This is a genomic window from Companilactobacillus sp. (assembly GCF_022484265.1).
Taxonomy (GTDB): Bacteria; Bacillota; Bacilli; order Lactobacillales; family Lactobacillaceae; genus Companilactobacillus.
In genome coordinates, this window is record NZ_JAKVLR010000001.1 from 1,384,112 (window position 1) to 1,499,454 (window position 115,343).

General features: G+C 38.8%; 98 protein-coding genes and 3 pseudogenes (2 of these 101 running past the window's edge). 49 read left to right on the plus strand and 52 right to left on the minus strand.

Annotated elements, in window-relative coordinates; all coding sequences use genetic code 11:
* Nucleotides 1-61, minus strand: the start of a protein-coding gene (locus tag LKF16_RS06760; protein ID WP_291469896.1) for a MarR family winged helix-turn-helix transcriptional regulator. It extends 365 nt beyond the left edge of the window; the window shows 61 of its 426 coding nt (coding positions 1-61); it begins with the start codon at nucleotides 59-61; its stop codon lies beyond the left edge, outside the window.
* 109 nt (nucleotides 62-170) lie between these two features.
* Between LKF16_RS06760 and LKF16_RS06765 the strand changes: the two genes are divergently transcribed.
* From LKF16_RS06765 to LKF16_RS13080, 5 genes are all read left to right on the plus strand, one after another.
* Entirely contained in the window at nucleotides 171-1,565 is a 1,395-nt protein-coding gene (locus tag LKF16_RS06765; protein ID WP_291469898.1) for a DHA2 family efflux MFS transporter permease subunit, read from the plus strand.
* A gap of 146 nt (nucleotides 1,566-1,711) precedes the next feature.
* A complete protein-coding gene (locus LKF16_RS06770; protein WP_291470370.1) occupies nucleotides 1,712-2,434 on the plus strand; it encodes an MIP/aquaporin family protein in 723 nt (240 codons plus the stop codon).
* Between the two features lie 168 nt (nucleotides 2,435-2,602).
* The gene (locus LKF16_RS06775; RefSeq protein WP_291469900.1) at nucleotides 2,603-3,268 is read left to right on the plus strand and encodes a zinc ribbon domain-containing protein; all 666 of its coding nucleotides are present in this window, start codon (nucleotides 2,603-2,605) and stop codon (nucleotides 3,266-3,268) included.
* Nucleotides 3,269-3,299: 31 nt separating this feature from the next.
* Nucleotides 3,300-4,004, plus strand: coding sequence for a zinc-ribbon domain-containing protein (locus LKF16_RS06780; RefSeq protein ID WP_291469901.1), 705 nt, complete (start codon nucleotides 3,300-3,302; stop codon nucleotides 4,002-4,004).
* A 104-nt stretch (nucleotides 4,005-4,108) separates the two neighbouring features.
* Complete coding sequence (locus tag LKF16_RS13080) at nucleotides 4,109-4,291, plus strand: zinc ribbon domain-containing protein (protein ID WP_363305397.1); 183 nt, start codon at nucleotides 4,109-4,111, stop codon at nucleotides 4,289-4,291.
* 12 nt (nucleotides 4,292-4,303) lie between these two features.
* On the opposite strand, the gene LKF16_RS06785 is transcribed toward LKF16_RS13080, so the two are convergent.
* The 5 genes from LKF16_RS06785 to LKF16_RS06805 form a co-directional block, all read right to left on the minus strand.
* Nucleotides 4,304-5,248 (minus strand): hypothetical protein, encoded by a 945-nt coding sequence (locus LKF16_RS06785; RefSeq protein ID WP_291469903.1) that lies wholly within the window; start codon nucleotides 5,246-5,248, stop codon nucleotides 4,304-4,306.
* Between the two features lie 104 nt (nucleotides 5,249-5,352).
* Nucleotides 5,353-7,515 (minus strand): SLAP domain-containing protein, encoded by a 2,163-nt coding sequence (locus LKF16_RS06790; RefSeq protein WP_291469905.1) that lies wholly within the window; start codon nucleotides 7,513-7,515, stop codon nucleotides 5,353-5,355.
* Nucleotides 7,516-7,543: 28 nt separating this feature from the next.
* A complete protein-coding gene (locus LKF16_RS06795) occupies nucleotides 7,544-8,338 on the minus strand; it encodes a hypothetical protein (protein ID WP_291469907.1) in 795 nt (264 codons plus the stop codon).
* Between the two features lie 188 nt (nucleotides 8,339-8,526).
* The gene (locus LKF16_RS06800) at nucleotides 8,527-10,407 is read right to left on the minus strand and encodes an SLAP domain-containing protein (protein ID WP_291469908.1); all 1,881 of its coding nucleotides are present in this window, start codon (nucleotides 10,405-10,407) and stop codon (nucleotides 8,527-8,529) included.
* 163 nt (nucleotides 10,408-10,570) lie between these two features.
* Nucleotides 10,571-11,710: an SLAP domain-containing protein gene (locus LKF16_RS06805; protein ID WP_291469910.1), complete on the minus strand. Its 1,140-nt coding sequence runs from the start codon at nucleotides 11,708-11,710 to the stop codon at nucleotides 10,571-10,573.
* A 362-nt stretch (nucleotides 11,711-12,072) separates the two neighbouring features.
* On the opposite strand from LKF16_RS06805, the gene LKF16_RS06810 reads away from it, so the two are divergent.
* The 7 genes from LKF16_RS06810 (at nucleotide 12,073) to LKF16_RS06840 (ending at nucleotide 24,623) form a co-directional block, all read left to right on the plus strand.
* The gene (locus LKF16_RS06810) at nucleotides 12,073-12,609 is read left to right on the plus strand and encodes a YagU family protein (protein WP_291469911.1); all 537 of its coding nucleotides are present in this window, start codon (nucleotides 12,073-12,075) and stop codon (nucleotides 12,607-12,609) included.
* A 109-nt stretch (nucleotides 12,610-12,718) separates the two neighbouring features.
* The gene (locus tag LKF16_RS06815) at nucleotides 12,719-14,530 is read left to right on the plus strand and encodes a BspA family leucine-rich repeat surface protein (protein WP_291469912.1); all 1,812 of its coding nucleotides are present in this window, start codon (nucleotides 12,719-12,721) and stop codon (nucleotides 14,528-14,530) included.
* A 462-nt stretch (nucleotides 14,531-14,992) separates the two neighbouring features.
* Nucleotides 14,993-15,952 (plus strand): hypothetical protein, encoded by a 960-nt coding sequence (locus LKF16_RS06820; RefSeq protein ID WP_291469914.1) that lies wholly within the window; start codon nucleotides 14,993-14,995, stop codon nucleotides 15,950-15,952.
* Between the two features lie 41 nt (nucleotides 15,953-15,993).
* The gene (locus tag LKF16_RS06825; RefSeq protein ID WP_291469915.1) at nucleotides 15,994-19,857 is read left to right on the plus strand and encodes an SLAP domain-containing protein; all 3,864 of its coding nucleotides are present in this window, start codon (nucleotides 15,994-15,996) and stop codon (nucleotides 19,855-19,857) included.
* Between the two features lie 481 nt (nucleotides 19,858-20,338).
* Nucleotides 20,339-21,691, plus strand: a complete 1,353-nt coding sequence (locus LKF16_RS06830; RefSeq protein WP_291469917.1) for a BspA family leucine-rich repeat surface protein — start codon at nucleotides 20,339-20,341, stop codon at nucleotides 21,689-21,691.
* A gap of 207 nt (nucleotides 21,692-21,898) precedes the next feature.
* Complete coding sequence (locus tag LKF16_RS06835) at nucleotides 21,899-22,261, plus strand: SLAP domain-containing protein (protein ID WP_291469918.1); 363 nt, start codon at nucleotides 21,899-21,901, stop codon at nucleotides 22,259-22,261.
* A gap of 484 nt (nucleotides 22,262-22,745) precedes the next feature.
* Nucleotides 22,746-24,623, plus strand: coding sequence for a BspA family leucine-rich repeat surface protein (locus LKF16_RS06840; RefSeq protein WP_291469919.1), 1,878 nt, complete (start codon nucleotides 22,746-22,748; stop codon nucleotides 24,621-24,623).
* Between the two features lie 39 nt (nucleotides 24,624-24,662).
* Here LKF16_RS06840 and LKF16_RS06845 read toward each other — a convergent pair whose 3' ends face one another.
* A complete protein-coding gene (locus tag LKF16_RS06845) occupies nucleotides 24,663-25,595 on the minus strand; it encodes an ornithine cyclodeaminase family protein (protein ID WP_291469920.1) in 933 nt (310 codons plus the stop codon).
* A 105-nt stretch (nucleotides 25,596-25,700) separates the two neighbouring features.
* Here LKF16_RS06845 and LKF16_RS06850 point away from each other — a divergent pair, with 105 nt between their 5' ends.
* Nucleotides 25,701-26,357, plus strand: coding sequence for a B3/B4 domain-containing protein (locus LKF16_RS06850; RefSeq protein ID WP_291469922.1), 657 nt, complete (start codon nucleotides 25,701-25,703; stop codon nucleotides 26,355-26,357).
* Nucleotides 26,358-26,391: 34 nt separating this feature from the next.
* Here the strand turns inward: LKF16_RS06850 and xylB are convergent, their stop codons facing one another.
* Genes xylB through yicI form a run of 3 tightly spaced genes read right to left on the minus strand, consistent with a single transcriptional unit; the run spans nucleotide 26,392 to nucleotide 31,620 of the window.
* Complete coding sequence (xylB, locus tag LKF16_RS06855; RefSeq protein WP_291469923.1) at nucleotides 26,392-27,903, minus strand: xylulokinase; 1,512 nt, start codon at nucleotides 27,901-27,903, stop codon at nucleotides 26,392-26,394.
* Nucleotides 27,904-27,961: 58 nt separating this feature from the next.
* Nucleotides 27,962-29,323 carry a xylose isomerase gene (gene xylA, locus LKF16_RS06860; protein ID WP_291469926.1) on the minus strand — a complete coding sequence of 454 codons (1,362 nt, stop codon included), beginning with the start codon at nucleotides 29,321-29,323 and terminating at the stop codon, nucleotides 27,962-27,964.
* 17 nt (nucleotides 29,324-29,340) lie between these two features.
* The gene (yicI, locus tag LKF16_RS06865) at nucleotides 29,341-31,620 is read right to left on the minus strand and encodes an alpha-xylosidase (RefSeq protein ID WP_291469928.1); all 2,280 of its coding nucleotides are present in this window, start codon (nucleotides 31,618-31,620) and stop codon (nucleotides 29,341-29,343) included.
* A 255-nt stretch (nucleotides 31,621-31,875) separates the two neighbouring features.
* Between yicI and LKF16_RS06870 the strand changes: the two genes are divergently transcribed.
* The 4 genes from LKF16_RS06870 (at nucleotide 31,876) to LKF16_RS06885 (ending at nucleotide 36,908) form a co-directional block, all read left to right on the plus strand.
* On the plus strand, nucleotides 31,876-33,291 hold the full coding sequence (locus tag LKF16_RS06870; protein ID WP_291469930.1) for an MFS transporter: 1,416 nt from the start codon (nucleotides 31,876-31,878) through the stop codon (nucleotides 33,289-33,291).
* Nucleotides 33,292-33,312: 21 nt separating this feature from the next.
* Nucleotides 33,313-34,470 (plus strand): ROK family protein, encoded by a 1,158-nt coding sequence (locus LKF16_RS06875; RefSeq protein WP_291469932.1) that lies wholly within the window; start codon nucleotides 33,313-33,315, stop codon nucleotides 34,468-34,470.
* 85 nt (nucleotides 34,471-34,555) lie between these two features.
* Nucleotides 34,556-36,037 (plus strand): 6-phospho-beta-glucosidase, encoded by a 1,482-nt coding sequence (locus LKF16_RS06880; RefSeq protein WP_291469934.1) that lies wholly within the window; start codon nucleotides 34,556-34,558, stop codon nucleotides 36,035-36,037.
* The gene (locus tag LKF16_RS06885; protein ID WP_291469935.1) at nucleotides 36,015-36,908 is read left to right on the plus strand and encodes an ROK family protein; all 894 of its coding nucleotides are present in this window, start codon (nucleotides 36,015-36,017) and stop codon (nucleotides 36,906-36,908) included. Before LKF16_RS06880 ends, LKF16_RS06885 begins: the two co-directional genes overlap by 23 nt.
* Nucleotides 36,909-37,301: 393 nt before the next feature.
* On the opposite strand, the gene LKF16_RS06890 is transcribed toward LKF16_RS06885, so the two are convergent.
* The 15 genes and pseudogenes from LKF16_RS06890 to LKF16_RS06965 all read right to left on the minus strand — a co-directional run bounded on the left by LKF16_RS06890 (nucleotide 37,302) and on the right by LKF16_RS06965 (nucleotide 54,236).
* Nucleotides 37,302-39,089 carry an ABC transporter ATP-binding protein gene (locus LKF16_RS06890; protein ID WP_291469936.1) on the minus strand — a complete coding sequence of 596 codons (1,788 nt, stop codon included), beginning with the start codon at nucleotides 39,087-39,089 and terminating at the stop codon, nucleotides 37,302-37,304.
* Nucleotides 39,082-40,842: an ABC transporter ATP-binding protein gene (locus LKF16_RS06895; protein ID WP_291469937.1), complete on the minus strand. Its 1,761-nt coding sequence runs from the start codon at nucleotides 40,840-40,842 to the stop codon at nucleotides 39,082-39,084. Before LKF16_RS06895 ends, LKF16_RS06890 begins: the two co-directional genes overlap by 8 nt.
* Before the next feature lie 128 nt (nucleotides 40,843-40,970).
* A pseudogene (locus LKF16_RS13085) lies at nucleotides 40,971-42,411 on the minus strand (DUF438 domain-containing protein).
* Entirely contained in the window at nucleotides 42,401-42,640 is a 240-nt protein-coding gene (locus LKF16_RS06910; protein ID WP_291469940.1) for a DUF1858 domain-containing protein, read from the minus strand. The pseudogene LKF16_RS13085 and the gene LKF16_RS06910 overlap by 11 nt, the downstream one beginning before the upstream one ends.
* Before the next feature lie 72 nt (nucleotides 42,641-42,712).
* Nucleotides 42,713-43,033, minus strand: a complete 321-nt coding sequence (locus LKF16_RS06915; RefSeq protein WP_291469942.1) for a metal-sulfur cluster assembly factor — start codon at nucleotides 43,031-43,033, stop codon at nucleotides 42,713-42,715.
* A gap of 15 nt (nucleotides 43,034-43,048) precedes the next feature.
* Nucleotides 43,049-44,221 carry a nitrate/nitrite transporter gene (locus LKF16_RS06920; protein ID WP_291469944.1) on the minus strand — a complete coding sequence of 391 codons (1,173 nt, stop codon included), beginning with the start codon at nucleotides 44,219-44,221 and terminating at the stop codon, nucleotides 43,049-43,051.
* 40 nt (nucleotides 44,222-44,261) lie between these two features.
* Nucleotides 44,262-44,501 (minus strand): MoaD/ThiS family protein, encoded by a 240-nt coding sequence (locus tag LKF16_RS06925; protein ID WP_291469946.1) that lies wholly within the window; start codon nucleotides 44,499-44,501, stop codon nucleotides 44,262-44,264.
* Nucleotides 44,498-44,908: a molybdenum cofactor biosynthesis protein MoaE gene (locus LKF16_RS06930; RefSeq protein WP_291469948.1), complete on the minus strand. Its 411-nt coding sequence runs from the start codon at nucleotides 44,906-44,908 to the stop codon at nucleotides 44,498-44,500. Before LKF16_RS06930 ends, LKF16_RS06925 begins: the two co-directional genes overlap by 4 nt.
* Nucleotides 44,905-45,954: an ABC transporter substrate-binding protein gene (locus LKF16_RS06935; RefSeq protein WP_291469950.1), complete on the minus strand. Its 1,050-nt coding sequence runs from the start codon at nucleotides 45,952-45,954 to the stop codon at nucleotides 44,905-44,907. Before LKF16_RS06935 ends, LKF16_RS06930 begins: the two co-directional genes overlap by 4 nt.
* A gap of 2 nt (nucleotides 45,955-45,956) precedes the next feature.
* On the minus strand, nucleotides 45,957-46,733 hold the full coding sequence (locus LKF16_RS06940; RefSeq protein ID WP_291469952.1) for an ABC transporter ATP-binding protein: 777 nt from the start codon (nucleotides 46,731-46,733) through the stop codon (nucleotides 45,957-45,959).
* Nucleotides 46,726-47,718: a FecCD family ABC transporter permease gene (locus LKF16_RS06945; protein ID WP_291469953.1), complete on the minus strand. Its 993-nt coding sequence runs from the start codon at nucleotides 47,716-47,718 to the stop codon at nucleotides 46,726-46,728. Before LKF16_RS06945 ends, LKF16_RS06940 begins: the two co-directional genes overlap by 8 nt.
* Nucleotides 47,711-48,424, minus strand: coding sequence for a respiratory nitrate reductase subunit gamma (gene narI, locus LKF16_RS06950; RefSeq protein ID WP_291469954.1), 714 nt, complete (start codon nucleotides 48,422-48,424; stop codon nucleotides 47,711-47,713). Before narI ends, LKF16_RS06945 begins: the two co-directional genes overlap by 8 nt.
* 2 nt (nucleotides 48,425-48,426) lie before the next feature.
* Nucleotides 48,427-49,023, minus strand: coding sequence for a nitrate reductase molybdenum cofactor assembly chaperone (narJ, locus tag LKF16_RS06955; RefSeq protein ID WP_291469955.1), 597 nt, complete (start codon nucleotides 49,021-49,023; stop codon nucleotides 48,427-48,429).
* Complete coding sequence (narH, locus tag LKF16_RS06960; RefSeq protein WP_291469957.1) at nucleotides 49,016-50,575, minus strand: nitrate reductase subunit beta; 1,560 nt, start codon at nucleotides 50,573-50,575, stop codon at nucleotides 49,016-49,018. Before narH ends, narJ begins: the two co-directional genes overlap by 8 nt.
* On the minus strand, nucleotides 50,565-54,236 hold the full coding sequence (locus LKF16_RS06965; RefSeq protein WP_291469959.1) for a nitrate reductase subunit alpha: 3,672 nt from the start codon (nucleotides 54,234-54,236) through the stop codon (nucleotides 50,565-50,567). Before LKF16_RS06965 ends, narH begins: the two co-directional genes overlap by 11 nt.
* A 131-nt stretch (nucleotides 54,237-54,367) precedes the next feature.
* Here LKF16_RS06965 and LKF16_RS06970 point away from each other — a divergent pair, with 131 nt between their 5' ends.
* From LKF16_RS06970 to LKF16_RS13120, 8 genes and pseudogenes are all read left to right on the plus strand, one after another.
* Nucleotides 54,368-55,108, plus strand: a complete 741-nt coding sequence (locus LKF16_RS06970) for a HesA/MoeB/ThiF family protein (RefSeq protein WP_291469961.1) — start codon at nucleotides 54,368-54,370, stop codon at nucleotides 55,106-55,108.
* The gene (locus LKF16_RS06975) at nucleotides 55,108-55,575 is read left to right on the plus strand and encodes a MogA/MoaB family molybdenum cofactor biosynthesis protein (RefSeq protein WP_291469963.1); all 468 of its coding nucleotides are present in this window, start codon (nucleotides 55,108-55,110) and stop codon (nucleotides 55,573-55,575) included. Before LKF16_RS06970 ends, LKF16_RS06975 begins: the two co-directional genes overlap by 1 nt.
* On the plus strand, nucleotides 55,575-56,804 hold the full coding sequence (locus LKF16_RS06980) for a molybdopterin molybdotransferase MoeA (protein WP_291469965.1): 1,230 nt from the start codon (nucleotides 55,575-55,577) through the stop codon (nucleotides 56,802-56,804). Before LKF16_RS06975 ends, LKF16_RS06980 begins: the two co-directional genes overlap by 1 nt.
* Nucleotides 56,783-57,265 carry a molybdopterin-guanine dinucleotide biosynthesis protein B gene (gene mobB, locus LKF16_RS06985; protein ID WP_291469966.1) on the plus strand — a complete coding sequence of 161 codons (483 nt, stop codon included), beginning with the start codon at nucleotides 56,783-56,785 and terminating at the stop codon, nucleotides 57,263-57,265. Before LKF16_RS06980 ends, mobB begins: the two co-directional genes overlap by 22 nt.
* Before the next feature lie 2 nt (nucleotides 57,266-57,267).
* Nucleotides 57,268-57,825, plus strand: a complete 558-nt coding sequence (locus tag LKF16_RS06990) for an NTP transferase domain-containing protein (RefSeq protein WP_291469968.1) — start codon at nucleotides 57,268-57,270, stop codon at nucleotides 57,823-57,825.
* Complete coding sequence (locus LKF16_RS06995) at nucleotides 57,822-58,070, plus strand: hypothetical protein (RefSeq protein WP_291469969.1); 249 nt, start codon at nucleotides 57,822-57,824, stop codon at nucleotides 58,068-58,070. Before LKF16_RS06990 ends, LKF16_RS06995 begins: the two co-directional genes overlap by 4 nt.
* A 12-nt stretch (nucleotides 58,071-58,082) precedes the next feature.
* Complete coding sequence (locus LKF16_RS07000) at nucleotides 58,083-59,135, plus strand: sensor histidine kinase (protein ID WP_291469970.1); 1,053 nt, start codon at nucleotides 58,083-58,085, stop codon at nucleotides 59,133-59,135.
* A 7-nt stretch (nucleotides 59,136-59,142) separates the two neighbouring features.
* Nucleotides 59,143-59,827: pseudogene (locus LKF16_RS13120) on the plus strand (response regulator).
* On the opposite strand, the gene LKF16_RS07015 reads toward LKF16_RS13120, so the two are convergent.
* Nucleotides 59,799-60,689, minus strand: coding sequence for a DMT family transporter (locus LKF16_RS07015; RefSeq protein WP_291469977.1), 891 nt, complete (start codon nucleotides 60,687-60,689; stop codon nucleotides 59,799-59,801). The pseudogene LKF16_RS13120 and the gene LKF16_RS07015 overlap by 29 nt on opposite strands.
* Nucleotides 60,689-60,892 (minus strand): heavy-metal-associated domain-containing protein, encoded by a 204-nt coding sequence (locus LKF16_RS07020; RefSeq protein WP_291469979.1) that lies wholly within the window; start codon nucleotides 60,890-60,892, stop codon nucleotides 60,689-60,691. Before LKF16_RS07020 ends, LKF16_RS07015 begins: the two co-directional genes overlap by 1 nt.
* A 135-nt stretch (nucleotides 60,893-61,027) precedes the next feature.
* Here LKF16_RS07020 and LKF16_RS07025 point away from each other — a divergent pair, with 135 nt between their 5' ends.
* Genes LKF16_RS07025 through LKF16_RS07035 form a run of 3 tightly spaced genes read left to right on the plus strand, consistent with a single transcriptional unit; the run spans nucleotide 61,028 to nucleotide 63,271 of the window.
* The gene (locus LKF16_RS07025; RefSeq protein WP_291469981.1) at nucleotides 61,028-61,303 is read left to right on the plus strand and encodes a hypothetical protein; all 276 of its coding nucleotides are present in this window, start codon (nucleotides 61,028-61,030) and stop codon (nucleotides 61,301-61,303) included.
* A 4-nt stretch (nucleotides 61,304-61,307) separates the two neighbouring features.
* A complete protein-coding gene (locus LKF16_RS07030) occupies nucleotides 61,308-62,303 on the plus strand; it encodes a hypothetical protein (RefSeq protein WP_291469983.1) in 996 nt (331 codons plus the stop codon).
* Between the two features lie 29 nt (nucleotides 62,304-62,332).
* The gene (locus LKF16_RS07035) at nucleotides 62,333-63,271 is read left to right on the plus strand and encodes a polyprenyl synthetase family protein (RefSeq protein WP_291469985.1); all 939 of its coding nucleotides are present in this window, start codon (nucleotides 62,333-62,335) and stop codon (nucleotides 63,269-63,271) included.
* A gap of 1,011 nt (nucleotides 63,272-64,282) precedes the next feature.
* Here LKF16_RS07035 and LKF16_RS07040 read toward each other — a convergent pair.
* The 6 genes and pseudogenes from LKF16_RS07040 to LKF16_RS07060 form a co-directional block, all read right to left on the minus strand.
* Nucleotides 64,283-65,617 (minus strand): DHA2 family efflux MFS transporter permease subunit, encoded by a 1,335-nt coding sequence (locus tag LKF16_RS07040; protein ID WP_291469987.1) that lies wholly within the window; start codon nucleotides 65,615-65,617, stop codon nucleotides 64,283-64,285.
* 62 nt (nucleotides 65,618-65,679) lie between these two features.
* Nucleotides 65,680-66,054, minus strand: coding sequence for an LmrA/YxaF family transcription factor (locus tag LKF16_RS07045; RefSeq protein WP_291711065.1), 375 nt, complete (start codon nucleotides 66,052-66,054; stop codon nucleotides 65,680-65,682).
* A gap of 45 nt (nucleotides 66,055-66,099) precedes the next feature.
* Nucleotides 66,100-66,267: pseudogene (locus LKF16_RS13090) on the minus strand (TetR/AcrR family transcriptional regulator); the annotation flags it as partial.
* 168 nt (nucleotides 66,268-66,435) lie between these two features.
* Nucleotides 66,436-67,368: a hypothetical protein gene (locus tag LKF16_RS07050; protein ID WP_291469989.1), complete on the minus strand. Its 933-nt coding sequence runs from the start codon at nucleotides 67,366-67,368 to the stop codon at nucleotides 66,436-66,438.
* Between the two features lie 226 nt (nucleotides 67,369-67,594).
* Nucleotides 67,595-68,062, minus strand: a complete 468-nt coding sequence (locus LKF16_RS07055) for a hypothetical protein (protein WP_291469990.1) — start codon at nucleotides 68,060-68,062, stop codon at nucleotides 67,595-67,597.
* A 107-nt stretch (nucleotides 68,063-68,169) separates the two neighbouring features.
* Nucleotides 68,170-69,306, minus strand: a complete 1,137-nt coding sequence (locus LKF16_RS07060; RefSeq protein WP_291469992.1) for a glycerate kinase — start codon at nucleotides 69,304-69,306, stop codon at nucleotides 68,170-68,172.
* Nucleotides 69,307-69,420: 114 nt separating this feature from the next.
* Here LKF16_RS07060 and LKF16_RS07065 point away from each other — a divergent pair, with 114 nt between their 5' ends.
* Complete coding sequence (locus LKF16_RS07065) at nucleotides 69,421-70,266, plus strand: aldo/keto reductase (protein WP_434735163.1); 846 nt, start codon at nucleotides 69,421-69,423, stop codon at nucleotides 70,264-70,266.
* Between the two features lie 52 nt (nucleotides 70,267-70,318).
* Here the strand turns inward: LKF16_RS07065 and LKF16_RS07070 are convergent, their stop codons facing one another.
* The gene (locus LKF16_RS07070) at nucleotides 70,319-70,885 is read right to left on the minus strand and encodes a hypothetical protein (RefSeq protein ID WP_291469994.1); all 567 of its coding nucleotides are present in this window, start codon (nucleotides 70,883-70,885) and stop codon (nucleotides 70,319-70,321) included.
* Between the two features lie 110 nt (nucleotides 70,886-70,995).
* The gene (locus tag LKF16_RS07075) at nucleotides 70,996-71,598 is read right to left on the minus strand and encodes a hypothetical protein (protein ID WP_291469996.1); all 603 of its coding nucleotides are present in this window, start codon (nucleotides 71,596-71,598) and stop codon (nucleotides 70,996-70,998) included.
* A 395-nt stretch (nucleotides 71,599-71,993) separates the two neighbouring features.
* Here LKF16_RS07075 and LKF16_RS07080 point away from each other — a divergent pair, with 395 nt between their 5' ends.
* From LKF16_RS07080 to LKF16_RS07100, 5 genes are all read left to right on the plus strand, one after another.
* Nucleotides 71,994-73,427 carry an amino acid permease gene (locus LKF16_RS07080; protein WP_291469998.1) on the plus strand — a complete coding sequence of 478 codons (1,434 nt, stop codon included), beginning with the start codon at nucleotides 71,994-71,996 and terminating at the stop codon, nucleotides 73,425-73,427.
* A 525-nt stretch (nucleotides 73,428-73,952) separates the two neighbouring features.
* On the plus strand, nucleotides 73,953-75,014 hold the full coding sequence (locus LKF16_RS07085; protein WP_291470000.1) for an ABC transporter substrate-binding protein: 1,062 nt from the start codon (nucleotides 73,953-73,955) through the stop codon (nucleotides 75,012-75,014).
* Between the two features lie 61 nt (nucleotides 75,015-75,075).
* Nucleotides 75,076-76,737: an ABC transporter permease gene (locus tag LKF16_RS07090; RefSeq protein ID WP_291470002.1), complete on the plus strand. Its 1,662-nt coding sequence runs from the start codon at nucleotides 75,076-75,078 to the stop codon at nucleotides 76,735-76,737.
* On the plus strand, nucleotides 76,697-77,635 hold the full coding sequence (locus tag LKF16_RS07095) for an ABC transporter ATP-binding protein (protein ID WP_291470004.1): 939 nt from the start codon (nucleotides 76,697-76,699) through the stop codon (nucleotides 77,633-77,635). Before LKF16_RS07090 ends, LKF16_RS07095 begins: the two co-directional genes overlap by 41 nt.
* The gene (locus LKF16_RS07100) at nucleotides 77,635-78,834 is read left to right on the plus strand and encodes a glycosyltransferase family 4 protein (protein ID WP_291470006.1); all 1,200 of its coding nucleotides are present in this window, start codon (nucleotides 77,635-77,637) and stop codon (nucleotides 78,832-78,834) included. The genes LKF16_RS07095 and LKF16_RS07100 overlap by 1 nt, the downstream gene beginning before the upstream one ends.
* Before the next feature lie 23 nt (nucleotides 78,835-78,857).
* Here LKF16_RS07100 and LKF16_RS07105 read toward each other — a convergent pair whose 3' ends face one another.
* A complete protein-coding gene (locus tag LKF16_RS07105; protein ID WP_291470007.1) occupies nucleotides 78,858-79,634 on the minus strand; it encodes an SDR family NAD(P)-dependent oxidoreductase in 777 nt (258 codons plus the stop codon).
* Between the two features lie 144 nt (nucleotides 79,635-79,778).
* Here LKF16_RS07105 and LKF16_RS07110 point away from each other — a divergent pair, with 144 nt between their 5' ends.
* Nucleotides 79,779-80,357, plus strand: a complete 579-nt coding sequence (locus tag LKF16_RS07110; protein WP_291470008.1) for a TetR/AcrR family transcriptional regulator — start codon at nucleotides 79,779-79,781, stop codon at nucleotides 80,355-80,357.
* A gap of 40 nt (nucleotides 80,358-80,397) precedes the next feature.
* On the opposite strand, the gene LKF16_RS07115 is transcribed toward LKF16_RS07110, so the two are convergent.
* From LKF16_RS07115 to LKF16_RS07135, 5 genes are all read right to left on the minus strand, one after another.
* Nucleotides 80,398-81,675 (minus strand): O-acetylhomoserine aminocarboxypropyltransferase/cysteine synthase family protein, encoded by a 1,278-nt coding sequence (locus LKF16_RS07115; protein ID WP_291470009.1) that lies wholly within the window; start codon nucleotides 81,673-81,675, stop codon nucleotides 80,398-80,400.
* A complete protein-coding gene (locus LKF16_RS07120) occupies nucleotides 81,650-82,507 on the minus strand; it encodes a homoserine O-acetyltransferase/O-succinyltransferase family protein (protein WP_291470010.1) in 858 nt (285 codons plus the stop codon). Before LKF16_RS07120 ends, LKF16_RS07115 begins: the two co-directional genes overlap by 26 nt.
* A gap of 353 nt (nucleotides 82,508-82,860) precedes the next feature.
* Nucleotides 82,861-84,021 carry a MalY/PatB family protein gene (locus LKF16_RS07125; RefSeq protein ID WP_291470012.1) on the minus strand — a complete coding sequence of 387 codons (1,161 nt, stop codon included), beginning with the start codon at nucleotides 84,019-84,021 and terminating at the stop codon, nucleotides 82,861-82,863.
* Complete coding sequence (locus LKF16_RS07130) at nucleotides 84,021-84,881, minus strand: DUF3737 family protein (RefSeq protein ID WP_291470013.1); 861 nt, start codon at nucleotides 84,879-84,881, stop codon at nucleotides 84,021-84,023. The genes LKF16_RS07125 and LKF16_RS07130 overlap by 1 nt, the downstream gene beginning before the upstream one ends.
* Before the next feature lie 198 nt (nucleotides 84,882-85,079).
* A complete protein-coding gene (locus LKF16_RS07135) occupies nucleotides 85,080-86,357 on the minus strand; it encodes an esterase/lipase family protein (RefSeq protein ID WP_291470014.1) in 1,278 nt (425 codons plus the stop codon).
* Between the two features lie 471 nt (nucleotides 86,358-86,828).
* On the opposite strand from LKF16_RS07135, the gene LKF16_RS07140 reads away from it, so the two are divergent.
* The 3 genes from LKF16_RS07140 (at nucleotide 86,829) to LKF16_RS07150 (ending at nucleotide 89,025) form a co-directional block, all read left to right on the plus strand.
* The gene (locus tag LKF16_RS07140) at nucleotides 86,829-88,208 is read left to right on the plus strand and encodes an amino acid permease (protein ID WP_291470015.1); all 1,380 of its coding nucleotides are present in this window, start codon (nucleotides 86,829-86,831) and stop codon (nucleotides 88,206-88,208) included.
* 47 nt (nucleotides 88,209-88,255) lie between these two features.
* Nucleotides 88,256-88,498 (plus strand): DUF3781 domain-containing protein, encoded by a 243-nt coding sequence (locus LKF16_RS07145; protein ID WP_291470018.1) that lies wholly within the window; start codon nucleotides 88,256-88,258, stop codon nucleotides 88,496-88,498.
* 137 nt (nucleotides 88,499-88,635) lie between these two features.
* Nucleotides 88,636-89,025, plus strand: a complete 390-nt coding sequence (locus tag LKF16_RS07150; protein ID WP_291470019.1) for a hypothetical protein — start codon at nucleotides 88,636-88,638, stop codon at nucleotides 89,023-89,025.
* Nucleotides 89,026-89,142: 117 nt separating this feature from the next.
* Here the strand turns inward: LKF16_RS07150 and LKF16_RS07155 are convergent, their stop codons facing one another.
* Entirely contained in the window at nucleotides 89,143-90,123 is a 981-nt protein-coding gene (locus LKF16_RS07155) for an Abi family protein (protein WP_291470021.1), read from the minus strand.
* Between the two features lie 388 nt (nucleotides 90,124-90,511).
* Between LKF16_RS07155 and LKF16_RS07160 the strand changes: the two genes are divergently transcribed.
* Both LKF16_RS07160 and LKF16_RS07165 read left to right on the plus strand, forming a co-directional pair.
* On the plus strand, nucleotides 90,512-91,450 hold the full coding sequence (locus LKF16_RS07160) for an AEC family transporter (RefSeq protein ID WP_291470022.1): 939 nt from the start codon (nucleotides 90,512-90,514) through the stop codon (nucleotides 91,448-91,450).
* A 191-nt stretch (nucleotides 91,451-91,641) separates the two neighbouring features.
* The gene (locus tag LKF16_RS07165) at nucleotides 91,642-92,139 is read left to right on the plus strand and encodes a GNAT family N-acetyltransferase (RefSeq protein WP_291470023.1); all 498 of its coding nucleotides are present in this window, start codon (nucleotides 91,642-91,644) and stop codon (nucleotides 92,137-92,139) included.
* Between the two features lie 31 nt (nucleotides 92,140-92,170).
* Here the strand turns inward: LKF16_RS07165 and LKF16_RS07170 are convergent, their stop codons facing one another.
* The 5 genes from LKF16_RS07170 to LKF16_RS07190 form a co-directional block, all read right to left on the minus strand.
* Nucleotides 92,171-92,896: a hypothetical protein gene (locus tag LKF16_RS07170; RefSeq protein ID WP_291470025.1), complete on the minus strand. Its 726-nt coding sequence runs from the start codon at nucleotides 92,894-92,896 to the stop codon at nucleotides 92,171-92,173.
* Nucleotides 92,897-93,444: 548 nt separating this feature from the next.
* The gene (locus LKF16_RS07175) at nucleotides 93,445-94,620 is read right to left on the minus strand and encodes an NADH-dependent flavin oxidoreductase (protein WP_291470026.1); all 1,176 of its coding nucleotides are present in this window, start codon (nucleotides 94,618-94,620) and stop codon (nucleotides 93,445-93,447) included.
* Between the two features lie 196 nt (nucleotides 94,621-94,816).
* Nucleotides 94,817-96,502, minus strand: coding sequence for a hypothetical protein (locus tag LKF16_RS07180; RefSeq protein ID WP_291470028.1), 1,686 nt, complete (start codon nucleotides 96,500-96,502; stop codon nucleotides 94,817-94,819).
* A gap of 145 nt (nucleotides 96,503-96,647) precedes the next feature.
* On the minus strand, nucleotides 96,648-97,817 hold the full coding sequence (locus LKF16_RS07185; RefSeq protein WP_291470029.1) for a MalY/PatB family protein: 1,170 nt from the start codon (nucleotides 97,815-97,817) through the stop codon (nucleotides 96,648-96,650).
* Nucleotides 97,818-97,884: 67 nt separating this feature from the next.
* The gene (locus LKF16_RS07190; RefSeq protein WP_291470031.1) at nucleotides 97,885-99,549 is read right to left on the minus strand and encodes a hypothetical protein; all 1,665 of its coding nucleotides are present in this window, start codon (nucleotides 99,547-99,549) and stop codon (nucleotides 97,885-97,887) included.
* 443 nt (nucleotides 99,550-99,992) lie between these two features.
* On the opposite strand from LKF16_RS07190, the gene LKF16_RS07195 reads away from it, so the two are divergent.
* Both LKF16_RS07195 and LKF16_RS07200 read left to right on the plus strand, forming a co-directional pair.
* Nucleotides 99,993-101,387 carry an APC family permease gene (locus LKF16_RS07195; protein ID WP_291470033.1) on the plus strand — a complete coding sequence of 465 codons (1,395 nt, stop codon included), beginning with the start codon at nucleotides 99,993-99,995 and terminating at the stop codon, nucleotides 101,385-101,387.
* A 68-nt stretch (nucleotides 101,388-101,455) separates the two neighbouring features.
* Nucleotides 101,456-102,853 carry an amino acid permease gene (locus tag LKF16_RS07200; protein ID WP_291470035.1) on the plus strand — a complete coding sequence of 466 codons (1,398 nt, stop codon included), beginning with the start codon at nucleotides 101,456-101,458 and terminating at the stop codon, nucleotides 102,851-102,853.
* Between the two features lie 773 nt (nucleotides 102,854-103,626).
* On the opposite strand, the gene LKF16_RS07205 is transcribed toward LKF16_RS07200, so the two are convergent.
* The 4 genes from LKF16_RS07205 to LKF16_RS07220 form a co-directional block, all read right to left on the minus strand.
* Nucleotides 103,627-104,286: a TetR/AcrR family transcriptional regulator gene (locus tag LKF16_RS07205; RefSeq protein ID WP_291470037.1), complete on the minus strand. Its 660-nt coding sequence runs from the start codon at nucleotides 104,284-104,286 to the stop codon at nucleotides 103,627-103,629.
* 15 nt (nucleotides 104,287-104,301) lie between these two features.
* Nucleotides 104,302-105,414, minus strand: coding sequence for an ABC transporter permease (locus tag LKF16_RS07210; protein WP_291470039.1), 1,113 nt, complete (start codon nucleotides 105,412-105,414; stop codon nucleotides 104,302-104,304).
* Nucleotides 105,389-106,132, minus strand: coding sequence for an ABC transporter ATP-binding protein (locus LKF16_RS07215; protein ID WP_291470041.1), 744 nt, complete (start codon nucleotides 106,130-106,132; stop codon nucleotides 105,389-105,391). Before LKF16_RS07215 ends, LKF16_RS07210 begins: the two co-directional genes overlap by 26 nt.
* A 148-nt stretch (nucleotides 106,133-106,280) precedes the next feature.
* Nucleotides 106,281-107,078: a hypothetical protein gene (locus LKF16_RS07220; RefSeq protein WP_291470043.1), complete on the minus strand. Its 798-nt coding sequence runs from the start codon at nucleotides 107,076-107,078 to the stop codon at nucleotides 106,281-106,283.
* A gap of 197 nt (nucleotides 107,079-107,275) precedes the next feature.
* Between LKF16_RS07220 and LKF16_RS07225 the strand changes: the two genes are divergently transcribed.
* Together LKF16_RS07225 and LKF16_RS07230 are read left to right on the plus strand one after the other, a co-directional pair.
* Nucleotides 107,276-108,010, plus strand: coding sequence for an IclR family transcriptional regulator (locus LKF16_RS07225; RefSeq protein ID WP_291470045.1), 735 nt, complete (start codon nucleotides 107,276-107,278; stop codon nucleotides 108,008-108,010).
* 27 nt (nucleotides 108,011-108,037) lie between these two features.
* The gene (locus LKF16_RS07230) at nucleotides 108,038-108,793 is read left to right on the plus strand and encodes an SDR family NAD(P)-dependent oxidoreductase (RefSeq protein ID WP_291470048.1); all 756 of its coding nucleotides are present in this window, start codon (nucleotides 108,038-108,040) and stop codon (nucleotides 108,791-108,793) included.
* Between the two features lie 288 nt (nucleotides 108,794-109,081).
* On the opposite strand, the gene guaB is transcribed toward LKF16_RS07230, so the two are convergent.
* Nucleotides 109,082-110,560: an IMP dehydrogenase gene (gene guaB, locus LKF16_RS07235; RefSeq protein ID WP_291470050.1), complete on the minus strand. Its 1,479-nt coding sequence runs from the start codon at nucleotides 110,558-110,560 to the stop codon at nucleotides 109,082-109,084.
* A 259-nt stretch (nucleotides 110,561-110,819) separates the two neighbouring features.
* Here guaB and LKF16_RS07240 point away from each other — a divergent pair, with 259 nt between their 5' ends.
* From LKF16_RS07240 to LKF16_RS07260, 5 genes are all read left to right on the plus strand, one after another.
* Nucleotides 110,820-111,155, plus strand: a complete 336-nt coding sequence (locus tag LKF16_RS07240) for a DMT family transporter (protein ID WP_291470052.1) — start codon at nucleotides 110,820-110,822, stop codon at nucleotides 111,153-111,155.
* A complete protein-coding gene (locus LKF16_RS07245) occupies nucleotides 111,155-111,469 on the plus strand; it encodes a DMT family transporter (RefSeq protein WP_291470054.1) in 315 nt (104 codons plus the stop codon). Before LKF16_RS07240 ends, LKF16_RS07245 begins: the two co-directional genes overlap by 1 nt.
* A 461-nt stretch (nucleotides 111,470-111,930) precedes the next feature.
* Entirely contained in the window at nucleotides 111,931-113,280 is a 1,350-nt protein-coding gene (locus LKF16_RS07250) for an SLAP domain-containing protein (RefSeq protein ID WP_291470056.1), read from the plus strand.
* 173 nt (nucleotides 113,281-113,453) lie between these two features.
* Entirely contained in the window at nucleotides 113,454-114,956 is a 1,503-nt protein-coding gene (locus LKF16_RS07255) for an SLAP domain-containing protein (protein WP_291470058.1), read from the plus strand.
* Nucleotides 114,957-115,134: 178 nt separating this feature from the next.
* Nucleotides 115,135-115,343, plus strand: partial view of a nucleoside triphosphate pyrophosphohydrolase gene (locus tag LKF16_RS07260; protein ID WP_291470060.1) — the 5' portion only. The gene runs 94 nt beyond the window's last position; 209 of the gene's 303 nt are visible here — the first part of the coding sequence; its start codon is at nucleotides 115,135-115,137; its stop codon lies off the right edge, out of view.

The window sequence follows — 115,343 nt, forward strand, 5'->3', positions numbered from 1 at the left end:
CAGCGTCTCGCGAAAGAACGCTATTGGTTTGTTTGATCAAAACTCCAAAAATTCTATCCATAATCAACCTCATAGTTTGATTTCTAACATAAAATTATACTAGCACATTTATAATGAATTATGTTATAACATCATATGTTAGTTCGAATTCTAACTATTTAGGAGGACCTATGCAAGAAAAACAATTAAACGCTCGTCTAATTTTGTCGATCGTCGCTGCTGGATTGATGTCATTTTGTGGAGTCGTCGTAGAGACTGCCACCAACGTGACCTTCCCAACTTTGATGCGACAATTTAACGTTAACACCGCAACAGTTCAATGGATGACGACAGGATATTTATTGGTCGCATCGATCATGATGCCATTGTCCGCTTACTTAAAACACAATTTTACTTCCAAAAAACTTTTTATCATGGCTGCTAGTTTGTTTGCAATCGGTCTGATCATCGATAGCATCGCACCCATTTTTCCAATTCTCGTTCTCGGCCGTGTCATTCAAGGAATTGGCGCCGGAATTGCTTTACCATTGATGTTCAATATCATTCTCGAACAAGCTCCCGTTTCAAAAATCGGCCTGCTGATGGGGATTGGTACTCTGATCACTGCCATCGCACCGGCAATCGGGCCCACTTTTGGTGGTCTAGTAGTAAACTCACTAGGCTGGAGAAGCATCTTCATCTTGCTGCTACCGATTGTAATCATTGCCTTGATCATGGGAGCTTTGGCAATCAAACAAGTCAATCCTTTGCAAAAAACTAGTTTGAACTTAGCTGGTTTATTGTTGATCTCAATCGCCTTCGTCGGTTTGATCTTTGGATTCAGTAACCTTTCAATGTTAGTTTCAAAACCAATCAACTTCTGGGTACCCTTTATCATTGGTGTCTTAGGATTAATCGGATTTATTCAACAATCTAAAAAGAGCAACAACCCATTAATCGATATCAAAGTTTTAAAGAATACCAAGTATTCTCAACATTTAGCCGCCTTTTTCCTAGTCCAATTAGGAGCTTTAGGCATGTCTTTTGTGCTTCCAAATTATATTCAACTAGTCAACGGAAAAACTGCTTTGGTAGCTGGATTAGTCGTGCTTCCTGGTGCTGCTTTAGGCGCAGTCTTTGCACCGCTTGGCGGCAGTATCCTTGATAAATTAGGAGCCAGAAAACCTATCTTGAGTGGAATTTTTCTCGAAATAGTTGCTATGTTCTTATACGTATTATTTGGACGTCACTTATCTGATACTCTCATCTTGTCATTCTATCTGCTATTCATGCTGGGCATGGGCTTTGCCATGGGAAACATTATGACCAACGGATTAAAGCAACTACCTCCGGAAAAAAATGCTGACGGGAATGGATTTTTTAACACGGTCCAACAATTTGCTGGTGCAGTCGGAACTTCGATCGTATCTACTATCGTAACTATTTCACAAAGCGCTTCAACGCCGAAAAGTTACGGTTTGAGAACGGCAATTGGTTCACAAAATTCATTTATCGTGATGCTCATATTCTTGATAATTGCGCTAATACTGTTAAATCTAGCTACAAACGAAAGAAAAAAAGTATAAAAACTTTTTCACAATTTCTCTTGCAACCGTTTGCCATGTGCTATACTTATTAATCGTTACGGTCTGATTTGAGGCCTTAGAAGACTACAAAGCCATGCTAAGCAAGAGATTCGACTGTGCAAATAAATTTATGGGGTACAGAATTTATGCACTACACACTATTTATTCGCTGCGTGGCTGAATTTATGGGAACCGCTTTGATGGTTGCTTTAGGTAATGGCTCAGTAGCAAACGTTGAACTTAAGGGAACGAAAGGATTCCACGGGGGGTGGATCCTGATAGGTTTCGGTTACGGTATCGGGGTTATGATCCCAGCCATGATGTTCGCTGGTATTTCTGGAGCACAGATCAATCCAGCCATGACATTGGCACTTGCCGTTAACGGACAATTTCCTTGGGCAGAAGTATTCCCCTACGTCTTAGCACAAATGCTAGGAGGAATTTTTGGACAAGCTTGTATCGTGGCTGCATACAAGCCATACTACAATCACACGACTAATGCGGAATCGATCTTGGGAACATTCTCAACTATCGATAACGAACATAGTCAATTAAACGGTTTTATCAACGAGTTCTTAGGAACATTTGTCCTAGTACTTGGAGCAGTCGCATTGACAGCCGATAAAATCGATTTGAGAGCTGATTTTATCGGACTAGGATTCCTAGTTATGGCCCTAGTTGTTTCACTTGGTGGAGCAACCGGACCAGCACTTAACCCAGCTCGTGATCTTGGACCAAGACTTTTGCACGCAATCTTACCATTGCAACACAAAGGTTCATCCCAGTTCAGTTATAGTTGGGTACCAGTAGTAGCACCAATTCTTGGCGGAATTTGTGCAGTTAAAGTCTGGAGTGTATTCTTCGGATAAAAAAAAGCAGATCACTATGATCTGTTTTTTTTTTTACCTAAATTTGTAATTTACCTCAATCTAACTACAATCATAACCGCAAAAATAGTAGAATATTATATAATTTATATTGTATGACATAGCATAACTATCGCCATGTCGGTTAACAAAGAAACGGGGATTAAATATATGATATTTTGTGGAAATTGTGGGGCAAAAATTCCAGATAACGTTAAGTTCTGCCCAAAGTGTGGCGCAAAGGTTAGCGATTTTAGTGCTCCAAAGAACGAGGAAAAGCAACCAACAGCAAACCCAAGTGCTTCAAGTCAAGCAGTACCAAATCAACAAGCCGCTCCAGTTCAACAACCTACTCAACCAATGAATGGTACTCAACAAAATCAAACATCAAATACGAAATCTTTATTGCAAAACCCTAAAATCAAAGAACACAAGACATTGATCATCATCGCTTTAATCGTTATTGTCGTTGGTGGATTTATGTTCTCGAGAACTGCAAAGTATCGTGACATGACAATGAGCTCATCATCAAAATCTGAATATATTAGTAGTTGGATGACTACTAATGATGACGATATTGGTGTAACTGCGACTGTCGAGAATAATCGAGTAATTTTGAAAGCTAAAGAAGAAGGAAAATTGATTGATTTCTTAGATGAAACTAATTATGCCAAATCAGAATTAACCTTCCTTAGAACAAGCATCGAAAAAACTTCTTCAGAAGCAAATCGTGAATGGGGTCCCAATTACATCGTCGAAGTACAAGATGAAAGTGGCAACACCGTAGTTACTGCCCAAAACGGAATACTTAAAACAGACCATTTGCTTGAAGCATAATTTTAAAATATGAGTTAGGGGATAAATAAATATGATGTTTTGTGGAAATTGCGGAGCAAAAATTCCTGAAGGAGTTAAGTTCTGCCCTAAGTGTGGTGCTAACGTTGCTCAATTTAGTGCAACTAATGATTCTAGTGATAGCAATAATACTCAACATAGCCCTGTAAACAACCAACAACCACCTGTTCAGAACCTAAATACTAACGTTTCAAATCAACAACAAAATTTTAATCAAAATAACTCCGGCAACTTCGCCACAAAGATCAAAAAACATCGAATTCAAATAATCTTCGCGGTATTAGTATTGATTGTTGCATTATTTGCATTCACGAAGACAACAACGTATCGAAATGCAGCCACAAGTGATGCAGACAAATTAAGTCTATTCAAAAAATGGGCTAACGTTAGTGATTCTGGTCCTTATTCATCCAACTTGAATCATATGACCTATGATGAAATGAAAACAGCTGGTGGAGATTGCACCTGGACCTTAAATGATAAAACAATTACTTGTAAGACCGTTCAAGGTAGTGATTTCAATGCATATTTGATGGATAGTGATTTATATGGTGATAATATTACTGAAAGGCTCATCAAAGATGCAACCTATGCTTCTAGTCAGGCTCTGCAACAATGGGGAAAAGGATATTCTCTCAACCTTGAAGACTGCCAAGGGAAAACATGGTTAGTTGTCCAAGACGGAAATATCCAAACAAACAAATTGGATAGAAATTAATCGGTTTAAGCAATCATTAGTCTTGCTTAATTATTGATTTAGCTTTAACCTCAAACGATATTATTGTATTATGAACTTGAATTAATTAGGGGGAGAAATACAACATGTATTGTTCAAACTGTGGGGAAAAAGTTGATTCAGATTTAAAATACTGCGACAAATGCGGTATGGAATTATTGGACAAGGGATCTAAAATTAAAGATCCGAAAATAGTCCGTAATTGTAAAAAACAAATTTACCAACGTCAATCTTGGTATTCACACGTTATTGCATTTTGGGGATATTAGAAAAGCAGGTAGCTAATCGCTATCTGCTTTTTTGAGTTCATGGACATCCCTGCTCGACAGCCAGCCGGTCTCGGTGACTCGATACAAGGTCGTTCCATTAATATTAATTTTTCGATCAGTGTACCAAATGTTTTGGTCGGTCAAAATCCCACGTGAAGTAACTCGACCCTGGCAGTCAAAAAGCCGAATGTCCGTAGCTTCATTTGCCTCAACTCGACACTCCAACGGTTGATACTGAATCACGTCTTGTGCATTGACCCAAACGTCTCGTGCAATCTCCAAATAAGTCGTCCCGTGCAAATCGGCACAGTGAGAAACTTTCAAATCATAATTATTGGCCATATTGTAAATTGTCAACCCTTGGCCGTTGAACACTGGGATAATGCCATTACTAGAATACGTCATAAAGAAACCTGACAAACTAGTCCGATGGTCAAAAATTGAGTCCAAAGTCTCAGTCCGCCTAGGCGACTTCTGATTTTGAAGCGGCACCACGTAAACTTTTTGATGAGGATTGTCGGCTGAAACGATAGCAAAATTCCAATAATCTGAGGTGAACCGGTAGCCAGGAGGACATTGGATCCTGACCTTGGATTTTTCAGGGCCACGAATAGTCCCACGACAGATCTCATGCTCAGTCTTGGTCATAAAGTGAATCTTATTTTCAATAATTGTTCCGGGAGCAACACGTTTGATGTTTGAATTATTCTTATTGCTAGGTTTTACTTTTAAATCTACCAATTTTATAACCACTCCTTTAGTTAGGACTGGGTGAAGCACAAAATGCGCCGATTGACCATCCGCCAAAACGAAACCTTCGGGAACTCGATGCGTGATATCAATTATCAATCCAATCTCACCCGTTATGAAAATAGCCGAAATTATCGATCCATTATATTCAAAATTTACCTTTATCGTAACCATTTCACGGTCATTATTCAATTGACTTTTACGCAATTTAAAAACCTCTTATATTAACCCCATAATATCCGCAAATTAGTCAAAATGTTATCAATTAGCACTTTAAAATATTAAAAAAAGCCTTTATCAAAAGGCTTTCTTTAGTTTAATTCATCTGCCGCGATCCATTCGTTGATCGACACACGGTAAAAAGTTTTTCCGTTGATAGTTGCGACTTTGTCAGCTTTCCAGCTTGTGTTTGCAGCCAGACTTCGTTTAGTCGCATTGCCTTGACTATCGTAAACTGTGACGACTTTATCCCCGGTCGTAACAATTTGTGAAACTGGATCATAGCGCAGACTTTCGCTAGCTTTGAGCCAACCGTTAGTAGAAACTCGATAATGAATTTCACCATTGATAATTGCACGTTGGTCAACTTTCCAATCGGAATGCGGTGCCAAATACTCATCGATCAATTGTCCATTTTGATCATAGAGCTGTGTTCGATCGCCCATTCCATGCGTGATGATCTGTCCAGATATTTCAGTCAGTTGTGGATTGTTCTCATCGATTTCTGGATTCGTACCTTCGATGAAATCTCCTGGTTCAATCGGATTAGGTTCAGGCGTCTGAACCTCTGGCCCACTCACATTTGGTGCAGTCTCAACATTATTAGAACCAGTGTCAGGTGTTGGTTTCTCAATCTGTTCAACGTTGCCCAAATCAACATTGTCAGTTTGAGTATCAACAGGTTCAGGTTCTTTTTCAGTTGGTAAAGTTTGCGAATTTCCAGCTCCTTCAGAACTACTAATGATTTCTGGAGGACGCACTTCTTCTAAAATTGGTTGATCAGCTTCATTTTCGTTTGAAACTGTCGTCTCTGAGTTATCAACATTTTCAGTTGGTGCCTCGACACTAGTTGAATCATCTGGAACCACCAAATTTTCCAAACTAGTCACGATAACTTTTTGCGTCGTATTATCGCTTAAAATGTTAAAAATTTTGTATGAGCTATCTAAGTATTCAAATCCACTCGGAGGAGTAACGATAACCTCGTGGTTAGAACGTCCGGCAATCTCAGTTGTACCAACAATTTCCCCATGTGGCGTCACAAATTGCACGGTGTTCTTATGTGTCTTGAATAGTTTTACTGTAATGACTTTTTTACCGTCATTCAAAATTGGTTCATATCCGTATTCTATTTCATAACCAGCCGGGATCTTGGCTTGATCGATAACTAATTGACCGTTTACATCAAATATCGCGTTAAATCCTTCAAATTCGACCCCATCGTCAGTGACGTACTTAATTTCTTTTTCAATCTTGGCCGGTGTAGCTTTGATCTCTGCGACCGTTTGTTTTTCAGAGATCGTATAAGTATGGCTGCCAGTGATTTTGTACTCGTCAGTATCAACTAATTTAACCTTTTCCCCATCGTATCCACTGACTGTTTTAGTACCTAATAATTTGCCATGTTCATCAACAAAATTCACTGTGTTCGATATCTTAGCCATTGTTTTCAGATAAACAATAAAGTTTTGACCGCGATTGCCAGAAACAAATTCATACTGAATTGACTTGTCGATAACAAATCCTTTTGGAATGAACTTCTGATAATCCGCTAACGTGATTTTTTCCCCGACACGCTTAGCGACACTGTAAAATCCACCCGTGCCAAAAAATTGAATTGAATCATAATGCTTTTCGGCGACTATCTTCACAGTTAGTGATTTTGTCTTTTCTGACAAAACAAACTCTTTATCCTGACCTGTAGCTAAACTGTAGCCAGCTGGGACATATTTTTCTAAATTGATCGTTGTCCCAGATTTTCCACTGACCTCAGTCGCTGGAACCTTGCCGAAGTCAGCTTCAAAATTAATTTTTGCCGTCAATTCAGTTTGAACTGATTTTTTCAAGTAAACCATGAAAGTCTCTGGCCATGGCTTGTCTTGAGCAACAAAACTATATGTGCGAGAAGTGTCTACCTCGTACCCCTTTGGAATATATTTTTCATAATCTTTGATCGTAACTCGCTGTCCAACATGCGTTGTGATCAGCTGCGTCACCGTTTTTCGAAGACCCATGAATTGAATAGTATCATGTCTTGTTTGACCGACATTTTCTAAGTGCTTTGGACCGACAAAATGCAAATCTTTAAAAATCGCCGAGTCCATTTTAAGCGAACCCTGATGACCGTGCTTACTCTTCTTCTTTTTCTCAGACTCAGATTCCAGCACTTCCGCAGCACTCGAAACCGTCGGCAAAACAAACGACCCAAGGATGAAACCACTCAATAAAGTCCCAACTAAAAATTTTTTCTTCACGATCAACCTCTTTTCTCAAATCTTCGCTTTAGTACAAAATCTTGCTTGTGACATCATCTGCTGACACCCACGTGTTTGTGGATACTCTAAAATGTTGCTTGCCGTTGATGTATGCTAATTTATCTGCCAGCCAGACTGAGTTTGCTGTCAAAGTCGTTCCACCAATTGTTTGTCCATCAACTGAGACCACTTTGGCACTGCGGTCTGGTTTGACGGTCGCAATTTCATGGATTCCAAAATATTGATAGACGTCGCTTGCCTTGACCCACTCATCAGTCGAAACTCGGAAATAGACATTCTTCTTATGGGTACAAGTCTTGTCAAACGCCCAATCAGTATTTGGTCCAAGCATCCGATTGCTGGCCTTGCCCTCGCTATTTACTAATTGAATCGGACCTTGGTCAGTCTTAGTAGAAATATATCCATAACGCTTGAATGAATTTTTTGCCAGAGAGTCGTCCTTACTGCTCTTGATCAGATAAACAGTTTCAGTTGCGCCGGGTCGACCTTTGATAGTCCAAATCAATTCAGTCTTCTTCCCATCAGGATTAAAAAAGAAATATCCATTTGGAATATCATCAGTCGTCAAATATTTTTCTTCTCCCTTAGAAATATTGACCTGCAGATCACCGACTTTTTCACGCGTATTGAAATCGTAAAAATCGAAATCCATATGGTCAGCTAAAGGGTCAGCTTGAACCATTCGAGTTGAGTCAGTACTGTCTGCCTGAGCCGTTCCAGAAACACTCATCGCTGGTACAACGCTGGTCATCAGCAACGCTCCACAAAGTAATACATTAGTAATTAATTTATTATTAGACATCTCTTCCACCTGAATAAAAATATTTTAGCTACTTTGTAACCGCATTCAATTTAACCCAAAATTGACCCGCAATCCACGATTATTTCACAATATATCAAAGTTGAAGAGTCGTGATATTACAACATTTATTAGTACTATTTTCACAAAAAAATCCCCACCGTTACCGGTGGGGACTACGTATTTGTGAATTATTTTACATCATTTGCTGACAACCATTCGTTGGTTGAAACACGGTAGTATTTTTGACCGTTGATCATGGTTGATTTGTCAGTTAACCATCTTGAATTTGGACCCAAGCTTCGACTTACAGATAATTTTCCTTTACTATCGTAAAGTTTAGAAATTTTATTTTGAGTTTCGATTACACCATTAATACTTTGATATTCATAAACATGAGCAGCTTTGACCCATTCATTACTTGAAACTCGGAAGTAAGTCTCACCATTGAGGACCATTTTCTTGTCGACAGCCCAATCAGTGTTTGAAGCAAGTTGACGATTAGAGATTTTTCCATTTGAATCGAAAAGCGGAATTGTTTTATCGATAAAATGAATTCCTATAAAGGAGACGTGATTAGTTATCTTCTTATTGGAACTGTCACCATTTGAGTGGGTTGAATTAGAATTCGTTGAATTAGAGTTATTCGTACTGCCACCACCAATATTACTTGTTCCAATGTTTGAATGATCAGATTCTAGCTTAAGAACCACCACTCGTTGTTTTTTATTCTCTTTTGAAATATAAATACTATCTAAATAATTTGCTGGAAATTCATATCCTTTGGGAGCGGTCAATGAGACTTTCCAGCCATCAAAATTAGATACTTCTTTCTTACCCACAACAGTCCCATCGAATGTAACAAAGAAGATCATGTTGTTATATTTTCTAGAAAATCTCACTGTTTTTATTTTATCTGTATGTTCAAAATATATAAATGCGGCATTGGGTCTATAACCATATCCAGGTACTAAGTCGTTTTTAAATACGACGGAACTATTATTAGGTCCAGACAATTCAATCTCTTTCAAAACTTTTGAAGGATCATCCTCATCAACAATCTTAAATTTGTTTGTCACCTTTTCTTCTTCATCTACATTAACATTCAGACTTTTTCCATCATCTTGAATAACATATTCTTGATTAGGATTTTTCAACTTATATCCATTGGGAACCCATGAACTATTAATATTAATTCTTTGTCCGTCGTTTTCGTGAATATAATAATTTCCAATTATCTTTCCATCTGAATTAATAAACTTAATTTCTTTCTGAATAAAACTGCTAGGTTCTCTTCTCTTCATGATTGTTATGTATTGTATTGTTTCTTTTGGAATGATTTTATAGCTAATAGAGCTTGATTCACTATAATCATATCGATAAACATATCCATCCGGTAAATGTGAACTATCCAAGATTTTTATCTCATTTTTTTTGCCTTTAACGTTAAATGGGGTTCCTATCGCACCACCCATTTCATCTTTTAATTGTATTGTATTTATATATTCATCATTCAAATTCTTTTTGACGTATATTTTATGTTCCTCAACAGCTCCTTCTTTTAATTTTTTTGAATAAAAATAAGTTTCTGCATTTTTTGATATGACATAGCCGTCAGGTACTTGATCTATATATTCATTTTCCTCAATAAGCTCATCGGGGAACACTTGATAGTCTGCTGGAGTGCCAACTTCTTTAAATGAGTTGGATTCATCAACAAATTTAATTTTTAAAGTGTGTTTAACTGGTTCCACTGAGATAAAAATACCTTCACTTGCATTTCTATGCATGATTACCTTGCTAGATGTTCCTTTAGTCAGTTTATAACCATCTGGTACCAACTCCATAATATCTTTTTCTTGATTTTCTACCCCACGAATATATTCATTATCTACATAATGACCGTTATATCGAAAATTAATTTGCATTCCGAATTCTGATTCATCCGGCACATTTTTTATAACCCCAGTATTTTCGTTAGCCAATACTCTTTCCGTATTAAAAATATTCATTGTACTCGTAACAGTTGTCATCATTATTGTAATTAACAATGTATTTTTTATTTTACTCAAAGTAATATCCATCCATTCTTTTATATTTTTCTAATATATATGATCATTAAATACTAATCTAGAATGAAATCGTAAACATACTACATTCATTTACATCACTATGAATAAAAAAATAAGGATATTCCCACTACATTTAATGGGAACATCCTTGTAAATTGATAAATTATTTTACATCATTTGCTGACAACCATTCGTTGGTTGAAACACGGTAGTATTTTTGACCGTTGATCATGGTTGTTCTATCGGAATACCAAGCGGAATTTGCGGAAACTGATCTGCTTGGTGAAACTTTTCCTGTTGCATCGTATAGATGTGAGATTGCTCCATCTTTGGTTACGACTGTTGTTGGATTTGAGGTATAACTATAAACATCGCTACCCTTTACCCACTCTGACGTCGAAACACGATAGTAAGTATCACCATTCAAGGTCAACTTTTTATCAGTGGCCCATGAACTGTCAACACCTAATGAACGGGCATCAAGTTTAGCACCTGTATCTGAATATAAGGAAACTAACTTGTCCATTGTTCCGACTGCACCCTTGAAGTCTTCAGTTTTGCTACTTGCTACGACCGTGATCTGTTGCTTGCTGCCATCTGGTTGCATTGTCACTGAAGAGTCATCAGTGTTTTTCAAGGTATAGCCTGCAGGAAGCGAACTACTTGCTAAAGTCACTTTGTCGCCACTAGCTTCGCCAGAAATAGTTGTCGTGCCAACTTCAGTTTTTGCAGTGTTGTCTTGAACGAATGAGATCGTATTGTGAATTGCTGGGTTAACGTTTAGATAAACGTCTGATGAACCAGATCCTAGGATGACCTTGTTTTGAGACTTGTTTGCCAAGTAGTATCCAGCTGGGACCTTACTTACGCTCACAGAGTCACCGGCGTTACCAGTCAAAACTTCTGAACCAACTTGGCCACTGTTGTATATGTAATGAACCGTTGCCGTAACGTTGCCGACCTTGGTTAATTCAACTCGATTAATAGCACCGTCTTTGCCTAGAGTGTAGTTATTATTGCCAGAAGCCACTTGGTATCCTGCTGGAAGCTGTTTTGTTAAATCAATAACTTGTCCCACCTTAGTACCAGTAACGATAGTTGCAGCATTTCCAACTTCAACGTCACCATTTGTGAAAACAATTTGATTAGTAATTTTATTAGTAGTTGTATCTGTTACGTTTGTAGCAGCGTCAATACCAGCGTTTGTAGCTGCATCAACGATCGTAGATTGAAGTCCGATAGTTCCTAGAACAATTCCAGAAAAAACCAGACTTTTGATAATAGTCGATTTAGTATTTTTCATAAGAACCTCTCTTGAATATTCTAATAGTCAGATTATCCGTCAAATCAGCGTTTATAAGGAGTTTTATGATTATTCTTATATAAAAAATAATATGATTCGATTCAAACGGAAAATAATTTTGTCCTTTTTAATCATTCGTAAAATATCGATTATTATCAGTTATCCACATAATAAATAGCAGTAATTCGATAGCCTTTTTTCAGCCAAAAAGACTCTGAAGGAACTATAGTCATGTTAGTAGGAGTAAGTGTAAAGTTCATGAAAGTTAACTAGAAGTGTTTTTAAATTTTTTTAAACAACTATGGTTTATCGAATTCAAAAGGACTATAAATGAACTTGTAACAACTTTAGGGGGCTTAATTATGAACATCGCCACAAGAAGACAACCCAGAATTTGGGCAGCTGTCATCGCTGGTATTATTGGTGGTATCATGTCCGGTATCGTTAAGCTAGGTTGGGAAGTTTTACTACCACCTAGAACCGTTGCCAGAAATTTGACCAATCCACCACAAGAACTATTGCAACAATTCGGAATTCCAAAGGCAATCACGCATTTGACATACACTTATTCAGGCCAACAAATGCCTTGGGTAAGTTTCATCATGCACTTTGGATTCTCAATCACTTTCGCTATTATTTACTGTGTAATCGCAGAGTATTATCCAAAGATCAAGTTGGGACAAGGTACCGTTTATGGACTTGTCATCTGGGTATTATTCCACCTCTTGATCATGCCATTAATGGGAACCGTTCCAGCAGTTTGGAACCAACCATTTGAAGAACACTTCTCAGAAGCTTTAGGCCACATGGTTTGGGCTTGGACAATTGAAGTCTTCAGACGTGACTTTAGAAGCCGGATCACCCACGAACCAGACCGCGAAGTCGATTCCGGATTTTAATTATTAATTAACTAGCCGATAAGGCTAGTTTTTTTTTGGAAAAAATCGAATCTCCTGACGTAATTTCTTAACAGCTATCTCGATAGCAAACACACAAAGGAGATCTTATATGAAAAAAACTTTAGTCAAAACAACCAGCCAGGCACTGCTGATCACAGCAGTTGCACTATCTTCAGGAGTATTAACCAACGGAATGAATTGGGGGAGCGCGGTGGCAGCTTCGGATGCACATACTGCTCGTGATAATCCATACCTAGTAAATGAAAACAAACTAACAATTAAAAGTTCTAACTTTCCAACTGGAACATTAGCCGATAATTTACGTAAGGAAAAAATTGATCCAAAAAGTATAGAATCAATTAATTTTGGAGTAAGTGTCCATTTGAACGAAAACAATAAAAAATTTTTCAGCTCATTGCCAAACATAAAAAACATTTCTGTATTAAACTACCTCGTACCCAGTAAATTAATGGACTTAAGTGGATTCTTTGAAGGCGACACGAAACTTGAGGAAGTTGACTGGAATTCGTTTGATACATCCAACGTAACTAATGTTTCAAATATGTTTGCTGGAACGCAAATTGAATCAATCAATCTTAAGGGACTTGATCTTACTAAGGTTACAAACATGTCTGGAATGTTCAAAAACACACCACTAAGTAATATCACTTTGCCCAAACTAACCACGCATAATAAAATCGATTTAACCAGCGCATTTGAAAACACTCAATTAAAGTCGATTGATCTAACACCTTTTAAAGCTGCCAAATCTCTAAATACCGAAAATATGTTTAAAGACACCCCGCTAAATTCATTTACAGCATTTAAGGGACTTAATTTAAAAAATGCTGGGTTAAGAAATGGTGATTGGAAAAATTCTAAAACAGATAAATCAATCTCGCTTAAAGATTTAGTCTCACATCCACTAGATGACGATGCAACATATACACTAGATAAAAGCATACCAGCTAATACTCCTTCTACATTCCCAGCAGATGAAATTAAGTCTACTAACTTTGTGGTTAAAGTAGATGGATCTGAATCCAATGTTGTGACTCCCAATTTCTATTTAATTGCTAAGGGTGATCAAAATAACACTAAACTAACCGAAGTTACCGCTGGGCAACAAGTCGAAATCGTCCTTTCTATTCCCAAGAAGAAACAAGCTGTTTATAAATTAACTGACCCTACAAAAAAACTTCAAGCCACCGTAAGCGATAATGGTAAATCACTCATTTTAAAAAACGGAAATGTAGTTGAAATATCTTCAATTAAGAATCCAAATGAAACTAATAAGGAAAAACCAACTCCGACCATACCGAAACCCCATGAAACGATTACTCATCCAGCATCCAAACCATTACCAAATCCATCTATTCCCGCCAGCTCAAACTCTCAAGGAAAGACAAATCATAAAGTAGTTACGCCCTTTCCGAGTCAATCTATAAACGTTATTCCTTCGCTCCCTACTCCAACCCCACATAAAACCAATCCCACAATTTCCAAGGTCCATCTGACGATTTTTGAGACTCCCCTAACCATCGCTACTCATGAAAAATCAGGAGCGATCCCACTTTATGATTCCAACTTCAAGAAAATTCCAGCTCGTTCATTAGCTCCCAAATCTGACTGGCTATCCGATCGTAAAAAATCGATCAACGGGAAAACTTTTTACAGAGTTTCTGCTAAAGAATGGGTCAATGGTTCCGACATTTATTCATACGAGAGTAAACAGAACACCATAACCACCAAGGACGGATACCACAAAGACCTGCTCAAATCTGACGGGACTAAATCCAACCGAAGATTAGTAAGCAATTCCACCTGGTCGTCAGATCGAACCACCGTTATCAACGGAATTTTATGCCACCGTGTGTCCACAAACGAATTCGTCGCTAATACAGATATCATAATTAATTAACCAAAAACAGCGTCACATTAACCAACCGTTAATGTGGCGTTTTTAAGTTGTAAAACCATTAAATCAGTATTAAAAAAACAGTCTCTGAAATATATTTCAGTATGTTTACAATGTAAATTTTAGATTAACAACGTGTAATTTTTTTTCAAATATGGTTTCTTGAAAAAAATAAAAATTCATAAAATTTTAGGTGCAAATGATTATAAAATAGTCGAATTATCAAATAATCATATTTTTTTAGTCTATTTTGAGTCAATCGAATAAATGCAAGATTACATAAAAAATGTGTCTTGTTCACAATGGCTTCGTTTTCAAAGGAAATCAACAATATCAAATATCACTGGTTTTATACATTTATAAAATGAAAATTACAACAAATTAAATTTCATTCTGTGGACTAGACCATGTTAAAGTTTTGTCTTGTAACAATTATCTTGACTATATTCGGGGGGAATGTAATGGATGAACAAACATATAAAAGTTACACATGAAAGCAAAGTAAGGTTAATGGCTATCGCTGGATTAACACTAAGTGCAGGAATGATTTTTTCAGAAATTTCTGTATGTAATGTCAATGCAGCGACTATTGATTCTACTCAGCAAGAGTCGTTTAACATCAATTCAATAGAAAATGTAAAACAACTTATTGATATCAATGATACTCATCAACCAAGTTTAGATGTGATATCTATTTTTAAAGATCTCAATATTGATTACTTTACACCTGGGACTGCAATTGAAATATTTATCGATGTCAACAATCAATTGGAGAATGGACCATTGTCTCAAATAAAAGGCAGCATCTTTGATAAAGGGGATACTAGATTTAAACCTATCAGAATGCAAATTTTTGACGATCAATTAGAGCAATTACAAAACGGGGAAACAATTGCGGTCCATGGGCAACCACAATCAGTAGTTAATACTGATGGGTCAGTAGCAAACTATATTTCTTCAGGCCATCTAGGACTTAGATATGACTTTGGTTCTTCACATCGTCGCTTAACTCTTGTAGATAAAAGCACTTCTAAGAAAGTACTCTATGCACAGTACGAACTCCAAAGTGTAGATGGAACACCTTCTTTTGCAACACCAGTCGGATTAAAAACAACAGATTCCGTTCATATTTTAAAAGATGGAAAAACAGTAGTGACTGTTCCACAAGTTGAGGGATATATTTCCAACAAGAAAACTGTTGAGGTTTCTCTCAACGAAAACGGGACCTTGGCTTACGACAAAAATATTATTTATTCACCGATAGTAGATAATATTGGAACTCATGAACCAGAACATCCTTCAGTTTCAACTAATCCGGTTAAACCAGTGCATCATCATCACTTTGTGTCAATCAAACATAAGCTGCATAGAGCTCATGATGCTATTAAAAATGTAATCTCACACATTCCGCACTTCCATTTCTAATCAAACTAAAGAAACTATATACAAATACAGGGAGATCTCAAATGAAATTAAAAGGAATTCTATTATCAACTGTAATTTTAGGTGGTTTTACAGCACCTATTATTCAACCACTGAACGTTAATGCGTCAGCAAGTACAGATCAAACAAAAGCAACAGCAACGAAACCAGCTAATCCTTTGGAAGCGAAAAAAGAAACACCAAACAAACCAGGAGATTCAACTGCTGAATTCTCTATGGAAACTTATTTAGATGGTAAATTATTTGACTCAAAGATGGTCAAATTTCAACCTAATGGTTCATTCAAATCCGAGTCTGATGTAAAACGTCCAACTCACGATTTAATCAAAATGGTCGATAAATCCGTTCATGGATGGGTACGTAATTACTGGCTTGGACCAATTAGAGACCATGACACCGAAGTTTCTTACAGCTCTAAACAACTCGACAAATATATTAAAGATCCTACACATTCTTTTGATTCAGTAATGAAGGGCTTGCTTTTTAAAGGCGGAAAAATGACTAATCATGGTGCTCGTTTGACCTATCGCGAAGACTACCAAACAAAAGATGGTTATGCAGTCGGCTCAGTAAATGTCCATACTAATGTTGGTGATATTACAATTAACAACATTGGTGGTAAAAAAGGATCTGAGACACCAGTTGATCTTCCACCATACAAGGGATTACTGCCAAACATGTCCAAAATCCAAGTTCACATTAGTGAAGACGGAAAATTCTCAACTGATACTAATGTTGAATATTCAGATGTGGTCAAGAGAGATGTAACTATTTCATCTAACTTAGGTGATCAAGTTGTTAAGGATGTTACAGGAAAAATTGGTAACGAGATAACAGTTCAAGTTCCTAAAAAAGAAGGTTATATTCTCAGCAAACAGTCCGTTAAAGCAAAAGTTAATCCCGACGGGACTATTACAACAAAAGAATCAGTCACTTATTTTGGTGGAATCAAAGCCAATGTAACGATTCATTCAAACATGAAATCAATTATCATTGAAAACGTATCTGGAAATGTTGGAGACACTGTTACGCTTACAATTCCAGATTCCGCAAATATCGAAGGATATTATTTGGAAAGTAAGACTATTCAAGCAGTAATTACGGGTGATGGTTCTATCAAGCCATTAAATGATGCCGTTTATCTTCCTAAAAAAATCTATGCAACAATGGTGGTTAATAGCAACTTCCCTGACAGAACACTTCATGCAAAAGTTTCTGGAAAAGTTAACGAAAAAATTAAAGTAGATGTTCCAACTGTTACTGGATACACTCCTGACAAAAAGCAAATCACAGCATTTGTTCACCCTGATGGAACAATTGATTCAGACGAAGTGGTCAACTACACACCAAAAACAATCACAAAAACTATCAATATCAAAACAAATCTAAAAGACAAAACTATTAAAGCAGAAGTATCAGGAATTGTCGGTCAAACAGTAACCATTGAGGTCCCTCAACTAAAGGGATACACGGCAGATAAAAAAACAATCAAGGCTACAATTAATGAAAATGAAAGTATCACCTCAGACGAGAAAGTTGTTTACACAGCTAACATGGTTCATGGAAAATTAGTAATCAAATCAAACTTAACCGATCGTCAAATTCTTAGAAACGTTTCAGGTCGTGTCGGTGACACAATTGAAGTTACTGTACCTCAAATTTTTGGATACCATTCAGATAAAAAGACTATTAAAGCAACTATCACTGACGATGAAAAAATTATTTCCGATGATATTGTTAACTACTCAAGTGACTATGTTACAGCCGATGTCGAAATAAAAAACAACTTAAACAAAAAACTAGTTGTTAAAGACTTCAAAGGAAAAATCGGTAGCGACGTGCTTGTTAACGTTCCAGAAGTGGCAGGATATACTCCAGATAAAACTGTTATCACAGCAACTGTGGACGGAAATGGTTCGATCACTTCTGATGAGGTAGTTAACTATTCTCGAAAGACATTCACAGCAAATGTAGAAATTAAGACTAATTTAGGCAAAATCATTACTGTAAAGAATGTTTCAGGTTTATTCGATGCTGACATTATTGTTAACGTTCCTAAGATTCAGGGTTACACAAATGATAAATTTATTGTTACAGCCCATGTTAACAGCGACGGCAGTATTACAACCAATGAACAAGTGACACTAGAACCCGAAACAGTCACAGCAAATGTAACAATTAAGACTAATAAGGGACCAGTGACAGTTTCAAATGTCGAAGGAAAAATTGGTTCAATTATCGATGTCGTTGTTCCTGATAAAAAAGACGTTCTTCCAGATAAAACAACAGTCGAAGCTATCGTAAACGAGAATGGTTCAATTTCAGTTATCAACCCTGATAACGAAGGATTTGTAACATACAAGGATTACAACACAGGTGGGACTGATCAAATTCAAATCACACCTAATATTCCTACAATTACAGCTGATGTGACTATCAAGACTAGCAACGGAGACCAAATTGTTAAAAACGTTAGCGGTAAAGCCGGTTCAATTATCGATGTTCAAGTTCCTGAATTAGCTGGTTTAGTTGCCGACAAAGACACAGTTCAAGCTAAGGTAAATAATAACGGCACTATCACTGTTATTAATCCAGATGCTGCAGGTTTTGTTAACTATCAAAAAGCAAACCAAGGTGGAACTGACCAAATTCAAATCGTTCCTAACTTGACTATCGTCACAGCAAACGTTGATATTCACACAAACCGTGGAATCCAAACTGTGAAAAACGTTACCGGCAAGGCTGGCTCAATCATTGACATTGCCGTACCCGATCTTGATGGTTTACTAGCTGATAAAGAAACCGTTAAGGCAAAAATTAACAGCGATGGCTCAATCACGGTAATCGACCCTGATCATGATGGATTTGTTACATATAACGATTACAACATCGGTGGTACTGATCAAATTCAAATTATGCCAAACCTTCCTATAATTACAGCTCACGTAAATATCAATACAAGTCACGGAGTTAAAACTGTTGAAAATGTCCAAGGAAAAGTGGGATCAACAATTGATATCCAAGTTCCTGAAGTTGAAGGACTAATCGCTGATAAGGATACTGTTAAAGCAAAAGTAAACAATGATGGTACAATCACAGTTATTAATCCGGAATCTGCCGGTTTTGTTAACTATCAAAAAGCAAACCAAGGTGGAACTGATCCGATTCAAATCATTCCTAACGTTCCAGATCAGGGTCAATCAGAAAAGCCAGTGGAACCAACTGAACCAAATACTTCAATTCCAGATAATGAAAACGTCAAACCGGATAACCAAAGCCAAACAACAACCAAACCAAATGAACAAGGAAACGCTACTCCTGGAAAACCTTCGACAAATGGCAACGCAACAAACACTGATAAACCATCATCACAAAATAATACCGGTTCTGGTTCAGCAAACTCAGTAAAACCAAGCACAAAACCAGATAACAGCGGAAACTCTAATTCCACAACAGCTACTACTAAGCCTGCTGATAAAGACCATGCTATTAAAAAAGTGAAAAAGACTATTTCTACACATGCCTCAAAAGCAAAAATCACTCTTTATACCAGTGATTTGAAAGTTTCTAACCGTTCCCTAACAGGTGGAAGCGACTGGCTAGTAGATGGCGTAATGGAAAAAGATGGTAAAACTTATTACCGCGTTTCAACAAACGAATGGATCCTTGCCGAAGATGCAATCGAATATCAAGATAATAGCCTTACAATCAGAACTAAATCAGATTCGAAGAAACAACTGATCAACTCCCTAGGATCAACTTCAAATCGTAATTTGGCAGCAAATACATCTTGGGCTACTAATCGAGTAGTGAAAATAGATGGACAAGATTACTATCAAGTATCAACTAACGAATTCGTCTCAGTTGATGATGTTGAAGTAATCTAAAGCACATATGTAAATTCCTCCCAATAATAAATACAATACAAATAAACACCAAATCAACCTACCAATTGATTTGGTGTTTTTGTGTTTAAAACAAATTTTTATAGAATTTTAAAATTATATAAAAATCGATAAATAACTTATTTTGTAGCTTTTAGTGTCATCAATTTAATCATCTATCATCTTATTTTCCACCAAGTAGTTTTGTTAACGTGCATTTAATTAGTAAAATATGATATATGTTTTATATATAATTGTTTTGGAAATAAAAAAATAAATTGAATATTATTTATCATAAACATTCAAATTTTAAATTAAATGTATTACTGGGAGACTACTGGTGATTCATTATAATAGCAACATGGTAATAATCATAAATTATCACATTAAATCATAAGTCATAATATACAAGTATTTAAATATAATTTTTGATCATTCTCATGCTATAGTCATTAAGTAAATAAAAAAACTAAAGGATTATATTATGAAAAAGATTACAGAAAAATCAAATTCCAAGTTAATCAACGGTCAAAAATTAACCAAAGTTATGGCAATTACTGGACTGACTCTTAGCATGGCGTCCTCAATATCTGTTATCCCTACTCAAACAGTGCATGCTGAAGACTCAACAACGGTCCAGTCAAATGATAATGATTTGGGAAATGGTCTCGTATTAAAAGACGGTGTATTACATATAACAAAGCACGTTGCTATAGAAGGTAACATTTTTGATACCGTCAAGGGCCATAAAAAGGATGAAGTAAAAAGTATTTCAATAGAAGCGCCTATGACTCTTGCTCAAAATTCTCATGACACTTTTTCAGGGTTCAAGAACGTCAAAAACATTACTGGATTAGAAAATTTGAATTTACAATATGCATATAGTCTAGATAATATGTTTGCAAATGATACATCACTGACAGACATAGATGTATCCAAAATGGATGTATCTAAAGTTCAATCAATGAAATATATGTTTGCAAATACTAAAATTTCAAATCTAGATCTGAGCACTTGGCAGGCACCAAGGGTTATTACAATTGGTATGTTGTCAAATACTCCAATCACAGTTATTTCATTATCCAATAACATCAGTATTCAAGGAAGTGAACTATCTACTGAGTTAGAAGGTTACAAAGACGCTTGGAAAATAGTTGGCAATGGAACGATTGACAAACCTCAATATGATAAAGAATATTCTTCGAAGGATATTGAAGATCGTCATTCTGTTTCACAAAACATTGGACAAGCTGCAATTTACACTCGACAAAAAGTTGATAATGTTTTACCTCAAGTGGATGGTACTGATCTAGGAAACGGTCTCGTATTAAAGGACGGTGTATTACATATAACAAAGCACGTTGCTATAGAAGGTAACATTTTTGATAGCGTCAAAGACCATAAAAAGGATGAAGTAAAAAGTATAAAAATTGAAGCACCTATGACTCTTGCTCAAAATTCTCATGACACCTTTTCTGGATTCAAAAACGCCAAAAGCATCACTGGATTAGAAAATTTGAATTTACAATATGCATATAGTCTAGACAATATGTTTACAAATGATACATCGTTAACAGACATAGATGTGTCCAAAATGTATGTATCTCATATCCAATCAATGAAATATATGTTTGCAAATACTAAAATTTCAAATCTAGATCTGAGCACTTGGCAAGCACCTAGGGTTATTACAATTGGTATGTTGTCAAATACTCCAATCACAGTTATTTCATTATCCAATAACATCAGCATTCAAGGAAGTGAACTATCCCCTGAATTAAAAGGTTACAAAAACACTTGGAAGATAGTCGGAAATGGAACGATTGACAAGCCTTAATATGATAAAGAATATTCTTCAAAAGATATTGAAGATCGTCATTCTGTTTCACAAAACATTGGACAAGCTGCAAAATATACTCGACAAAAAGAAGTTATAAGTATTCCATCAGTCCCTTCTGTTCCATCACCTCAAAATCCTAACGTAACTTTGCCAGATAAAAATCCAATCATAAAGAATGTACAAAGAAAAATTTCTGTTCATCCTGTGAAGGATTCTGCACAACTTTTTGATAAAAATTCCAAACAATCTAATCGCCGTTTAAGTGGAAATACTGATTGGATCAGTGATCAAGAAATGCAAAAAGATGGAAAAATTTATTATCGTGTTTCAACAAATGAATGGGTTAATTCAGAAGATACATATACATACATTGACAAAAACATCACAGTGACAACTAAAAGCGACTCAACAAAACAGTTAATCAATTCAACTGGAAATCTATCAAATCGAGGATTAATTTCTAATAGTTCTTGGAAAGTCGATCGTTCATTCGAATTCCATGGGAAAACATATTATCGCGTTTCAACAAATGAATTCGTAAGTTCTGACGACGTAACAATCAATTAATCAGACAACCTACGTTCTTAAAATAAAACACCAAATCAATCGATTTGGTGTTTTATTATTTTGTAACAATTATTATATTACATTTGGTATGTATCAGATTCCATTACATACAAATTTATACGTAATTGAAATGATGAAATAAGTATTGATAGCAAAAATCTAACTCAAAACAATCTTAGAAACAAAATATTTACAATTATAAAAAGTCAATAACAGCATATCAAATTTGATTTTATTGTTATTTTTTAGATCAAATATACCAAATTAATTGACACTAGTAAAATCTAGACCAATTCAATAATATTTTGTTCATCGCATTTATATCAGTTATCAAAACATTTCAAAAATCATTTTTTTAGCAATATATAAAAAAATTCATTGAACATAATTATCAAAATACAATAATTTAAATTTCACTTTGTGAATATATAAATGCTATTTTTAACTTATATAATAACCAAACTTTCAGGGAGGATTTTATATTATGCAAAAGGAATACAATAATAGTAATCATCACAAGAAAATGGTTAAACGGGGAAAAATGGCAGCGATCGCTGGAATGACTCTGACAACAGGGATAATCCTATCCGAAATGACACCAGCAGTAGTGTATGCTGATACACTTCACAATTCACACACAACTGAATCAATCAAAGTTAATCCCAATGAAAATAACGAACAACAATCTAATATGAGTCAAAATTCAGCAATCATTTCCAAACAAAATACATATAGTGTTCAACAAACAAAAACTACCTCACAAGACAAATGTACATTTAATTTAGTAGGAAAGGTTCTAACTATACACGAAGGTCTATTATCTGGTTCTGATTTAAGAAATTATCTCAATCAATTCGGTAAAACTACTAAATCAACAATTACAGAAATTATTATTGATTCCAATGTTACATTCGATGAAAAAGTTCCAGGTCTGTTTGAAAATTTTAAAAATGTGACAAATATCTCAGGACTAGACACTGTCAATACGAGTAAGACAACCGACATGTCAAATATGTTTACAAATGACGAAAAATTAAAAACAGTAGATATTAATAATTTTGACGTTTCACATGTATCTACTTTTTTCAAAATGTTCTACAAATCAAGCATTACTATATTAAATCTCTCAAAATGGGTCCCATTAAAATTAAAGAACAATTATCCATTCACTGGTTCCATGTTTGATGGAACAACTATCTTAGATATCTCATTCCCCTCAAATTTCAATCTAGTAGATTCTGATATTATAAAAAATGGTGATACTTACACTGAATCAATTGAAGATAGGACAATTTCAAAAAATATAAACACATCCAACTTAAATCAAATTTTTTCGTTAGATACACCAACAAAAGTAATTAATCTTAGAAAGAACAATTCAATGAATGCAAGCACTCCTATCCCAGATTCTACTGATACTAAAGTTCATGCTACTTTAGACGGAGATAAGATTGCCGATGTTAAGGTTCATGTTTCGGATATTATTAATAATCTGGGCAAGACTGTTACAGTTGCTGTTCCTAAAGTGTCTGGACGTTTCACAACTAATAAAAATGTGTCGATTAAAATCTCTGATACTGGTGAACTTATTCCTCAAGGTTCCATCGCATTCTTTGATAAATTGACTGATGCTGCTAAGCAAAATTTAAATGCTAAATCTTCAGTTGATAATGATCCAAAATTCAAAGTCCATTCTGTTGATCTTACGGGTAAGACGCTGGACACTAATAATAATATTTCGGTTGATCTTCCGCCAGTAACGGGATATTCAACTAAAACTAAGACTGTTACTTTCCATGTTGATCCTGAAACTGGTGATGTTTCTCAACTTGGTGATCCTGTGGTATTTACTCCTATGGTTATATCTGATAATTCATCTGATTCTTCGAATTTCTACCCAACAGATACTTCTACGTCAACTCTCCAACCTATCGTTCCTAAACCAACCACCCCAACTCACAAAAAATCCATCAAGTCTGCCATCAGAAAAGTCTCTGCTCTCTTCAAGAGCAAGTTCGTCAAACTTTACACTGGTGACCTCAAGGTTGAAAATCGTGAGGTCAAGGCTGGTTCCGATTGGTACAGTGATGAACAAATGGTTGTCGACGGCGTTACCTACTACCGCATCTCGACTGACGAATGGATTGCTGCTGACGATGTTTACGCATACGACAGTGATCCCCAGGTTGTAACTACTAAGAATGGTAAAAATGCCGAATTGCTCTCTGCTCTTGGTAAAATTTCCAACCGCTCGCTTGCTCCTGACACTAAATGGAAGTCCGACCGTGTCATCAACATCAACGGTAAAAAATACTTCCGTGTTTCTACTAACGAATTCGTCTCAGCTGACGATGTTCAATAGTTTCCATACTAAAAAGGCTATCCTCGCGGATAGTCTTTTTTAGTCATTCCAATAAGTTCCGAATCCTTGCTCAACTGCCTTATCATGAATCGATTTCGCAGTAGTTAAATCTTGGGCTGCAATTCCAACTGTCTTGAAAAAGATGATCTCGTCGTCATTCTCGCGTCCAACGACTTTTTCACCTATTACTTCACCAATGTCGCCGGTGAAATCAGCATCAGTTATCATCTTCTTATCTAATGGTATCAAGATGTCTCCAGCCTCTGCCAAAACGGCATCTTTAGAATCAAAGTAAATCTTGTCAGCTTTTTCAACTAATTCTACTGGGGTCTCTTCCATATCTGGTTGATACGAACCGACTCCGCTGACGGTTGCTCCGGGTTTAATCTTTTCGGCATCGTAAACTGGTTGCTTTGATGGGGTCACGGAAATAACTAGGTCGGCATCAGTCACAGCTTCGTTTCCATTTTTTGCGGCCGTGATCTTCGTGCCATACTTAGCCAATTTCTGACTCATTTTTTCAGCAAATTCCACTGCTCGATCGTAGTCGAGATCAGAAACTTGGACTTCTTCCAAATCTCTGACTATCAACATAGTTTCAAGTTGGGTGGCAGCTTGTCCGCCGGTCCCAATCAAAGCCCCTTTTCGGCAATTTTGCTTAGCCAAATATTTGAACGCAACACCGGATGCTGCACCGGTCCGCAATTGCGTGACGTAACTTCCATCCATGACGGTGTCGACAACTCCGGTTTTGGCATCGATGTTCAAAACTTTTACGCAAGATGCATCGTACTCTTCACAAAATGCCGGCATGCATAAAAAGGTATCTTGGTCATTGTGCTTTTTAATCTGCGTCCGTAAAGGAACTTGGACCTTACCTTCTGAAAAAAGTCGAAATGCATCTCCGACTGCATTGATACAATCTTCTAATGTATAAAACTTCTCAATATCTGCTTTCGATAGCAATAACATCAAATTTTCCCGCCTTTCGTATACTACAATCATAACATTGATTATATTTTCACAATATATTATTAATTGTATAATGAAGTTATACGTTGAGAAGAGGCTGAAAAAATGAATATCACTAGAGACCCAGAAATACCTACAGAAATTCAACTCGGTGTCACTGAGATCGAGTTTCAAAATGAAGAATTGAACCAAACCATGTGGGACGAGCTTCTCACACCAATGGAACAGCAAATCGAGAATGAGACCACGCTCGAAGACATCAGAAATTCTGAGCAAATCCAAGCTACCAAACAAGGCTACAAAAAATTAGGCAAGGATCCATCAAGATTTCGTCCATCTTCAGACGCACTTTGGAGAAGAGTCGTAAAAGGCAAAGGCCTGTATCAGATCAACGCTTTAGTGGATCTAAACAACTACCTATCGCTCAAATACAAAATGCCTTACGGAAGTTACGACTTAAATAACATCAGTGGCGACATCACCCTAACAAAGGGTGGCGAAGGCCAAACTTATAAGGGAATCGGAAAAGACGCCATCAACATTGAAAACATGTTAGTCTTAGCCGATGACAACGGGCCATTCGGTTCACCAACATCAGACTCAACCAAAGCCATGATCCAAGACAACACCAGTCACGCAATCATAGTAGCCTACCTATTCGGAATGACCACCGACCAAATAGGAACCCTGCTAGCAGACACAAAAATCCAAACAGAAAAGTACTTGAACAAAGTGTCCGTAAACCAACAATATGTAGTTTAAACGTAAAAAGCTTGTCACTGAGGTGACAAGCTTTTTATTTATCATTTTGACGACGATAATCCATCAATTTATGGCTAATTTTTTTCGTATCTTTATAAACTTGACTATATAAATCGTGCAGTTCTGCATACTTTTTCACGCAGTCTGAATCTGGAAGATACTCTTTTCCAAAGTGAACAAATTTATCAGCGCACTCTTGAAAATCCCTGAACCAACCTAATCCGACTGCAGCAATCATTGCGGCACCCATTCCTGGCCCTTGTTCATTTTCCAAACTAATGACCTTTTTATTAAAAATATCAGCTTGGATCTGTAGCCAAAGCGGACTTTTGGCACCTCCACCGATGGCAACAACTGTATCAAAATCATTATGATGTTCATCATATATGTCCATGATGTCCTTGAATGAGAAAATGATTCCTTCAAGTACAGAACGAACAAAATCAGGACGTTTGTGAATGCCATCAATTCCGAGAAAACTTCCACGAATATCCGCATCAGCGTATGGTGCACGTTCACCAACTATGTATGGTGTATACAATAATCCATTGGACCCGACAGGCGATTGATTAGCACTTTCAACCATTGTATTAAAATCTTGATCTTGGCAAAATGTTCGTTTAAACCAGCTCAACGAATATCCTGCCGCCAAGGTAACGCCCATTGAATAATAAGAATCGGGAATTGCGTGATCTTCAAACTGCAATGTTCCTTGATAATCAATTGTGGGATCATTCTCATATTTTAAAACGACACCTGAAGTTCCAATACTTGATAAAACAATATTTGGAGCTAATATTCCTGCTCCAACTGCCCCAGCAGCATTGTCAGCTGCACCACCAAAAACTTCTGTATGCGTATCTAATCCCGAAAAGGTTGCATAACTTTCTGATATTTTACCGACAGAATCAATGGATTTGATTAGTGGTGGACAAATCGATATCGGGATATCAAACGTATCACAGATCTTTTGACTCCAAGTATTATCTTTTACATCTAGCAGCACAGTACCAGTCGCATCAGAATAATCCATCCCTAGTTCACCAGTCATTCGATAACGAACATAATCTTTAGGTAGCAAGAACGTCTTGACGTTTTTCCAAATGCTTGGCTCATTTTCTTTGACCCACAATATTTTTGGTAAAGTGAATCCTTCAAGTGGCTTATTCTTGGTAATATCGATGAATTCATCGCCCATCTTATCCGTAATTTCCTGGCATTGTGCGGTTGTTCTCGTATCATTCCACAACATTGCCGGACGTAAAACTTGGTTGTGTTCATCCAAAAGAACCAACCCGTGCATCTGCCCAGAAAAACTTATCCCAGATATTTCTTCGGCTTTTAGGTGATCATTCAATAACAATCGCACAATAGCCATCGTTGTTCCAGACACCCAATCTTCGGGATTTTGTTCAGAATATCCTGGGTGCGGCTGACTAAGTGGATAGTCAAAACTTTCTTGGGCAACAATCTGACCTTCTTTATTCATTGCTGATACTTTGACAGCACTAGTTCCCAGGTCAACGCCTAACACGTATTCATTCATGTTAACTCTCCTTTAAAAAAAGCAACGAGCAGAATTGTCTACTCGCTGCTTTTTAAAATTATTTTCCTAAAGTATTTACAATGTAGTGATTGATCGTGTCTTTAACTTGTTCAAGATGGTCTGAACTAGTTGCATCACGAAGTTCTTTTTGAGTTTTATCTAATGAGTATTTTTCAAGGCTCTTGAAATCAGCCTTTCCGTTCTCAATTTCAGCACCAATACCGGAATCGAATGAACTGTAACGGTTTTTAACCAAGTCTTCGAGAACTCCATCCTCTTTCATCTTCATAGCAACACGTAATCCAGCTGCAAAACTATCCATACCAACAATATGTCCATAGAATAAGTCGTTAGCTTCAAATGATGAGCGACGTGGTTTGGAATCAAAGTTCAAACCACCACGAGGTCCAATTCCACCATTTTCGATAACTTCATACATTGCAGCAGTTGTTTCATATAGATTTGATGGATATTCATCAATATCCCAACCGATCAACTTGTCACCTTGGTTAGCATCAAGTGAACCTAACAATCCTGCATCACGAGCAACACGAATTTCATGTTGATAAGTATGTCCAGCAAGGTTAGCATGATTTCCTTCCAAGTTAAGCTTGAAGTCTTTGTCCAAACCGTATTCTTTCATGAAAGCAATTGTTGTTGCAGCATCGAAATCATATTGATGAGTCATTGGTTCTTTAGGTTTTGGCTCAAGTAACATTTGAGCGTCCATGCCAATTTCATTAGCATAATCTTTTGCCATGTGGAAGAACTTAGCAATATGTTCTTGTTCACGTTTCATATCTGTGTTCCAAAGTGATTCGTAACCTTCACGACCACCCCAGAAGACATAGTTTTCTGAACCAACACGTTTACCAATTTCTATACTGTGCTTAAGTTGTGCAGCTGCATAGGCAAAGATATCTGCGTATGGTGAAGTTGCACCACCAGCAACAAAACGAGGGTTTGTAAATAAGTTTGAAGTATTCCAAAGTACCTTCATACCTGTTGTTTTTTGATATTCAACAATCTTATCAACAACCTTATCGAGGTTCTTGTTCGTTTCACGTAAAGTGTCTCCTTCTGGAGCTAAATCACGATCATGGAATGCTAAGAAGTCGACGCCTAATTTGTCATAAAATTCAAAAGCATAATCAACTTTTGCCAAAGCTTGGTCCATTGGATCGCTATATTTGTCATATGGACGAATTGCCGTTCCATCGCCAAATGGGTCTACCAAACGTTGGTCAAATGTGTGCCAATAGGCAACTGAAAAACGTAGCCAGTCACGCATCTTCTTGCCACCAATTACTTCATCAGGATTGTAGTAATGAAATTCTGCACCTGATTTTAAATCTTTGTTACCTGCATATTTAACTTTGTTAAAATCCCAAAGTTGTTGTTTAGTCATTTCGTCAGCCATTGTATTTCTCCTCAATTTTAAAGTGTAATTTTAGTCGTTGAATCTGTTAGTGGAAATTCTTGAACTTTTCCTGATTCATGAACAAAAATCTTCGAACTTCCGGTTAATCCATTCGCTTCAACAGTTATTGAATTACCTGAACGCGTAGCCGAAACGGAGCCAACGTCATTAGCTTTTTGATCAACTACACGTGTCTTAATGGAATTGCCATCTGCTAATTCATAAATATGAATCTCTGGAGAATCAGCATAGTTATATTCAGCATGTTCCGCTTTTTGATTTCTCAAAATAATACTGTTTTCGCGAACTAGAACAGGCAAGGTCAAATTGTCATAGTTTTCTTCAAGCCATGTTCCACCAGCCAAGTCATAAGTTTTTTCAGTCAATAGATTGGTCCATTTACCTTCTGGGACGTAATATTTAACATTTCCTTCTGCGTTAAAAATTGGTGCAACCAAAAGCTTAGGCCCAAACATGTACTCGCGTTCCAGATAGTACGTATTGCGATCGTTAGTGTATTCCATGAAGACAGGACGCATTAATGGAGTACCAGTTTCATGAGTATTAACTGCCTCATTAAACAAATAAGGCATTAACGAGAGTTTGAGATTTACAAACTTTCGAGTATTATCAACCGCTTCTTCATCAAAGACCCATGGAACCTTGTATTGACCGCTACCATGGTAACGAGAATGCGATGACATTAAACCAAATTGAGTCCAGCGTTTATATAGATCCGGCGAGGCTTGCTCTTCAAATCCACTAATATCATGTGCCCAGAATCCAAAACCAGAAGTTAAGAATGATAAGCCTCCACGAAGTGAATCAGCCATTGATTTGTAACGAGATAAATTATCTCCACCCCAATGCAATGGGAACTTCTGTGAACCAACCGTTGCAGATCTAGCAAATACAACCGCTTGGTCTTCGCCTTTTTCTTGTTTGATCAAATCAAAAACAGTTTGATTATATTGATATGTGTAGTAATTATGTTCACGTTTTGGATCTGAACCATCAAAGAATACGGCGTCTTCAACTGGGATTCTTTCACCAAAGTCAGTCTTAAAGCAATCAACACCCATATCTAGCAAATCTTTTAGTTTAGATTGATACCACTTAACGGCATCTGGATTAGTAAAGTCAACAAAACCATTACCTGCTTGCCAGAGGTCCCATTGCCAAACGTTTCCATCCTCACGCTTGATCAAATAACCTTTGTCACGGCCTTCTTTAAATAGATATGATTTTTGAGCGATATATGGATTGATCCAAACACAGACCTTAATTCCACGGTCATGAATTTTTTTGATCAGTCCCTCTGGATCTGGAAATTGCTCCTTGTCCCAAAGCAATGTGCTCCATTCAAAACCTTTTTGCCAGAAACAATCAAAGTGGAATACATCCAACGGAATCTTACGGTCACGCATTCCGTCAATAAATTTCAAAACAGTTTCTTCACTGTAATCAGTGGTAAATGAAGTTGATAGCCACAAACCAAATGACCATGCTGGTGGTAATCCAACTTGACCAGTCAATCGCGTATATTTATTCAAGACATCCTTTGGAGTTGGTCCATCGATGATGTAATACTGCAATGACTGACCTTCAACGCTAAATTGAGTCCGATCAACATTTTCTGAAGCAATTTCAAATGAAACTGTTTCTGGTTGATCAACAAAGACACCATATCCTTCACTACTCAAATAAAATGGAATATTTTTATATGCTTCTTCACTACCTGTGCCACCATCTTTATTGACAATATCGACTGATTGACCATTTTTAACTAGAGCAGTAAAACGTTCGCCTAATCCATAGATCAATTCATCAACACCCATCGATAGTTGTTCACGCATGTAGTGTTTATTATTTGACCGATCGAGAATCACACCTTGAGCCTTTTCCATCGACTTAGTGATTTCTTTTCCCTTATGCAAAAAATCGATTTCGAAGTTGGATTTGAACGGCATCTTAGCTGTTAAATCTCCAGATGTAAATGATAATTCTTTATCGCCGGTTTTAATTTCAACTTGTGGATGTTCATTTTCTAATTGGAAAGAAGGTCCTTTTTCTGGTTGATCAAAGTGGATCAATTTTACGCCGATCACTCCTTCAACTGGAGAAGTTAATTCAATGGTCGACATCCCTAAGTTCAATTCATCACCGCGCTCGTTAATATATTTGAAAGGAGCGTAAAGCGTTAATTGATTGTCTGTCTTATGATAGTCAAAGATTTCTTTTGGCGATTGGATCTCGTATTGAGGTCTATCAAGCCAATAACCATCAGTAAATTTCATTAATAGTCACCTCTGTTTTGTATTTGGAAAGTGAATTTCTTATTTGTCACCGACAGTGTATTATCAAAAATCGTGTTTGTCAACGTTTTCATTTGCGATAAATCTTTACAACCCACTATTAACCTATATTAGGCAGGAATTAGTAAAACTTTGTTACTTTTTTAACTTGATTTTTGAAACCGGATACAATATAATTCATTCAGAAATTGAATTTCTTATTAAATTTGTCAAACTACATTTTAAGAGGTGTCTCTGATGAATAAAGCCACGAATCAATCTTTAGATTCCATACCTAAAGATCTCGATTCTTCCAAGAACATGGTTCCTTGGGGTGAGAGATTTTCATATAGTTTGAGTGATTTTGCATGTAACTTATCATTTCAAATGATTTCCACATATTTAATGATCTTCTATACAGATACATTTGGTATCAGTGCCGCAGCCGTTGGTACTTTGTTCTTTGCAGCTCGTTTTGTTGACGCGATTGATGGACCTTTCTGGGGTATCATGATCGATCATACCCATACTAAATGGGGAAAAAGTCGTCCCTATTGGTTATGGTTCTCAATTCCGTTCGCTATCTTCAGCGTCCTAGTCTTTACCACTCCAAACCTAGGACCTACTGGAAAAATTATTTGGGCCTATGTAACTTATATCGGTGTTGATGTTCTATATTCGGCAGTTAACATTCCAATTACATCTATCCTGCCTTCATTAACAACGAATCCACAAGAAAGAATCACATTATCAACTATCCGCCAATTCATGGGTACTGCCGGTGCAACATTGATCACAGGTATTACCTTAGGAATGGTTGCGTTCTTTGGCGATGGTTCCACTACCAGTGCACATGGTTGGTTCATTTGGGCTTTGATTGTCGCTATTGTGGTAGCAATCATTTTTGCAGTCGTATTCCTAAATACACATGAAAGAGTGCAAACAAAGAGCACTCGCCAATCTGTTCCAATCAAAGAATCCCTCAAAGCTTTGAAGAAAAATTGGCCTTGGGTAATCGTTATTTTTATCAACTTTATTTATTGGTTGGGTATGCAAACTCGTTCTCAAGTAACTGTTTATTTCTTCAAATACAACATGCACGATGCAGGATTGGCTTCTTTGATCTTAAGTTTACAAATCGTTGCACTAGTTGCCGTTGTTCTAACACCATTTACTTCAAAACATATCGGTAAAAGAAATACCATGTTGGCAGGAATGGTCCTAGCAGTTGTAGGACAACTTCTATTGAGCGTTGGTGCCAACAATCTCAGTGTTCCAATGATTATTTTTGCTACCGTTATTGGTTATCTTGGAACAGGATACGTTTCTGGATTAATCGCGGTTATGCTAGCTGATGCGGTTGATTATGGCGAATGGAAAAACGGCGTCCGTGCTGAAGGAATCGTTACATCATTCTCAAGTTTCAGTGCCAAATTAGGTATGGGTATCGGTGGCGTTATCACTGGATGGATTTTGACAGCTAGTGGATATGTTGCTAACAAAACTCAAACCGCTGCCGCACTTCACGGTATTGAAATGAACTATATTTGGGTCCCACTTCTAGGATTTGGTCTTTCGGCAGTCGCCTTGTTGTTCTATCATGTAGATAAAGTAGAAAAGAAAATGCAAAGTGACCTTGCAATTAAACATGCAAAGGAAAATGCTGAAGATTAATTAAAAAAGTGAGTATTCAAAATGATCATCAATAAAGACGTTATGAGAAATAATAATGAGCGATCCGTTTTACAATCAATCGTAAATGGAGGACCCATTTCTAGAAACAAAATTTCTAAACAGTTAGGACTCAACAAAGTCACGGTATCTGACATTGTGGGATCTTTTCTCGATAGCAAATTAATTTTTAGTCTCGGCGAGGCAAAATCATCCACCACAAGTGGTCGAAAACCTGAACTAGTAGAATACAATTCCAATTACGGCTATATCGTGAATTTCAGTATTTCCGGCCGGGAATTAAATATGCTAGTTACCAAAATGGATGGTCGGACCCTCGAATATAATTCCAAAAATATTGAAAAACAGTCTATCAAAGAAATTATTGCAAAAATGGAAGACTTACTGGATCAATTGCCAGATTTTGATTCTGACAATGGCCTGCAAGCCATATCCCTATCCATCTATGGCATCGTCTATAATGGAGAAATCATCGTTTCACCATTTACCGACTTTGAAGACTTCGACTTAGTCAGTCATTTCCAGGATAAATATCAAGTACCTGTAGTTATGGAAAACGAAGCCAACTCATCAGCTATTTTTGAACAAGACTTCAGTAAACAAGAAATGCAAAATATTGTGACCGTAAGCATTCACGACGGAATAGGTGCAGGAATTATCATCAACACACATCTATATCGCGGAAACTATGGTCAAGCTGGAGAAATTGGTCGGATAATTATTCAAGATTCCGGTAAGACAAAGCGAAAACTTGCAAAATTACCTAGTTTTGATTCCGAATGGTCGCAGACGAAGATTCTGGATAAGGCTGCCAAGTTGAAAAAAGACACTAACTATTCTTTGGAAAAATTAGTCGAAGATTATAATTCTCATGACTCTGAGATTGAAGAGCTGATTGAAGATTTTTGTTACCATTTAGCAATTATCACGAGTGATTTAATTGCTGCCTATGATCCACAAATGATCTTCTTTAACTCTCCATTGGTTGATCAATTACCAGAGATCCTCAAAATTTTACAGATGAAACTCGGATTTTTACCACTAGTTCCCCCATTAGTACTTTCTAAAGACGTTAAATACGGAACATTATTAGGCGGGGCATCTCTTGCCATCCACCGTGTCTTGCAAATGGAAGGAACTAGATTGATATTTCATCATTAAAATGCAGTAAACAAAATATAATCAAAATTAAAAACGATACCCACATTTATTTGTGTGTATCGTTTTTTTTTAGGAGGAATATTAATTGACTACCAAACAATTACCAAATGACTTCTTATGGGGTGGCGCTGTGGCTGCTCATCAAGTTGAGGGTGCTTATAACGTTGACGGGAAAGGACTGAGTGTCGCCGATGTTATGACTTCAGCAGGAACACATGACGAGAGAAAAATCACCAAAGGGGTTGATCCAAATTACTTCTATCCCAATCACAATGCTGTCGACTTTTATCATCAATATCCGGAAGATATCAAACTTTTAGCAGAAATGGGATTCAAGTGTTTCCGAACGTCCATTGCATGGTCACGGATTTTTCCAAATGGAGATGACCAAGAACCAAATGAGGCTGGATTAAAATTTTATGACAAACTATTTGATGAATGTCTCAAATACAACATCGAGCCCGTGGTCACCTTGTCTCATTTTGAAATGCCCTATCACCTAGTTACCGAATATGGTGGATTCCGTAATCGGAAGGTAATCGATTTTTTCACTAAGTTTGCTGAAACAGTCTTCAAACGCTATCGAGATAAGGTCAAATATTGGCTGACTTTTAATGAAATTAACAATCAGATTAATTACGATCGTGCTTTCACTTTATTTACTAATTCTGGAATCAAAATAAAACCGGGAGAAAATCCTGAAAAAGTAATGTATCAAGCAGGCCATTACGAAGTCGTCGCAAGTGCTATTGCTGTTCAATTCGGACACAAGATAAATCCTGACTTTGAGATTGGCGCAATGGTGGCAATGTCACCAGTCTATCCAGCAACAGATAAACCAGAGGATATTTTAAAAGCTCAGCGTGCAATGCAGGCACGTTACTGGTTTTCCGATGTGCAAGTGGAAGGAAAATATCCGAGCTGGTTAGTCAATTACCAAGATGCCAAGGGATTTGACCTAGACATCACTGAAAAAGATTTGCAAGAATTAGCCGCTGGTACCGTGGATTATCTTGGATTTAGCTATTATATGTCATTTGCCACTGCTGCAAGTCACAACGAAGACGAATACTATTCCTATAATGAAACAAATGATTTAGTTACCAACAGTTACGTACCTCAATCAGACTGGGGTTGGCAAGTTGATCCAAAAGGCCTACGCTATGCTTTAAATTGGCTAAACGACCGTTATAACCTACCATTATTTATCGTTGAAAATGGAATTGGAGCAATTGACCAACTTACTAATGATCATAAGATCCATGATCAATATCGAATCAAATATCTACAAGATCACATTGAGCAAATGAAATTGGCCATGTTAAACGATGGCGTTAAAGTAATGGGTTACACTCCGTGGAGTGCAATCGATATCGTATCTGCCAGCACCGGACAACTATCTAAACGTTACGGATTTATTTACGTTGATGAAAATGACGATGGCAGTGGTAGCTTGGCCAGATATAAAAAAGATTCATTCTACTGGTATCAACATGTGATTGAAACAAATGGTGCAGACTTATCAAAGACAGTTGGTGAAAATGATGAAGCAAGCCAATCCAACTAAGTTATTAGCAATCGACATTGGAGGTACGACCGTCAAATATGGGTTATGGTCAGATGATCAGATTAGTCACAAAAATAGTTTCAAAACGCCCAATGATTTAGATGCAATGTATCGACAATTGCGGTTAGCAAAAAATGAAATAGCCGAACTAGAACCAGAAATATCCGGAGTAGCAATCAGTGTTCCAGGTAGCGTAAATACAGAGGAAGGAATAATCTCCGGAACTACCGCTATTGAATATTTAAACCACTTTCCACTAAAAGCCGGATTAGAGAATATCTTCAAACTACCAGTGAGCATGCAAAATGACGCCAACTGTGCCGCATTAGCCGAATCATGGCGAGGAAACGCCAAGGATGCTGACAGTGCAATATTCATGATAATAGGAACCGGAATTGGCGGAGCAATGACCGCAAATGGCCAATTAGTAAGTGGAAAAAATAATTTTGCTGGTGAAATAGGCTACACAATAGCCGGAAAAGAGAACCTGACCATCAGCGAATTAGGCAGTCCAGTAAAAATGGCAGAAAGATACAACCGTTTAAGCGACAATATCAAAATCCTAAATGGAAAAGAAATCTTCGACCAAGCAGAAGCTGGAGAACCATTAGCAAAAGAATGTACCAACACCATGTATCACTGGCTAAGCCAAACAGCTTATAACTTGATAGTAAGTTTCAATCCAGAAAAATTGATTATAGGAGAAGGAATATCAGCCCGACCAAGTTTTATAGAGGAATTAAATCAAAGAGTCAATAAGTTGATGAGAATCCACCAAGTCTCAGCGACAGTAGAAATAACCAACTGCAAATATCGAAATGATGCCAACATGATAGGGGCAGTCTATCAATATCAATCAGAAAAAATGTAGTAAGACAAAAAGAGGATGAAGAAAACTAAAAGTTTTCTCCATCCTCTTTATATATATATGTTTTATATTTAATGGTTTTTATCAGTTCAGGGCGAAAAAAGTCAGCATGCAACCGGCAAAGCCGGTAAATAAAACTAGACTAGAAACTAATTCAGCGAAAAAAACAGCCGACATACCTTCTTTCACCAAAAAAGACGGATTCTGAACTAAACCAGACTAGGTGGCGGGGAAAAATCGCGTGGAGCCAAGTAGAGAAATTCCACTTGGCAATGCGAAGCAGTGCTTAGTGGAAGGTGCAGCTTGAAGATTGTCGCGGTCTTTGCGATAAGCTCCAAGTGTGCCCTCTACGTCACGGACTCCGGAAGCGATTTTCCCCCGCCACCGGCAGTATTGCTACTCATCCATAGACTGCAACTCATACAATTCAGAATAAAGACCACCAGCAGCTAACAGCTCAGAATGCGTCCCCCGCTCCACAATGCGACCATTGCTGAGAACCAGGATCTTATCCGCATCCTGTATCGTAGACAGCCGATGCGCAATCGCAATCGTAGTCCGATCCGACCGCATCTTAGACAATCCCCGAGTAATAGTCTGCTCAGTTTGTGGATCAATATTGGCAGTAGCCTCATCCAAAATCAACACCTTGGGATTCCGCACAATCGTCCGTGCAAACGAGATCAATTGACGTTGCCCAGTCGAAAAACTGCTACCACGTTCAATAACCTTAGCGTGATACTTGCCAGGCAATTGTTGAATAAACGGATCAGCATCGACAAACTTAGCCGCTTGTTCGACTTGTTCATCCGAAATCGAATCGTCAAACATCCGAATATTTTTAGCAATATCGCCGTAGAACAAGTAAGGTTCCTGAACGACTAGCCCGAGTTTTTGCCGCAGTTCCTTAGTTGAATAATCGCGAATATCGTGGTCATCCAATAAAATTTGACCCTCGCCAAACTCGTAAAAACGCAACAAGATGTTGATGATTGAACTCTTACCGCTACCAGTATGACCAACTAGAGCCACTGTTTGGCCAGGTTCAACCGTGAATGAGATGTCTTTCAAAATTGGTTGACCAGGAACATAGGCAAAAGTGACATGCTTAAATTCAATTTTTCCATCAACTACTGTAGCTTGACTATCCTCATTTTGCTTGGGAGTAGTCGTCTCGTTATCAAACAAATTCATGATCCGGTATCCAGCAACTAATCCGTCTTGGAAATAAGACATGTAGTTCATAACATCAGATAAGGGATTGAAAAAGTTTTGTTGGTAAGAAATAAAGGCGTAGATCACACCTGCAGCCACGATCGTATGAGTACTCTGGATCCCAAAGCCACTCAACGAGATCAATTCTGCGAGGGTGAACATCAACGTGATCGTGGGATAAAGCAAGAACGAGTTCACATTGATCATCTTATTTCTCATCCCAAAATAAGCATTGTTCTTCTTTTCAAATTCAGAGATCATCCGCTTTTGTTGACCAAATTGTTGAATAATGCTGATGCCCATCAACGACTCGTTCAACTTCGTGTTGATCTGACTCAAATATTCACGTAAACGTTGATAAATCCGAGAACTCAAATGTTGATAGAGCCAAACGACAAAGTACAGTACCAGGATAAAGGCTGCCGTTGCCCAGGCCAAAATCGGATTGACCGTGTACATAGCGATAAAAGCTGAGATCATCGCAAACGCTGCAACTAAAATAGTTAAAAACAGACTCCAGAAATCGTACAAAGTCTTGGTATCGTTAGTTACCCGCGACACGATCGAACCAGCGGGAGTTTTATCGAAATAATCCATACCCAGCGTATGCAACTTGTGGAAAAGCTCACTACGAATTTTTTCCAAAGTCCGTTCAGCACCCATTGAAAAAGCAAAATTCTGAATGAATTGCACGATTGCTTTAATGATAGTTCCAATGAAGTAAACTGCTGCAAAGGCTAGCACGATTTGAATGCCAGTACTTTGCTTATTCAAAAAGTGATCCATGTAGTATTGCAGCATTCTTGGCAAAATAACATTGATGATACTTAGAAAAACTGCGAAGACAACTGCGATTGCAAATTGCTTGCGGAAATATTTTGCGAAGTGCATCAATCTTTTTAAGATCGTAAATTGTTGCTTTCTAGTTAGAGATTGAACTTTTAGTTTTGTATCTTTGTCATTATCCATGCTGGTTCAACCTCCCCTCAATTTCGGCACTCTTAGCTTGCAAGTTAAAGGTATCATCGTACCAACCATGTTTAGCTAATAATTCTTTATGAGTACCTTGTTCAATGATCGTTCCGTGATCGACGACGATGATCTCGTCGGCATTTTCCACGGAGCTTAACCGACTGGCAGCAATGATCGTTGTTCCGTTGCAACGTTCCTTGGCGATACGTTGCTCGATATTACGCTCAGTCTTAGCGTCTACGGCTGACAATGAGTCATCGAGGATCAATAGCTTAGGATCACTCAAAATCGCACGTGCGATTGCCATTCGCTGTTTCTGTCCACCAGAAAGCGAGACACCCAGTTCACCAACTTGCGTATCGTATTTTTCAGGCATCAATTCGATATCTTCGTCTAAATCAGCAATGTGAGCAGCATTCTTCACTTGCTTGTCATCGGCATCGATATTGGCAAAACGAATGTTGTCGCGAATATCAGTCGAGAATAAAAAGTTAGTCTGCGGAACATAGCCAATTTTATCGAGATATTTTTCCAAATCATAAGCTCTGATATCGTTTTGTCCTAGATTGATCTGACCATTGTAGTGGTCAAAATCACGGAGCAACAATCTGATGATGGTCGACTTACCGCCACCAGTAGGACCAACGATACCTAAAGTTTGGCCTTCTTTTAAACTAAACGAGACGTTGGTCAATGCCATCGCCTTATCGTCTGGATAGTGGAAGGTCTTCATGTCAAAGTCGATATCCCCATTTGGAATCGTCGTTAATGCATTTGGAGTCACTACGAGTGAAGATTTTTCATCCAGGAGCTCGGTGATCCGATCATAACTGGCGGCACCACGTTCCAAAATGTTGAACAAACTACCAATGGCAAACATTGGCCAAGTAAGCTCAGCTAGATAAGTAATAAATGAAACTAATTGTCCAATCGTCATCGAGTTGTGGATAACTGCTAGACCACCGATAACGATCGTCACTACGTATGACAAGCCCATGATCAAGGTCGTCAACGGGTTGAACATCGCATCCAAACGATATGAACGTTTGTTAGCCTTGATGTTGTTGTCGACGTACTGATTAAAATCTTGCTCGTCTTCATGCTCTTGTCCCAAGGCCTTCAAGACTTTGATACCAACGACACTTTCTTGCGTCTTATTGTTGATGTTAGAAAATTCACCTTGCGACTTTAAAAAAGCGTTGTGGATCTTGTTTCCTAATACATTTGCCATGACCGCCAACAGTAGCAACGGAATGATCGCAATCAGCGTCAATTTCCAGCTGACGAACATCCCCATCGCAAAGACCATCGACAGCCCTGTGATCAACGAATCGGCTAACGTCAAAACGCCAGGTCCGGCAACTTCACGGACGGCATCAATATCATTAGTGGCGTGGGCCATCAAATCGCCAGTCCGCCATTTCTGATAAAAAGTCGTATCCATTTTCATAAAGTGGTTGAACAAACGACTTCTGAGATCACGTTCCAAAACGTATGAACTTCCGAAAATCATTTTTTGCCAGACGAACCTCAACAAATATCCAGCAATTGCTACAAAGAGCAAAACAAACATGTTAGTTAACAAAAAGCTACTGTTAACGCTGTGTTTGTTGACTGCATCGACCACGTTTCCGACGATCCGTGGCGGAATAACATTACAAGCAGCAACTAATAGTAGCGCCAATACACCAAATGAGTACTGACGCCAACGGCGGGTGAAAAACCAGCCTAAACGTTTAAAAATCCCCATTTAAGAGTAAACCTCCTACAATTCCATTTCGAACTAAACTCTACACCTTCGACCAAAGTATAAGTCAAGGCTCTTGCAAAGAAAAAAATCATACCAAATTGGCATGATTTATGTAAGCATTTCGACTTTTAAAGTAACTTCTTTTCGCCCTCAAGTTCGCGAATATGACTGACATCTTGGGAAACCTCAAGGCATCCTAGATAATTATTCTCTTCATCGCGTAAGGCATAGTATCTGATGTAGACGAATTTTTCGCCGTGCAAGTTGATCCAAAATTCGTTTTCATCTGAGGTACCTTCGTGAAATTCTTTGAGAATTTCGAGAACTTTGTCAACGCTCTTTGGTGGATGGCAGTTCACGACTGCTCGACCAATGACTGCTTTGGTTCTAGGAAAGACCCGGTTAGGTGAATTCGAGAACCACTTAACATGATCTGTTGCGTCCACAAAAGTTAAGTCGACTGGCAAAATTTTGAACATTGCTGTCAACTCATCCAAGTTCAATTTACCTGAATCAAAGCGAACGTTGATCTCATCAGTTGGCATCTCCAAACCAGTTTTTACGTGTTGCGAACGTTGTCTGATTTTTTTCATGCATCGACATCTTTGGTGATTCAGTGTCAGCATTGTCTTCGTGCAGACTTGGAGTTACATCAACGATAGGAATTTGTTTCTTAGCCTTTTTCTTTTCTTTCGGCTTGAGTCCTTCTGTATCGGCTAAGCCTTGAGCCATCTTGTTCAATTCTGAAGCAATTTTAGAATTGTCCTTTTTCTGACCTTCAGCAATTTCTTTGTCAGTTGGCTTCCATGGCAGTGGGTCTGGGATCAACGTGTAGCCGATATCCTTTTCGTCTTGTTCAGCCATGTACCAATCTTCTGGCGTTGCCACCTCGTCAAGCATTGGTATCATGATCTCTTCTTCCTTGAAGATCATCTCCATGACTTCCTTGCAGGCTTTTTCGATGGCTGCTTCAACTTCGTACTTATCAGGAACAGGGTCAGCTGTAACCATCTCGTATGCGTCTTTGATCCAACCTCTGATCTCATCGTCAACGCCCCACATGACCTTAGGTGGTGCGGTGATCCCGTACTTGTCCATCAGTGGAAAAATATTATTTTCCTTACGAGAATAATGCTTGTCGATCTTCATCAAATCGGCTAAGGCTTTTTGCATCCGTTCCAAATATTCGTCGTTTTTACCGTCTTGTTGCCACTTCTTAAAGCAAGGCAACAGCTCGTCGTTGATCAGGGACGATAATACCACGTTTTCTAGCTTCATCGTAGCAACTGGATGTCCGGGTTTTTCAAAGGCAGGCGTACTTTCGTTGCCGGTGATCGAACCTTTAAATACGGCAGCGTGGACATTGCACAAGTTTTGAATTTCCATCGGATTTAAGCCACTAGCGATCAGTTCGCGTTCAGCTGAAGTGATCTCTGAAACGTCGACACTCGAAAATGAGTCATCGAACATCTTTTTAGCTTCGTCAAAATCTCCACCCTCGTGTAAAAAATTTAAGATCTCAACGATTTTTTTCTGGCGTTGGACACTGTTTAAAGTTTTATTTGTCATAATTTTTCAGCTGGTAGCCCCTCTCCTCAAAAGCTTTGGCAATAGTCTCAAGTGGTATGCCCATTGCTCTAGAGCCTTTTTTCAAATTGATGATCTTGCCGACTGTGCCTAACATCCCTGGCACCTTGATTTTGGTAAAACCGATCGAATACATCGTATCGACAAAGTCTGGATACTGTTGGGCCAACGTGTTGATTGGCACTTCGAAATCAATTATTTTTTCTTCCATAATATTTCCTCAATGTATAAAAAAAGCGGAGATATCATCTCCACTATTCATTTCTTCCCTCAATAATGTTTACTAGCCGTGAATTCCTAAAGCAATCTTAGCAAAACGACTCATCTTGTTCATATCCCAAATTGGATACCAAACTAGATTGATGTCGCAACTTTCGATGCCATCAACTGATTCAACAGCTTGGTGAATATCATTATTGATCATATCGCTCAATGGACAACCCATGGTAGTTAGAGTCATCGTCACAGTACATTTGGTACCTTCGATGTCGATACCATAGATCAAGCCGAGGTTAACGATATCAATACCTAATTCAGGGTCAATAACTGCTTCAAGCGCATCAGTTATTTCGTTAACTTTTTCTTTCTTTGTTTCTTCATCCATAGTACAACCTCATTTCTATTTCACAATCTTACGGGCACCAGAGATGTACTCTTTTTGCAAGAGAACTAAACAAATGATAGCCACGACAGCGATTAGATAAATACCGATTTGATAACCGCCTGTTGATTGTTTGATAATTCCTAAAATAATTGGTGGGAAGTATCCACCTAGTCCACCCATGGCACCAACGAAGCCAGTTACAGCACCGGTGTTACCTGATGAAACGAATGGAACCATTTTGAAAATAATACCATTTCCTAGACCTACTAAGATACCCAATAATACCACGATTGTACTAAAGATTCCTTGAGTCTCCAAGAATAAGCCTAAAACGATTGCTACAATGATCAAAGCAATAAAGTCATATCTCAACAAGGTCATTGGGCGGATCTTATCTGACAAGTATCCACCAACTGGACGCAACAATGTACCGATAACGGCAAAGATAGCAGCCCAGATACCAGCATCAACTAGTGATTGCGAGAACAATTTAGTCATAAATGTTGGCAACAAGTTACTCATTGACATGAAGAGTCCGAATGTTAAGAAATAAAACAGTGCCAAGAACCAAGTATCTTTTTCCTTAGCGACTGACAATGATTTTCCGATCGTTGCTTCTTTATTAGTCTTAGATTCAGGACAGAACAACATCAAAATTGAAAAAATCACTAAGAGCACTACTAACAAATAAAAAATTCCGTTTAAACTCATTGTCTTAACTAAACGTGGTAGGAAAAATGCTGAAAATGCAGTACCGATATTACCAACACCAGTAATACCTAAGACTAGGCCTTGCTTTTCTGGTGGGAAAAATCCGGTAACGTAGGAAACACCGATAGCAAATGATGTACCGGCCATTCCTAATAGCAATGCTGTGAAGATCAACATTCCGTATGAATGCACTCTAGGCATCATCAAAACTGGAATGATCAAGAATAGCATCAAGACGATATAAGTTTTTTTACCGCCCCATCTATCTGACAAGATTCCCATTGGGATTCTCATAATTGAACCTAATAAAATTGGTGTGGCTAGTAAAAATGAACGTTGAAATTCTGAAACTTGGACCCCAGCATTCTTTAAAATAACATCAACTAACGGTGCTAAACATAGCCAAACCATGAAACAGATCATCATTGACAATGTTCCCATCGTCAATGCAAGATACGACTTTCCTTTGCTTTCCATCTTACATACCCCCATTATTATCTAGTTCTCAAAACTTATTTTAGCCACCACTGACAGGTGGAATAATTGCGATCTCATCGACTGAATCCAAGGCAATCTCTTCATCAGTTGCATACTCCTCATTAACGGCAACTAACGATTGGTCTAAAACTTTGGCATAGTCTGGATGCAGCTGTTTGATCTGATCTAAAACTACATCTGACTTAAATGTCTCTGGTAACTCCAAATCAATTGATGGACCGATTTTTTCGGCTAAGACTGAAAATAATTTTACTTTCATTCTCCTAAACCTCCCCAGCGAATTTTGTCTTTATCGTATTCCTTTTTCCAAATTGGCACGGTCTTTTTCAAGCGGTCGATCAACATCTGACAATTCTCAAATGCTTCCGCTCGATGTGGAGCCGACACGCCGATAAATACGGCGACTTCTCCCAACTGTAATTCTCCAACGCGATGAACCATCACGACATCCATATCTTTGGCTAAAACAATGTCAGCTAATTTCTGCATTTCCTTTTCAGCCATTGATTTATACGTGGTGTATTCGATCTTCTCAGTTTCGATCTCATCGGTAAACTGCCGAATCGTTCCTAAGAAAATATCGAGTCCGCCATATTCATTATGGATCAAGCTCTTGGTGAGGCCATCAACGTCAATTGGCTGATCAACTATCTTGACTAGACTCATTTAATGACCTCCCCGTTTAAGATCTGGTGAACTTGTTTGGTCGTAAATTTATGGTTAAAGAATGCCATATAGAAGTTCTTGGTCTTGTTGGTCAAGTTAACATCCTTCATTTCTTCGGGATGGATCTTGCTAGCTGCCCACCAAAGTTGCAAGTCTTCTTCAGCACTGTATCGATCCCATTGGAAAATTCCAGTTGGATTGCCATAAACCTTTTTGTTCTTAACTGCTTTTAAAGATTTGAAACGAGAATCTTTCTTCAAAGCTTTTAGAGCAGCTTTACTAGTGGTATTTCCGACAATAATGATATCTGGATTGGCTTTGATAATTTCTTCAGCTGAGACGGAGATCATATTACCTTTAGACTTAATGGCATTTTTACCACCGGCAGTCTTGATCCATTGGTCAACGATTGTCTTACGACCATCGACCTTCGTTAGATCAGTCTTGTTCACGATGTGCAAAACGCTCGGCGTTCCGGCCATTTTCGTCCGGTTGCCAACTTCATAAATATCGTCGCTCAATTGATTGTTATAGGCTGCTGCTTGTTTATTAGCTTTGCCACCTACTATCTTACCAGTTAATGTAACCGTTTTCTTCAATCCTTTAAAATCTTGAAACATTGAATTGACAACAGGTAATCCGGCTTTTCTGATTGTTTCGATCTGAGCTGGATCAGAACTGATTACAACATCTGGCTTTTGAGCGATCAATTCTTCAGTATTCACGCTTTCACCATTGAACGGAACAGCTTGCTTTTTGACCTTTGGATAAAGTCGTGTCAGCAGTTTATTGTTCTGGATCAATTTGGTCGTGGCTACTAAGTCATTTTCCCCACCGACCATTAATAAAATGGGGTTATTGGCATGCCACAAATCGGCGACACGTTTGACTTTTTTAGGAATAGTGACTTTTTTACCGGAATTATCTTTGACTACGCGAGTGTCTGAAGCGGCATAAGTTTGGTGATTCTTTACGCTGCTTAGACCTCCGGCAATCAAAAGTAAAACCGTCAGTAGCACTATTACTAGCGATTTCTTATTCTTCATATTTAATCCATCCTCGTCCCAAATATGTTGCGGTGCAATTCCTCGTTATAAGTTGATACAATTGGCGTCTTGTACAGCTCAGACAAATACTTCTCGGACAAAATTTCTGTTGTCGTACCTTGAAGGTACGTCTGATCATCCACCAACAATCCCACCAAGTCCCCGATCATCATGGCCTGATTTGGATCATGTGTACTTATTATAATAGAAATATTTTTATCTGAAAGGGCTTTTATTAATTTTAAAACCAATATTTGGTTTTTGTAATCTAGTGCAGACGTTGGTTCATCCATGATCAAGATCTGAGGATCTTGCACTAAAGCCCGACCGATTTGGGCTAATTGGCGTTGTCCGCCAGACATATCTTGCAAACTCACGTCACGATAATCCGCTAAGCCAATTTGTTGTAATACTGACTCAACTCGTTGTCTGTCGTTATCGTCAGGTTGACTAAAGATCGAATGGAACGCTGATCTACCTAATAACAAGTAGTCGAACAAATTCAGACTGCTCTTGATATTCACGCCTTGACTAACTAATGCCAGCCGATGCGACAGTTCGCGACTAGAAATATTTTTTAACTCCTGGCCAGCTAGTTTGATTTGGCCTTGATAATTTGGATGCAGGCCGCTCAAACATGATAATAGTGTGCTTTTGCCAATACCGTTGGGACCTAAAATGACTAAAACTTGGCCGTCTTGGACCCGTAAATCAACGTTACCGATGATATTCTTCTGGTCATAGGCGAAACTTAATTGTTTAGTATAAATTTCAGACAACGGTATCTTTTCTCCTTAGTAAAATGAATACGAATATTGGAACGCCGATAAATCCCGTCACGATACTCAAAGGAATATCGTTGACCGAAATACTGCGGGCCAGCGTATCCGCAATCAATAATAAAATTGCCCCCGTGATCCCAGTCATTGGCATGGCGTTTCGATTGTCGCCTCCGACAATGCTGCGACTGATGTGAGGAACGACTAAGCCGACCCAGCCAATAACGCCGCACAGGCAAACGGCAGCTGACGTCAATAAGGTAGCCACTAAAATCATCAGATTGCGGTTCAAGTTAGGATTGATCCCGATAGTTTTGATAGTCGCCTCATCCAATGACAAAACGTTCAAACGCCATCTGGCAAAAAATAGAAGTAGTATCCCGACTAATAAAACTGGTCCAACTGACATTAGTGAACTGAGATCGACTTTCATAAAGCTACCCAGTTCCCAATACACAATGCTTTGCAATTGGTCTTCAGGGTCTGCAACATATTTGATCGACCCTAAGATCGACTGCATCAAGCCTGCCATAATAATTCCGGCCAAAATTAAGGTAATACCTGAATTGTTATGCAGAAAATGATTGATCAATAAGGTCAAAAACATTGTCAAAACGCCCATCACAAAGGCAAACAATTCGATCAAATAAATTGGCAATCCGTTCAAGATGGCAAAGGCAGCCCCGACGCTGGCACCAGTTGCGACACCTAAAATGTTGGGAGATGCCAGGCCATTATTGAAGACAGATTGAAAAGTGGCGCCGGCCATGGATAGACCCGCGCCAACTAAAATAACTGCTACTATTCTAGTAAATCTTAATTTCAGAATTAACTTCGTCGAGCTATCAGCCCGATTAAAAAAGTAATTCATCACATCATGAAAGGACAGGTTGTATCTTCCAAGCATCATTGACACTAAGATCAAGACAATCAAAAGAACAGCTGCCACAGTCATTTTAATAATATTTCTGTGACGATTAGCCACGATTTTGTTCCCCTCTAATACTTGGTTTACGACGATATACTTCAGGACTTCTGAACAAGTATTGCCATGGCAACGTTAGTGCATGGACCAATCTTGTGTATGGGAAGAATCCAAAGATCAATAATCCACAGATAACGTGGAACTTAAAGGTCAATGGAACTTGCTGCATCAAATGGAAATCTGGTCTGAAGTAGAACAATTGTCTAGCCCAGACTGATAAATTCAAACGGTAATTGAAATGTGGATTAAAGAAGATTCCATCTCCTAATGATGCTGACAATCCTAATACGATAACGATCAAGAACGATAAATCGACAACTAGATCACTGAATGAACTAGTAGCGAATACTCGATCATCGCTGAATCGACGGTAACTCAAGATTAACATACCTGCCAAGGCCATGAATCCGGCTAAACCACCCATGACTAAAGCTCCAATATGATAGATCTCGTTTGGAATTCCTAACCAGTCAGTAAAGGCTTTAGGAATCAAGATACCAACAACGTGACCTAAAAAAACGAAAATAATTCCGACGTGGAAGAGAACGCTACCGACCATCAAATTCTTTTTTTCAAGTAGCTCACTTGATTTAGCGGTAATGCCGCCACGGAACCATGTGAACCGAACGATGGTCCCAAAGATAAATGAACCGAGTGCTATATATGGAAAAACGCACCACAATAAGAAATCTCCGATATCCTTCATCTCTATTCTCCCCCTGTTTTCGTTGTGTCTGGTTGGACGACATCTTGTTCAACGCACGATCTCATTTCTGAGCGGATGATGCTGATAGTTCTAAAGTAAAGGTCGTCTGACTCTTCTTCAGATTTTTCTAACAAGTTATAAGTTCCGTCCTCAATTACGGAAAAAAGCAGCTTCAAATCTTGTTGGCGATAATCGTCTTTCCAATCGGAAAATGTCAGAAATTCTAGCATCAGTGGCAAATAGTCGGACAATTCAGTTCCTTCAATCTGCACGCCAAACATTTCGTATAACATTTTCAACTTGGCTAAGACTTGGCCACGTTCTCTGGAGTCAGTCAATTTATAATACGTCATATATAAAGTGTAACGATTATTCAATTCAAAAAGCGAAACATAATGCGTTTTAATATCTTCAAGTGAATAGACTTGCATCGCAGTAATGATCTCGATCAATTCATCTTTATGCGGAGTTTCGGGATAGTTGGCCTTAAAATCATCCAAAAACTTGGGTTCCAAAATATCTTGAGTTGGGTAGTCGATCATTCTTGATAAATAAATGAAACCACCTTTTAAGCTGTTTAGCTTCTCAATATTAATCACGCCAAATTCCTCCATAGAAACTTTCTGCATAAATATCTTTTGATGACATCCCTGCTTTTGCTTTACGTAACATGCTGCCATGAGCTGGAGCTAAAGCACAGCCGTTACATTCTTCATAACCAAGTCCACCTTGTTCATCTTCAACAGGTTCGATATTTTCCTTTTTAGCCTTAGGAATTACGAATCTGTCGTCATACTTAGCAATGGCTAAGAGACGATAAAGTGAAGTTGCTGACTCCTCAGTCAAACCAACTCGGTCGAGTTTTTCAGTATCAAAATCTTTTCCACTTGTTTTAGCACGCATATATAATCTCATCATAGCTAATTTATAAAGTGCATTCTTGATTACTTCGGTATTTCCACCAGCTAAAAGATTTGCTAAGTATTCAACCGGAATACGCATCTCTTCGATTGCTGGGAAGATAAGTTCAGGATACTTGATCGAATTCTTACCTTCAAAGTAATTCATGATTGGTGACAATGGTGGCACATACCAAACCATTGGCATTGTGCGGTATTCAGGATGCAATGGGAAGGCAATCTTTTGTTCAACAGCCATCTTGTAAATAGGTGAACGTTGGGCACATTTGATTGTTTCCATATCAACGCCGTCAGCTAAGGCTTGTTCGATAACTTCTGGATCATTAGGGTCCAAGAACAAACCTAATTGTGCTTCGTAAAGTTTTGTATCGTCAGGTTCTTCGCAGGCTTCTTGAACACGATCAGCGTCATATAAAATTACGCCAATGTAACGGATTCTACCAACGCAAGTTTCTGAACAAACTGTTGGAAGTCCTTCTTCAATTCTTGGATAACAGAAAGTACATTTTTCAGCCTTATTAGTTTTCCAGTTGAAGTAAACCTTTTTGTAAGGGCAGCCTGTCATACAAAAACGCCATCCACGACAACGTTCTTGATCGACCAAAACGATTCCGTCTTCGTCACGTTTGTACATGGCACCACTAGGACATGAAGCTACACAAGCAGCGTTCAAGCAGTGTTCGCACAAACGAGGCAAGTACATCATGAAAGTTTTTTCAAAGTTACCTTTGATGTCTGCTTCGATGTTTTGCATGTTAGGGTCTTCGCCGAAACTACGATCTGAACCAGCCAAATCGTCATCCCAGTTAGGACCATTTTTTAATTTCATAGGTTTGCCAGTGATCTGTGACTGTGCACGTGCAACTGGCTGATGCTTGGTTTCTTTGCCAAACAATGTTTTGTAATCGTATGTCCATGGTTCGTAGTAATCATCCATGTTAGGCATATCAGGATTGTAAAAAATCTTGGCTAATGAAACTTTGTTGAGCTTGCTGCCGGCACGAAGTTCGAGTTTACCCTTGCGGTTGAGTTTCCAACCACCCTTGTAATGACTTTCGTCTTCCCACTTCTTTGGATAGCCGACACCAGGTCTAGTTTCAACGTTGTTAAACCACATGTATTCCGCACCAGGACGGTTAGTCCAGGTTTGCTTACATGTTACGGAACAAGTATGACATCCGATACACTTATCCAGGTTTAAGACCATGGAAATTTGTGCTTTAACCTTCATTCCACTTAACCTCCTTGAGTTTTCTAACATTTACGTATAAGTCTCTTTGATTACCAATTGGTCCATAGTAATTGAAGCCATAACTCAATTGACCGTAGCCTCCGACCATTTGGGTTGGTTTGACGTGAATTTGAGTAGGTGCATTATGCGAACCACCACGATTACCAGTGATTGTTGAAAGTGGTTCTTCAATTTCCATGTCTTGTGCGTGGTACATGTACATCGTGCCATCAGGCATTCTTTGCGAAACAACGGCTCTAGCAGTTACAACACCGTTCTTGTTGTATAGTTCGACCCAATCGTTATCTTCGACATCGATCTTCTTGGCATCGTCTAAACTCAACCAAACTGTTGGACCACCTCTAAATAGTGTCAACATGTAAAGATTATCTTGATAAGTTGTATGGATATTCCACTTACCATGTGGAGTTAGATAACGTAAAGTAACTTCTTTGTCAGCTTTTTCAACCTTGGTATCGGTTGGTGCCATTACGAATGGTGGCAAGGTTGGCTTGTAAGTTGCTAATTCTTCACCGTATTCTTCAAAGATCTCATGATCTAAGTAGAATGACTGTCTACCAGTAATAGTTCTAAATGGAACGTTACGTTCAATGTTGACTGAGAATGGTGAATATCTGTCGCCATTGTGCTTGGCACTAGTAAAGATCGGTGTTGGAATACCTTCGCGTGGTTGAATCGTGATATTTTGGAAGGTCATTTGTTTCTCTTCTTGACCTTCAGCAATATCAGACAATTTCTCGCCAGTGATCTCTTCGGCACTCTTCCAAGCTTTAACGGCAACATGTCCATTTGATGCACTTGAGAGATGCAAGATTGCTTCGGCAACATTCTTATCTTCGTCAAGTTTTGGACAACCTTTTTCGATACCATCGTTGTAAGTTCCCAGAATATCCTTTAATTCGTCGTATTCATCAGAAACATCGTAGCTGTAGCCATTTGCTCCAACTTTTCCACGAGCGTTAGGTCCTAAGGAAATGAACTTGTCATAGATCTTTGTGTAGTCACGTTCGACTAATGAAAGACTAGGCATGGTCTTACCTGGAATAGCTTCGATCTCGCCTTTCTTCCAATCTTTGATCTGACCTAATGGTTGCGAGATCTCACCTTTAGAATCATGTCCAAGTGGTTGAGTCTTCAAATCGTATTTAACGCCAGTGAAGTATTTCTTAGCCATAGCTGAGAATTCTTTGGCGATACCTTTGAAGGCTTGCCAGTCGCTCTTTGATTCCCAAAGTGGATCGACAGCTTTGTTGAATGGATGGATAAATGGATGCATATCAGTACTTGAAAGGTCTTCTTTTTCATACCAAGTTGCAGCTGGTAAAACGATATCTGAGTAAAGTGGCGTTGTGACCATTCTGAAATCAAAGGTTGTCACAAGGTCTAATTTACCGTCGATCGAATGATCATCCCATTCCATGTCTTGAGGTTTGAAGTTGCCGTTAGTCTTAGCTAACAAGCCATTTTCAGCCCCTAGCATATGACGCATGAAGTATTCTTGTCCCTTACCAGATGATGCAAATAAGTTAGATCTCCAAATGAACATCCCTTTAGGTTGGTTCTTATCTTCGTCCGGAGCTTCAGCAGCAAATTTCAAACTTCCGTCCATCAACTCTTTAACAACTTTTTTAGAAATTTCTTCTATATTACGTGTGTTATATTGGTCCACGAAATCCAAACTGTTGCGGTTGAATTGTGGATACGATGGCATCCATCCTAATCTGATTGCCATTTGGTTATAGTCAGCTGGATGCTTGTAGCCATGTTCAATATGTTTAGTTGGTGACTTTTGAGCGGCGTTATCAAGTTCATCGTACTTCCATTGGTCACTGGCAAAGTAGAAGAATGAAGTACCTTGTTGTTGACGAGCGCCGCCCTTGTTCCAGTCGTTAGCAAAAGCTATGTTAGCCCAACCTTCAGCCGGACGTAATTTTTCTTGTCCAACGTAGTGAGCCCATCCACCACCTTGCACGCCGACACAACCACACAGTAGCAACATGTTGATTGCTGAACGATAAGTCATATCTGAATTGAACCAGTGGTTAACACCGGCACCAATAATGATCATTGATTTACCTTTTGTTTCAGCAGCATTTTTAGCAAATTCGTTGGCGATCTGGACGATCATATCTTGTCTGACGCCGGTGATTTTTTCAGCCCAAGCTGGTGTGAACAAGCTGTCGGTATCGTTGTAGTCTTTAGCAGCATATGGATCAGCTTCAACTCTAGCAATACCATATTGAGCCATCAATAAATCATAAACGGTCGCGATTTTTTGCTTGCTACCATCTTTTAAGGTGATCTCACGATATGGGATCGTTCTTTGATAAATCGAATTACCAGAAGCATCAAAACTAGGCATATCGATGGTTTCGGTCTTGCCGCCGTCAATGAATGACAATTGTGGATCGATCTCATGACCATCATCAGCAGTCATATCAAGGTTCCACTTTTTGCCGCTTTCCCATCTTTGACCTAAGGTACCGTTTGGAACAGTTAGTCGATCATTAGTTGAATCAAGCAAAACTGGTTTCCATTCGGCATTTTCAGTTTCGGCATCTGAGATATCAGAAATTCTGACAAAACGACCAGAAACCACGTGTTCAGGATTAGTTTCACTTTGATCAAGCATGATAACGAATGGTAAATCAGTGAATCTCTTCGAGTAATCAATAAAATAAGGAATTTGTTGTTTATTATAAAATTCATTCAAGATAACATGCGTGAATCCTTGTGCTAAAGCAGCGTCAGATCCAGGATGTGGAGCGAGCCAGTTATCAGCAAACTTAACGTTTTCAGCGTAGTCTGGAGAAATTGAAACTACCTTTGTTCCTTTATAACGTGCTTCAACCATGAAATGGGCATCCGGTGTTCTAGTCAATGGAACATTTGAACCCCACATCATTAAGTATTGCGAGTTATACCAATCAGCTGATTCAGGAACATCAGTCTGTTCCCCCCAAACTTGTGGAGATGCTGGTGGAAGATCGGCATACCAATCATAGAAACTAAGCATTTCTCCACCGATCATTGAGATGAATCTGGCACCTGATGCGTAACTAAGCATTGACATAGCTGGGATTGGTGAGAATCCAGCAATTCGATCAGGTCCATATTTTTTGATCGTATAGATCAACATAGCTGAGATCAATTCAGTCGCATCTGACCACTTAACTCTGATCAAACCACCATGACCACGAACTGATTTGTATTCTTTAGTCTTTTCAGGATCAGTAACGATACTTTCCCAAGCATCAATTGGATTTTCGGCGTTCTTCTTAGCTTCGTCCCACATTCTCCATAAACGTTCACGAATATATGGATATTTAATTCTTAATGGGCTGTATTCATACCACGAAAAAGAAGCCCCACGAGGACAGCCACGTGGCTCATATTCTGGCATATTTGGTCCACAAGATGGGTAGTCAGTCGACTGATGCTCCCAAGTTACGACACCTTGTTTAACGTAAACGTTCCAACTACATGAACCGGTACAGTTAACACCGTGAGTAGTCCGGACCACCTTATCGTGTGCCCAACGTTGTTTATATAATTTCTCCCAGCGACGAGAATTTTCTTCTAGTTGGGTGAAATTACCATTAAACTTTTCAACTTTTTTAAAAAATTTTGATTTTAGCATAAGCAATTCCCCTACCAATATCCTAATTTATCAATACTTTTGTATATATTAAATTTAGCACGTATCCTAATTGACTTCGATTGGGAATTTCCCTAACCTTTTGTGTAAACGTATATTTGGAGGGAATGAAAATGGTTACTAGTAGATACGATCGACAGTTAAAAGTGGAACAAATTGGAACCAAAGGACAAGCACGTTTTGAAAAAGCTAGCGTGTTGGTCATTGGCGTTGGTGGGATCGGAAGCTTTGTTGCTTCTGAACTAGTTAAAGCCGGAATCGGCACGATCACCTTGGTGGATTACGACAAGGTCGAATTTACCAACCTGCATCGACAAAACCTTTATACCGAAGCCGATGTCGAAAATGGTCTAGAAAAATTGATCGCCATTGGTCGTCATTTACGGGCAGCCAACAGTACCGTTAAGATCATTGAAAAAAGTCAGAAATTTTCTGGCGCTTTACTAGACGAGGTCAATTACGACTTAGTGATCGACTGCGTTGACAATTTCCCAACTAAATATCAAATCAACGAAGAATGCTTCAAGCGAAACATCCCTCACATTTTTGCCACCTGTGGAGCTAATCAAGGACAGGTCATGTTCATGCAGTCGCAAGAAAACGCCTGCCTAGAATGCTTGTATCCTAAACAAGACATTGCAAAACTCGGTCTATCTGCCAACATCGGCAATAACCCAATGATCGTCGCTATCACCGGAAGTCTTGAAGCATCAATGGCTTTGAAATTCTTGACACGTCCCGAAACAGTTAATCCCGAGAATTTAATGGTGATCGACAACTGGAATTTTGATTTCCGCAAAGTTCACGTTCATCGCCGTGCCAAATGCCCACTTCATGGAGGTTTAAATTCATAATGATCGATTTTGGAATAATTACCGTCAGCGATACTCGGACAGAAGAGACTGACAAATCCGGCCAATATCTTCAGGATAAATTAAGCTCCGAGGGTCATAATTTTCTTCAAAAATATATTGTTAAAGATGACTCAAAAGAAATAATTCAGGCGTACAATAAAATGGTAAATACCAGCAGCAAATTAATTTTAGTAAACGGCGGAACCGGAATTGCTGTACGCGATGTCACCATTGAAACGTTGGAACCACAATTTGTGAAAGTCATTCCTGGCTTTGGCGAATACTTCCGCCGGATCAGTTTTGACGAAATTGGCACTAAGGCTTTAGCTTCTGGTGCAACCGCTGGCATAACTAGCAATGATCAGTTGTGTTACTTATTGCCTGGTTCAACTAACGCCTGTAAGACCGCTTTAGAGCAAGTGATCCTACCCGATTTAACACACTTGATTAAGGAGATAACGAAATAATGTACACACCAGTTGATAACCGAAATGCGATTTCCATCGATGCAGCTCGAAAACTCATCGAAGAAAATATTCAACCGCTCACTTTAAGAACTGAAGAGATCAAGACCAGCGATGCCAATCATCGTGTGATTGCTGAAGACGTCAAAGCTAATCACGACCTGCCAACATTTCGTCGTTCAGGTTACGATGGCTTTGCCTGTCTTGAAAAAGACCTCGACAAATTTCCAGTTCAACTTAAAGTTGTCGGCGACATCCCAGCTGGAGCAAATTTCGACCGTCCCTTAGTTTCTGGCGAAGCTGTCCGTATCATGACCGGAGGTTATGTGCCAGACGGTGCCGATGTGGTCGTAATGTTAGAAACTACAAAGATGCTCGACGATGACACTTTGGAAATTTCTGAACGTCAAAAGCGTGACAACATTACTCAGATCGGTACTTTCTTTAAACAAGGCGATACTCTGTTAGCTAAAAACACCGAGATCAATCCCGGCGGCATTAGCTTGCTGAGTGCCTTCGACATTCAAACTATTACCGTTTATAAAAAGCCTAGAGTCGGAATCATCACCACTGGTTCAGAGTTGCTTCAGCCAGGAGACGAAATCGTCAACGGTAAAATTTTTAACAGCAATGGTCCTTTGATCAAAGCACTTTGCCAAGAAAATGGCGCTGAAGTGGTCGGATATACACAGATCAAAGACGACCCTGAGTTGTTGAAAAATGCGATTTCTGATCTACAAGGCAAGTGCGATGTTATTTTGACTGACGGCGGCGTTTCAGTCGGCGACTTCGATATCATTGCTGACTTAGCTAAATCAGCTGACAAAATGCTCTTCAACAAGTTGGAGATGCGTCCCGGTTCTGTTACGACTTCCTTTATCGACAAAGGAATCATCTACTTTGGACTTTCCGGAAATCCTGGAGCTTGTTTTACCGGATTTTATCTCTACGTCGAATATGCTTTGCGTTTGCTTGAAAAGCAACAATCACGCTGCAGGCAATGCTTAGGTACATTAAACGAAGAATATACTAAAACTAATATGTATGACCGAATCTTACGAGGCCAGTATCGAATCGACCAAGATCACATCGAAATCGGACGTGTTGGTGGCGACCAATCCGATAACTTGAATAATTTGCAACGTGCTACTTGTTTGTTCGAGATCCCTCGTGGCGACTCGATCACTCCTAAAGGAAGCGTCTTGAGAACATGGTTGCTACCTTTCAAATAATCGGGCACAAGAAGAGCGGCAAGACCACTCTGATCAATGATTTTTTAAAAATTGGTCAACAACTTGGCTACGAAATGGCGGTAATAAAACATACGCATGGACCTGTCGATATTCCGAGAAATACTGATACTGGCAAATTTTATGAACATTCAAACGACGTGCTGTTGATCAATGACACGCAAACGATTCACTATCAACGAAACATTCAACAATCAGCCTTAGCCCAGATCAGGCAGATGCAAAATACTACTAAAGCTGATTTTTTGATCATCGAGGGGCTAAAAGAACTTGACTACCCTAAGATCGCACTACTCAAAAAAGACGAAACGCCGGCTGTATTTGGGGAAATCAGCCAGATCAAACGTTTCGTCTCGATTCAACAAACTACTACTGAAGATCTTTTATCGGTGATGGACTTAGATGTTAGAAAAGAATTCATTACCAAGTTTTTGAGGGAATAAATATGACAGACGGCTTAATTTTAGCAGGTGGGAAATCTACCAGATACCAAAGCGACAAGGCTTTGGCTCACTTCAACACCCGTGTTTTGACTAACGTTGAATACACGGCCGAACAGCTTTTACCATTCGTTGATCGATGCTTTGTTTCGACCAACAAGAACAACAATCACGAGATACGTCAGCTTTTTTACGATGTCAATCGACTCGCAGTCATTCAAGACCAAGAGCCCTTAGTTGACCGTGGACCAATCTCGGCTCTTTGGTCATACTTTCAAATGACTGGCAAAAGTCAGGCCGACTTAATGGTCCTAGCCACGGATTATAAAAATATCAATCCGACTGTGCTAAAATTAATTAGCGACAAAAGCGCTTACATACAGTGTGGGGATCAACCTCACTATACGATCTGTCACATCCAAATCAGTGAAAATGATTTTCGAAGACAGCTAAGAAACCGACGTTTCCGTTGGCGTGACGTTCTGGAAACAGCCCATTGCGACACTGTATATATTGCAAATTTTAATCTTAAAAATATCAACTATCAGGAGGATCTACAATGAAAAATAAATCTGACATGACTGATGGCGACTTTCAAAAATTGATCCGTATTTGTATGAACGACTTGTCGATCCAACGTACTCTATTGGAGAACGACATGCAGGAACAACGCGATGATCTGCGGACTCTAGAACAAGACGAAGCCATCGATAAATTAGAACGTCGCATCATGCTGATCAAAAAAGATTACGAACATTATGCTGAATTTTTAGATCCAGCTTTTTCAAAAGAAGAAATTCAATATTAGAGATGATAAACCATGAAAAATAGCGATAGCCTTTGGATTCAAAAAAATTTTTTGGACTCACCAGACGCTACTTTGATCGTCAAAGGTGACAAAGTTGTCATAGTAAATAATGCCGCCCAAGAATTGATCCATGGATTAAATTTAGACGTTAATTACTTGATTCAACTAGTCCAGACCGATATGGCAGAAAACCAATCAAAAACTAACAACTGTTTCAATTGTGTCGTGAAGGAAACCATGCATCACAACTCCATTCCCATCGACATAATGGATACAGCCCAATTGCAGAAATTAACTTTTTCACTCGATTATTACTTGATCGATGACGAAGAAGACGTCTACTCGATCGTGATCAGAAATAATGCCGCTAAAGATCGTTTAAAGAATATGGAAGACAACCATGATATCGTCAGAAAGATCAACCGGACGCAAGAAAACGAACGAAAGCGGATCTCAGAAGACTTACACGATAGCGTCGCTCAATCAGTTTATTCTTCGATCATGACGCTAAATCGGATGAAGACTGGCGACACTCAGCAAGATAAGATGATCTCGCAAGTTCAAGAACAATTAAGAGGGACTCTGAGCGATATCAAAGGACTAGCCGTCGATGTTCGTCCGGCAGTTTTGGATAACTTCGGTTTGACAGCAGCCATCCATGCTTTAGTAAAACGGATGCAACCTAGTACCGATATTGAGCTAGATTTTATCGATCGTAGCGGCGACTTATCATTTCTGTCAGATGATATTCAGACCACTTTGTATCGGATCGTTCAAGAAGCAGTGACGAATGCCATCAAGCATTCAGAAGCAGAAACTATCGTCATCATGCTCGTTGCCCATAAAAATAAGATCTCGCTAGAGGTCATTGATGACGGTATTGGCTTTAATATGTACACCAAAGATTCTTACAATGGATCATCGCTAGGAATGATCAACATGAATGAACGTGTAAAATCCCTAAACGGATATTTCCTAGTCGATTCCAAAAAAGACGAAGGTACTACTATCACCGCAGAATTTCCTTATGAAAACATTACGGAGCCGACTAAAAACGAGGACTGATTAAAACATGAAAAACGTATTAATTGCTGACGATTTTAAGCTTTTGCGTAAAGGTCTCACTTACACGATTAATACAACTAATAACTTTCGTGTCACAGCTGAGGCCGAAGATGGCAATGAAGCTTATTCCATCATCGAGAATCAGGATATCGACGTCGTGATCATAGATATTTCTATGCCCCCTGGGGAGAGTGGCCTAGTTACTATCAAGAGGATTCACGACTATCACCCTGAAGTAAAACAAATTGTCCTGTCCATGCATGAAGAACCTGAATATATCAACACCGCTCTGGCAAATGGCGCTCTGTCGTATATTTTAAAAAGTTCTGATGAACAGGAACTTTTGAATGCCTTAAAACATGCTGATGTAGATGAATCATACATCATACATCGACAAAAATATTGTTTTAACGCAAAACGATTACTTGAGTATTAAACAGCAACAAGAGGTGGAAGTTGATCCATACGAAAAAAATCTGAATAAATTGAAGTTTGTCAATTTATCCAGACGTGAGCGTGAGGTCTTGCCTCTGATATGTTTAGGTTTTTCAAATCAAGAGATTGCTGAAAAACTATTTGTAACCCGTAAAACAATTGAAGCACATAAAACTAGTATCATGAAAAAATTAGGATTCAACTCTCGGCGTGAACTTCTGCATTTTGCTATGCAGCATCACCTGATCGACTTTTAGTCAACGTAACGATAGTCGTTGAAACAATCAGCAAGATGGCACCGATAATGATGTTGACCGTAATTGGTATTGGGAAAAAGAAGTACGAATAAATAATTACGACGATTGGTCCTAATGCTCGAACAATATTAGCTTTTCCAGCAGTGATAAATTTCAAACTAGTATAGAACAATAGCAGCGATAAGAAACCATTGAAAAAGGCACCAAAGAAGTTGAATGTAACTGCTCTAGCTTGAATACCAGCAAATGTTCCGGGAATAAATACTCCTGTGACCAACAACAAGACCGCTGAAACTAAATGATTATAAAATAAGACGTTTCCAGGGTTGTTGTCCTTGACTAAGTATTTCGCAATAATATTATTAGCGGCATACATTAGTGGGTAGATAAAGGCGCAGAAGATGCCCCAGAAACTGTCGATCTTAACTCGACCTGAAGAAACAAAGATCGATCCAGCAATACATAAAACTACTGCCAGATAATCCCATTTAGTGAGTCGTTCTTTTAGGAAGATATATGAAAGAACAAACACATAAACTAAATAAATCCTAGCAATCAAAGTAACTGTGACTGGGCTCAAAAGAGACAAGGCGACATACTGTAAGATAACTCCCACAGCGTTGGTAAGACCTAAAAAGATCACCCATTTGTCTTTGATAACTGAAAAATCGCGATACATAATATAAATCAGGATCAAGTTAAATATTGCTGCAAAGACACTAGTGAACAAAGCTCCTAAAATTGGATTCAAACTGACCAATGAGAACTTGTTCAAAACCGGACTGATACTACTAAATAGCAGCGAAATTAAATTAAGCTCAACACCTAAACGTTGAGCTTTTTTAGTTCTTTGACTATCCATTAATCGAGTTCCTCAACCTTAAATGGTTTATCGCTAAGTAGTTCACGAACAACATCAACGTCAGCATTCCCAATCACTGTGGCTGTCATGTTATCCATATTTTTTTCAATTCTATCAACGCCGTCAACGTCGCTCAATCTTTGGGCAATGTGAACTGGACATTTTTCGCATCTCAAACCTGAGATCAAAATTTTCTTTGCCATAAATAAATTCCCCCTCTTGTGAATAAATCTATTCTAGCAGAGATTTTTTTCAAATTAACTTAGGAAAACTCCCAATTTCAAATTACTGATAAGAACTATAAAATATAATTAACTAATATTCGGAGGCATGGATCTATGGCTAATAACGTACCTATGGAAGAATCAGTCTACCAACTATTAAAAGATGTCGATCGCAAATACTTCAAATCAAATCGACAAGTTAGTAAAAAATCGATGCTCTATCAAACTATCGAACACGTGCAAAGTTCTGACTGGTTTGAAAATTTAAATCTAGAAGAAATCGAAAACTATCCTCTAGCAACAGCTACTTTAAAAGATGCAACATTGACTGAAGCAGGTCAAAAGCACCTTGCCGAATTAAAGCCACAATTCGACAAAGACAAGGAGTAATCATATGGACATCAATGATCTAAAAAAACAAATCAACGACCGATTTGAAAATGCACCAATTCAATCATCGGCCTTTTATGCAGACCCCGAAGACCATTTGGACAACCAAAAGAAATTACGACTAACTTTGAAGTCGTTTATTGAGACTCAAAAGCCTGATACTCCTTTTGCTTTGCAAGTTCTCGCATCTCATTCTGAGATCACGATCATGCCACTTGGATTATTGGACCTCAACGAGTTAAAAGAATGGGAAAACAAGAAGCGTGCTGAATCTGGCAAGACTTATGCCACTGGCGAAGAAAAAGAAGGCACTCCGATCGTGGTCCAATTTGAATCTCACGTAAAAGATTTCAAATCTGAAAAAACTGTCTTAGACATTTACACTGACGATTTGTTTGAGCACTTTAACGACAACTTCAACGACAAGCTTTGGCCAGTTGTAATGAAATATCTCAACGAGAACCAAACTATTTTAAGGGATATCGAAAAGAAACTCGTAGCCGAAAGTTTAGAAGTCAAAGAAACTAACTTGAAGCAATTAAAGGCTATGAACCATGAACAATTGCAGAAAAAAGTTGGCTTTGAGCTCAAAGAAGATCAATTCGATCACTATGCAAACTACATCGCCGACCTTAGCCAAGTTAACGCTGTCCTAGTTTCGTTAGCATCATTTGTGAAAGACCAAATTTTAAAAAATATGCCATTTGGTCAAATGATGAACTTGCCAGAAATGCGCAATACTTTCTTCTGGGTGCTCGACAATACATTTAACGAAATTATTTATTTTTACATTCAAGCCTTTGGCAGCACCAATCCTAATCTCAAAAAACATTTGAACACGATCAGAAAGAACCTAGCAACTTTGATGCGGACTGATGCTTGGAAGAAATGTAACGACATCATTGAATCAGGTAAAAAATTCGATTCTCAAAAATTCTTCAATGACGTTTTCATGCCAATTGCTGAAAACCTCGAAGTTGAAGTTGATAAGTTTAATTAGCACACTTTGTTGTGCGTGGGAGGACTAATATGCCAGCTGTATCACCTTTTGAACAATTTCAAAAATTAAATGTTCAACTAGTTGGATTAGAAGATTACATGCGTCATTTACTGGAATTGCACAATGACGATATCATTCAAGAAGCTGGTGGATACTTGCACTCCGCTAGATTTTTACATGCTGCTTTCTTCTACTTGTTTTCTGAATTTGGCGACGCCGATTCAGAAGATTTACGAGATAACTCTTTGCAGTCAGCTGCAGCTGCGATGCAAATGTTTTACATTCGAAACGAAATGATGCGTAAGCACCAAGCTGGTCCGGATTCGATCAAGCTTAATTTTATGGTTGAATACTTCTCTGATTTGATCGATGTTGAATTTAGAAAATGTTCAGCTGACGATGACGACTTACAAGGAAAGATCGATGCTGTTCAAGAGATCACTACTAATCAATTATTGGCTGATGAACAAATGGTCAAACCTGCTGAAGACGTTGGCGAATACATCAAGCGGATCGAAGCTCGCTCGGCAGTGATGTTCGAGTTTGCTTGTCGTTTTGGTGCTCAAGCTACTCACGCTAATGATGTCTTAGTTGATTCGGCTGGGCAAATTGGTCGGACGATTGGTCTGGCTTATCAAATCAAGAGTGAGATTTTTGATTTGATTGGTATCAATACTACTGAAGATCAGTTTGGTCCTTTGCAGATGCTGCAGAGTGGCGAGTTTACTTTGCCGACTATTTTTGCGGTGGCTAAGGCTGGGCCTGATTTTATGAATAATATTGCTGAAGCTGGGCGTGCTGGCGATGAGCAGTTGATTGAGACTGCTGAGTATATTATTGATAATGGGGTGGATGCGGCTCAGGTTATGGTTAAGGAGTATAGGGATCAGGCTGTTTTTGATATTGATATGCTTCCTAATATTCAGGCTAAGTCGGATTTGAAGAAGTTGGTTGATATGTTGCTTTGATTTTATTAGGGGCTTCCTTGTTGCGGAGGCTTCTTTTTTTTGTGGTATGCGGGCCGACTCCGGACGGCATCCTTGGTTGTTCGTTGGCGTAGCCAACATTTTCAGCAGTAGCGCACGCGCCAAAGGCGACGTACGTTCCATTAGTTATTTCCCCATTGGGCCGGGGCATCGATTTCCGTCCTCCGTCTAATCTGGTTTAAATCAAAATCCCCTTTTGTTGTTTGAAAGAAGGTATGCGACTTTTTCTTGCAAAGGATTGGGGTTGGTCGGCTCACTTTTAGTTGGAGTGGGTTCGTTGGGCTTTGCCCAACATCATATCTCCTTCGTTCCTCATGAGATACTATTGGTTCACTCTGGCTTGGATGCTTGCTCGTTGGGCCTTCGCCCAACATTGCTTTTATGTGTTTGTAATTCAAGACCTCCTTTTTCCAGATGATATGTTTCTTCTGCTGTATAAGACTGTGGTTAGTCGGTTCACTCCGATTTGCGGGTGCTCGTTGGGCCTTCGCCCAACATCGCCTATGATATGTGGTCATCCGGAGTATTTCGGTATCATTTGATTTTGGTGGTTCTCTTTTGCTTAGAAAGTTTGGCTAATGTCTTTGCTCTTTTGTATAAGAAATGCTAATAACTACTGTTGGCATAACGGTGTTATACTTTGGTTGAACCAAAAAGGGAGGACATCTTTTGATGTCCTCCTGATAACCCGCCAAGGCGGTGGCGTGAACTCTGAATTTATCGTCGTCCAAACAGCCAAAGTTTCAGACGATTATTTTTTTCGATCAGATTTAAGTATCAATACTACTAATATTGCAAAAGCTATCATTAGCATTAATGCTTAATACACAGACATCCTGCCTCCTCGGAGACTACACGAATTCACCAACTTACTCATAGGCATCATCTCAATTTCATGAGAGTCCACCGCTGTCTTAACCTGTTACTATATTCAAATTACGCAAAAACTCGACTATTGGTTTAGTCGAGCTTTTTTAATATGTGACTGCTTGTTTAACTTTTTCTTAGATAAAGCCAACCGATGACTCCAATGATCAGTGTAATAACTAGGGTAAACGCCATTGCCAAATGGAATCCTGATACGAAAACAACTGTTAAGCTTGATATTGCAATCATGATCGTATTGAACAGCGAACCGCCAATTTGTCGTAAAGCATTGTTCAACGCCGTTCCAAAGCTGATATTGTCTCCTTCTAATTCTTTCAATGATTCTGTGATTGTTGTCGACATTAAAAATGAAACTCCTATTAAACGTATCATGTATGCAACAACTAATAGCCACAAAGCGGTTTTTTGGTTGAAAAACATAAATGGAATCGACGAAACTACTGTTATGATTACACCTATTATAAAAGGTATTTTCATGCCGTGTTTATCATAATAATTACCGATAATTGGGGATAAAATTCCTAGTGCAAAAGCTCCTGGCAACATTACTAGACCAGCTATCAATGCTGTTTGATGAAATGTATTTTCAATCAATAATGGCATTAATGTTTCTGTACCCATTAACACTCCAAAAATTAATAAGGCCGAAATTGTCATCATTAGAAATGTTTTTTGTGACAATAGTTTTAGATTTAACATTGGTACTGACAATTTAAACTGTCTTCTCACAAAAATCGCTGTAACCAATAGACCCACGACCATGAATATCATCCCTGTAATAAATTCTGTAGAGATGATAGAGATACCGTACATCAAGGCACCTAGGCCTACACTTGAGGTGATAACAGAATAAAGATCAATCTTGATATCCTTCGGTTCTGTAACATTGGGTAAATAAACTATTGTTAAAATTCCTACAACTATTGTAATAGGGATTGTCAAAATAAATAAATAGCGCCAGTTCAAGGCACTAACAATTAATCCACCTAGAGTAGGTCCGATTGCTGGTGCTAAAGAAACTACTAGACTAACAAGTCCCATTACCTTGCCTCTTGCTTGACTAGGGTAAATCTCTAATAATATGATCTGCATAAAAGACATCAAAATTCCTCCAGCAGCTGCTTGTAACAAACGTGCTATCAAGATTGACACAAAAGAATTAGCAATTGCTCCAAGAATCGATCCTATCAAGAAAACCAAAACTACAGATAGAAAAACTTTTCGATTAGAAAACTTTTGATACAAATTTGCCGATAACGGAGTAATAATTCCTAAAACTAATACGTAACCTGTTGTTAACCATTGTATTGTGTTCAACCCAACGTGCAAATTGTTCATCAATACAGGTAACGCTGTTACCATCAATGTTTGATTCAATGTAGCGGTAAACGCCATTACTAAAGTTATTATCGTTACAATCATTCTTGTTTTTTTATTCATTTAATTATCCTTTCTTTGCTTATAGACCGAACGGTCTATTTTGTGGTTTAAAAAAAGGAAGCCTATTTGCTTCCGTCCAAAATATCTTTTAAACTGTCGCTGACAATTTCTAGATACTCCGTTGACTCTTTAATGATTCCTATTGTGACACTGCCTTCGATCATTGCATTAATTAATTTCGCCTTGCGATATGCCGTGTTTTTATCAAATCCGGCGGCAGTCAGTTTCTCCTCAATATGATCTTCTAACATTGAATAAGTCTTTTTAGCTAAAGATACTATCTCAGGGTCCACATCTTTTGCTTCCATCATTTCTGAAAAAAGAACACTCATCCGAACAGTGGAATAATCAGGTGTATTGACTTTATTTTTTAAATTATCAATAAACAATTTTGTAGCTGTTTCAACATCATTATCCTTAAAAAATTCATTCATCATATTATTTGCATTATCGTAGTCTCTTTGCAAAACACTCCGAACTAGCTGTAATTTACCGTCTGGGAAATAATGATAAAAAACGCCCTTAGAAACTCCAGCTCGTCGATTAATTTCCGCGATTCCGGTTTGAAAATAACCCAATCGATGAAATAATTCGGTCGCTACATCTAGAATATGTTCCTGTCTTGGTTTGATATTTATTTCTCCTTTCAGTTATTAGACTGAACGGTCTATTTATTACTTGATTAATATACAAGCTTATAAATCCATTGTCAATATCAATTATGAAATTAATCATCGAATTGCGTGCCACTTGTTGGATATCAGAGGACAAAAAAAGAGAAGTCAGTCATATCTGATTTCTCTGTAGTTTTTTAACAATTAGTATTGGTTATAATTGGTTCCGTTTTGTACGAAGCCTTCTGGCTCTCCGGCGGTTGGTCCGGCTAGATGGGCGAATGTTGCGATTACGTTGCCGCTTGAATCTAGTTCATCTCCTGCATAATTGTAGTAGGTCACTGGTCCGTCGTCCAAACCGTTATCGGTGATCTTGTAGCCGTAGCCGGTGGACTCGACTGCTACGTCGGCACCTCTTGCTGGTGATAGATTCATTGAATGTAAGTAGAGATCTCTAGCCATTTGTGCACTGGTCAAAATTTTTGCTGGTGCAGTTGGGCTGGTTGAACTGCTGGCTGAACCGCTGGCGTTAGAGCTAGTTCCAGAATTGCTGGTTGAAGTGTTGCTGTTGCCGGTTTGTCCATTTTGAACTGCCTTTGGAGCTTCTTCATTCGTAGTTGGTTTATTTTCATTGCTTGATTGCAATTCATTAGCTTGTTTAGTGTCGATGCCACTTGCAATGTCAAAAGCAAATCTAGCTAATTTATTCTTCTCATTGTAGTAAATGAAATAATTCGTCGAGTTATTCAAAGTTGACTTCTTGAGGTCGACGAACAACTTTTTAATGGTACATGTCTCGTGTGGTTTGATTACCAAAACGTCATCACGTGCTGATTTGATATCTTTTTCGTGGACGTTATAGATCTTGAATTCAGAAAGCTTGAACTTTACTTGTTTCTTGGATTCATTCTTGATTTTGACTGAAATATCATAGTCCTGGGATACTTTGTTGGCGTCAAAAACAAATTTGACTTGTTTCTTTTCGGCTTTTTCAAGATTTTGATAATATTGAACTACTGCATTCTTAGTAGCGGTAGTTTTAACTGTGTTGGTATTCTTGGTGCCGTGATTAGTATTGCTGCAACCACTTAAAACTAGTGCACTGATCAATCCGACAATAATTACGCCTTTTTTCATAATTTTGATCTCCCGAGATTCACTGACAATCTTCAAGACATCCTATATATCTATAATCTATAGTTACTATAATCAACCCTATTGTAGTTCCTTGAAAAAATTAGTAGTCAAAAACAGCTCAAAAAAATACACGTTCGAGTGAACGTGTATTGTATCGCCTAGCATTCAATTTCCTGAGATTGTCAGCAAATTCGCTGGGGTGAATGAATTTGTATGGGTTATATGCCTAAAGTTTGAAATCGTAAGTACCTAACTTGTGTTCAGGGTTCATGTAGATAATGCAGTCATTCTTGCTCTTTAATGTAGTTGATGATACATCCTTGAACAATTTCTTAACAGTGCATGTACCATGTTCCTTGACTTCCACACAATCAGTCTTTGCAGATTTGATCTTTGAACCGTCTTTATTGTAGATGCAAATGTCGCCTAAATTAAATTTAACAGCTTTATCGCTCTTGTTTTCGATCTTAGCATTAACATCGTATTTTGAGCCAACCTTAGTTGTTGTATAAGTTACATGAACTTTTGATTGTTCAGCTTTGTCTAGCTTTTGATAAAATTCAGCTGATGATTTAACTTCTGCTGCTTGTACATTGCTTGAACAGGATGCTGCTTGAGCCATTCCTGTTGTTGAAGAAATTCCTGTTAAAAATAAAGCACTAACCAAACCTACGTATACTAAATTCTTTTTCATCACCAAAATCTCCTTAGATATCGAACAACTATTTCAATACTAAAGACCTAATAAATCTTCATAATCTATCAGTGAGATTTTCATCTCGAATACTATTTTAGCTTGTATCATTTTATCAAACGACCAATATTAGCAATAATTTTTTGTATATTCTGGTCACTTTCTTTGATAGCTGTTTCGAGATCTTCAACTCCTGGCACGCAACTGAAAATAGCGTCGATTCCTAGTGGGTACAGCTCTTCTGTTCGCTCGCCCACAGTTCCAGCAATCGCAATGACTTTGGCCTCTGGGTTGACCTCTTTGACGGCTTTAGCTACGCCAATTGGAGTCTTCCCAAACTTAGTTTGAAAATCGATCTTACCCTCGCCAGTAAAAACGTAGTCGGCATCTTTGACTTGTTCTTTAAACTTGGTATATTCCAAGACGATATCGACGCCTGATTGCAATTTGGCATTGGTAAAGGCTAATAATCCCGCTCCTAAACCGCCCGCAGCACCTGCACCTGCACCTGGCGTCAATTTAACGTCGCGATTGAGATCACGTTTGATAATGTTGGCATAGTTTTCTAACGCCTTATCCAGGACTTTGACCATTCTTGGCGTAGCGCCTTTTTGCGGGCCAAAGACGTGTGATGCCCCATCTTTTCCGACTAGTGGATTCGTTACATCTGACGCAATAATGATTTTAACTTCTGATAAACTTGCATCCATATCTGAGGTATCGATCTTAGCTAGGTTGATCAATTCAGCTCCACCAAAACTTAGTTCTTTGCCATGTTTGTCGAGGAGATTTGCTCCAAGTGCCTGAGCCATACCGGCTCCACCATCGTTTGTAGCTGAACCGCCTAGTCCGATGATGATGGTTTTGGCCCCTTTATTGACCGCTGCGTTGATCAATTGACCGGTACCATAAGTTGTTGCGATATAAGGATTTTGCGTATTTTTATTGATGTATTGAATTCCGCTGGCTTCGGCCATTTCAATGACTGCGACCGAACCGTGATCGATCATTCCATAATGTGCCGTGACCAAATTTCCTAATGGGTCGATAACTTTTTCAGACAACAACTCGCCGTCTTTAGCATCGACTAACGATTGGACGGTTCCTTCTCCTCCGTCTGCCATCGGTATTTGTAAATAATTCGCATCGGGAATTACCTTTTCCAACCCACGTTGCATGGCTAATGCAGCCTCTTTAGCAGTTAATGAATTTTTAAATGAATCTGGTGCCAAAACAATTTTCATAACTCCACCTCTGTTAACTTTATTCTAATCCAATTGCATGGCTAAAAATTTGGAAATTGATAAATTAAATGATACTTTTATTCTATAAGCAACAGAAGAACTGGAGGTTCAATTTTGAAAGAAATCACATTCAATCATCGAAAAAGTTCGATCATCGGCATGGGCACTTGGCGTCTTGGCGAGGGCGACCTACTTGAAACTCAAAAGGAAATCGCTATTTTAAAATACGGCTTGCATCACGGCGTCAACGTGATCGATACTGCCGAAATGTATGGTGAAGGAAAAGCCGAAAAGGCTGTTGGAACTGCCATCAAGGGCTTCGACCGCGACAGTTTCCAAATTATTTCAAAATTTTATCCATACCACGCAACTCCAGAACTGATCAAAGATAGTCTGGAAAAAAGTCTCAAGCGTTTGCAGACTGATTATCTTGACGTTTATTTATTGCACTGGCGTGGCAATACTCCTTTAGCAGAAACCGTTCAGGGTCTTGAAGCGGTTAAAAAAGCTGGCTTGATCAAGAGCTGGGGCGTTTCTAACTTCAATACTGACGATTTGAAGGAATTGGCAGCCGTTCCTGACGGTGAAAACTGCCAAGTCAACGAAGACTTGTACAACTTAACTAGTCGAGGCGTGGAATACTCAGTACTCCCTTACCAAAAAGAACACGGCATTGATTTTGTGGGATATTCTCCCTTTGGATCCGACAACAATGAATTTCTGAAATTGAAGAATGAGCTCGGCGATGTGGCTGCTCAAAAACACATCTCAATTTTTGAATTGTTACTAGCTTGGTGCGTCAGAAATAACGATGTTTTGACGATTCCAAAAACTAGTTCAACTGACCACTTTGTTTCAAACTTGAAGGCAATCGACATTGATTTCACTCCAGATGAACTGGAATTGATCGACAAGATTTATCCAAAACCTACTAAAGAAGAACCTTTAGACACTATCTAGAATTCAAAAAAAGACTTAATTCGTGGGAATTAAGTCTTTTTGATTGGGCAAATTAGTATCCGTGCCAACCTGATTCAGGTGTGTTGGGATTATTTGGTGCGGCCATCGTCGCAAATTTTTCAATCAGTTGGCCGTTGGTGTTGTATGCATCACCATTATACTTGATGATAGTTTGAGCGTGACCGTAAGCTGATTCAGTTGGCGTTAAAACAAATCCGCCATCCACTGGTGCAGCCGTGAATGATCCTTGACCATCGCCAATTGCTAAGAAGTGCGCATAAAGAGAAATTGCATCTTCGGCAGTGTTGACCACACGATTGGCGTGATTCACTTCCGACTTAGGCTGTTCAGGCTTGGTTTGAATGATCTTTTGATCTGTATTCTTTTCTGGCTCAGCCTTGATCGGCGTATGCTTCTTAACAGATTCAGAAGGATCCTTAACTAATTCATCCGACTTCTTTGGGCCGGATTTTTTCTTGCTATCTTTTTTAGGAGTAGTCTTTTCAGATCTTGGTTTAGATTCTGTTGCACTCTCCTTTTTGTGACCGCCACAGGCAGTTAAAGAAACGATTGCTAACGCTGCGATAGCAATGATTCCCAGTTGTTTAGATTTTTTCATATCTAAGCTCCTAAATTAAAATTCGTAAGCTTAAATATATCATGGTATAAGTTAGATTCCTAGCTTTTTAGTCATCAAACATTCATTTAATTATTAATATTTGATTATAATTACTGCTTTGAAGCACCATTCCAACCATTTGGATGATAAAAAGTACTTCCAGCAAGCTTGCTGTACGATTCCATAAACTTGCCATTAACATCGTACATATCACCGTTTGGCTTGATCACATATTCTTCAGGTTGATTGGATGAAGGATCAGATGGAACAACGTGATAGCCATCTTGCTTGGCAACACCCTTGTATTGACCATTATTAGTTGAAATACCCATCGAGTGGGAAACTAAATCGGCTGCTTGATCAGCACTATTGATACGAGCTTGAATTTTTGTATTTTGTTGGGCTTTGCCTGTTTGCGTATTCGTGACATTAGCAGCTTTGGTCTTTCCATTAACCTGTGTTTGACTGCCAGTACTTTGAGCAGTGCCAGTTTGAACGTTAGCAGATTGATCAGTTTTAACGTTGTCAGCTTTTTTTGTAGAAGAATCCTTCTTATCTTTGCTTGGTTCTTTTTTCGCCGCACTCTTCTTGTTAACTTTTGCTGAAGTGTCTTTTGAATCAAGTGATTGTTTACTATTATTTCCGCAAGCCGCCAATGAAAAAACAGCTAGTGCAGAAATGGCCAAAATACTAACTTTTTTGAATTTCTTCATAACCTGTATCCCCTCAAATCAAATTTAATTGGAACACAATAAATATAGCATGTGATATAGATTACGTATAATCCTTAATTAAATTTTAGTAATATTAATTTGTTTCATTTAATCCAAGTAACGACAAAATATTTCTTCCAATTATTTTTATGAAATTTATCTCAGAATTTATATAAATATCCTGGTCATTACAGAGATACTTGTGTTCATGAATTGTGAACACTATTTTTACATTTTTCTTTTATTACTCGACATTTATTTTTTTAATTGATTTATTTATGCTTTTTCTTAATAACTTTTTGAAATCAATTTGCTAAATATAAAAAGTAGTGTAGTATGGAGTCCTAATAATACACAAGTGTTCACGATTCGTGAACACATAGGGGAGAATTACTATGGCTCAGGAATCACTCAAAAGAAGTTTAACGTCTAGACAGATGCAGATGATTGCACTCGGGGGAACCATCGGTGTCGGTCTATTTATGGGTTCTGCTTCTACCATCAAATGGACAGGCCCATCTGTTCTACTAGCATACGGACTAGCCGGACTGATTCTTTACATGGTTATGAGAGCTTTAGGAGAAATGCTCTACGTCGATCCTTCAACTGGATCATTTGCAAAATACGCCACAGAATACATCCACCCTGTGGTCGGTTATTTGACTGCCTGGAGTAATGTCTTTCAATACTTAGTAGTTGGTATTTCAGAAGTTATCGCCGTCGGAACGTATTTGGCTTTTTGGTGGCCCAACTTGCCACAATGGATCGCCGGAATCGTGGTAGTAGTCACACTCTGTATCGCTAATTTAACATCAGTTAAAGCTTACGGCGAATTGGAATTCTGGTTTGCCTTGATCAAAGTTGTTACGATCATCTTGATGATTGTTTTAGGATTATTAGTCATCGTCTTCGGTGTCGGAAATCACGGCCACCCAGTCGGGATCAGTAATCTCTGGGTCAACGGCGGCTTTTTCACAGGTGGCATTAAAGGATTTATCTTCGCACTGTCAATCGTTGTCGCCTCATATCAAGGAATCGAAGTCATCGGTATCACGGCCGGAGAGGCTGAAAACCCACAACAAAATATCGTTAAAGCCATCCGTTCCATCGTTGGTAGAATCCTAATTTTTTACATTGGAGCAATCTTCGTGATTGTTTCGATCTACCCATGGGACAAATTAGGCACCATCGGTTCCCCATTCGTAGAAACATTTGCCAAAGTCGGAATCACGACCGCAGCCATGATCATCAACTTCGTCATGTTGACAGCAGCAATGTCAGGCTGTAACTCAGGAATCTTCAGTTCCAGCAGAATGCTATACACACTAGGAATCGAGCACCACTTGCCAAAAGTATTCACAAAAGTATCGAAGCACCAAGTACCATACGTACCAGTAATAACAATCTCAGCCGGAATCTTGATCGGTTTGATCTTAAACTATTCCCTGCCAGCACTATTGCACACATCCAGCAACATCTTCGTCATCGTGTACAGTTCCAGTGTCCTACCAGGAATGGTTCCATGGTTTGTAATCTTGATCAGCCAACTACGCTTTAGAAAAATGAACCAAAACAAGATGGCAGATCACCCATTCAAGATGCCATGGTATCCAATCAGCAATTACCTATCAATCGCAGCACTATTAGTCATCCTAGTCTTCATGTTCTTAAACCCAGAAACAACAGTTTCATTAATGGTCGGAGTAGTCTTCCTAATCGTAATGACAGCAATTTACTTCATTAGAGATAGAAGGCTAAACGGAGCAACAGCCAACCAAGCCAGACAAGCAGTAGCAGATTCAGAAGATGAAACAGAAGTAGACGAATAGAGATGAAAGGTACAAGAATAGCGATAAGCGAGAGCGTAATCGCGGAGGAAAGTACTATGATGTGAGTGATGAGCGTGAGCGCAATCACGGAAAAATATAGACGAACGGAAATAGAGGAATGCAGCCAGAAATGGAAGCATTCCTTTTTGTTTGAATGTTACCAACCGACAGTCAAGACAAAGAACAGACCGCATACCCCATTCGCAAGATACTTAGAGATATTGAACTAAACCACCCTAGGTGGAGGGCGGAAATCGATGCCCGGCTCAGCCGAGACATTATTGTTGGCCGGCGATGACGCCGGCTTACAATAAGAGGCAGCTTTGAGATTTTTTCGGGCCGTGAAAAAAGCTCAAAGTGTCTCCTCAGCGTTCCAGACGAAAGGCAATCGATTTCCGTCCTCAACCGGCAGTGAACCATTACTTCAAAAAAATTTTAATGTGAAAAAATTAACATCTCATTGTAGTTTTTAATTTTTTCCGCTACACTTTAATAGTGTTTATCACAAAGGGGGAGAAATTGGGAATGAAAACAATCAAAAGATTGGGACTATTAGTTGTTTTCCTTTTAGGCTTAGTGCTAGTTACAGCATGTTCAAGCAGCACATCAAAGGACTCATCTGACAAGTCATCTACCACAAAAACAACTCAGAAGTACAAAGGCCAAACCATGAACGTAGTAGCCACTTCTGATGCATATCAACCACTGTTCGACAAGTTCAGCAAACAAACAGGGGCAAAAGTTAAAGTCTTATCAATGTCCAGTGGTGAGGTTTTAGCAAGAATGAAAGCCGACAAGAGCAAGCCAATGGCCGATCTTTGGTTCGGTGGTGGCTTAGATGCCTTCGAACAAGCTAAAACAGACAACCAACTAGAAAAATATCAATCAAGTGCAATCGACAAGATCAGCACAAAATATCGCGACAAGGATGGCTACTGGCTTTCAAAAGGTTTGACAGTCGGTGGATTTGTCGTAAATAAGAAAGTTTTGAAAGAAAAAGGTTTGCCAGTTCCAAAGAAATGGTCTGACTTAACAGACAGCAAGTATAAAGGTGAGATCATCATGAGTGATCCAGCCGTTTCCGGTACCATGTACGCAATCGTTAAAGCAATCATCGACCAAAAAGGTGAAAAAGCCGGTTGGGACTACTGGGAAAAAGTTAACAAGAACATTACCTTCTACGGTAAACGTGGAAAAGACCCACAAGAAAAAACTGCATCTGGCGAATTCGGCATCGGTATCATCCCTGTCGATAAAATGGCCTTTGATTCAGCAAAACAAAATGACCTACAAGTTATCTACCCATCAGACGGTATTCCTTGGGTACCAGAAGGTGTAGCTGTATTTAAGAATGCTCCTGGCAAGAAAGTTGCTGAAGCATTTATCGACTTCATGCTTGAACCTAAGAACATGAAAGAATTAGCTAAATTAGACGGTAAAGATACAGACCAAATCATCATGCCTGGTGTTAAAGGACTTGACCTTGGTTTGAACAAGAAAGACCTAATGAAAGAAAATCTATCGACCTTCGGTTCAGACAGAACGAAAGTTCTCAACAAATGGGCTGACATGGTTGGCGATAAATAGCATCTTTAAAAAGTCGAGATAACTTCTCGGCTTTTTTCAAATTAAGAAGGAAGGAAGCCCTATGAAAAAGAGTCATTTTGGCAGTAAATTAACTGACAAATTAGTATTTGTGATCTTGAGTTTAGGCATCCTGGTCTTCATTCTCTATCCTTACCTCAGCATCTTCGTTCAAGCACTACAAGAGCCTGGCGAAAAATTCAGCAGTTTTTTCATGCAAAATTTAGAACTGACTCAGCATTCTTTGACCGTGGCCATTTCAACCATGATCTTAACGCTGATCTTATCGATTGCCGTGACAGTTGGCTTCGTCTTCGTTTCTAAAAAATGGCAGAAAGTTATGCGTTTATTTCTACTAATAACTATGGTCTCGCCACCATTCGTGACGTCCCTTGCCTATATCACCTTGTTCGGCCGTCGAGGAATGATCACCCATGACTTATTGCATTTAATGATCAATCCTTACGGACCACAAGGGATCATCTTGATGCAGACCTTGAGTTTCACTTCGTTGAACGCACTAGTTTTGATCGGTTTGCTCAAACAACTTGAACCAAGCGTCATCAACAGTGCTCGTTCTTTGGGGGCAAAAACTGATTCGCTGATCTTGGACATTATTTTGCCAATGCTTCGGCCAGGATTGATCGTTGTCGCCTTGATCAGCTTTATCAGAAGTCTGGCTGACTTTCAGACGCCAACTATCATTGGTGGTAATTACAACATGCTGGCGAGTGAAGGATACTTTGCCGTCATCAGTATGGGCGATATCCACAAAGCAGCCTTGATCAACTTGACCTTAGCTATTCCAGCTCTGATCGGATTTTTCCTCTACATTAAATATGACCGAGCAATGACAACTCAACATCATGGAATGTCGAGCGATTCATCCCCATTCCCACTTCCTAAAAAAGGCGTTATCTACGTAATTTCATTAATACTATCAATTATTTTTTACCTAGCCTTATTGCTCCAGTACGGTTCAATCTTATTAAATGCACTGACCATTAAAGTGTTAGGTAACTACCAATTTTCACTGCAACCATTGCTGGCTTCACAAGTCTATTTAAACGATACGATCACCAGAACTATCGTCTATAGTTTGATTGCCGGCCTGCTGGGCAGTTTGATCAGTTTCTTGATCATCTACTACAGTCAAGTTAGAAATAATAAGTGGATGAAGTTTATGGAAATGGTCGGGACCTTCCCATACATCTTACCTGGGACGTTCTTTGGCCTAGGGTACTTATACGCCTTCTCGAAACCACCGCTACAAATCACCGGAACGGCAGCTATCGTTGTCATCAACGTGATCTTTAAACAAGTAGCTTTTGCGACCAAAGCGGCTAAAGCAGCCGTCAATCAAGTTGAACCGACTTATTTCAAGACCGTTCACGATTTAGGCGGTACAACCGTTAACGAATGGCATGACGTCTTTTTCCCAATGACTAAAGAAGGTTTTGCCATTACATTTTTAAATGGATTTATCAGCACCATGACGACGATCGGTTCGATCATTTTCTTGGTCCATCCAGGCGAAAACATGATGACATTAGTCATGTTCGATGTCGTTCAGCGTGGCGAATATCAAGTCGCAGCCGTCATTGCCTGCTTGATCATCTTGATCTGCATCATTATGTCGATCATCGTCTTTGGCATCATCAATCTAACTCGAAGGGACTGGCATCATGTTTTTAGAAGTCGAAAACTTAACCAAGAAGTACTCTAAAACTACCGTTTTGCATTCGCTGTCTTTCGGCGTTGAGCAAAACAAGATCCTAGTCGTCCTCGGACCTAGTGGCTGTGGAAAAAGCACACTATTATCTTGTTTGAACGGCTTTACCGACGTCGATGCCGGAACCGTCAAATTAGACCAGACCGATATCACCAACTTGACTCCAGAAGACCGCGACATCACGACAGTCTTCCAGTCATATAGCCTTTTTCCAAATATGAATGTCTTACAGAACTTAATGTACGGACTCAAATTTAAAAAAATCAAACGTGCCCAAGCTAAAGACAAGGCGCTGAAAATGCTGCACTTGTTGCAAATGGACGAATTTGCGGAATCACGGATCCAAGACCTCAGTGGTGGCCAGCAGCAACGAATCGCTTTAGGACGCAGTTTGATCGTCGAACCAAAACTGTTGTTGCTCGATGAACCATTCTCCAACTTGGATGAAAAATTACGTCTGACCATGCGTCAGGAATTACGCCGCATCCAGGAAGAACTCAACATTACCATGGTGTTCGTCACTCACGACCAGCAAGAAGCTTTTTCAATCGGCGACAGCATTTTGGTCATGGATCATGGACGGATCCAGCAAATAACTACTGGCGAAGAGCTATATTCGCATCCTAACAATTTATTCGTCTTGAAATTCATCGGCGAATCCAACTTATTAGACGACGGTCAATACATCCGCCCCGAGAACATTCAGTTGCAAAAAAACGAATCTGGATCTGGCATCATTACTGACGTTAATTTCCAAGGTTCGACTATCGATTACACAATCAAGTATCAAGAACATAACTTTCAAGTTACCTGTCTTAATCAAGGACAGCCTTTTAACATCGGCGAACACGTTGATGTTAAGTATCAAATCTCTCAACTGGAGGATGACTAATGCGTATCTTACACGTTCAGGCACAATTGCCTGCTAAGACTGGCAGTGGCGTTTACTTTTCCAACGTCATCAAAGGCTTTGAGGGTCGCGACGAACAAGCTTGTATTTACGGCCAACCCAAAGACTTTGAATATGACGTTTTGCCAAAAGACCGCCAATATCCAGTCACCTTTCCTAATGAAAAATGTCACTTCCCATTACCTGGTATGAGTGACGTTATGCCCTACGAAAGTACGATTTATGGAGAAATGACTCCAGAAATGATCGGCAACTGGCAAGATGTTTTTCGGATCAAAATTCAACAAGCCGTTGCTGAATTCAAGCCAGATGTAATTTTTTGCCATCATCTCTGGTTTCTGACTTCGTTGGTTTGCAAAGAAGTAACTGACATTCCAATTTACGTCTTCTGCCACGGAACTGATATCAGACAAGCCAACCAACATCCTGACCTTTTTGAAAAATACGTTACTAACATGGACCGTTTGACTCACGTCTTTGCCCTGAGTCATCCCGAAGTTCAAAAGTTGGTCGACTTGTATCACATCCCTGAAGACAAGATCACCGTTGTCGGCGGTGGCTATGATCCTGAAATTTTCTATCCAGCACCTAAACCGAAGAAGGATACGATCGATATCGTCTATGCTGGAAAAATTTCTGCTGCTAAAGGGACTTTTGCACTAGCTAGAACCTTTGACCGCTTGAGCCACGATTATCCCAATGTGCACTTGCACATCATCGGTAACGCTTCTGAGGAAGCCAAACGACATCTTGATTCGTACTTAGGAAACCCACAAATTTTGTTGTACAACGTTCTCAGTCAGAGAGAACTAGCAGACCAATATCGCAAGTCTGACATTTTCGTCTTGCCATCATATTACGAAGGACTAGGGTTAGTCGCCATTGAAGCTTTAGGCTGCGACTTACGAGCGGTTGTGACAAACATCCCAGCCTTAAAAGAACAGTTAGGAGATACCGTCAACGACAGTGGCTACATCAGCTATGTTGACCTACCAAGACTAGTCAACCAAGATGAACCGTTAGAAGAAGACCTCCCAGCATTTTACGACCGTTTAGATCACGCCTTACGAGAACAAATTGAAGGTGCTATGAACAAACCTGATTTCCCAGAAGATTTACAGAAGTCAGTTCTAACCAATAGTTGGCCTCAATTGATCAAGCGAATTGAAAAAATAATTTAATGAACTATCAACCAGTAATCGCTCTAGTGCAGAGTATTACTGGTTTTTTTAATATCAAGATATGGTTGCAATACTCGCTTTGCTCTTTCGACACTATATTTATGATGGTTCAAGTCAATTTCATTGCCTAAATTATCAAAAAATTTAGCTGTATCGTTGATGTTCTTAGGTCGATCTGCCAACTTTTTAACAACAGAGACACGTGTATTTGAAGCATTTCGAGTCCATTCCATTAAGTCCGATTTAACCTCGCCTGGAAAAACTGCATTTACTGTGATTCCAGATGATTTAAACTCATCAGCCAATAAGGTCACGAGTAAGGTTTTATGAGTCAATAACCACAATCCACGCAACAACTCAGTAGATTGATTTTCTGTTATCATCCCTAATCTGACCGCCGTTGGAGCGCCAGTGATCAAATAAATCCGGGCATCCTTTGACTTTTTAAGAAGTTGCTCAAGATTAATCGTTAATAAATAATGGCTTCGCAAATTGATTTTGATATTCTCTGATTTTGTTTTTGGCATGACACCAGCACTGTGGACTAAAATATCGAGTTGCGAAAATCTTCTTTCGACAGCTTGTGCGACCGCTTCATTTTCACGTGAGTCGGATAAATCACCAAGTACATAATCGACTTGTCCACTCGCCAAATCCTCACCAATTTCTTTACAGGCACTTATTGCCTTAGCTTTATTCCTACCAACGATAATGACATTGTCGCCCACTTCAACAAAACTTTTGGCAATCGCTTTTCCAACTCCGGAAGTTCCGCCGGTAATCAATACGTTTCTAGTCATAATATTCTCCTTTGAAGCATTTGATATTTGTACACCTGTCCATGACAAGATATAATCAAAATCAATTAAGAACTAGTGACAATATCTACAGTTCGTGCAAATATAGACACTTTTAAAAAATTGTCCAAGTAGAAATATTCTGAAATGAAATATCAATATGACCAGACAATCAGCCGAAGTTCAAGAAGAACTATCATGGCATTCTCGAATGCATTAGCAGAATTATTGACGAAAGAATCTTTTGAAAATATTACCGTCAATTCAATTTGTCAGGAAGCTGATTATCCACGCTCAACTTTTTACAATTATTTTGAGGATAAATATGATCTACTGGATTACTGTTGGGCTTGGTTGTTTGGGCAATTGCATTTTGAGACTATGGAAAAATCCGACCAACAAACTATGCTTATCCAAGCAATGGATCGAATCTTTGACTTTGCGACTGAACATATTGATTATCTGAACAAAATCCTCAAAAATAATTCAGCTGGCTATTTATACAACAGCTGCAAACAATATTTTTTAAAAATCTCATTTAACATTTTCACAGAATTATTTACTAACCACACCAACGCACCAGTTGAATTAGTCGTTGAACATTGTTTTTCTGCAGTCATGATCGTCCTAGAATGGAAATTCATCCAACATCACAACATCAGTAAACGAGAGGCTAATCAATATTTGGATGAACTAACAATTTATCAAACCAAGAATGTCTTCTAACTAAAAAAACTCAAGCCACGAAGGTTTGAGTTTTTTTAGTTTAAAGTTTGTCTAATCCTTGTTTCAAGTCAGCGATAATATCGTCGGCATTTTCAATTCCGATCGACAATCTGATCAAGTCTGGCGTGATTCCGGTTGCCTTTAATTCTTCTTCATTGAGTTGGGCATGTGTCGTTGATGCTGGATGAATGATCAATGATTTAGCATCCCCAACGTTAGCCAGTAGTGAGAAGATATCCAAGTTTTGAATCAACTTCTTACCGGCTTCCTCGCCGCCAGTTAAACCAATTGTGAAGATCGAGCCAACACCTTTTGAAAAATCACGATCAGCTAATTTTTTATAAGGACTATCATCTAGTTCTGGATATTTGATCCAAGCTACCTTGTCGTTATTCTTCAAAAAGTCGATGACTTTACGAGTATTTGAAACATGACGTTCTACACGCAATGACAATGTTTCTAATCCTTGAAGCAATAAGAATGAGTTGAATGGACTGATGGCACTACCAGTATCACGAAGGACTTCGGCGCGCACCTTAGTAGTGAATGCTCCACCTTTCAGGTCAGCGAAAACTAAGCCGTTGTATTGTGGATCAGGAGTAGTGAATTCTGGATATCTACCAGAAGCTTTGTAGTCGAACTTGCCATTTTCAGCAATTGTTCCACCCATGGTAGTTCCGTGACCACCGATAAATTTCGTTGCTGATTCAACAACAACATCAGCACCAAGGTCTAATGGACGATACAAGTATGGTGTAGCAAAAGTATTATCAACGATCAACAAGATGCCGTGCTTGTGGGCAATTTCTGCGATTGCGGGAATATCGGCCAAGTTGATGTCAGGATTACCAATACTTTCAAGATACAAAGCCTTAGTATGGTCGTTGATTTCCTTTTCAAAGTTTTCTGGGTCGTCAGAATCTACAAAGTGTGTTGTAATACCAAGCTTTGGCAAGGTGACGTTGAACAGGTTATAAGTTCCACCATAAAGAGTCGAAGCTGACACAATCTCATCGCCTTCGGCAGCGATATTTTCAATTGCGGAAGTGATTGCAGCGGCACCGGTTGCTAAGGCAACACCAGAAGTTCCGCCTTCAAGTTCAGCAATTCTTTGTTCCAAAACAGCTGTAGTTGGGTTAGTTAAACGTGTATAAATGTTTCCTGGATCTCTTAAAGCAAATCTATCAGCTGCTTGTTGTGGGTCTTTAAATACGTATGATGTCGTTTGATAAATTGGAACTGCTCGTGATCCTGTTTCATCGACTGTTTGTCCTGCGTGTAATTGAAGTGTTTCAAATTTGTAATTGTCTTTGCTCATAATTATTCTTCTCCTCTTGAATCTGGTTTAACCAGTTGTGATATAAATTTAAACTGCTGTGGTGCCAACGAGTATACGTGGGGATCGGGTCGGTCAGTGAAATATTGGTCGGTTTGTTGATAGCTTGGTGTTTGTTCAGATCCCGATAATATTCATCCACTAAGGTATTGGCCTTGTATTCAGGATGTCCCATCACATAAATACTGTGGTATTTTCGAGCCTCTAAAAAGAAAGGTCCGGTTTGGTCGTTGTCGGCTAAAATTTGTAATTCTGGTACATCTTTGACTGCCTTGGTTTCAACTTTGCTATACCGCGACTGCGGCATGAGGAAATTCCTCGGCAAACTCGTGTTAGAAACTTGGTTGTCATAGACCCCAAAAATTTTTCGTGTCACGTTGACCTTAGGAATTTGAAAGTCGGCATATAATGCTGCTTGTGCGCCCCAACAAGTAAACAGTTGAGAAACTGTATGACGGCGACTCCAATCTTGAATCTCCAAAAATTCATCCCAATAATCAACGTCCTCAAAATCTAATTTTTCAACCGGAGCTCCGGTCACGATCAAGCCATCGAAGTACTGTTGTCTGATCGAATCTAAAGTAGCGTATCGATAAGCCAATTCTGCTTGATTGCCATGTTTCCAAATATGCGATTTGGGATACAAGAACGTCAATGCGACTGGCGTATCCAATTCTGCAAACAATTTACTGATCTGCTCTTCTGTATCAGCTTTAGTTGGCATCAAGTTCAATACCAAAATTGAGTACTTTGGATCGATTTGATAATTTTCTGGTTTATTTTGGGTCAATCCATTTAATTTTAGAACTGTCATATCCGCTACTCCTTTCTTTTTGAGAACAAAAAAAGTCCCCATGTCAGCAAATGCCGACATGGGGACGATGTGGTCGTGGTACCACCCCAATTCATAGACTTGCGTCTACCTCAACGATTCGTTAACACGTCTGTTAATAAATCCGGGATGATATCGCATCCTTGCGTAATTTCAGCTTACACCGAAAGTAAGACTCAGAGCTCATGTTCGATAACTTTTCCCTGCCATCTTTTCACTAACGATGGTCACTGTTTCAGTTACTAAATTATCTACTCTTCTCTTCAACGTCTAAATTAGAATTTGTTTAATTAAATTACTGATTAGTTTAAAACGATTCTAGAAAAAGTCAAGTGTTATTCTTGAAAATCTTTAATTCCTTGTCTCAATCGATTGAGCCCATCCCTTACCATATCAGTAGGACAAGCCACATTCATCCGCAAAAAATAATTTCCGTCTCCGCCATAAACATTTCCTGACGAAAGGAATAATCCGGTATCTTCACGAATGAATTCTTCTAATTTTTGCGAATCGTCAGAGACATTTTTAGTGTCGATCCACAACAAGTAAGTTGCTTCTGACGGAATCAATTTAACTTCAGGCAGATTTTCTTTCAAGTAATCGGCAACTAATTCACGATTGCTTTGTAATTTCTCCTTTAATTCATCCAGCCATTTGTGGCCGTGTTCATAAGCTGCAACCGTGGCAGGAATGGCGAAAGAATTAGGTTCACCCAGTTCTTCAGAATTGATCCCGCGGTTGACGATATTGCGTAAATTCTCATTTGGCACAATGATCGTCGCAGCATGCAAAGCAGCAACATTAAAAGTCTTACTTGGTGATACGCTGACCATCAGATTTTGAATCAAGTCTTCTGGTAATGAAAACATTGGCGTATAGCCATCTGCTGTAAATGTGATGTCGCCATGGATCTCGTCGCTTAAAATAGCAACGTGATGCTTGTTAGCCAATTTAGCAATTTTGATCAATTCATCGCGAGACCAAATTTTTCCAACTGGATTGTGTGGATTGCAGAGAATCATCAATGTCGTCAAAGGATCGGCCAGCTTTTTTTCCAGATCAGCAAAGTCGATCTGATAGCCATCGCCATCAAAAACTAAGTCGCTAGATAAGACGTGGCGACCATTATTGACGATCGAATTGTAAAAAATATTATAAACTGGTGCTTGGACTAACACATTATCGCCAACGTTTGAAACGCGTCGCACGATCGATGAAATTGAGGGAACAACGCCAGTCACGAACATCATCCAGTCAGTTTTAGGACGGAAATGATGTTCAGTCTCATACCAATCAGCTACGGCATTGAAATAGTCATCGTGTGGCTCTTCATAGCCAAAAACAGCTTGATCTGCCTTATTTTTAATCGCAGACACGATTTCTGGCGCAACTTGGAAATCCATATCAGCCACCCACATAGGTAGCTCATTCGGCTTAATATCCCATTTCACAGAATCGGTCTTGCGACGGTCGATTGTTTTCTCAAAATCATACATTAGATAGTCGTCTCCTTACTGTCTTCAGTAATAATCTCTGTCTTTGTACGGTCGATATCTTCATCATCAAAAATCAAATCATCGATATACTTAGCCTTGATCTTACCGTTGATCGGATTTTTAACACTCATGATATCTGTCGTGATCTCAGCGTCAATATTTGAACAATACTCAAATGCTAGGTCAGTTCTGAGCAGCTTGCAGTTTTCCATCTTCAAGTCGTCGATGTAACAAAGACCTTGGTCACTTTCGATCGTACAGTTAACAAAGCGGATATTCTTAGTATTCCAAGCCAAATATTCGCCATTGATGACTGAATCGTAAACAGTGACGTTTTCGCAATTCCAAAAAGCATCTTTTGATAAGAATGTTGAATTGTGAACTTCAATATTTTTTGCACCGTCAAAAATATAATTTCCAACAAAACTCGAGTTGTCGACACGGATATTTTCACTGTTCATACCAAAGTAGTCGCCAGTAGCTTGAACATTGTCGAGCTTAATATCCTTGCAGCTCCAAAGCGTTTCTTCAGCATCTGAAAAATGCACGTTTTGTAAATCGATCTGATTGCTACGTCTAAATAATTTTGGTGCTTGTAAAGTACTGTCTTTGATTGAAATATCATCGGTATACCAAATACCAGAACGGGACATAGTTTCAAAAATAGTATTGGTTACCGTGACATGTTTGCTATACCAAAGTGGATATTTCCATGTAAAAATACTGCCATCCAAGTTGATATTACGGCTTTCTTTTAGTGGCGATTCACCTTCGCCAAAAGTCGTGCTGATAATATTTGCGTTTTTCTCATTGAATAAAGGACGTTCACCCATAAAGAATTTGTTAACATAATCTGTCATTCATGATCCTCCTTAACTTTACAATCATTAAACACCTTAAAGTCTGCTCGAAGGCAAGCCCTATTAATAAAAAAATTTTATTCGCTTTCAATACTATTAAAAATCTTTCTATTAACTATGAACATACCAAATACAAAAAACCTTGTAAAATCATACGTTTTACAAGGTTTTATTGAATTATCAGGGGGTAGAACTAGGTTATGCGTCCAAGCCTCTTAATTTACTGAAGAGGTCTTGGTAGAACGTTAATACTTTTGTACCATTCTTTTGATCACGATTTCCTTGGGCATCTAGACCAACAAAGTCATTGTGGTCCCAGCCTTGAACAGGTTCGTTATATTGCCAAGTACCCTTAACGGCATTAGCATCATCAGAATAATCAAAGATACCTTTTGTAGTTGTGGCATCTTGTTGAGCAGCTTGTCCAAATGGAGCTTTGGCAGAGATAACTGGAACACAACCATCACTAGCCCACCAGCTAGGATCATTGCCGTAGTTACCAATGTAGGCAGCACCAACACTAAAGTAAGGTGCGATCCCTTTGATTGGTTTTGCACGACCAGTCAAGCTTGAAGTCGTTGTAGCATTTCCAGCATATGTGAAGTAGTACTCGTCAGGTGACAAGTCGGTTCTAGCAGTAATTGCATTAGCACCAGCGATTGAAAGGTCATAGATCGAATTATCGTTTGATGACCAAGCTTTACTGTTGATAACACGTTTGTTCCATGAAGCTAAACCTTCACCAGGTTTTCTGACTAATCCCCATTGGTCAAGTTTGTAGTCAGTTGACATTGGTTTGAGAGTCGTTGCATCACGTGGAATTTGTACGCCAAGCAAGTTACCAGTATTGATAACGTCACGAACTACTTGGTTGATTGGTGAATCTGTCAAAGGCGTACCATTATGAACACCAGCAATTGAAGTAACTGATGCAATCCAGTGGTGGCCACCAGCAAATAGTGGGCTGACTTGTTCGCCAGCTGCTTGACTAGCAGCTTGTTCTTCAGCATTACCATTACGAAGCATCGAATCGAAATCACGGGTAGTTTGACCACCCATTGAGTGTCCGATCAAATGGATCTTCTCAGTGTCTGAGAGTTGTGGATAGATACCGGGATAAGTTCTGCCGTAACGAGCGTGACCGTATTTTTGAGAATGAGCTAACCCATAGTCAACCCGTCCACCCTTTAGATAGGCATAAAGTTCACAAGTACGATCCCAATCACTACCATATGGACTAACAACAGCCTCTAAAGCTGCTTGATCGCCATACGTAGAATCAAGGTTTTTGATGACGTTGTTAGCACGTCCGCCCCAATATACGAAGCTAGGGATCTCGTCTTGTCCATATCCGTTGAGACCATGAACAAAGACAACTGGATAATCGTTTGAAGCCTCGGCTTGATTGGTATAACCGAAAAACGAAACAATACCAGCGAATAAAAACAGAATAAAAGTATATCTAAGCTTTTTCATGTTTCCCCTCCTATAACAACAAATTGTTGAAATGTTGAATGGTTTTATCTTAGCAAATAAACCCACGTTTTGTAAATGCTTTCACAATTGTTATTATATGTAACGTCGCTACATGGCAAGATAATTGACTGGTATACCTACAATTAAGGGAATAAATAAATTTTTTCTTAAGTAAACGGCAATAATGCCGAAGATCATTTTGTAAAAAATAGTTTTTTGATTTTTTACTAAAATATCAAACAATTCAATTTTTTTAGCCTACTTATCAACAATATAAATTCGATAAATTAAGCCATTTTCGTTCGTAATTTTTTATTAGTGATATTATAATAATTGTAAACGTTTTAATTTTTTTCTAATAATCCACTATTTTTAAGAGCTTTATAGCTTGATATATAGTATTATTGTTTGAAGTAACACTACATCTGTTTAGCAAGTCTGAACAACAGATTTATGAAAGGCGGTACATTCTTGGAAGATAAGTCTTTAAATAGAAGTTTGTCATCAAGACAGATGCAAATGATTGCCCTCGGTGGGACAATTGGTGTCGGTCTTTTCATGGGTTCTGCTTCGACTATCAAATGGACAGGCCCTTCAGTTTTAATCGCATACGCAATCGCAGGACTGATTCTTTACATGGTCATGCGTGCTTTAGGTGAAATGATCTACACCGACCCATCAACTGGATCATTCGCCAAATTCGGTTCCGAATATATTCATCCAGTTGTCGGATATCTGACAGCTTGGAGCAACGTCTTTCAGTGGTTAGTCGTTGGTATTTCTGAAGTTATCGCTGTTGGGACCTACCTTGAATTCTGGTGGCCCAACCTTCCACAATGGATCGTCGGTGTCGTCGTAGTCGCAACGCTTTGTCTAGCCAACTTAACTTCTGTTAAGGCTTATGGTGAGATGGAATTTTGGTTCTCATTGATCAAAGTTGTCACGATCATCTTCATGATCATCATGGGACTATTAGTCATCCTATTTGGTGTCGGTAATCACGGACATCCAGTCGGCATCAGCAATCTTTGGACTAACGGTGGCTTTTTCACAGGCGGTCTAAAAGGATTCATCTTTGCCCTATCGATCGTTGTCGCTTCATATCAAGGTATTGAAGTTATCGGTATCACTGCCGGTGAGGCCGAAAATCCTCAAAGCAGTATCGTTCACGCTATCAGAACCATCGTTGGTAGAATCTTGATTTTTTATATTGGTGCTATTTTTGTAATCGTATCAATTTATCCTTGGAACAAATTAGGTACAATCGGTTCGCCATTTACCGAGACTTTTGCTAAAGTCGGCATCACTTTTGCGGCCGAGATCATCAACTTCGTTGTTTTAACAGCTGCTCTATCTGGATGTAACTCCGGAATGTTCAGTGCCAGTCGAATGCTTTACACATTAGGCTTGCAAGACAACTTACCAAAATCATTCAAAAAAATCTCTAAATCAGGCGTACCTTACGTCGCCGTATTAACCATTTCTGCAGGTATCTTGATCGGTTTGATCATCAACTTCTTGATGCCGATCCTGTTCCATACGCCAAAGGACATTTTCGTGGTAGTTTATAGTTCATCAGTTCTACCAGGAATGGTCCCATGGTTCGTTATCCTATTCAGTGAACTGCATTTCAGACGACTGAACAAAGATAAGATGAAAGACCATCCTTTCAAGATGCCACTTTATCCAATCAGTAATTACTTAGCCATCGCAGCCTTATTGGTGATTCTAGTCTTCATGTTCTTGAACCCAGAAACAACCATCTCGCTGATGATCGGTGTCATATTCTTAGTATTTATGACAATTTTCTATTTTGTTCGTGAAAAGTTTCAGTCACGGAAGCAAAATTAATTAAAAGGTACTGGCCATTGAGTCAGTGCCTTTTTTCGAGGTAAATCATGATCAAACAAATTATGGAAAACATTTGCTACACAGAATTAGTCTTTGACCGCATCAACAAAAAATTAGGAACTGACCTGAATCAATCTGAGATCAAATCGTTCATCCAAACGACTTTAAAAAGACCCGACTGTGTTGTCGAACACTTAGGCAAAAACTACTATGTTACTTGCCCTTCGCAATATATTAGATTAACTGTCAATGCCTCAAATTACCGATTAATAACCGTTGATAGAATCTAATTTGGCCTTATCAATCAGTATATTTGATGCAATCTTTTCTAAAAAAGAAGGACCAACTAAAATTTTCTTTTAACAAGATAGGTCAAATCATATATAATATAAATATATTTATAATATATATAGGGAGATTTATATTTATGAAGAAATTTAAAGCATTATCAGCTGTTCTTGCAACAGTATCAGTTTTAACCTTTGCAATTGGACCAGTGGCTCATCTAACACAGGCTCACGAAGCACAAGCATCAAGTAACTTTGATATTCCAGTTGGAACTGTAACTCATGCAACTGGAACTCTCCGAGCATGGAGCGATGGTTATGAACCAGTAGTACATCTTTATACCTTCAACGGGGACACTCCACATATCTCATACACACGTAGTGTATCCAATGGCTCAAAGTGGTACACAGATGAATATAAGACTGCACCTAATAAAAATGATGTAATTCTCAGATATTATCGAGTTTCAACCAATGAATGGATCATCAGTTCTGATGTTGACAACATCGATTGGGATTACGCCGACTAATCAATAAATCACACTACATTTAGAATAATGATTAACAGAAACTCCAAATCAAATTACGAAAATTTTGATTTGGAGTTTTTTTATGACGAGTCTTTCATCATGATAAATTAAGTTTTTTTATAATAATTGTTGGTAATAGCTCGGAATGTGCATATCGTGCAATATGGCTCCAAATTCAACTGATACAAATTTATTGTCATATTCCGAAAGTAAGCTTAATAACCTACGTTTTAAAATACTATAGTCTCTCTTATTCAGAACTAATTTAAGGGCTAAAACTAATTCAAAAACTCCCTTTTGACTAGATATTTCATAGTTTGTTAATTCCAAGTTCCTTTTTATATTACGAAACGATGGACCTTTTTTTAAATATTTCGAATAGGTTATTTCCCCATGTGCAACCGCATTTCGAAAATGATTAACAATATGATTTATGGCCTCAATTGAATCAGTATTTATTTTTATTCGTTGTTTATAAGATCGATAATATTTTTTGGAAAAATCTTCCGCAATTGTAATTTTAATATCCTTTTCAGCATTCACATAAAAATAATTTAGGTCACCAAAAGTTAAAAAATTGACCAAAACCCATAATGGGACATGTCCATGATTATTGACATAATGTTTGATAGCATTATTTTCTTGTCCCCTGGCAGATTTTCGTTTAATGACATTCGATAATGAACTGATTGTACCTACAACCGATGATACTGCCGATCGATCTCTGGAATAATTATCCATTGCCAAATAAGAATGCTCTTCAGGATGTTTTTCTGAAAATCGATAGGATATTTCAGCTCCCAAATTAGCCTCATATTCTAACAACGAATCATATAAAATCGATCTAAGCTTCTTATCAAAGTCGTATAAATTTTGAATTTCACCAAATGTCGCCCCCTTAATGTATCGCTCAGGTTTAATTATTTTTCCATTGGAATTTCTTTGAAGAAATAGCCACTTGTATCCATTTATTATTGAATAATATCCAAACTGTTCTAGACTACGTTTCGCAGAGGATTCCACGAACAAACCACGACTTCGCAAAATTTGTAATTGTTGATTGTGAGTTTTAAACGGTTTTGAATTTTTTAGCTTCATTAACTTCCCCATAATATTATTTTAAGAAAACAAAAGCCTCAATTCTGTGCGCAGAATTGAGGCTTTGTTAGTTTGGAACCTACTCCTCGGGCCCTCCAAACTTGATCTCTACGTTCATGGTAATATTTAAAATTTATATTTTCAACCGTTAAAGTAAAGAACAATTATTTAAATATTCAATTCATAAAAGAAACAATTTCAAAATATTTTGACTTAATAATTAATGAATTTTACTGGTTTTTGTTATTGCACAAAATTGTTTGCGCCTACATTACTAAAAATACTATTTATTCTCTTTTAAAATTAGAAAATTATTAAAAATGGCTCCCAATCAAAAATTAAAAGCGTAACATAGACACTATATAATTTTTGATAGGGAGTTTTTTGTATGGGAGTATTTGTCCAAAGTGTTCAAGGAATACTGATCATTATCGGACTTATCGCGGTTGGTTATTATTTGGCCAAGCGTGGCTGGTTCAACGATAGTGCCACTAGTTTAATTGCCAAAATCGTTACGCAAGTAGCTTTGCCAACTTACATGATCTACACGATCACGCACGACTTTACTGCGGGTAAATTGGTCAAACTCTTGCCTGACCTTGCTATTCCAGTCTTGTCGATGACAATTTTGATTGGTATTTCTTGGGTTATGATCAAAGTTCTTCATATTGAAAAAGGTAAACGAGGTTTATTCTCGTCAATGTTCTTCAACTCAAATACGGTCTTCGTTGGACTTCCAGTCAACATGGCTTTGTTTGGGACGAAGAGTTTGCCTTACGTTTTGGTTTACTACATGGCAAACACGACTTTCTTCTGGACGCTTGGTACCTACTTGATCCAAGCCGATGGTGAAAAATCTGCCCAGTTCAGTTTGAAGAAAACGCTAGGGAAAGTTTTCTCACCACCGCTACTTGGTTTTATGATTGGTCTAGTTTTGGTCATGTTCAACATCAACCTACCAGGATTTTTGATGACCGACTTTCAATATCTGGGTAATTTGACCATTCCGCTATCAATGATCTTCATTGGTATATCGATTGCGCACGCTGGACTGACCAACGTCAGCTTCCACAAAGACAACCTGGGAATCTTGTTCGGTCGTTTTATCATGGCCCCAGTCTTAATGTCAGTCCTCTTCATTTTCATCCCTGGACCCGCATTAATGAAGCAAGTCTTCATTATCCAATCAGCCATGCCCGTTATGACAAACGCCCCTGTTGTGGCACGTTTGTACGGTGCTGATTCAGACTATGCAGCCATCATGGTTACTGAAACCACTTTGCTTAGTTTGATCGTAGTGCCAATTTTAATGATGATAATCAAATAATTTCAACAGACGCTAATTTTTTAAAAAATCGGCGTCTATTTTTTTGTCAAAATTTAGATTAAATCATTTCATTGAAACCGCATACAAAACGCTAGATAATTGATATACTTCAAGGTAGGTGGTAAGTACTCACCACGCTTAATTTGATTGATTTTCCAAACTATTTAATTCAAAGATCTAGGAGGATTACCATGAAAGATTATGTTATCAAAAGAACTTATGGGGCGACTGATTTTGATGCAGTCAAAGACGTTTATTATCAGACTTGGAAAACCTCTTATCAAGGCATGATCCCGCAAGAATATCTGGACAGTCTTGATAAAACCATTACTTGGCATCCTGAAAAGTTAGTTGGCAGCACGTATATCGCTGTTTCCCAACAAAATAAAATTATCGGCGTCTGCACATATGGCCAATCACGCGATGAAAGATTTCCTGATATGGGCGAAGTCTATTCGATCTACGTCTTGCCTGAATGGCAGTCAGGCGGAGTCGGCCAGTCTCTTTTAGCCAGATCACTCCACAAACTAAAAACCCAGTACGACCAAATCTACTTAGCCGTTTTAGAAAAAAATGAACCGGCTCAAAAATTTTATGAATCGTTTGGATTCAGCCAAACAGAATATACGACTACCACTGAAACTTCCTACGGAAATCTACATGAAGTAATTTATATGACGAAAGAATGACTAACGGAATTGTCCATCAGGGCAATTCCGTTTATTTATTAAATTTTTGATTGATAACATCCGTCAGCGTCAACAAATCTTCAGATACTGGAAACAAGTATTCCGGACTCTTACGATCGATCACAGCCGAGTTGTTGAGGTGATAATCGTCAGCCCCAACATTTTTGATCCAGACATTATATGCTTGATCGTGAATACCATATCCGTCTGAACCCATCAATCCATTAGCCTTAAGATATTTAATATGCGTTCTGTCAGCCATATTTGATTTGTTTTTATAAATACCAGTAATAATCTTAGACCCAATGATCGGCAACGGATACTGGTCATATTCAATTAGAACATCCTTGCCAGAATCTCGAATAATGCCACTATTCATAGCAGTCTTAATAAATTTGCCGCGAAGCTTACGCTCCCCCTTGATAACCCGGTCGACCTTGATAGTAACCCGAGTGACCGCCCGACCATCGCTTTGTGGCATCCGCTCAAGATTATAAACAGTCCCACCAATCAAATAATCGCTAGACAACTTCAAAGTCTCCAAATTAGAAGCCGGCCCAACCCCGCATTCATCATTAGAAAGACTAGTTTTCGGATGAGCCATCTTGGCAGTCAAATGTTGCCATTTCAACCTATTTTGTTTAATCTCAATTCGATCATTAGTCATAGCACTAGTAGTCGTATGAGCACGCTGAAACCATAACCCCAAAATCAACATGGAAAAAATTAAAGAACCAACCAAAACAGTTTTTTTCATGATTACCCCATCTATTAGTTAGAAATTATCACTTATATAAATATACTATGATATATAGTGATAATTTCCAAGCAATAACAAAAAGCCTGCCAAAAAAATTGGCAGACTTTTTGAGTCTTACGATAAGGAACGACTTTTCACACGGAGACGATGTTGGGCAAAAGCCCAACGAGTAATTAACCATATTCAGAGTGAACCAATTTTATCTCACGAGGAACAAGTGAGATATGAGGTTGGGCGAAGCTCAACGAACGCACTAAAACTAAGAGTGAACCGACCAACCCCAATCCTTTGCAAACAAGGACGGCATACCCTCTTTCAAAATAAAAAGAGAATTTGACGTAACTCTGTTTAGACGGAGGACGAAAATCGCGTGGGGACCAAATGCTGAGATTATCCTTAGCAATTTATTGCTTAGGATAAGACCAAGCTTGAAGACAAGCCGTCACGCAGTGACACTTGGCTCCAAGTTGTGTCCAGCATGTCACGGATCCCCGAAAGCGATTTCCGTCCGGAGTCGGCCCTCACACCGCCAATCCAGAAAAACCCTAGTTACCTTCAACTCCTCCCATATTATGCACAAAATCATCCTTAGGTCGATCCGACCCAACCAAATGCAAGTCAGCATTCAAAGCATACAAGAAATCCAAGAAAGCCGAATTAATCCCCAACTCGTCCAATTCAGTAAGAGACAATTGATAGTTAATAGAATCCTCTTGCCCCAATTCAACCTTTTGAACCCACTTAGGATCACGAATCGACTCACGACCAATCGCCGCAAAATCAATCCCGGCATCAATAACTTTTTCAGCATCAGCCGGAGTTTCGATCGACCCAACCGAAATCAATGGCAATCTACCATTAACAGTCTCTTTGATCTTCAACACGATCGGTTCTGTATCAGACTTATCGTTCAATGAAGCTCTCCAAGCATAACCCATTGAAACATGGAGATAGTCAATTGGTTGATCTGCTAAGACATCGATAAACTTCAAAGTATCATCTAATCTGATTCCTGGTTCTTCGATCTCTTCTGGAGAAATTCGATAACCAACAATAAACTTGTCATCGCCATATTCTTCAACTGCTTGATGAACACGCTTGATAATTTCCAAACCAAAACGCATTCTGTTTTCTAAGCTACCACCCCATTTATCTGTACGACGATTTGAATGTGGTGAGAAGAATTGTTGCATCAAATATGTATTGGCACCGTGTAATTCGATGCCGTCAAATCCAGCTTGAATAGCACGACGCGTTGCTTGTCCAAAGTCTTCGATAATTTGTTCGATCTCGTCATTAGTCAACTCACGAGGTGTTTCAGCGTTGGGGCGCAATGCCGCTACCGCACTTGCGGAGACAGGTTGAACTCCACGCAAAATTTTAGAGTTCGACATCCTACCAGCGTGAAAAATTTGTAAAATAGCCTTAGTCCCATTTTGTTTCATAGTATTAGCTAATTTTTTCAAGCCTGGCATGAACTTGTCATCAGCGACTGAAGGTTCACCTTCAAATCCCTTTCCATCATCAGAAACATTCATTACAGGGGCGATGAACATCCCTACGCCACCAGTATGAATATCAAAATATCTCAACTCATCTTGAGAAATGGCACCATTTTCCAATGCAGCCGCTTCCGTCATTGGAGGAATAACGATTCTATTCTTGACTGTTACGCCATTTTTAAAAGTATATGGTTTTAAAAAATTATATTGTGTTGCCATTGATCAATTACCTCACTTATTTTTTTCAACAAGGTCATTGTAGACGGCATCATAATAGAAAAATAGTACGCACTTTAAAGTGCCTATGGAGCATAAAAAAAGCAACCTGTTCACACAGAACAGATTGCTAGAGCGACTTGCGCTCAATGTACGTCAATGCGTACCACGGACTCGAGGTTCAGACTTAAACATATATCTAACTTTGCTTTTTTAAAAGCCCATTTTTTATAATCTTTACAACTGACCGTTTAAAAATGATTAGTAAAGTTATTAATCCAGTCACAAGACTGACGGCCCAGCCAATCTTGCCAAGCGTAGTCGTTTGATACTTAACTGTGATCGTCCCCGATTTAAAATCCGGTGGCAATGTTGTTGATACTAAACCATTTTTTGACTCCGCCTCAGACTTCAGCGTATTCCCGGCATATTTAGTCGTCACTTGATAGCCTTTGTAAAATAATCTTGGTAATAATACCGTACGATCGTTTGGCGTATCCAACTTTATCTGTACTTCGTGATGATTGTTTTCTGTGATGGAATATCCTTGTTTCTTTGCTAAAAATTTGGGCGTGACCTGACTATTATTTTTGAGATTATAAGTCATAAAACCTCGTGGCTCATACTCGCCCATACTAATGCTGTATTTAGGTATAACTTGTTCACGTGAGCGTACTTCCTGCAAGTTGCTTTTGATGGGTACCATAACGGTCAAAACGGCCAACAATGCTAATCCCACTGGGACAATTGCATATTTGGACAATTTCAACGAACTTAATATTTCCCCTAAGACGTTTGCAGTAACAAATACTAGCAGCGGCAAGATGATGACGTTCACCCTAGTGATAACCTGAAGCATGATCAGTGGCTTAAAAGATTTAACTGCAAACTGCAACAAGTCAGGCGAAACAATCAGTGAAGCATATACAAGGATCACTACGTATGACTGCCAGATTAGTCTGTTTTTAAAATGAAAGCCTTTGTTTTTGAACAAATAATACAACAAGGAACCAACTAACAAGACTAGTAAGAGCGTTCCATTCATCGAGTTGAACTGTTCAATATCGAAGACGTGATTCTTCATCCAAACTGAATACACTAAAATCAAATAGTTCCCGTTGCCATCGACAGAGGTGCTGACAAATTTTTGTGCCGAATACTGTTGAAGAAATGGCAGTAAGAATACACAGGTCAATCCTAAGAATAATAGTGCAGATTTGACGAGTGACCACAAGATAACTTTTTTACGGAACACGGTTGGGATATTCAACAATACGATGATAATGATCGTGGCGACTGTGATTAAAAACGACAATATATGTGTGACTAACAGCAGTCCTAACGATACTGACAGTGGAATCCAATATTTAGTCTTGCCTTGGACTAATTTGAAGATGCTCAACAAAACCCAAGGAATGATAGCAAAGGCTGCTAATTCGCCGGCTGCTGCCCGTAGATAAATGACTTCGATCACATAATAAGAAGTCAGATATAGCGGTGCAGAGACGATCGTAGCCCAGGAGTTTTGAAACAGCTTCTGCATGACAAAATTGATTGAAAAAATACTCATCCCTACAAAAAACATGATGTAGGCGATATAGGAATGATAAACGCTCAGACCCAAGAGATGCAGCATAGCGAACGGATAAATAAAGAAGTTTCCATAAAAGAAACCGACGCCATAGCCTAATTTATTTAAGTATTCAAACCCAATTGGATTCGGAAAATGACCACTTGCGATGTTATTTGCCAACGATTGGATTCGTCCCATATGAAATCCTGGGTCATATCCACCAATCAATCCACCTTGAAATATTGGATAAATGATCAAGACAAACAGCAAAACATCGACGATCCATAAGATTATTTTTTCATTCTTCTTCACGATCATGCACCTGCTAATTTGAAAATAACTTGTTAACCCTAAATTAGCATTCAAATATGACATAATTCGCTCAATATTTTATAAAAAAATTATTTTAAATGAGACAAAAAATGGGCTTGCTCAATTAGCAAAGCCCATTCTTTGATTAATGTTTAGCTTGATACTTCTCTAATCCCGTCTTGAGACGATTCAATCCATCTTCGACTCGGCTACGAGTAGTTGCAAGATTCATTCTGAGAAAGTCGTTGCCATTTCCCTTGTATTTAGTACCTTCAGCCAGATACAAACCAGTTTCTTGACGTAAAAAGTCATTTAATTCTGCAGAGTCGTGACTGATCTTAGTAACATCGATCCAAGCAAGATAAGTAGCATCCCCCTTGACGACAGTCACATCAGGCAGATTGTCTTTAACAAATTCCGTCAACAACTCACGGTTTTTGCCGACGTACTCTCTTAACTGATCTAGCCAATCATGGCCTTTAGTATAGGCGGCAATCGATGCATTGATGGCTAAAACTCCGGGTTCATCATGTCCATTAGTTCCCACAGCAACTTGCAAACGTTGGCGAAGATTTTCGTTTGGTGTAATTGCCGTAGCAGCGTGCAATACAGCCAAATTGAAAGTCTTGCTTGGCGATACTAATGAAATACTGTTTTGGATCAATGATTCGTCCAATGAAGCAAATGGAGTGTATTGTTTTCCTGGCATCAAAATATCTCCATGGATCTCGTCAGAAATAACTAGCACATTGTATTTGTTCGTTAATTTAGCCAATTTCTCCAAATCATCTTTTGACCAAATATGACCTGATGGATTGTGCGGATTGCACAAGAACATCGAGGTCGTTTGCGGACCGCTCAATTTTTCTTCTAAGTCAGTCCAGTCGATCGAATATTGACCATCCTGGTAGATCAACTCGTTGTTCAAAATTTGGTGGCCATTGTTAGTGATCACTTTATAAAATGAATTGTAGTTTGGTTCTTGGATCAAGACATTATCCCCAGCATCAGTCAGATGACGCAAAATGTCTCCAATCGTCGGAATAACACCAGTGGTAAAAGTTAACCAATCTGGATCAACATCAAAATTGTGTTCGACTTTTTCCCAATCTTTCACTGCTTGATAGTATTCATCTGGGACGTATTGGTAGCCAAAAATTCCTCGAGCAACGTCTTGTTGCATAGCGTCGATAACTTCTGGAACTGTCTGAAAGTCCATGTCAGCTACCCACATTGGCAACTCGTTTTCGCCAACGTTCCATTTCGAAGAATTAGTCCCGCGACGGTCGTTTAGTTTGTCAAAATCTATTTTCACTTTGATATCCCTCCTGCGTGGTATTCATATTCAGCTTATCATTATTGGAGGGATCATTGTGAACTAGTCACTCGACTTTAGGTATAGATATTTTTCGAAGCACAATAACCATTAAAAGGACAAGCGTACACAAACTGATCAGCCAGCCTAACCTTGCTAGTACAGTACTAGAATACTGAATTTCCACCTGACCGGATTCAAAGTCTGCCGGTAGTTTGACAGCTGCCAAGCCATTTTTTGAAATCGCCGAGTTTTGAATTTTTTTACCATTATAAAAAGTTTTTACCTGCAAGCCTCGATAATAAATTCTCGGCAACATCATTACACGTTCGCCTTGATTGTCAGAAATTGAGACCACTGCATGGTGATGGTTATTTTCAGTGATTTTAAAGCCTTCGCTTTTTTCCAACGATTTGGGTGAAATTTGAAAGTTGTGATCAGTATTGTATTTCATAAACGCCTTCGGTTCATATTCGCCCAAGCTAATGCTCCAATCCGCAATCGGACCTTTGCGTGCTTCAACGTCGTGCAGGTTTTGCTTGATTGGTACCATGATTGACAGCAAGATAAGTCCTGCCATCAATCCAGTAATGATTTGGTGATGATATTTAGGCAATTTCGTCATTAACTGACCAAAGCAGTTCGCAATAATAAAAACTGATAACGGCAAAATGACGACATTAACGCGCGTGATACTTTGCAATAAGATCATCGGTTTAAAATGATGCACAGCGACCTGCAATAAATTGGGCGACAAGATCAATGACCCAAATAGAAACACAATTATAAACGACTGCATGATGATCTTGTTTTGAAAATATAGCCCGTGATTTTTGATTAGATAATAAACTAACGAGACCATCAGTCCCCAAAATAGAACTGGCCCATTCATCGATGAAAAAATCGTGGCATCGAAAAAGTGATTTTTCATCCAAATCGAGTATAGGATAATCAATTTATTGCCATATTGGTCAACCGCCGTACTGACGTATGGTTGAGCTATATATTGTTGAATAAAAGAAAATAAGAAGAAACTGGATAACCCCAGTGCTAAAATTCCAGCTTTTAAAAATGACTGCCAAATGGTTTTATTTTTGACCAAGGTCACAAAATTCAACAACACCAATATCGCTGCAGTTACCAGTAAAATAAGAAACGACAAAATGTGCGTCACTAATAGTGCACTAAAAGAAATCCCTAAGACAAGCCAGTATTTTGACTCGCCCTGCAACAATTTAAATAGACCCAACAAGATCCATGGAATGATTGCAAATGCCATCAGTTCGCCAGCGGCAGCTCTGATATAGATTACTTGAAAAAAGTAAAAGGAGCCTAAATACAGCGGTCCCGAAATTATCGTTGCCCAAGCGTTATGGAATAATTTATGGACAACCAAATTGATTGAAATAATGTTGGCGAGCACAAATGTCATCAGACATAAAATATAAGCTCGATAAGCGGACAAGCCTAATAGGTCCAGAACCGCAAAGGGATATAGGAAAAAATTTCCATAGAAAAATCCGACGCCGTATCCAAATCCATTCAAATATTCAAAACCAATTGGATTGGGAAAATGACCGCTTGCTAAGTTAGTCGCTAAGGCGTGGATCCTAGCCATATGAAATCCAGGATCGTATCCACCAATGATTCCACCAAGAAAAATTGGATAGATCATCAAAACGAATAACAGTACATTTACCGCAATTAAAAATAATTTATCTTTTTTACTCACATTGTTACCTCAAAATCATTATCTATTTTCATTAATAATTTGATTATTTTCAGAAAACCGTTGTAAGTAAAATTTTGCCAAACTAGTGCCATCAATACTAGTGGTTAGCTCTAATACGAAAATTTAGTTAGAATTTAAATTTAATATTTCATTGGATTTGACTTTTATATTTCTGAAACTTTTTCAAGTATCCATCAATATTGAAAAATAAGTATGAACGACCATTTCTTTAATATTCAGTTTTTGTCTAGACCATTGATGCCATTGTATTTCCAATCAAAATCGTTTTGAATTTTTAATAATTCACTCATTAACATGTGCTATAATTTAACCTTAAAGAATTCCAAATTGGGGTGTTGTTTTGCAGTAATTATTTTGGAATATTTATGATCAAATCCACTGGAGAATTATACGTTTCTAGTTACAGAATGGAGGGGGATTTAATGTTCAAATCCCTGTTTAGAAGAAAAGATGTTAAAGCCGCCTTGTTGGAAAAGCCGACTTTACAAAGAACTATCGGACCAATGGGACTGATCATCATGGGAATTGGTGTTATCGTCGGAGCCGGAATATTTATCACCCCTGGTATTATTGCCGCTAAATATGCTGGACCTGGCGTTATTTTCACTTATCTATTAGCCGCACTAGTTTGTGCTGGTGCAGCTTTTTGTTACTCAGAATTTTCATCATCGATCCCGTTGGCTGGTAGTGCATACACTTATGCCTATTCAACCTTTGGCGAGATCATCGCCTGGTTCGTAGGTTGGGCTCTATTGTCTGAGTACATGTTTACCGGAGCCACAGTTGCCGTTTCTTGGTCAGCTTACTTTAGAAGTTTGCTTGAAGGATTCGGGATCAAATTACCAACAGTTTTACAGTCAGCTCCTGGTACTCCAGGAAACCCTGGCGGGCGATTCGATATTATCGCCTTTATCGTCGTCTTGCTGATAACCTTCTTGTTATTACAAGGATTAAATGAATCAGTCAGACTAAATACGATCATGGTCGGCGTTAAGTTAGTCGTTATCTTCTTATTCGTCGCCATCGCATTGTTCTACATCAAGCCTTCTAACTTCAAGCCTTTCTTGCCTTATGGCGTTGGCGGTATTGGTAAGGGTGCCTCAGTTGCCTTCTTCGCGTTTGTTGGGTTCGATATTATTTCGACCGCAAGTGAGGAAGTTAAAAATCCGAAGAAGACTATGCCAATCGGTATTATTTCTTCACTTTTGATCTGTTCGGCACTTTACGCTTTAGTTAGTTTTGCTTTAGTTGGTGCAGTTAAGTACACTAAGTTGAATGTGGCTGATCCAGTTGCTTACGCTTTGAAGTACTTGAATCAAAACTGGGCTGCCGGGATCATTTCATTAGGTGCCATTATGGGAATGACGACCGTTATGATCGTTGTTATCTACGGTGGTACTCGCTTGATCTACTCAATCAGTCGTGACGGCTTGTTGCCAACTAGCTTGCACAAGATCAATAAGAAACACGTTCCAACTACTAGTACGATCTTGTTTGGACTAGTTTCAGCCTTTTCTTCAGCAATTTTGCCAATCGATAAAATCGCTGAATTAGTTAATGTCGGGACCTTAAACGCCTTTGCAATCACTTCGATCGGCGTCATCTTGTTGAGAAAGAGCAAGAATACACGCGACTTAGATCACGCCTTTCAAGTTCCTTTCTTCCCATGGTTCCCAATCATTTCGTTCTTAGCTTGTGCTTATCTTTTGGCAAACTTACAAGCATTCACTTGGGAAATATTTGGAGTTTGGACCACGATCGGGTTGATCCTATACTTCTTCTACGGTCATCGTAAGAGTAATTTAGCAACTGAGTAAGAATCGATTTTTTAAAAAATCGAACTGGACTAACTAGTTCTTCTAGCACGTTTCACAGGGGGTATTGTATGCATTTATTTCAAAAAAAGGATGTCGTCTCCGCACTAGCATCCAATAAAAAGTTGACTCGCTCATTGAGTGCTTGGGATCTCATCATCATGGGGGTTGGTGTGATCGTCGGTGCTGGTATCTTCATCACTCCAGGTATCATCGCCGCAAATTACGCCGGACCAGGTGTTATCTTCACCTATCTTTTAGCTGCAATCGTGTGTATTGGGGCAGCCTTTTGTTACTCTGAATTTGCATCGACCATCCCTCTAGCCGGTAGTGCCTACACTTATTCGTACACTATTTATGGCGAAATCATTGCTTGGATCATTGGTTGGTCACTAGTTGCCGAATACTTATTTGCAACCTCATCAGTTGCCGTTTCTTGGTCAGCTTACTTTAGAAACTTGCTGACTGGATTTGGCATTCACTTGCCACCAATGTTGCAATCAGCTGCTGGGACTGCCGGCAATCCTGCTGGACGTTTTGACCTGATTGCCTTTATCGTGGTCTTTTTAGTTGTCGTCTTGACCCTACAAGGTTTAAAAAATTCAGTTCGTGTTAGCACGATCATGGTATACGTTAAAATTTTCGTTATCATCTTATTCGTAGTTGTAGCACTATTCTTCTTTCAACCTAAAAACTTCGATCCACTCTTGCCATATGGCTGGACTGGTGTCGGTAAAGGTGCCTCAATTGCCTTCTTCGCCTTCTTAGGATTCGACGTAGTTTCGACCGCTAGTGAAGAAGTTAAAAATCCAAAACGCAATATGCCTATTGGTATCATTTCATCATTGCTGATCGTTTCAGTTCTTTATGGGCTGGTTTCATTTGCCTTAGTTGGTGCCGTTAAATACACTAAACTAAACGTTTCGGACCCTGTTGCCTATGCTTTGCGTGTTCTTCATCAAAACTGGGCCGCCGGAATCATCTCGCTTGGTGCTGTCATGGGAATGACAACTGTTTTGATTGTTATCGTCTATGGTGGAACTCGTTTGATCTACTCGATCAGTCGTGACGGCTTGTTGCCAACTAACTTGAACAAGTTAAATAAAGCCGGCATCCCAACCGGTTCAACAATTTTATTCGGTTTGATTGCCGCATTAGTCGCAGCTATTTTACCTTTGGATAAGATCACTGAATTGGTTAACGTTGGTACATTATTAGCCTTCTCGTCCACTTCTTTGGGTGTTTTATTCTTAAACAGAAATAAGAATACTAAGGATTTGGAACCAGCATTTAAAGTGCCACTTTATCCAGTATTCCCAGTTGTGGCGTTCCTAGCTTGCTTGTACTTGTTAGTTCAATTGCAGGCATTTACTTGGGAAATGTTCGCAGTATGGCAGTTGATCGGATTAGTAATCTACTTTGGTTATGGCTATCGTCATAGTCATTTGAATAAGAATAATATTAATTAATTGTATGAGAAAAGCCCGTTTGGCGGGCTTTTTTTGTTGCTTATTTAAACTTTTTTGATAGGTGGTATGCGGGCCGACTCCGGACGGAAATCGCTTTCGGGGATCCGTGACATGCTGGACACAACTTGGAGCCAAGTGTCACTGCGTGACGGCTTGTCTTCAAGCTTGGTCTTATCCTAAGCAATAAATTGCTAAGGATAATCTCAGCATTTGGTCCCCACGCGATTTCCGTCCTCCATCTAAACAGTATTAAATCAAAATCCTCTTTGTTGTTTGAAAGAAGGAATGTGATTTATGTTTGAAAAAAATAAAATTAGGTCGGTTCACTACTAGTGTCGGCCACAACAAATACAATACAAATTTCTACCACGACATATAAGGAAATAGTACCCTATTTATATATCTCATTTGGAACTAATGAGATTGAGTCGGGTAAAGCCCGACGAACATAGTTAAATACTGAAGTGAACCGACCAACTCCAATCTTTTGCAAACAAAGACCGCATACCTTATTTCTCTATATTTAGAGAATTTGACGTAACTCTATTTAGACGGAGGAAGGAAATCGATGCCCCGGCCCAATGGTGACATTGTCGTTAGCTGGCGACGACGCCAGCTTAGGACAAAAGGCAGCTTTGAGATTTTTTCGGTCTGTGAAAAAAGCTCAAAGTGTCTTCACCATGTTCCGGCCGACAAGGGCAATCGATTTCCTTCCGGAGTCGGCCCGCATACCGCCTATACAAAAGTCCAATTACCCAAAAAAGCCTTCCAAATTAATTGGTAGGCTTTCTTATTGCGTTTATGATCATCGTTTCGATTACTTGGAGATCCTTTTCAACATCAGTCTCTTTTCGTCCTGGAAAGATTTTATAATTCTGAATGAAGTAGATCAAAATCTGTGAAACCACTAATCGCATGATTTCGATTGGGGTCAATCCTGGTCTCACTTCTCCTGTCTGATCCATCAACTTTTGGAAAGTATCGACTATCGAAGGCCCTCTGCTGGTCATCATCTTGACAAACTGAGACTTGATTTCTTCTTTGGTCAATAACTCTGATAGCACTATCAAGGCGACTTCTTTGTTATCTACCAAAAATTGATAACGGTTGTGGACGACGAACTTTATTAAGTCCTCTAGATTAGCCTTTTTATTTTCCAATTCATTTTTGAACTCAACTACGTAAAGCGGAACAATGTTTTCCATTATTGGAGTGATGATAAATTTTAAGAGATCATCTTTGGTCTTGAAATATTTAAAAATCGTGGCCTGACTCATGCCGGATTCTGTGGCGATTTCTTGCGTTGATGTGCCTTCAAAACCTTTTTCAGAGAAAAGCTTCAGTCCAGCCATAATAACTTTTTTCTTACCTTTGGGCATATCGGCTTGATCGACCCAGGCTTTAAAGTCGTTTGCCATTAATTCTTCTGTCATGAGATCAGATCCTTTCTACACTTTGCGATAGCGTCTTAGTCCGCGGATGTTGGCCATGGTCAAAATCACTAAAAATAGCAACAAGACTAAAATTGGATTCATGACTTGCCAAAGATTTTTACCACTCATCACAATGTCGCTGGTTGCTTCTCCGGAATACTTCAGTGGCAAGATGTAGGCGATGTATTGGACCCAATGTGCCATTGTATCTAGTGGAATGATTCCTGAGAAAAAGACTTGTGGAATAATTACAAGCGGAATGAATTGCATCATTTGGAATTCTGACTTGGCAAAGGTCGACATCAAAATACCAAATGCTAAAGCTACAAAGGCTAGTATTACATTAACTATCACAATATTCAAAATATTTCCGACCACTTCGACTTGCAGAACGTAAATCGTGAACAAGACGATCAATAAAGTTTGAAAAATAGCGAGAAATCCATAAGAGATCATGTATCCAAACACGATTTCTGACCTTCTGACTGGCGTTGCTAATAGTCGTCCTAAAGTTCCGGAAGTTCTTTCGTTCAACAAGGCCATTCCTGAAATCAAGAAGACGAAGAAGAACACAAAGAATCCCATTAAGATCGGCAACATCTTGTCAAAAAAGTTAGTGTCCTTATTGCCGTAAACATAGCTGTTGTGAATCTTGGTCTTGGTCCGCTTTTGCTGAGGCTGATTGGCCTGTGCCTGAGCTGGCATTTGTGACTGAATCTTCGTCAACGTAGTTTTCAGCTCCTGCATGTTGTTGATCATAACTGATGTATTCAAAGCAGCCTTAGTTGCAGCCGTTTTTGAAGGATCAGTGTTGGCGTATGTCACATGAAAGCCGTCACTCTTTGACTGGATGATCCCATCGACTTTTTCAGACTTCAGAGCTTTCTTGGCCTTGGCCTGACTGGAATAATTGTGCGTATCAATGTGCGACATCTTGTCGATCTGCTTGACCAAACTTGACTGAACGTTGACCGTTGCTAGGTTGACGTTGGTCGTCGTGTTGGCGGTAAAAACTAATTTCATCAAAGTTAAAATCAAAATCGGTGCCAGAAACATCAATGCTAAAGTTCTCTTATCTCTTAAGAGTTCTAATGTCACTCTTTTAGCTATGGCTAACGTTCTTCTCATTTTCACTCTCCACCTTTAAAAAGACATTTTCAATCGTATCTTCGTGATAACGTTCTTTTAATATTGCTGGCTTGTCATAAGCTTGCATTTTGCCACCAATCAACATGGCTACATCATCGACTAATTCGGCTTCGTCCATAACGTGAGTCGTAACTAAAATAGTCTTCCCCTGATCTCGCAAGCGATGCAACTCAGCCCAGATTTTTTTCCGTAAGGCTGGGTCAACTCCGACAGTCGGCTCATCCAAAATCAATAAATCAGCATTTCCAAGCATGGAAATTGCTAACGATAAACGTCGCTTCATCCCTCCAGAATAACCGCTGGTACGTTTATCCAAGTCGTTAGTTAATTCAACCACTTTAGCCACGTGTTCAATTTGTCTTTGGGCATCAGCTGGTTCAATCCCTTTCATGTCGGCAAAAAATTTTAAATTCTCTCGACCAGAAAGTTGCTCGTATAAAGCATCTGTCTGTGCCATATAGCCGATTCGACTCAACAATTTACGATTAGGCATTGTCTCGCCAAAAATCGTCGCTGTTCCAGATTGTGGCGTTTCCATACCCAATAGCACGTTGATTACGGTTGACTTACCTGCTCCAGATGGTCCGATCAATCCAACGATGATGCCAGCCGGGATATCAAAATCGATCTTGTTTAAAACTACTTGGTCGCCAAAAGTTTTCACGATCTGCTTCATTGATACTAATGGTTGCTCCATGATCAATACCTCTAATTTCATGAATTTTATTAGGTGAGTAAATAGTTACTTACTTATTGACTAGAGTATATGAGCATTTACTCACCTTGTCAACAAAAAAACATCATCTTGAAATTTATCAAGATGATGCTTTTTATAATGACTTATATTAACGAGTTGAAAGTGTTGCACCTGTTGCTAATTGGACCCACTCGTCAGTTGAAACGCGGTAGTAAGTATTTCCACTAGCATCTTTAGCTGACTTATCAGTATACCAATCAGTTGCTCCAGCTAATCCACGATTAGATTTTTTACCAGCTAAACTGATCAATGAATAAATGTGACTGCTTGGACCATCTAAAGTAATCTCATTGTAGCCTTTCAAATCTGTGACATCAGTCAATCCAGAAGTCGGAGTTGTTGGTGTAGTTGGCGTCGTAGTACTGTCGTCAGATACCTTAGTATTATTAGTATATGTGAGTTTCTTAGTTGTTAAAACGTTGTCGCCATTTTTAACTGTAACGGTAAATGAGAACTTGTTTCCATTTCCCTTGTTATAAGCTTTTTGCATATCAGCTTTAACGTTTGTACCAGAAACGTAGATCTTTAACTTTTGAGCACCAGAATTGGCCATAGCTGAGGTAGCAGCATCGTCCATGCCACTGTTGATGCTGACGATTTCGCTAGAAAATTGAACTGGTGAAAGTCCCAATCCACTTTCAGTTAAACCAGCAACGCCTTGGAATTCAGCCGTAATAGGCATTGGGTTGCTTTCATCATAAGTTTGATTCTTTAATCCATTCACAGCAGAAACAACATTGGCGTTGGCTTCAGCTGACACAGTTGGATTTGAGAAGATGTCGCTGATCAGACCAGCCTGAGCAGTTTCAGTAGTCAAGCCAGCTGTGATTGGAGCAACTGCCAAAAGTGCTACAGCAGTGATTCCAACAAATTTGATTTTTTTCATATACATACCCTCCAGAAGTATCCTCAATACATTCACCCTTTAGAATATGCGATATTTTATATTTTTACAACGAGATTGAGGCATTTAATTATGTCGAATTTGATATTGTTATTAAAAAAAGTTTCAATATATGAAATTTTACAGATAATTTTGGCAACTATTACAAAAACAATTACCTTACAGATAGAAGGAAGAATATGACTGACTCATCATCTACATTGCGAAATGGTTTAAGAATCTTAGATTTGTTAGAAAAAACTAGTGGTTTATCTTTGACCGCTATCTCAAAACAATTGGGCATCAATAAAAGCACCGCTTATCGATTGCTAGCGACTTTGATCGAGGAACATCGCGTGAAAAAAATTCAACTACGCTATTCGTTAGTTCATGCTGATTTTCACAGTCGATTAGAACAATCATCGTCACTGAATCCAATCTCGATCCCAGTATCTAACAAAATTTTGGACAAATTCGATACGACTGCCTTTATTGGTATCCTCGACAAAAGTAATGTTGTGATCACGCAAGTATTTCCTAAAGATTCTGGATTTTCGGAATTTAGAGTCCTTGGAAACGTTACTACAGTCCATCTGAGTGCCTTGGGCAAAGCTATTGTCGCTTTTTTACCCAAGGATTCTCAACACAAGATCCTTAACGATTTAAGTTTTACTGTGGGTACGAAATATACGCTGGACGACCAAAATATTTTTCAACGAAACTTAGATGTCATTAAGAATACTGGTTTCGCTTTGGATGATGAAGAAAGCAGTCTGGGAATTCGTTGTTTGGCTGTGCCAATTTTTAGAGACGATCAAGTTATCGCTTCATTTGGTCTATCAGGAACTTTTCAAAGCTTGCCACGGACCAAATTACAGAAAATCGCCAAACAATTGGCTAAAAGCAGTCAAGAGATCACTAACGAATTCTTCTAAACTTCCGAATCTGAAGGGAGAATCATCATGAAAACTGTTGTAATTACTGGAGCTGCATCGGGAATGGGATTAGCTGCTACCAAAATATTCCTCGAGCACAATTGGAATGTCGCTATGGCTGACTATAATCAAGAACAAGGACAACAAAAGGCTGATGAATTAGCTAAAAAATATTCGACAGAACAAGTTAAATTTTTTCAAACTGACGTTTCCGATGAAAAATCAGTTGAGAAATTAGCCAAATCCGTTGCTGATAATTTTGACTATGCCGATGCGCTACTAAACAATGCTGGGGTATTCACAGGTGGAATGCTGCATGAAGTAAAGACCGCCGATTGGGATCGGATCATGAACATCGATGTAAAATCAATCTACTTGATGGCCAAATACTTCGTGCCATCAATGATTGAGAGAAAATCTGGCGTTATCGTCAATACTGCCTCTGTTTCAGGGCTCATGGGCGACTACAACATGGCTGCTTATAATGCTGCCAAAGGTGCTGTCGTCAATTTAGTCAGATCAATGGCACTTGATTATGGTCAATATGGAATTCGAGTTAACAACGTTAATCCTGGACCAACTAATACACCAATGTTCCAGCAAAATCCTCAATCGGTTATCGATGAATTTGTTGAAGCAAGTCCGATGAAGAAACTAGTTGAACCAGAAGACGTTGCAAAGACAATGTACTTTTTGACAACCGATGGCGCCAAATCAATCACCGGTCAAAACATTCCAGTTACCGCAGGATTTGGAGTTTGGAGTAGCCAGCCAAAGCAATAAAAAATCTTAGAATAGAAAAAGAGTTAGGAAATCGACAGGATTTCCTAACTCTTTTTGGATTGAAACTATGATTAAGGTTAATGGAACGTACGTCTCCCTCTGGTCGCGTACGCCACCGTTGGAAGTGTTGGCTACGCCAACGAACAACCAAGGTTGCCACTCTCTTTTTTGAAACTAGTTACAAACAACAGCTTCTTCCGCTTGCTACGGATATGGCTGATTGCACAAATCGCAATAAGTCATATCCTAGGCAATGCTCGGAAGCTCCCGTTGTTTTCCACACTCTCTCTATTTTGTTGAATAGTTTGGTGCTTCCTTAGTGATTGTTACGTCATGTGGATGTGATTCTCTTAGTCCGGCGTTTGAGATTTGGATGAATTGTGCGTCTTGCAATTGCTTCAAGTCGGCTGCTCCAACGTATCCCATTCCTGAACGTAGTCCACCTAATAGTTGATAAATCACGTCGCCAACTGCGCCTTTGGCAGCTACTCGACCTTCAATACCTTCTGGAACTAACTTGTTAGCTTCGTTAACTCCACTTTGGAAGTATCTGTCGGATGAACCGTGTGACATGGCGGCTAAACTACCCATTCCACGGTAAGTCTTGAATCGACGTCCTTGATAAATTTCAAATTCACCAGGTGCTTCATCAGTACCGGCTAACATTGAACCTAGCATAACGGCATTTCCACCACCTGCTAGAGCTTTAACGATATCACCTGAGTACTTGATACCACCATCGGCGATAATTGTCTTGTTGTATTCATGAGCCACGCTTGCAGCATCATAAACGGCTGTCAATTGAGGAACACCGACACCGGCAACGATTCTTGTGGTACAAATCGATCCAGGTCCGATACCAACTTTAACAACATCAACACCAGCATCATAAAGTGCCTTGGTACCTTCTGCTGTAGCAACGTTTCCGGCAATCAATGTTGCATCTGGGAATTCGTCACGAATTTGAGAAATCTTACGTAATACACCTGCTGAATGTCCGTGAGCTGTATCGATAACAATTGCATCTGCACCAGCATCAAGCAAAGCACTGGCACGTTCAAAAGTATCGCTAGTTACACCTACTGCGGCAGCAACGAGTAATCTTCCATATTGATCTTTAGCGGCATTGGGGAATTCTTTAACTTTTTCAATATCTTTGATTGTTACTAATCCACCTAGACGACCTTGGCCATCAATGAGTGGTAATTTTTCAATCTTGTGTTCTTGCAAGATCTTGGCTGCATCTGTCAACGATGTACCAACTGGAGCTGTGATCAAGTTCTCACGTGTCATAACTGAATCGATCTTAACTGAATAGTCGTTGATAAAACGTAGATCACGGTTAGTGATGATACCAACTAGTTTCAACTCGTCTGTGTTTGAAACGATTGGAACGCCACTGATGCGATAAGTTCTCATTAAGTCTTCAGCTGCACTGACTGGTGCATCAACTGTTAGATAAATTGGATCGATGATAACGCCATTTTCTGAACGCTTTACCTTCAAAACTTCATCTGCTTGTTGTTCGATGCTCATATTCTTATGGATAACACCAAGACCACCTTGGCGAGCCATAGCAATTGCCATTGGTGCTTCGGTAACTGTATCCATACTTGCACTTAAAATAGGTGTGTTCAATTTAATGTTTTTAGCCAATTGAACTGATAGATCAACGTCATTTGGTAGCACGCTACTTGCTGCAGGTACCAATAAAACATCATCAAACGTAAAACCTTTTTTATCAAATTTTGTATCCCATGCCGACATGTAAGAAATCCTCCTATAATATTATTGCCCGTTATCCGGGTAAAATTTATAGTCATGTTAGCTGATTTTCCGAAGGTAGTCAATTGATTTGTCGAATGAAAACGTTACAATGCCGAATTTATTTTTTCATACGATTTTATTGTATTTTTTACCATCGACCTGATTTGATTGCCGACCTTGAAAAAATAGATTAAAATAATCTACAGACTATGCGGCAAACCGACTAAGGCGGTTTGCCTTTTCATTTTGAGGTGAGCGTATGAGAAGAAGTTGGCTAGAAATTTTACTCGGAGCCGTTTTGGAAGTCGTTTGGGTCTCAGCAATGAAACACATACATTCCGTAATAGGAACATTAATTATCGTGGCAATCATCATCTTGAGTTTCTATTTGATGATCGATGCCAGCAAGAACATCCCCGCCGGAACTACCTATGCGGTTTACGTTGGTTTAGGATCATTATTTGTCGTGGTCGCTGGAGTTCTGATTTTTCACGAAGCTTTCAGTTGGGTCAAATTGATTTTCGTCGTCCTCTTGACCATCGGTGTCATCGGATTGAAGCTCGTCACCGACTATGAAGAAAAGAGGGCTCACTGATGGATTGGATATTTTTGATCTTAGCCGGTTTAGGTGAAATGTCCGGCGTGACTTTCTTAGGGTTTTACACCGAAAAAAAGAATCGTCACGCTATCGTGGCGATGGTATTGTCATTCGTCCTCAGCCTGGGATTCTTATACATCGCCTTGCAAACCATCCCGATGTCGATTGGATATTCAATTTGGACTGGGATCGGTGCTGCCGGTGGTGCCATCATGAATATGTGGTTATTTGATGAACCAAGAAGTTGGGTCCGCGTTCTTTTCATCTTCTTGATAATCTTTGCCGTGGTCGGATTGAAGTTCGCAGGATAACTATACTTGTAAAAAATATTAGAGATATCAATATAAATAATTCGTTATTTATTTTTTTAACAAATATTTTAACTTCTACATTGCTCAATTAAATTTCCAACGATCAATTTATGTTTTACAACAAGTTTGATTCTCTGAGTTTATTTGCTCATTTTATTTTTCGCAATCAAATATCAAACTTTGATGGACTGATTTTTCAATTTTAATTTCAAAAATTTATGTTTAATTCTAAAAATATGCTAGATACCTAGCATCTTTTTTATTTTGGTTAATTTTCCCGGACAAAAAATTGGAGTCACTTATAAATTGATTATTAATCCAAGTCTACTTTTTACAATCAGATAAATACCAATTAATTTCGATAATGATTATTCAATAATCCAAATTGCTGGTTGTTAATTTTTAGACTATATTTCAACTATGTCATGACTATATTTGAATACAGAATTGAGGAGAGCATTATGAAGACTATCAAAAATATATCAACCGCAGCAATCTTATTCTCCACTTTGTTGTTGGGTATCACTATCACAAATCCAACTAATACAGCACAAGCTGACAATGCAACCACTGAAACCAACGATCGTGCCGTTTCAAACACTATCGTCTACGAAGAAGGCACCTCAGTCGTCAACACATCCAGAGTTACTGGGACGGTTGGTTATCAACAAGCTGTCGTTGCCCCTGCAGGCTATAAATTAGCTGATCCAACTAATAACTTCGTCACCCTATTAGATGGCGTCAATCCACGGATCTACGTCAAGGTCACTAGGCTGGCAATGTCCGATCCCGTCACTACTACTATCAACTACATTGATTCCGCCACAAATCAACCAGTCGGCAAACAAACACTTACTGGTTACGAAGACCAAACTTTCGCACTGAACGCACCTAATCTTTACAAATTGGATAATAGCAACGACACTACATACACATTGATAAAGAATGTTTATTCCAGAAAAGTCTATGTTTCCCATGAAAAATTAGCAGCTGGTGAAATAACTAACACCGTCAGATATCGTATTAAAGGTACTGGAATCTATGTTGGTCAACAAACCTTGGTCAGCGGAAAGCCCGGTTCACAGCAAGCCTATGAAGCTCCAGCCGGTTATCGATTAGCTTTTAATCAAAGTTCAGTCTACTTTATTTCATCTGATAGAGCACACTCGATCCACATTGCGGACGTGCAAAAAGATGAAAGTGCCGGTCAAACTAAGGTCAACTTTGTTGAACTTGGAACAGGAGTCGTTATTGGAAACACTATGATCAATGGCGACTTTGGACAAACTCTACCAATCAGCTTCCCTAACGGCTATGAACCAATCAATAGCGCCGACCAAAATCTTGTCCTCAGACCCTACGAGACTCAAAAGGACATCTTAGTCAAAAAATCAAGCAAAGATACTAATAACGATAACGGTACTGTTCAAAAAAATAATTTACTGGTCAAATCTCTAACTGACGCCCCTCTATATGACGTCAACGGAAAGAAAATTTCTAACCGCAGTTTGGGATTAAACTCTGAATGGGCATCCGATCGTTACATGGTATTAAATGGGACCACTTATTACCGTGTTTCCACAAACGAATGGGCAAAAGCATCTGATATGTTAATTTATTACGGATTCAATAGTACTGTAACCACTAAAGATGATGAAAATGTTCCTCTATTTTCTGCAAATGGAACTCAATCAAATCGCAATTTATCACCAAACACTAAATGGGCAACCGACAAATACGCAACGATCAACGGTGTAAAAATGTTCCGAGTATCCACTAATGAGTGGGTTCGTGGGACTGATTTAAAATAATTTATTCAAATATTATTATTAATAAAATAGGCTTAATTACTAAACCTATTTTTTTGTATTCAAAATTTAATACTGATGAAACGTCCAAGTAACCATAAAAATACTATGATAGAGGGGAAATACAGATATAACGTATGAGGGTTATATTCGGATTTTAGAGGAGGATTACTACTATGAAAAAAACAAAGAGATTTGTTGTGACGAGTGCAATCGTTGCCAGCATGGCTTTGGGAACAGTCACGACTGCAGCAACAGCACAAACATCACAAGCAGCTTCAATTACGGATACCGTAGAACAAATTATCAGTCAATTACAGGGTGGTGGTACAACTACATCAACTACTCAAGGAGTTGATGTAAGTAAATTGGAGAAAGTTTCTTTACCAGCTGGAACTGATCCTACACCTGAAAATATCGAAACAGCAATTGGTGGAACGCCAACATTTGGTGGTCTAATTCCGGCCAAAGCTACAATCAAGGATAAAAACAACGTTGAATTTACAGCAGATACGTCAAAATTAGGAACACTTGGCAACATACTCAGCACTGTATTAAATAAAATCAAACAATTGAATGTAACTATTCCAATCGTATATACATCAACACTAACAGCAAAAGATGGTTCAACTACTTTAAACGTTGCTAAAGGCGACAGTAATTTTGACCTTACATCAGTTGGCAATTACAACGTAAATCCTGAAAAGGGTGCAAAGATCAAAGTCATCAGCAATGGTGGTCTTAACTATGCATATGCAGGTACTTACAACGCAACTGTTCAAGCAACTTACGATGACGGAAGCGCAGTTGACAGTGCTGAAGTTCCAATCACAGTCAATGTTCTAGATGCAAATTGGAGTAATGCTGACCAAACTATTGTAAAGGGATCAACGTTTGACCCTTCTACAGTGAACGCAACTGATTCACTTGGCAATCCACTCGACGTCACTGTTAGTGGTAAAGTCGATACATCAAAAGCTAAAGACTATTCTGTAACTTATACAGGTACTGATAAGGCACTCGGTTACAACCAAAAACCACTTACATTTACTAAACAAGCTACTATCCACGTTGTCGACGCTGACAGTTCACAAACTATCAACTTCCAAGATGCTAACTCTGGCGACATTGTAGATACAACTACTATTACTGGTGCTGATGGACAAGTTAAGGCTGTCGATGCTCCTGCTGGATACGACTTCGTTAATACTTCAGACGCAACTGTAACTCTTCAAAAAGGTAGCCACGCTTCAACTGTTAAAGTTGTCAAAACAGGTTCATCTGTTGAGACACCATTCAGCGGTACTGTAGCAACTTATGCTAACGGTGGAATCGTGCCACTATACACAGGTGATGGCACACAAACTTCACGTTCACTATCACCTAACTCAGATTGGGCAACTGATCAAACAAAGACTATCAACGGCGAAAAATACTACCGTGTATCAACTAGCGAATGGGTAAAAGCTTCAACAGTTTATGAATACTCACCAGTTGGTTCAACAATCACAACTAACGCCGGTTCAAACAAGTCACTTTACTCAATCAAAGGTAACAAGTCTTCACGTGCCTTGGCACCAAACACACCTTGGTACACAGACAAATCAACTACTATCAATGGAACACAAATGTACCGTGTTTCAACTGATGAATGGGTAATCGCTTCAGACGTTCACTAATAATATGAAATTATCGAATTGACGAATACCACAAATTTCGATCAAAAATAAAGAGTCTAATTCCGTTGGAGGATTAGGCTCTATTTTTTTAAAAAAAGCTGATCCTACACGACTGATTTTTGTAGAAAGCCCTTCCTTATGGTAATATTGGTAGCAACCATTTTAGGGGGGATTTATTTTGGAAAAATTAGTACGTAATAAAATCCCAGAAATTGTTGGGGATAAGGCCGAATTTAAGACTTTATCAAATGAAGATTATCGAGTTGCTCTGCGCGACAAATTAGTCGAAGAAGCTAAAGAAGTCAAACAGGCTGACGGTCGTGCAAATTTGGTTGAAGAATTAGGGGATCTAGAAGAGCTTATCCATGCGATTTTAGAAGATGCTTC

What these genes read in the sequence shown, in the direction of transcription:
- LKF16_RS06765 (WP_291469898.1), top strand. Translation starts at nt 171, where the DNA reads ATGCAAGAAAAACAATTAAACGCTCGTCTAATTTTGTCGATCGTCGCT.
- LKF16_RS06770 (WP_291470370.1), top strand. Translation starts at nt 1,712, where the DNA reads ATGCACTACACACTATTTATTCGCTGCGTGGCTGAATTTATGGGAACC.
- LKF16_RS06775 (WP_291469900.1), top strand. Translation starts at nt 2,603, where the DNA reads ATGATATTTTGTGGAAATTGTGGGGCAAAAATTCCAGATAACGTTAAG.
- LKF16_RS06780 (WP_291469901.1), top strand. Translation starts at nt 3,300, where the DNA reads ATGATGTTTTGTGGAAATTGCGGAGCAAAAATTCCTGAAGGAGTTAAG.
- LKF16_RS13080 (WP_363305397.1), top strand. Translation starts at nt 4,109, where the DNA reads ATGTATTGTTCAAACTGTGGGGAAAAAGTTGATTCAGATTTAAAATAC.
- LKF16_RS06795 (WP_291469907.1), bottom strand. Translation starts at nt 8,338, where the DNA reads ATGTCTAATAATAAATTAATTACTAATGTATTACTTTGTGGAGCGTTG.
- LKF16_RS06805 (WP_291469910.1), bottom strand. Translation starts at nt 11,710, where the DNA reads ATGAAAAATACTAAATCGACTATTATCAAAAGTCTGGTTTTTTCTGGA.
- LKF16_RS06810 (WP_291469911.1), top strand. Translation starts at nt 12,073, where the DNA reads ATGAACATCGCCACAAGAAGACAACCCAGAATTTGGGCAGCTGTCATC.
- LKF16_RS06815 (WP_291469912.1), top strand. Translation starts at nt 12,719, where the DNA reads ATGAAAAAAACTTTAGTCAAAACAACCAGCCAGGCACTGCTGATCACA.
- LKF16_RS06820 (WP_291469914.1), top strand. Translation starts at nt 14,993, where the DNA reads ATGAACAAACATATAAAAGTTACACATGAAAGCAAAGTAAGGTTAATG.
- LKF16_RS06825 (WP_291469915.1), top strand. Translation starts at nt 15,994, where the DNA reads ATGAAATTAAAAGGAATTCTATTATCAACTGTAATTTTAGGTGGTTTT.
- LKF16_RS06830 (WP_291469917.1), top strand. Translation starts at nt 20,339, where the DNA reads ATGAAAAAGATTACAGAAAAATCAAATTCCAAGTTAATCAACGGTCAA.
- LKF16_RS06840 (WP_291469919.1), top strand. Translation starts at nt 22,746, where the DNA reads ATGCAAAAGGAATACAATAATAGTAATCATCACAAGAAAATGGTTAAA.
- LKF16_RS06845 (WP_291469920.1), bottom strand. Translation starts at nt 25,595, where the DNA reads ATGTTATTGCTATCGAAAGCAGATATTGAGAAGTTTTATACATTAGAA.
- LKF16_RS06850 (WP_291469922.1), top strand. Translation starts at nt 25,701, where the DNA reads ATGAATATCACTAGAGACCCAGAAATACCTACAGAAATTCAACTCGGT.
- xylB (WP_291469923.1), bottom strand. Translation starts at nt 27,903, where the DNA reads ATGAATGAATACGTGTTAGGCGTTGACCTGGGAACTAGTGCTGTCAAA.
- xylA (WP_291469926.1), bottom strand. Translation starts at nt 29,323, where the DNA reads ATGGCTGACGAAATGACTAAACAACAACTTTGGGATTTTAACAAAGTT.
- yicI (WP_291469928.1), bottom strand. Translation starts at nt 31,620, where the DNA reads ATGAAATTTACTGATGGTTATTGGCTTGATAGACCTCAATACGAGATC.
- LKF16_RS06870 (WP_291469930.1), top strand. Translation starts at nt 31,876, where the DNA reads ATGAATAAAGCCACGAATCAATCTTTAGATTCCATACCTAAAGATCTC.
- LKF16_RS06875 (WP_291469932.1), top strand. Translation starts at nt 33,313, where the DNA reads ATGATCATCAATAAAGACGTTATGAGAAATAATAATGAGCGATCCGTT.
- LKF16_RS06885 (WP_291469935.1), top strand. Translation starts at nt 36,015, where the DNA reads ATGAAGCAAGCCAATCCAACTAAGTTATTAGCAATCGACATTGGAGGT.
- LKF16_RS06890 (WP_291469936.1), bottom strand. Translation starts at nt 39,089, where the DNA reads ATGGATAATGACAAAGATACAAAACTAAAAGTTCAATCTCTAACTAGA.
- LKF16_RS06895 (WP_291469937.1), bottom strand. Translation starts at nt 40,842, where the DNA reads ATGGGGATTTTTAAACGTTTAGGCTGGTTTTTCACCCGCCGTTGGCGT.
- LKF16_RS06910 (WP_291469940.1), bottom strand. Translation starts at nt 42,640, where the DNA reads ATGGAAGAAAAAATAATTGATTTCGAAGTGCCAATCAACACGTTGGCC.
- LKF16_RS06915 (WP_291469942.1), bottom strand. Translation starts at nt 43,033, where the DNA reads ATGGATGAAGAAACAAAGAAAGAAAAAGTTAACGAAATAACTGATGCG.
- LKF16_RS06920 (WP_291469944.1), bottom strand. Translation starts at nt 44,221, where the DNA reads ATGGAAAGCAAAGGAAAGTCGTATCTTGCATTGACGATGGGAACATTG.
- LKF16_RS06925 (WP_291469946.1), bottom strand. Translation starts at nt 44,501, where the DNA reads ATGAAAGTAAAATTATTTTCAGTCTTAGCCGAAAAAATCGGTCCATCA.
- LKF16_RS06930 (WP_291469948.1), bottom strand. Translation starts at nt 44,908, where the DNA reads ATGAGTCTAGTCAAGATAGTTGATCAGCCAATTGACGTTGATGGCCTC.
- LKF16_RS06935 (WP_291469950.1), bottom strand. Translation starts at nt 45,954, where the DNA reads ATGAAGAATAAGAAATCGCTAGTAATAGTGCTACTGACGGTTTTACTT.
- narI (WP_291469954.1), bottom strand. Translation starts at nt 48,424, where the DNA reads ATGAAGGATATCGGAGATTTCTTATTGTGGTGCGTTTTTCCATATATA.
- narH (WP_291469957.1), bottom strand. Translation starts at nt 50,575, where the DNA reads ATGAAGGTTAAAGCACAAATTTCCATGGTCTTAAACCTGGATAAGTGT.
- LKF16_RS06965 (WP_291469959.1), bottom strand. Translation starts at nt 54,236, where the DNA reads ATGCTAAAATCAAAATTTTTTAAAAAAGTTGAAAAGTTTAATGGTAAT.
- LKF16_RS06970 (WP_291469961.1), top strand. Translation starts at nt 54,368, where the DNA reads ATGGTTACTAGTAGATACGATCGACAGTTAAAAGTGGAACAAATTGGA.
- LKF16_RS06975 (WP_291469963.1), top strand. Translation starts at nt 55,108, where the DNA reads ATGATCGATTTTGGAATAATTACCGTCAGCGATACTCGGACAGAAGAG.
- LKF16_RS06980 (WP_291469965.1), top strand. Translation starts at nt 55,575, where the DNA reads ATGTACACACCAGTTGATAACCGAAATGCGATTTCCATCGATGCAGCT.
- mobB (WP_291469966.1), top strand. Translation starts at nt 56,783, where the DNA reads ATGGTTGCTACCTTTCAAATAATCGGGCACAAGAAGAGCGGCAAGACC.
- LKF16_RS06990 (WP_291469968.1), top strand. Translation starts at nt 57,268, where the DNA reads ATGACAGACGGCTTAATTTTAGCAGGTGGGAAATCTACCAGATACCAA.
- LKF16_RS06995 (WP_291469969.1), top strand. Translation starts at nt 57,822, where the DNA reads ATGAAAAATAAATCTGACATGACTGATGGCGACTTTCAAAAATTGATC.
- LKF16_RS07000 (WP_291469970.1), top strand. Translation starts at nt 58,083, where the DNA reads ATGAAAAATAGCGATAGCCTTTGGATTCAAAAAAATTTTTTGGACTCA.
- LKF16_RS07015 (WP_291469977.1), bottom strand. Translation starts at nt 60,689, where the DNA reads ATGGATAGTCAAAGAACTAAAAAAGCTCAACGTTTAGGTGTTGAGCTT.
- LKF16_RS07020 (WP_291469979.1), bottom strand. Translation starts at nt 60,892, where the DNA reads ATGGCAAAGAAAATTTTGATCTCAGGTTTGAGATGCGAAAAATGTCCA.
- LKF16_RS07025 (WP_291469981.1), top strand. Translation starts at nt 61,028, where the DNA reads ATGGCTAATAACGTACCTATGGAAGAATCAGTCTACCAACTATTAAAA.
- LKF16_RS07030 (WP_291469983.1), top strand. Translation starts at nt 61,308, where the DNA reads ATGGACATCAATGATCTAAAAAAACAAATCAACGACCGATTTGAAAAT.
- LKF16_RS07035 (WP_291469985.1), top strand. Translation starts at nt 62,333, where the DNA reads ATGCCAGCTGTATCACCTTTTGAACAATTTCAAAAATTAAATGTTCAA.
- LKF16_RS07040 (WP_291469987.1), bottom strand. Translation starts at nt 65,617, where the DNA reads ATGAATAAAAAAACAAGAATGATTGTAACGATAATAACTTTAGTAATG.
- LKF16_RS07045 (WP_291711065.1), bottom strand. Translation starts at nt 66,054, where the DNA reads ATGATGAATGAATTTTTTAAGGATAATGATGTTGAAACAGCTACAAAA.
- LKF16_RS07050 (WP_291469989.1), bottom strand. Translation starts at nt 67,368, where the DNA reads ATGAAAAAAGGCGTAATTATTGTCGGATTGATCAGTGCACTAGTTTTA.
- LKF16_RS07055 (WP_291469990.1), bottom strand. Translation starts at nt 68,062, where the DNA reads ATGAAAAAGAATTTAGTATACGTAGGTTTGGTTAGTGCTTTATTTTTA.
- LKF16_RS07060 (WP_291469992.1), bottom strand. Translation starts at nt 69,306, where the DNA reads ATGAAAATTGTTTTGGCACCAGATTCATTTAAAAATTCATTAACTGCT.
- LKF16_RS07070 (WP_291469994.1), bottom strand. Translation starts at nt 70,885, where the DNA reads ATGAAAAAATCTAAACAACTGGGAATCATTGCTATCGCAGCGTTAGCA.
- LKF16_RS07075 (WP_291469996.1), bottom strand. Translation starts at nt 71,598, where the DNA reads ATGAAGAAATTCAAAAAAGTTAGTATTTTGGCCATTTCTGCACTAGCT.
- LKF16_RS07080 (WP_291469998.1), top strand. Translation starts at nt 71,994, where the DNA reads ATGGCTCAGGAATCACTCAAAAGAAGTTTAACGTCTAGACAGATGCAG.
- LKF16_RS07085 (WP_291470000.1), top strand. Translation starts at nt 73,953, where the DNA reads ATGAAAACAATCAAAAGATTGGGACTATTAGTTGTTTTCCTTTTAGGC.
- LKF16_RS07090 (WP_291470002.1), top strand. Translation starts at nt 75,076, where the DNA reads ATGAAAAAGAGTCATTTTGGCAGTAAATTAACTGACAAATTAGTATTT.
- LKF16_RS07095 (WP_291470004.1), top strand. Translation starts at nt 76,697, where the DNA reads ATGTTTTTAGAAGTCGAAAACTTAACCAAGAAGTACTCTAAAACTACC.
- LKF16_RS07100 (WP_291470006.1), top strand. Translation starts at nt 77,635, where the DNA reads ATGCGTATCTTACACGTTCAGGCACAATTGCCTGCTAAGACTGGCAGT.
- LKF16_RS07105 (WP_291470007.1), bottom strand. Translation starts at nt 79,634, where the DNA reads ATGACTAGAAACGTATTGATTACCGGCGGAACTTCCGGAGTTGGAAAA.
- LKF16_RS07110 (WP_291470008.1), top strand. Translation starts at nt 79,779, where the DNA reads ATGAAATATCAATATGACCAGACAATCAGCCGAAGTTCAAGAAGAACT.
- LKF16_RS07115 (WP_291470009.1), bottom strand. Translation starts at nt 81,675, where the DNA reads ATGAGCAAAGACAATTACAAATTTGAAACACTTCAATTACACGCAGGA.
- LKF16_RS07120 (WP_291470010.1), bottom strand. Translation starts at nt 82,507, where the DNA reads ATGACAGTTCTAAAATTAAATGGATTGACCCAAAATAAACCAGAAAAT.
- LKF16_RS07125 (WP_291470012.1), bottom strand. Translation starts at nt 84,021, where the DNA reads ATGTATGATTTTGAGAAAACAATCGACCGTCGCAAGACCGATTCTGTG.
- LKF16_RS07130 (WP_291470013.1), bottom strand. Translation starts at nt 84,881, where the DNA reads ATGACAGATTATGTTAACAAATTCTTTATGGGTGAACGTCCTTTATTC.
- LKF16_RS07135 (WP_291470014.1), bottom strand. Translation starts at nt 86,357, where the DNA reads ATGAAAAAGCTTAGATATACTTTTATTCTGTTTTTATTCGCTGGTATT.
- LKF16_RS07145 (WP_291470018.1), top strand. Translation starts at nt 88,256, where the DNA reads ATGATCAAACAAATTATGGAAAACATTTGCTACACAGAATTAGTCTTT.
- LKF16_RS07150 (WP_291470019.1), top strand. Translation starts at nt 88,636, where the DNA reads ATGAAGAAATTTAAAGCATTATCAGCTGTTCTTGCAACAGTATCAGTT.
- LKF16_RS07155 (WP_291470021.1), bottom strand. Translation starts at nt 90,123, where the DNA reads ATGAAGCTAAAAAATTCAAAACCGTTTAAAACTCACAATCAACAATTA.
- LKF16_RS07160 (WP_291470022.1), top strand. Translation starts at nt 90,512, where the DNA reads ATGGGAGTATTTGTCCAAAGTGTTCAAGGAATACTGATCATTATCGGA.
- LKF16_RS07165 (WP_291470023.1), top strand. Translation starts at nt 91,642, where the DNA reads ATGAAAGATTATGTTATCAAAAGAACTTATGGGGCGACTGATTTTGAT.
- LKF16_RS07170 (WP_291470025.1), bottom strand. Translation starts at nt 92,896, where the DNA reads ATGAAAAAAACTGTTTTGGTTGGTTCTTTAATTTTTTCCATGTTGATT.
- LKF16_RS07175 (WP_291470026.1), bottom strand. Translation starts at nt 94,620, where the DNA reads ATGGCAACACAATATAATTTTTTAAAACCATATACTTTTAAAAATGGC.
- LKF16_RS07195 (WP_291470033.1), top strand. Translation starts at nt 99,993, where the DNA reads ATGTTCAAATCCCTGTTTAGAAGAAAAGATGTTAAAGCCGCCTTGTTG.
- LKF16_RS07200 (WP_291470035.1), top strand. Translation starts at nt 101,456, where the DNA reads ATGCATTTATTTCAAAAAAAGGATGTCGTCTCCGCACTAGCATCCAAT.
- LKF16_RS07205 (WP_291470037.1), bottom strand. Translation starts at nt 104,286, where the DNA reads ATGACAGAAGAATTAATGGCAAACGACTTTAAAGCCTGGGTCGATCAA.
- LKF16_RS07210 (WP_291470039.1), bottom strand. Translation starts at nt 105,414, where the DNA reads ATGAGAAGAACGTTAGCCATAGCTAAAAGAGTGACATTAGAACTCTTA.
- LKF16_RS07215 (WP_291470041.1), bottom strand. Translation starts at nt 106,132, where the DNA reads ATGGAGCAACCATTAGTATCAATGAAGCAGATCGTGAAAACTTTTGGC.
- LKF16_RS07220 (WP_291470043.1), bottom strand. Translation starts at nt 107,078, where the DNA reads ATGAAAAAAATCAAATTTGTTGGAATCACTGCTGTAGCACTTTTGGCA.
- LKF16_RS07225 (WP_291470045.1), top strand. Translation starts at nt 107,276, where the DNA reads ATGACTGACTCATCATCTACATTGCGAAATGGTTTAAGAATCTTAGAT.
- LKF16_RS07230 (WP_291470048.1), top strand. Translation starts at nt 108,038, where the DNA reads ATGAAAACTGTTGTAATTACTGGAGCTGCATCGGGAATGGGATTAGCT.
- guaB (WP_291470050.1), bottom strand. Translation starts at nt 110,560, where the DNA reads ATGTCGGCATGGGATACAAAATTTGATAAAAAAGGTTTTACGTTTGAT.
- LKF16_RS07240 (WP_291470052.1), top strand. Translation starts at nt 110,820, where the DNA reads ATGAGAAGAAGTTGGCTAGAAATTTTACTCGGAGCCGTTTTGGAAGTC.
- LKF16_RS07245 (WP_291470054.1), top strand. Translation starts at nt 111,155, where the DNA reads ATGGATTGGATATTTTTGATCTTAGCCGGTTTAGGTGAAATGTCCGGC.
- LKF16_RS07250 (WP_291470056.1), top strand. Translation starts at nt 111,931, where the DNA reads ATGAAGACTATCAAAAATATATCAACCGCAGCAATCTTATTCTCCACT.
- LKF16_RS07255 (WP_291470058.1), top strand. Translation starts at nt 113,454, where the DNA reads ATGAAAAAAACAAAGAGATTTGTTGTGACGAGTGCAATCGTTGCCAGC.